General features: G+C 44.3%; 92 protein-coding genes, 2 tRNA genes and 1 pseudogene. 47 read left to right on the plus strand and 48 right to left on the minus strand.

The window, feature by feature from the left end:
• Nucleotides 1-3: 3 nt before the first annotated feature.
• The 9 genes from V144x_RS28400 (at nucleotide 4) to V144x_RS15225 (ending at nucleotide 14,390) form a co-directional block, all read left to right on the plus strand.
• Nucleotides 4-8,763, plus strand: coding sequence for an Ig-like domain-containing protein (locus V144x_RS28400; protein WP_232102535.1), 8,760 nt, complete (start codon nucleotides 4-6; stop codon nucleotides 8,761-8,763).
• Between the two features lie 48 nt (nucleotides 8,764-8,811).
• Nucleotides 8,812-9,810: a hypothetical protein gene (locus V144x_RS15190; protein ID WP_144985983.1), complete on the plus strand. Its 999-nt coding sequence runs from the start codon at nucleotides 8,812-8,814 to the stop codon at nucleotides 9,808-9,810.
• A 153-nt stretch (nucleotides 9,811-9,963) separates the two neighbouring features.
• A complete protein-coding gene (locus tag V144x_RS15195; protein WP_144985984.1) occupies nucleotides 9,964-11,172 on the plus strand; it encodes a Hint domain-containing protein in 1,209 nt (402 codons plus the stop codon).
• A 21-nt stretch (nucleotides 11,173-11,193) separates the two neighbouring features.
• Nucleotides 11,194-11,529, plus strand: a complete 336-nt coding sequence (locus tag V144x_RS15200) for a hypothetical protein (RefSeq protein ID WP_144985985.1) — start codon at nucleotides 11,194-11,196, stop codon at nucleotides 11,527-11,529.
• Between the two features lie 164 nt (nucleotides 11,530-11,693).
• The gene (locus tag V144x_RS15205; protein ID WP_144985986.1) at nucleotides 11,694-12,296 is read left to right on the plus strand and encodes a hypothetical protein; all 603 of its coding nucleotides are present in this window, start codon (nucleotides 11,694-11,696) and stop codon (nucleotides 12,294-12,296) included.
• A 66-nt stretch (nucleotides 12,297-12,362) separates the two neighbouring features.
• The gene (locus V144x_RS15210) at nucleotides 12,363-12,782 is read left to right on the plus strand and encodes a hypothetical protein (protein WP_144985987.1); all 420 of its coding nucleotides are present in this window, start codon (nucleotides 12,363-12,365) and stop codon (nucleotides 12,780-12,782) included.
• A gap of 12 nt (nucleotides 12,783-12,794) precedes the next feature.
• Entirely contained in the window at nucleotides 12,795-13,100 is a 306-nt protein-coding gene (locus tag V144x_RS15215) for a hypothetical protein (protein ID WP_144985988.1), read from the plus strand.
• A gap of 250 nt (nucleotides 13,101-13,350) precedes the next feature.
• On the plus strand, nucleotides 13,351-13,680 hold the full coding sequence (locus tag V144x_RS15220; RefSeq protein WP_144985989.1) for a hypothetical protein: 330 nt from the start codon (nucleotides 13,351-13,353) through the stop codon (nucleotides 13,678-13,680).
• A gap of 494 nt (nucleotides 13,681-14,174) precedes the next feature.
• On the plus strand, nucleotides 14,175-14,390 hold the full coding sequence (locus tag V144x_RS15225) for a site-specific integrase (RefSeq protein WP_144985990.1): 216 nt from the start codon (nucleotides 14,175-14,177) through the stop codon (nucleotides 14,388-14,390).
• Between the two features lie 534 nt (nucleotides 14,391-14,924).
• Here the strand turns inward: V144x_RS15225 and V144x_RS15230 are convergent.
• Nucleotides 14,925-14,998, minus strand: a tRNA-Arg gene (locus tag V144x_RS15230).
• A 306-nt stretch (nucleotides 14,999-15,304) separates the two neighbouring features.
• On the opposite strand from V144x_RS15230, the gene V144x_RS15235 reads away from it, so the two are divergent.
• Nucleotides 15,305-16,969 (plus strand): Na/Pi cotransporter family protein, encoded by a 1,665-nt coding sequence (locus V144x_RS15235; RefSeq protein ID WP_197998446.1) that lies wholly within the window; start codon nucleotides 15,305-15,307, stop codon nucleotides 16,967-16,969.
• A gap of 6 nt (nucleotides 16,970-16,975) precedes the next feature.
• Here the strand turns inward: V144x_RS15235 and V144x_RS15240 are convergent, their stop codons facing one another.
• Entirely contained in the window at nucleotides 16,976-18,076 is a 1,101-nt protein-coding gene (locus V144x_RS15240; RefSeq protein ID WP_144985991.1) for an acyl-CoA dehydrogenase family protein, read from the minus strand.
• 242 nt (nucleotides 18,077-18,318) lie between these two features.
• Nucleotides 18,319-19,623, minus strand: coding sequence for a hypothetical protein (locus V144x_RS15245; protein WP_144985992.1), 1,305 nt, complete (start codon nucleotides 19,621-19,623; stop codon nucleotides 18,319-18,321).
• 214 nt (nucleotides 19,624-19,837) lie between these two features.
• Between V144x_RS15245 and V144x_RS15250 the strand changes: the two genes are divergently transcribed.
• The 3 genes from V144x_RS15250 (at nucleotide 19,838) to V144x_RS15260 (ending at nucleotide 23,859) form a co-directional block, all read left to right on the plus strand.
• A complete protein-coding gene (locus V144x_RS15250) occupies nucleotides 19,838-20,935 on the plus strand; it encodes a tetratricopeptide repeat protein (protein ID WP_144985993.1) in 1,098 nt (365 codons plus the stop codon).
• A gap of 288 nt (nucleotides 20,936-21,223) precedes the next feature.
• Nucleotides 21,224-22,678 (plus strand): trypsin-like peptidase domain-containing protein, encoded by a 1,455-nt coding sequence (locus tag V144x_RS15255; protein ID WP_232102536.1) that lies wholly within the window; start codon nucleotides 21,224-21,226, stop codon nucleotides 22,676-22,678.
• 233 nt (nucleotides 22,679-22,911) lie between these two features.
• Nucleotides 22,912-23,859: a thiamine-phosphate kinase gene (locus V144x_RS15260; RefSeq protein WP_144985994.1), complete on the plus strand. Its 948-nt coding sequence runs from the start codon at nucleotides 22,912-22,914 to the stop codon at nucleotides 23,857-23,859.
• Here V144x_RS15260 and rpoN read toward each other — a convergent pair.
• From rpoN to dnaX, 4 genes are all read right to left on the minus strand, one after another.
• Nucleotides 23,856-25,346 carry an RNA polymerase factor sigma-54 gene (rpoN, locus tag V144x_RS15265; protein ID WP_144985995.1) on the minus strand — a complete coding sequence of 497 codons (1,491 nt, stop codon included), beginning with the start codon at nucleotides 25,344-25,346 and terminating at the stop codon, nucleotides 23,856-23,858. The genes V144x_RS15260 and rpoN overlap by 4 nt on opposite strands.
• Before the next feature lie 57 nt (nucleotides 25,347-25,403).
• Entirely contained in the window at nucleotides 25,404-26,030 is a 627-nt protein-coding gene (recR, locus tag V144x_RS15270; RefSeq protein WP_144985996.1) for a recombination mediator RecR, read from the minus strand.
• Between the two features lie 79 nt (nucleotides 26,031-26,109).
• Nucleotides 26,110-26,463: a YbaB/EbfC family nucleoid-associated protein gene (locus V144x_RS15275; protein ID WP_144985997.1), complete on the minus strand. Its 354-nt coding sequence runs from the start codon at nucleotides 26,461-26,463 to the stop codon at nucleotides 26,110-26,112.
• A gap of 2 nt (nucleotides 26,464-26,465) precedes the next feature.
• Nucleotides 26,466-28,238 (minus strand): DNA polymerase III subunit gamma/tau, encoded by a 1,773-nt coding sequence (dnaX, locus tag V144x_RS15280; RefSeq protein WP_197998447.1) that lies wholly within the window; start codon nucleotides 28,236-28,238, stop codon nucleotides 26,466-26,468.
• 424 nt (nucleotides 28,239-28,662) lie between these two features.
• Here dnaX and V144x_RS15285 point away from each other — a divergent pair, with 424 nt between their 5' ends.
• Nucleotides 28,663-29,991, plus strand: coding sequence for an amidase (locus V144x_RS15285; protein WP_197998448.1), 1,329 nt, complete (start codon nucleotides 28,663-28,665; stop codon nucleotides 29,989-29,991).
• Nucleotides 29,992-30,058: 67 nt separating this feature from the next.
• Here V144x_RS15285 and V144x_RS15290 read toward each other — a convergent pair whose 3' ends face one another.
• The 3 genes from V144x_RS15290 to V144x_RS15300 form a co-directional block, all read right to left on the minus strand.
• On the minus strand, nucleotides 30,059-31,066 hold the full coding sequence (locus V144x_RS15290) for an acyl-CoA desaturase (protein WP_144985999.1): 1,008 nt from the start codon (nucleotides 31,064-31,066) through the stop codon (nucleotides 30,059-30,061).
• A gap of 209 nt (nucleotides 31,067-31,275) precedes the next feature.
• Nucleotides 31,276-32,010: a response regulator transcription factor gene (locus tag V144x_RS15295; RefSeq protein ID WP_144986000.1), complete on the minus strand. Its 735-nt coding sequence runs from the start codon at nucleotides 32,008-32,010 to the stop codon at nucleotides 31,276-31,278.
• Entirely contained in the window at nucleotides 32,007-33,014 is a 1,008-nt protein-coding gene (locus tag V144x_RS15300) for a sensor histidine kinase (RefSeq protein ID WP_232102537.1), read from the minus strand. Before V144x_RS15300 ends, V144x_RS15295 begins: the two co-directional genes overlap by 4 nt.
• A 405-nt stretch (nucleotides 33,015-33,419) precedes the next feature.
• Here V144x_RS15300 and V144x_RS15305 point away from each other — a divergent pair, with 405 nt between their 5' ends.
• From V144x_RS15305 to V144x_RS15315, 3 genes are all read left to right on the plus strand, one after another.
• Nucleotides 33,420-33,854 carry a DUF2784 domain-containing protein gene (locus V144x_RS15305; RefSeq protein WP_144986001.1) on the plus strand — a complete coding sequence of 145 codons (435 nt, stop codon included), beginning with the start codon at nucleotides 33,420-33,422 and terminating at the stop codon, nucleotides 33,852-33,854.
• A 157-nt stretch (nucleotides 33,855-34,011) separates the two neighbouring features.
• Nucleotides 34,012-34,740, plus strand: coding sequence for an SDR family oxidoreductase (locus tag V144x_RS15310; RefSeq protein WP_144986002.1), 729 nt, complete (start codon nucleotides 34,012-34,014; stop codon nucleotides 34,738-34,740).
• A gap of 39 nt (nucleotides 34,741-34,779) precedes the next feature.
• Entirely contained in the window at nucleotides 34,780-35,835 is a 1,056-nt protein-coding gene (locus tag V144x_RS15315) for a YheT family hydrolase (protein ID WP_144986003.1), read from the plus strand.
• A 27-nt stretch (nucleotides 35,836-35,862) separates the two neighbouring features.
• Here the strand turns inward: V144x_RS15315 and V144x_RS15320 are convergent, their stop codons facing one another.
• Both V144x_RS15320 and V144x_RS15325 read right to left on the minus strand, forming a co-directional pair.
• Nucleotides 35,863-37,299, minus strand: coding sequence for an aldehyde dehydrogenase family protein (locus V144x_RS15320; RefSeq protein ID WP_144986004.1), 1,437 nt, complete (start codon nucleotides 37,297-37,299; stop codon nucleotides 35,863-35,865).
• Between the two features lie 152 nt (nucleotides 37,300-37,451).
• A complete protein-coding gene (locus V144x_RS15325) occupies nucleotides 37,452-38,555 on the minus strand; it encodes a phenylacetate--CoA ligase family protein (RefSeq protein WP_144990933.1) in 1,104 nt (367 codons plus the stop codon).
• Nucleotides 38,556-38,898: 343 nt separating this feature from the next.
• Between V144x_RS15325 and V144x_RS15330 the strand changes: the two genes are divergently transcribed.
• The gene (locus tag V144x_RS15330; RefSeq protein WP_232102539.1) at nucleotides 38,899-39,543 is read left to right on the plus strand and encodes a GNAT family N-acetyltransferase; all 645 of its coding nucleotides are present in this window, start codon (nucleotides 38,899-38,901) and stop codon (nucleotides 39,541-39,543) included.
• 40 nt (nucleotides 39,544-39,583) lie between these two features.
• Here V144x_RS15330 and V144x_RS15335 read toward each other — a convergent pair whose 3' ends face one another.
• Both V144x_RS15335 and V144x_RS15340 read right to left on the minus strand, forming a co-directional pair.
• Entirely contained in the window at nucleotides 39,584-40,999 is a 1,416-nt protein-coding gene (locus tag V144x_RS15335) for a mandelate racemase/muconate lactonizing enzyme family protein (RefSeq protein WP_232102540.1), read from the minus strand.
• The gene (locus V144x_RS15340; RefSeq protein WP_144986006.1) at nucleotides 40,975-41,166 is read right to left on the minus strand and encodes a hypothetical protein; all 192 of its coding nucleotides are present in this window, start codon (nucleotides 41,164-41,166) and stop codon (nucleotides 40,975-40,977) included. The genes V144x_RS15335 and V144x_RS15340 overlap by 25 nt, the downstream gene beginning before the upstream one ends.
• 221 nt (nucleotides 41,167-41,387) lie before the next feature.
• Between V144x_RS15340 and V144x_RS15345 the strand changes: the two genes are divergently transcribed.
• The 7 genes from V144x_RS15345 (at nucleotide 41,388) to V144x_RS15375 (ending at nucleotide 49,598) form a co-directional block, all read left to right on the plus strand.
• Nucleotides 41,388-42,638 carry a M16 family metallopeptidase gene (locus V144x_RS15345; protein WP_144986007.1) on the plus strand — a complete coding sequence of 417 codons (1,251 nt, stop codon included), beginning with the start codon at nucleotides 41,388-41,390 and terminating at the stop codon, nucleotides 42,636-42,638.
• The gene (locus V144x_RS15350; RefSeq protein ID WP_144986008.1) at nucleotides 42,625-43,857 is read left to right on the plus strand and encodes a M16 family metallopeptidase; all 1,233 of its coding nucleotides are present in this window, start codon (nucleotides 42,625-42,627) and stop codon (nucleotides 43,855-43,857) included. Before V144x_RS15345 ends, V144x_RS15350 begins: the two co-directional genes overlap by 14 nt.
• A 263-nt stretch (nucleotides 43,858-44,120) precedes the next feature.
• On the plus strand, nucleotides 44,121-45,341 hold the full coding sequence (locus V144x_RS15355) for a DUF1573 domain-containing protein (protein WP_197998449.1): 1,221 nt from the start codon (nucleotides 44,121-44,123) through the stop codon (nucleotides 45,339-45,341).
• Between the two features lie 111 nt (nucleotides 45,342-45,452).
• Nucleotides 45,453-45,824: a hypothetical protein gene (locus V144x_RS15360; protein WP_144986010.1), complete on the plus strand. Its 372-nt coding sequence runs from the start codon at nucleotides 45,453-45,455 to the stop codon at nucleotides 45,822-45,824.
• Between the two features lie 232 nt (nucleotides 45,825-46,056).
• On the plus strand, nucleotides 46,057-46,422 hold the full coding sequence (locus V144x_RS15365) for a hypothetical protein (RefSeq protein WP_144986011.1): 366 nt from the start codon (nucleotides 46,057-46,059) through the stop codon (nucleotides 46,420-46,422).
• Nucleotides 46,423-46,624: 202 nt separating this feature from the next.
• The gene (locus tag V144x_RS15370; protein WP_144986012.1) at nucleotides 46,625-47,779 is read left to right on the plus strand and encodes a hypothetical protein; all 1,155 of its coding nucleotides are present in this window, start codon (nucleotides 46,625-46,627) and stop codon (nucleotides 47,777-47,779) included.
• 55 nt (nucleotides 47,780-47,834) lie between these two features.
• Entirely contained in the window at nucleotides 47,835-49,598 is a 1,764-nt protein-coding gene (locus V144x_RS15375) for a glycosyltransferase family 39 protein (RefSeq protein ID WP_144986013.1), read from the plus strand.
• 58 nt (nucleotides 49,599-49,656) lie between these two features.
• On the opposite strand, the gene pyrE is transcribed toward V144x_RS15375, so the two are convergent.
• Together pyrE and V144x_RS15385 are read right to left on the minus strand one after the other, a co-directional pair.
• Nucleotides 49,657-50,259, minus strand: a complete 603-nt coding sequence (gene pyrE / locus V144x_RS15380) for an orotate phosphoribosyltransferase (protein WP_197998450.1) — start codon at nucleotides 50,257-50,259, stop codon at nucleotides 49,657-49,659.
• The gene (locus V144x_RS15385; RefSeq protein ID WP_144986014.1) at nucleotides 50,210-50,905 is read right to left on the minus strand and encodes a M24 family metallopeptidase; all 696 of its coding nucleotides are present in this window, start codon (nucleotides 50,903-50,905) and stop codon (nucleotides 50,210-50,212) included. The genes pyrE and V144x_RS15385 overlap by 50 nt, the downstream gene beginning before the upstream one ends.
• A gap of 537 nt (nucleotides 50,906-51,442) precedes the next feature.
• On the opposite strand from V144x_RS15385, the gene V144x_RS28405 reads away from it, so the two are divergent.
• The 4 genes from V144x_RS28405 to V144x_RS15400 all read left to right on the plus strand — a co-directional run bounded on the left by V144x_RS28405 (nucleotide 51,443) and on the right by V144x_RS15400 (nucleotide 54,887).
• Entirely contained in the window at nucleotides 51,443-51,607 is a 165-nt protein-coding gene (locus V144x_RS28405; protein ID WP_197998451.1) for a hypothetical protein, read from the plus strand.
• A gap of 438 nt (nucleotides 51,608-52,045) precedes the next feature.
• Nucleotides 52,046-53,131, plus strand: coding sequence for a hypothetical protein (locus V144x_RS15390; protein WP_144986015.1), 1,086 nt, complete (start codon nucleotides 52,046-52,048; stop codon nucleotides 53,129-53,131).
• 148 nt (nucleotides 53,132-53,279) lie between these two features.
• On the plus strand, nucleotides 53,280-54,560 hold the full coding sequence (locus tag V144x_RS15395; protein WP_197998452.1) for an ankyrin repeat domain-containing protein: 1,281 nt from the start codon (nucleotides 53,280-53,282) through the stop codon (nucleotides 54,558-54,560).
• Nucleotides 54,561-54,608: 48 nt separating this feature from the next.
• A complete protein-coding gene (locus tag V144x_RS15400) occupies nucleotides 54,609-54,887 on the plus strand; it encodes a hypothetical protein (RefSeq protein ID WP_144986017.1) in 279 nt (92 codons plus the stop codon).
• Between the two features lie 39 nt (nucleotides 54,888-54,926).
• On the opposite strand, the gene V144x_RS15405 is transcribed toward V144x_RS15400, so the two are convergent.
• Nucleotides 54,927-56,702, minus strand: coding sequence for a LamG-like jellyroll fold domain-containing protein (locus V144x_RS15405; RefSeq protein ID WP_144986018.1), 1,776 nt, complete (start codon nucleotides 56,700-56,702; stop codon nucleotides 54,927-54,929).
• Complete coding sequence (locus tag V144x_RS15410) at nucleotides 56,699-57,271, minus strand: sigma-70 family RNA polymerase sigma factor (protein ID WP_144986019.1); 573 nt, start codon at nucleotides 57,269-57,271, stop codon at nucleotides 56,699-56,701. Before V144x_RS15410 ends, V144x_RS15405 begins: the two co-directional genes overlap by 4 nt.
• A gap of 312 nt (nucleotides 57,272-57,583) precedes the next feature.
• Between V144x_RS15410 and V144x_RS15415 the strand changes: the two genes are divergently transcribed.
• Nucleotides 57,584-58,510, plus strand: a complete 927-nt coding sequence (locus V144x_RS15415; RefSeq protein WP_144986020.1) for a DUF1559 domain-containing protein — start codon at nucleotides 57,584-57,586, stop codon at nucleotides 58,508-58,510.
• Nucleotides 58,511-58,640: 130 nt separating this feature from the next.
• Nucleotides 58,641-59,066 carry a hypothetical protein gene (locus V144x_RS15420; RefSeq protein WP_144986021.1) on the plus strand — a complete coding sequence of 142 codons (426 nt, stop codon included), beginning with the start codon at nucleotides 58,641-58,643 and terminating at the stop codon, nucleotides 59,064-59,066.
• Nucleotides 59,067-59,262: 196 nt separating this feature from the next.
• On the opposite strand, the gene V144x_RS15425 is transcribed toward V144x_RS15420, so the two are convergent.
• From V144x_RS15425 to V144x_RS15450, 6 genes are all read right to left on the minus strand, one after another.
• Nucleotides 59,263-59,955, minus strand: coding sequence for an alpha/beta fold hydrolase (locus V144x_RS15425; RefSeq protein WP_144986022.1), 693 nt, complete (start codon nucleotides 59,953-59,955; stop codon nucleotides 59,263-59,265).
• 73 nt (nucleotides 59,956-60,028) lie between these two features.
• On the minus strand, nucleotides 60,029-60,457 hold the full coding sequence (locus V144x_RS15430) for a hypothetical protein (protein ID WP_144986023.1): 429 nt from the start codon (nucleotides 60,455-60,457) through the stop codon (nucleotides 60,029-60,031).
• A gap of 75 nt (nucleotides 60,458-60,532) precedes the next feature.
• On the minus strand, nucleotides 60,533-60,883 hold the full coding sequence (locus V144x_RS15435) for a hypothetical protein (protein ID WP_144986024.1): 351 nt from the start codon (nucleotides 60,881-60,883) through the stop codon (nucleotides 60,533-60,535).
• A 205-nt stretch (nucleotides 60,884-61,088) separates the two neighbouring features.
• Nucleotides 61,089-61,409 (minus strand): DUF971 domain-containing protein, encoded by a 321-nt coding sequence (locus V144x_RS15440; RefSeq protein WP_144986025.1) that lies wholly within the window; start codon nucleotides 61,407-61,409, stop codon nucleotides 61,089-61,091.
• 45 nt (nucleotides 61,410-61,454) lie between these two features.
• The gene (locus tag V144x_RS15445) at nucleotides 61,455-62,891 is read right to left on the minus strand and encodes a DUF1501 domain-containing protein (protein ID WP_144986026.1); all 1,437 of its coding nucleotides are present in this window, start codon (nucleotides 62,889-62,891) and stop codon (nucleotides 61,455-61,457) included.
• Nucleotides 62,892-62,894: 3 nt separating this feature from the next.
• Nucleotides 62,895-66,050: a DUF1553 domain-containing protein gene (locus V144x_RS15450; RefSeq protein ID WP_232102541.1), complete on the minus strand. Its 3,156-nt coding sequence runs from the start codon at nucleotides 66,048-66,050 to the stop codon at nucleotides 62,895-62,897.
• Nucleotides 66,051-66,388: 338 nt separating this feature from the next.
• On the opposite strand from V144x_RS15450, the gene V144x_RS15455 reads away from it, so the two are divergent.
• Both V144x_RS15455 and V144x_RS15460 read left to right on the plus strand, forming a co-directional pair.
• Entirely contained in the window at nucleotides 66,389-67,285 is an 897-nt protein-coding gene (locus V144x_RS15455; protein ID WP_144986028.1) for a hypothetical protein, read from the plus strand.
• Nucleotides 67,285-68,712, plus strand: a complete 1,428-nt coding sequence (locus V144x_RS15460; RefSeq protein WP_144986029.1) for a hypothetical protein — start codon at nucleotides 67,285-67,287, stop codon at nucleotides 68,710-68,712. The genes V144x_RS15455 and V144x_RS15460 overlap by 1 nt, the downstream gene beginning before the upstream one ends.
• Nucleotides 68,713-68,816: 104 nt before the next feature.
• Here the strand turns inward: V144x_RS15460 and V144x_RS15465 are convergent, their stop codons facing one another.
• Complete coding sequence (locus V144x_RS15465; RefSeq protein WP_144986030.1) at nucleotides 68,817-69,323, minus strand: NUDIX hydrolase; 507 nt, start codon at nucleotides 69,321-69,323, stop codon at nucleotides 68,817-68,819.
• Nucleotides 69,324-69,426: 103 nt separating this feature from the next.
• Nucleotides 69,427-69,771: an FHA domain-containing protein gene (locus V144x_RS15470; RefSeq protein ID WP_144986031.1), complete on the minus strand. Its 345-nt coding sequence runs from the start codon at nucleotides 69,769-69,771 to the stop codon at nucleotides 69,427-69,429.
• A 404-nt stretch (nucleotides 69,772-70,175) separates the two neighbouring features.
• On the opposite strand from V144x_RS15470, the gene V144x_RS15475 reads away from it, so the two are divergent.
• The 6 genes from V144x_RS15475 to V144x_RS15500 all read left to right on the plus strand — a co-directional run bounded on the left by V144x_RS15475 (nucleotide 70,176) and on the right by V144x_RS15500 (nucleotide 75,016).
• Nucleotides 70,176-70,631, plus strand: coding sequence for a hypothetical protein (locus V144x_RS15475; RefSeq protein WP_144986032.1), 456 nt, complete (start codon nucleotides 70,176-70,178; stop codon nucleotides 70,629-70,631).
• Nucleotides 70,632-70,867: 236 nt separating this feature from the next.
• The gene (locus V144x_RS15480) at nucleotides 70,868-71,452 is read left to right on the plus strand and encodes a glutathione peroxidase (RefSeq protein WP_144986033.1); all 585 of its coding nucleotides are present in this window, start codon (nucleotides 70,868-70,870) and stop codon (nucleotides 71,450-71,452) included.
• A 71-nt stretch (nucleotides 71,453-71,523) separates the two neighbouring features.
• Nucleotides 71,524-72,693 carry an iron-containing alcohol dehydrogenase gene (locus tag V144x_RS15485; protein ID WP_144986034.1) on the plus strand — a complete coding sequence of 390 codons (1,170 nt, stop codon included), beginning with the start codon at nucleotides 71,524-71,526 and terminating at the stop codon, nucleotides 72,691-72,693.
• A 215-nt stretch (nucleotides 72,694-72,908) separates the two neighbouring features.
• Nucleotides 72,909-73,832 carry a 1-phosphofructokinase family hexose kinase gene (locus tag V144x_RS15490; protein ID WP_144986035.1) on the plus strand — a complete coding sequence of 308 codons (924 nt, stop codon included), beginning with the start codon at nucleotides 72,909-72,911 and terminating at the stop codon, nucleotides 73,830-73,832.
• Complete coding sequence (locus V144x_RS15495; protein ID WP_144986036.1) at nucleotides 73,829-74,533, plus strand: ABC transporter ATP-binding protein; 705 nt, start codon at nucleotides 73,829-73,831, stop codon at nucleotides 74,531-74,533. Before V144x_RS15490 ends, V144x_RS15495 begins: the two co-directional genes overlap by 4 nt.
• 117 nt (nucleotides 74,534-74,650) lie before the next feature.
• Nucleotides 74,651-75,016: a SpoIIAA family protein gene (locus V144x_RS15500; RefSeq protein ID WP_144986037.1), complete on the plus strand. Its 366-nt coding sequence runs from the start codon at nucleotides 74,651-74,653 to the stop codon at nucleotides 75,014-75,016.
• 43 nt (nucleotides 75,017-75,059) lie between these two features.
• Here the strand turns inward: V144x_RS15500 and V144x_RS15505 are convergent, their stop codons facing one another.
• From V144x_RS15505 to V144x_RS15520, 4 genes are all read right to left on the minus strand, one after another.
• Nucleotides 75,060-76,592 carry a bifunctional aminoglycoside phosphotransferase/ATP-binding protein gene (locus V144x_RS15505; RefSeq protein ID WP_144986038.1) on the minus strand — a complete coding sequence of 511 codons (1,533 nt, stop codon included), beginning with the start codon at nucleotides 76,590-76,592 and terminating at the stop codon, nucleotides 75,060-75,062.
• 140 nt (nucleotides 76,593-76,732) lie between these two features.
• On the minus strand, nucleotides 76,733-77,491 hold the full coding sequence (locus V144x_RS15510; RefSeq protein ID WP_144986039.1) for a class I SAM-dependent methyltransferase: 759 nt from the start codon (nucleotides 77,489-77,491) through the stop codon (nucleotides 76,733-76,735).
• Nucleotides 77,492-77,543: 52 nt separating this feature from the next.
• A complete protein-coding gene (locus V144x_RS15515; RefSeq protein ID WP_144986040.1) occupies nucleotides 77,544-78,740 on the minus strand; it encodes a DUF3419 family protein in 1,197 nt (398 codons plus the stop codon).
• 38 nt (nucleotides 78,741-78,778) lie between these two features.
• Nucleotides 78,779-79,687 (minus strand): UDP-2,3-diacylglucosamine diphosphatase, encoded by a 909-nt coding sequence (locus tag V144x_RS15520; protein ID WP_144986041.1) that lies wholly within the window; start codon nucleotides 79,685-79,687, stop codon nucleotides 78,779-78,781.
• Nucleotides 79,688-80,044: 357 nt separating this feature from the next.
• On the opposite strand from V144x_RS15520, the gene V144x_RS15525 reads away from it, so the two are divergent.
• Nucleotides 80,045-80,845, plus strand: a complete 801-nt coding sequence (locus V144x_RS15525) for an ABC transporter permease (protein ID WP_390620815.1) — start codon at nucleotides 80,045-80,047, stop codon at nucleotides 80,843-80,845.
• A 20-nt stretch (nucleotides 80,846-80,865) separates the two neighbouring features.
• Here the strand turns inward: V144x_RS15525 and V144x_RS15530 are convergent, their stop codons facing one another.
• Nucleotides 80,866-82,584 carry a hypothetical protein gene (locus V144x_RS15530; RefSeq protein WP_144986042.1) on the minus strand — a complete coding sequence of 573 codons (1,719 nt, stop codon included), beginning with the start codon at nucleotides 82,582-82,584 and terminating at the stop codon, nucleotides 80,866-80,868.
• A 202-nt stretch (nucleotides 82,585-82,786) separates the two neighbouring features.
• A complete protein-coding gene (locus tag V144x_RS15535) occupies nucleotides 82,787-83,563 on the minus strand; it encodes a glycosyltransferase family 2 protein (RefSeq protein ID WP_144986043.1) in 777 nt (258 codons plus the stop codon).
• 303 nt (nucleotides 83,564-83,866) lie between these two features.
• On the opposite strand from V144x_RS15535, the gene V144x_RS15540 reads away from it, so the two are divergent.
• The 4 genes from V144x_RS15540 to V144x_RS15555 all read left to right on the plus strand — a co-directional run bounded on the left by V144x_RS15540 (nucleotide 83,867) and on the right by V144x_RS15555 (nucleotide 87,642).
• The gene (locus tag V144x_RS15540; protein WP_144986044.1) at nucleotides 83,867-84,475 is read left to right on the plus strand and encodes a superoxide dismutase; all 609 of its coding nucleotides are present in this window, start codon (nucleotides 83,867-83,869) and stop codon (nucleotides 84,473-84,475) included.
• Nucleotides 84,476-84,665: 190 nt separating this feature from the next.
• The gene (locus V144x_RS15545) at nucleotides 84,666-85,052 is read left to right on the plus strand and encodes a hypothetical protein (RefSeq protein ID WP_144986045.1); all 387 of its coding nucleotides are present in this window, start codon (nucleotides 84,666-84,668) and stop codon (nucleotides 85,050-85,052) included.
• A 189-nt stretch (nucleotides 85,053-85,241) separates the two neighbouring features.
• Nucleotides 85,242-85,601 (plus strand): hypothetical protein, encoded by a 360-nt coding sequence (locus tag V144x_RS15550; RefSeq protein ID WP_144986046.1) that lies wholly within the window; start codon nucleotides 85,242-85,244, stop codon nucleotides 85,599-85,601.
• A 319-nt stretch (nucleotides 85,602-85,920) separates the two neighbouring features.
• On the plus strand, nucleotides 85,921-87,642 hold the full coding sequence (locus V144x_RS15555; protein WP_144986047.1) for an ATP-binding protein: 1,722 nt from the start codon (nucleotides 85,921-85,923) through the stop codon (nucleotides 87,640-87,642).
• 12 nt (nucleotides 87,643-87,654) lie between these two features.
• On the opposite strand, the gene V144x_RS15560 is transcribed toward V144x_RS15555, so the two are convergent.
• The 5 genes from V144x_RS15560 to V144x_RS15580 form a co-directional block, all read right to left on the minus strand.
• Complete coding sequence (locus tag V144x_RS15560; protein WP_144986048.1) at nucleotides 87,655-92,028, minus strand: serine/threonine protein kinase; 4,374 nt, start codon at nucleotides 92,026-92,028, stop codon at nucleotides 87,655-87,657.
• A gap of 247 nt (nucleotides 92,029-92,275) precedes the next feature.
• A complete protein-coding gene (locus V144x_RS15565) occupies nucleotides 92,276-93,175 on the minus strand; it encodes a hypothetical protein (RefSeq protein WP_144986049.1) in 900 nt (299 codons plus the stop codon).
• A complete protein-coding gene (locus V144x_RS15570; protein ID WP_232102543.1) occupies nucleotides 93,172-94,842 on the minus strand; it encodes a S41 family peptidase in 1,671 nt (556 codons plus the stop codon). Before V144x_RS15570 ends, V144x_RS15565 begins: the two co-directional genes overlap by 4 nt.
• Nucleotides 94,843-95,292: 450 nt before the next feature.
• Nucleotides 95,293-96,525, minus strand: a complete 1,233-nt coding sequence (pepT, locus tag V144x_RS15575) for a peptidase T (RefSeq protein ID WP_144986050.1) — start codon at nucleotides 96,523-96,525, stop codon at nucleotides 95,293-95,295.
• A gap of 52 nt (nucleotides 96,526-96,577) precedes the next feature.
• On the minus strand, nucleotides 96,578-97,735 hold the full coding sequence (locus V144x_RS15580; protein WP_144986051.1) for a sialidase family protein: 1,158 nt from the start codon (nucleotides 97,733-97,735) through the stop codon (nucleotides 96,578-96,580).
• A gap of 282 nt (nucleotides 97,736-98,017) precedes the next feature.
• Here V144x_RS15580 and V144x_RS15585 point away from each other — a divergent pair.
• A tRNA-Met gene (locus tag V144x_RS15585) sits at nucleotides 98,018-98,091 on the plus strand.
• 263 nt (nucleotides 98,092-98,354) lie between these two features.
• On the opposite strand, the pseudogene V144x_RS29015 reads toward V144x_RS15585, so the two are convergent.
• From V144x_RS29015 to V144x_RS15640, 11 genes and pseudogenes are all read right to left on the minus strand, one after another.
• Nucleotides 98,355-99,443 (minus strand): annotated as a pseudogene (locus tag V144x_RS29015) (tyrosine-type recombinase/integrase); the annotation flags it as partial.
• A gap of 1 nt (nucleotide 99,444) precedes the next feature.
• Nucleotides 99,445-99,675, minus strand: a complete 231-nt coding sequence (locus V144x_RS29020; protein WP_390620816.1) for a helix-turn-helix transcriptional regulator — start codon at nucleotides 99,673-99,675, stop codon at nucleotides 99,445-99,447.
• A 19-nt stretch (nucleotides 99,676-99,694) separates the two neighbouring features.
• Nucleotides 99,695-101,128: a replication initiation factor domain-containing protein gene (locus tag V144x_RS15600; protein ID WP_144986053.1), complete on the minus strand. Its 1,434-nt coding sequence runs from the start codon at nucleotides 101,126-101,128 to the stop codon at nucleotides 99,695-99,697.
• A gap of 70 nt (nucleotides 101,129-101,198) precedes the next feature.
• Nucleotides 101,199-101,540, minus strand: a complete 342-nt coding sequence (locus V144x_RS15605) for a hypothetical protein (protein WP_144986054.1) — start codon at nucleotides 101,538-101,540, stop codon at nucleotides 101,199-101,201.
• Nucleotides 101,541-101,919: 379 nt separating this feature from the next.
• Entirely contained in the window at nucleotides 101,920-103,695 is a 1,776-nt protein-coding gene (locus V144x_RS15610; protein ID WP_144986055.1) for an ArnT family glycosyltransferase, read from the minus strand.
• A 74-nt stretch (nucleotides 103,696-103,769) separates the two neighbouring features.
• Nucleotides 103,770-104,918, minus strand: a complete 1,149-nt coding sequence (locus V144x_RS15615; RefSeq protein ID WP_144986056.1) for an OpgC family protein — start codon at nucleotides 104,916-104,918, stop codon at nucleotides 103,770-103,772.
• A gap of 85 nt (nucleotides 104,919-105,003) precedes the next feature.
• A complete protein-coding gene (locus tag V144x_RS15620; RefSeq protein ID WP_144986057.1) occupies nucleotides 105,004-107,205 on the minus strand; it encodes a sulfatase in 2,202 nt (733 codons plus the stop codon).
• A 116-nt stretch (nucleotides 107,206-107,321) separates the two neighbouring features.
• Complete coding sequence (locus V144x_RS15625; RefSeq protein WP_144986058.1) at nucleotides 107,322-108,356, minus strand: DUF1573 domain-containing protein; 1,035 nt, start codon at nucleotides 108,354-108,356, stop codon at nucleotides 107,322-107,324.
• A 66-nt stretch (nucleotides 108,357-108,422) separates the two neighbouring features.
• A complete protein-coding gene (locus V144x_RS15630) occupies nucleotides 108,423-109,262 on the minus strand; it encodes an IS3 family transposase (RefSeq protein ID WP_232102544.1) in 840 nt (279 codons plus the stop codon).
• Between the two features lie 261 nt (nucleotides 109,263-109,523).
• The gene (locus V144x_RS15635; RefSeq protein ID WP_144986059.1) at nucleotides 109,524-109,985 is read right to left on the minus strand and encodes a hypothetical protein; all 462 of its coding nucleotides are present in this window, start codon (nucleotides 109,983-109,985) and stop codon (nucleotides 109,524-109,526) included.
• 52 nt (nucleotides 109,986-110,037) lie between these two features.
• Complete coding sequence (locus V144x_RS15640; protein ID WP_144986060.1) at nucleotides 110,038-111,192, minus strand: hypothetical protein; 1,155 nt, start codon at nucleotides 111,190-111,192, stop codon at nucleotides 110,038-110,040.
• Between the two features lie 832 nt (nucleotides 111,193-112,024).
• Between V144x_RS15640 and V144x_RS15645 the strand changes: the two genes are divergently transcribed.
• Nucleotides 112,025-113,101 carry a PASTA domain-containing protein gene (locus tag V144x_RS15645; RefSeq protein ID WP_144986061.1) on the plus strand — a complete coding sequence of 359 codons (1,077 nt, stop codon included), beginning with the start codon at nucleotides 112,025-112,027 and terminating at the stop codon, nucleotides 113,099-113,101.
• 37 nt (nucleotides 113,102-113,138) lie between these two features.
• Nucleotides 113,139-114,254: a PASTA domain-containing protein gene (locus tag V144x_RS15650; protein ID WP_144986062.1), complete on the plus strand. Its 1,116-nt coding sequence runs from the start codon at nucleotides 113,139-113,141 to the stop codon at nucleotides 114,252-114,254.
• Nucleotides 114,255-115,343: the final 1,089 nt, after the last annotated feature.

Raw genomic sequence — 115,343 nt, forward strand, 5'->3', positions numbered from 1 at the left:
GATATGCAAGTCGGTGATCCCAATCAGGCCGACTCATTCACTTATACCCTCAGTGATGGTCAGGGGGGAACCGACACAGCGACCGTCAGCTTTACAATCGTTGCCACCAACGATGCGCCTGTGGCTTCAGACGCCAACATCGCCGCTACAGAAGATGGAGTGGCTGTCACCACCGGCATCCTGGCCTCTGATGTCGACACCGACAACGATGCCAGCACATTGACTTACAACATCGTAATGCCTCCTGCGGAAGGGACCGCCAACTCCAATGGCGATGGCACCTTTACCTTCGATCCCGGCGCCGCCTTCCAGGATCTCGCCGCCGGAGAAACACGCCAGGTCACCTTCACCTATACCGCCACCGATGCCCATGCGGCTGTCAGTAACACCGGAACCGTCACTATCACCGTCACCGGCGTCAACGATGCCCCGACCCTGGACGCCATCTCAGATCCAGCGGCCATCGATGAAACAGCAGGTTTACAAACAATCAATCTATCAGGCATTACAACCGGGGGAGGAGAATCACATCCGCTTAGCATTACCGCTACCAGTAATAATACTTCAGTAGTTTTGAATCCAACGGTCAGCTACAACCCCAATGACTCAACTGGATCAATTTCCTATTTTGCAGCCGGTGTGAATAGCGGTACTGCTACAATTACTGTGTCTGTGGTTGACGCTGGTGATGATGGTATCTTAGGAAACGTTGATGACATTACGGTTGATCAATCGTTCGTTGTTACCGTTGAAAAGAATGATACGACTTCCTCTGCCATCACCACAGCGTTAATTGATGGAGCCACTGTCGAATATACAGGCGAAATCAACGATCATCAAAATGGCTTAACTGATGTCGATCTTTACGAAATCAATCTCACTGCGGGTGATTTACTCACTGCCGATCTTGATGCTGCGTTCTTAGACGATGCTTCCGTACTCAGTGGTTTGAATGGCTACCTTCGCTTGTTTGACGCCAGTGGTAATCAACTTGCATTCAATAATGAAGCCATTGATCCCAACACAAGCGTTCAATCCAGTGACCCTGTACTCCGATTTACAGCTTCAAGTACTGGCATTTATTATCTCGGTGTTTCTGCAGGTACCAATGGCAGCTATGACGCCACACTAGAGGACAGCGGTGTTGCTGGAACAGGGGGAGCATATAAATTGCAACTGACGCTGGGAGATAATCAAGCACCAATTGCCGTAGACGATGCATACACTGTCAATGAAAACAGCAGTGCCACAACCCTCAACCTTCTGGCAAACGATTCCGATCCCGATGGAAACAACATCTCCTTTGTCACAGCAACTCAACCGTTAAACGGAACCGTCGACTGGTCTATCGATGAGCATACATCTGCTCTCACACTCACTTATACTCCAGACACTAACTTCTCTGGAACAGATCAGTTCATCTACACAATCCAGGATTCAAATGGCTTTACAGACACAGCAACTGTCACCATGACAGTTCAGTCTGATTTTGTAATAGGAACGACAAAAACATTCTCTGCAAACAAAAACAACAATCTCTATGTCAGTGCTTCGAGAGGCGTATTAGAAGGTGTGGATTTCCTCGCGGGAACGACTTTAAGTGCCACACTCGATACAGATGTCACGAACGGCACGTTAATACTCAATGCCAATGGCTCCTTCGTTTATGTTCCGAATGCAGGCTACACAGGAACAGACCAGTTCACGTATAAAATCTTTGATAATGGTATAGAAACGTCATCCGGAACCGTAACGATTAATGTTGTTTCGCTGGTCCCGGTAGACGATTCCGTCGACGTCTCCAAGAATACAACCACCTATGTGGGAGCTGCTTACCCCGTCGCAGAAGGGGAAACCGCGATTCCCGGCGTCATGGACAACGACCAGTTTGGCACAGATGCTTCAACACAAGTCGAACTGGTAACGGGACCACTACATGGAACACTGATTCTCGATTCGGACGGTTCCTTCCTTTATCAGCCAGACGATGATTATGTCGGAGCCGATTCCTTCACATACCAACTTGTCTCAGGATCTGAAACTTCAGCGACAACAGGTACCGTGACGATAGATGTGCAAAATGCAATTCCGCAGGCAGTCGATGATACTTACTCTATCGTTCATGATACCAGTTTATCTGCTTTGGATCTGATTGATTCCGAAACAGAATTACCGGTAACGCCACCAGGGGTCTTATCAAATGATACCGATGCAGATGGCGATTTCCTCGAATCGATCCTCGTCACTTCTACCACCAATGGAACACTCACATTTAACTCGGTAGGGCAATTCACATATACACCCACTGCGGGTTTTGTTGGCACTGACAGCTTTACTTATAAAGTCAGCGATGGCGTTAATGAAAGTAGTATCGGTACCGTCACCATCAATGTGACCAATACAGTTCCTGTGGCTGTTGATGATACTTATACAACCACCCACGACCAGAACTTTACGGCAGGACTTCCCGACATTTTGGGAACTGGTGAAATGGGTGAAGAAATCGTCCTGGTCGCCGGTATCGACAGCTTGATCGAAAACGATACAGATGGAGATGAAGACACACTCACAGTCAGTGTGCTGACTCTTCCAACTAACGGAACGCTTGCCTGGGAAATCGATGGTTCCTTTACCTACACTCCGAATGCAGGCTTCTCCGGAACCGATCAGTTTACCTATCAACTTTCAGATGGTGTTTCCACAAGCAATACCGCTACGGTTGTGATCAATGTGACAAATGATGTCCCTGTTGCCAACGATGACAACTTCACGTTCGAGCATGGATCGATTCTGTATGCCTTCCCACCTGCCACTGATCCCGAAGGGGGTGGAGCAGGGGGGACGGAAGAACTGCCGGATAACTGGATCGTAGCCAACACGGTCATGAGTAATGATATAAATCCGGATGATGATCCTCTGGAAGCCATTCTTGTAACCAATGTGACTTCCGGTACTTTGTCATTTAGCTCAGATGGCTCATATACCTACACAGCGAATGCAAACTTTGTCGGCACAGACAGCTTCACATATCAGCTTACTGATGGCACACAGCTCAGCAACATCGCAACGGTGACCTTTACGGTCACGAATAGTACGCCAGTCGCAAACAACGATAACTATCAAATCTTGCAAGGAAAAATGCTCATCGGTGGAGAACATAACCTCTTTGCGTCAGATGTAGGAGACCAAGGCTTAACGGTCATCCGTCAATCTCCGTTGTCAAACGATACTGATGCCAATGGAGACGATCTCACCGCCACGCTTCTGACAACAACAACGAATGGTACTCTTGTCTTTGGCGCTGATGGCTTATTCACTTACACACCCAATTCAGGATATATCGGCACCGATACTTTCACATATCAAGTCTCAGACGGATTCTCAAACAGTAATATCGCAACTGTGGTCATCGAGATGACGAATGCAGCCCCCGTTGCCACAGATGATAGCTATACTCTGCAGCATGATATCAAAGCAACATTTGGAAATAGTGTCTTAAATAATGATTCCGACTCTGATAATCAGGATCTCACGGCAGTTCTAGTCGCCGCTCCCTCAAATGGAACGATTTCCTTCTTCGGAAATGGCACATTTACTTATACTCCGAATGCCGGATTTGTCGGTAACGACTCTTTCACCTATAAAGTCACGGATGGCACTCTGGAAAGTAATATCGCAACGGTATCACTTCAGGTTACCAACGATATCCCCACCGGAAGTCCGGAATCGTTTGATGTTGCCAATAATGGCTCACTGAATGTCGGCGGAAGCGGAGGCAGAGATTCTGGTGTGCTCGCCAATGATGGAACCTCATTAGATGCTATCACAGCCACATTAACCAGTGCTCCCTCCAATGGAACCATCGATTACTTCAATCCAAATGGGACCTTCAGCTATACCCCTGAGGCAGGATTCACCGGAACTGTCACATTTACTTATCAGGTAACAGATGGAATTTCACAAAGTGATGATATTACAGTCAGCATCAATGTCGGCGCTGAAGACCCTGATGCTCCCAGTGATGCACTAAATGAAGCACTAGATAAAGTCAATGAAACTGCTGCGGAATATGATCAGGCAGTACAGGATATGGGAGAAACGCTCGCAAGTCTTGGTCAAGAATTAGCTGCTGCCCACAATGAATCCCAGGCCGTTTTGGAAGAGGAGAAAAAAGCAGCCGCTGCAGAATTTTTAGCAGCCATGAAGGTCGCGGAGGCAGCTTATCAAGCAGAAATCAATGCGATTGAAGATACCTACAAAACAGCAACCGATGCCAATAATGCCAATTACGAACAAGCGGTAGCACAAGCAGCTTCTGATTATAATGCAAGTCAGGCCACGATTAACAAAACATACAAAGATGCCATTGAGGCTGCCAATCAAACCTATAATGCCTCAATTGCAGCATCCGACCTCGCTTTCACCACTGCTGCAAAACAGGCATCTGACACATATCAGACACAATTAAGCAGCCTTGATTCCACCTATGATTCAGCGATTGCTGCATCAAATCAAGCACAAAAAACGGCCGTCGATGCTGCTAATAGTACCTACAAAACGGCAGAACAAGCGGCAGAGGCGACTTATCTCGCAGCAAAAGCAGGAGCCAAGGCACAATACGATGCCGATTTAGCCACGGCACAAGCAACCCTGGATGCCGTACTGGCGGCAAACCAGAACACCATTTATAACCCGGGATCGGCTGATTCGGATGCAACCTATCTCACTGCTTTGGGTAACGCACTGGCAGGCATACAGAGTGCTCTCAGTAGCGCCGCCGCCACTTATCAAGCGGCCGTCGATCAGGCTATCAATGTGTACAATAATGCGATTACCAGTGCCGCCAGTGACCATGCCGATGCACTGGTTGCCGCCGACACGAAACAAGCAGCTGCATATGCCGCCGCTGATGCCACATATGCGGCAACTGCCGCTGCCGAGCAGGCAACTTACGAGGCCACGGTTTCTGCCGCTGCGACAACACGAGATGCTTTGATTCAATCAGCACAAGACACATATAATTCTGAAGAATCCACGTTAGCAGACACTCGAGATCAGGAAATTCAGACGGCACAAGGTGCCTATGACGCAGCAGTTCAGGCTGCTAACGACGCCTATAACACCACTCGTGCTGCCATCGATCAACAGACAGCCACTTATATCCAAGGGGCGAAAGATGCCTACGACGCTGCAGTCACAGCAGCTGCAACAGCTTATCATAACACAATGGGGCCACTCACTGAGCAGTACGACAAAGATATCGCAGCTGCGAAAGCCATTTATGACAAAGCGGAAGCACAGGCCGCTTACGAGTTGCATCTAGCCAAGAATCGTTTTTCACCTCCCCATAATATGGCTGCACTATGGGCCGCACTACTAGCCGTTGAGAACACACCAGGCGTATCTCAGGAAACAATCTGGCAAACAAGAAAAGCTTATTACACAGCAGAAGCACATAACCTACTTGAATGGGCTAAATGGGTCGATGCGAAAAATAATACATATGTGGCAGCAGAACGAGCTGCATTCGTAACGTACACCACTACTGTAACCCCCATTACTTCGACCTTTCTCACTAAAAAGGCTGATGAAAACAAAAAGAATGCAGACGCCAAAATCAATGCAGATAATGTTTTTAATCATGATACTGCTGACTACCAAGCACTTGCAGCGGTCCAAAAACAACAAGCATTCACAACACAACAAATGGCCCTTGCCAGTGCCAAAAAGACTTTTGAAGATGCCAAGGCAGACGCGGTCTATACTTACGATTTAGGCGTTGCCGCCATCCAAAATACTTTAGATCATGATAAGATTACTGCGGAAACGGCTTATGCTCATTCTGAAGTGGACGCAGCCAAAGCACAACAACTGGCCTTGGCTGCAGCCTCCGAGCAATTACAACTTGATTATGCCAACGCTGATGTCGACTGGGTGCGTGATGTTGCAGCGGCCGACAAAGCATTTGCTGTTGCTTCCAACAACGCCTATGCCTCCGCCGCAAATGCGATACTGAGCGCACAACCCGCCTACATCAACGCTGTAATCGCCGCCAATGCCTCTGCCGTGGGTATTGTTGCTTCTGCACGTGCCGCTGCGATCATCAGTGCATCTGGCAATGATCCGGGAGTCACTGCTGTCGCCAATGCCTATGCTGCTTATCAAACCACGCAAGCGGCGCTCAAAGCAACTCAACTCTCTATAGAAGCATTGGCTCAGAATTTATATGCGAAAAATGAAGTCACCGCCTGGATGATGGCCGCGAATGCTGTCGCAGGTCAAGCAGAGCTCCAGGCGAATGCCGCAGCCGCTGCTGGCCTGGCTTGGGTCACTGACGAAGCGGCCGCCTATCGTACCCTGGCTGAAGCCAACATCAATGCGGCTGCAGCTGCTTCACACAATGAAGTGGATGCTGTAGAAACCTTTAATCGAAATGAAGCAGACAAACGGATGACTGCTGCGATGGATTCGGCAGAAAAAAATCGCGATTTTTCTAAAGCAGCAGCACAGGCAGATTTGGATCATAGTAATACGCATTGGCCTGCAGAATTGATGCGTTTTCAAAATGCAACCAATGCGGGACTTACAAAAACGCATACCGAAATCGATAAAAGTATTAAGAAATTAAAAGATGATCTGGCAGCTGAAATCAAAAAGATGAAAACTGATGTAGCTACAAATGCTGGTACCATTAATCAACCAACAACTAAGGATAAACAACTCGCCATCAAGGAAGCGGCAAAAAGAGGCGCACAAGCCCTCGTAACAGCACAATACAATTTTGACGTCGTATCAAAAAAGCCGCTCGCGGACTTTGAAAATTTTGATGGTGCGATTGCAATCGGTTTCGATTATATCTCTCCCGCTCTGGACAACACCGTCAATTTCATGACCGGCTGGGCAGATTCATTATTGTTTGGACATTTTTCAACCATCGTCGGCGAAGACTATCTCCGTTATGTTGATTATCAATCAAATGCGTATTCTGGTGGTCGCGTTGTGGGAGTCGTACATTCCTTCCTTATCGGAGGAGCAGCCGGTAATGTTGCCCACGCTGGCTGGGCATATACGGCCGCTCGTGTCTATTCTGCCGCTGGAACAGGTGTTGGAATTTATGATTCAGCCAGCAAATGGTACAATGGTGAAACATTGGACATTTGGGACTATCTCAACTTTGCGCCGGCGGTAGGAGCAATTTTGGGAAGGTTTACGAATGGTCTGGGAATCTTTGAATGTTTCGTTGGTGATACACAAGTGGTCCTCGCCGAGCATGCCCCGGGTGGATTCCAAGCACAAGTCGGCCTGGCAGCTGAAGAAGGAGAAGGCATTGAACTGCACAAAGCGGGTGCTGGCGTACTTGTGCTGATTGGCATCGTTGGAGCTGGGATACAGGTAGCCCGCAAACGGAAAAAACAATCAACCAGTTACTCAGATCTGGATCGCTTGTTCTCCACCGACGAATTCGATGAACTGATGGATGCAACTGCTCGTCAGAAAGAGGGAACGAATTCACGATTCCTGGATCAACACCAGACCAACCCACAATTCGCCTTAATGCGATCCGGCACAACAAAACCGAAAACAGACAAGAAGAGTTCAACGCTTACTATGAATCCTCAACAGTCTCTGCTGACTACTTCCTCATCGAAAATGAGTTCTGATCAGAAAGAAACTTCGATGCCCGATCCACGTCAGCCGGCTCCGACAAAGAAATCAAAAATCTCTCGACTCGCGGGGCCCATATCCTGGCTCAGCATGTTCTGCCTGCTGGGTGCTCTGGTCTTTGGCATTGGTAGCGATAAGACTGATGCGAACGCGGTGACGCACGTTAAACCGCAAATGCAGGTCACTGATACCCCCGTCAAATATAAAACCACGGCGATTGAAGATGTGAACATTGGGGAACGGCTGCTGGGCAAAAATCCGATCCAAGACGAAGTCGATGAGTTCGTACCCGACATCATCCCCAGCGAATGGCGGTTGCTGCATCTAACAATGCACAAAGCCAACGGCAAACGTCTCGACATACAGTTCCTGCGGCCGCTCGACTGGATCAAATCCAATAATGCCCAATTAGGAGCAACCATTGACCTGGATCTCCCCGAGTTCGGTGCCAAAGGTCCGGCGAAAGTCGTTTTGATCGATTCGTGCCCACTGATCAAAACGGGACCAGGGAATATTGTCACCGGGAAATTCATCCACGAATCAGACGGGAATTTAATTGATCTTAAAATCGAAGATCAACAGGAATTAACTACAGTTACATCCAACCACCGGTATTGGTCAGCCAATCGTCAATTATTCGTAGAAGCAGGTCATCTCAAACCGGGTGAACAAGTCCTGACTCTGGCGGGTTTAAAGCAAGTTATCTCAATCAATCCCCATGCAGATGACAAAACAGTATATAATCTGGAAGTCCAAGGAGAACATGTTTATTTAGTTGGATCTCTTGGGACGCTTGTGCATAATAACTACTTTAATAAAACAACTGGAACTGGAGGGTTTAATCCAGGGAAATTTTCTCCTGCCCAACGAGAAATTGTTAAAGCAAATCAACGAATAGAAAATGCTAGAGAAAATTTGCGGGTACTAGATGTACAACGAAAGAAGATTTCAGGTTCCAAACCACAAAATGCAATTGATGCACAAGGATTCTCAGAATTTACAAAAGAACGGCTAAATTCCATAGATGATGCAATTGAAGAATTAAATCGCCAAATCGGTATCGACAGTACTCTAATTGATTTACTTCTACCAGGTTAGTAGTTGGTATAATTATTTTAACGTCAATGTGTAGAATAAAATATTATAATGCCGGATAAACTGCCAGAAATGGATCCATCAAAACCATTTGGTTTTTTGTTGACTCACGCCAAATTAGATATTGAAGCTTCCTTAGATACTTATCCAAACCTCGATGTCTCAGATAAAAATACAATCGAAGAATATCGTTTTTCGGATGACAGTATTCTCAGAGTTATTTCAGAGGAAGAAATTGGGCAGATGGTAGCTCATTACTCTGTAGCGGAAACGAATTTAACTCACTCTAATCTACATATGCGTGTTGGGGCGTTATGTGTAATACAAGATAAATGGTCTGATCAAGGCTCAGTATTAGATTTCTATGAACATGCAGCTTTTGAAGATCCAATGCCTCAAGTTCGTGGTACTGCGTTTAGACTATTATCAAAAACAAAAGAGATTCATAAATCAAAATTCATAAATGTAATAGAGGACATGCTAAAAAGAAGGTTCTCTATTAGTGAAGTAATGATTCCAAAAATGTTAGCAAAGTTATGGATGGAGTCTCTTTTTGATATTTGTAATGATCTTAAATATAAACGTTATAAAGAAAATTTCAAAAATCGTAAGTTAGAATTTCTTGCTGATGAATATCTAGACGAAATGACACAAAGCCGACAAGCTTCACTTGACCAGCTTCATGGCAATGATCCAAATCTTAGGCGGGCAGCTATTATGTTGTTGTCAGAATATTGGAATCCAACCGAAGAGTTTTTCGAAGATTGCCATACAATTGCACTAACTGATATCGACAGTGAGGTGAGATGTATCGCAGTTGGTTGCTTAAACAATCACTTTAAGAAAACAAAGAATAAAAGAGTATTGCAAACACTGGCACAAATTGTTTCTGATGTCTCACAACCAAATAATCTTCGAGATATTTCTTACCAAAAAATGTTCCAAGTGAACGACATGCCCGTCTTAGAATGGCCTGTAACAAGGCACGCAATGGGAAACTACCATTTTCCCGACGATATTGATTGGTCATTCGTTAATAATTTTCTTTAACAAGCTCTTCTGATCAACCTAATAAGTCGGTGAGACAATATGCTGAAGACTATCTTTTCATTGCCCCTGAATCCCCCCCAAAAAGTAGTTTTTAATCGAACTGAAGCAGACAAAATAACGGCTGCTCAAAAAAATTCAACTAATGCACGGTACATGGACCAACGACAGGCGAATCCGCAGTTTGCACTGATCCAATCCGGCTCTCCTCCACGCGCGGCAATCAGTACGAAACCACCTTTGTTGACGAATCCGCAACAGCCGTCGATTACTGCTTCAAATCCGATTAACACTCCGACACAGAAAGGAACTTCGATGACCGATCGACGTCAACCCGCTCCGACGGAGAATTCGAAATCGTCCCGATTCACGGGGCCCTTATCCTGGCTCAGCATGTTCTGTCTATTAGGCGCGCTGGTCTTTGGCTTTGGCGCCGATAAGACCGATGCTAATGCCGTCTCACACATTGAACCCAAGACGCAAGTCACCGACACGTCGATCCCCTACAAAACGGCAGACATCAAAGATGTGAAGATCGGCGAACGGCTGCTGGGCAAAAATCCGATCCAAGACGAAGTCGATGAGTTCGTACCCGACATCATCCCCAGCGAATGGCGGTTGCTGCATCTCACAATGCACAAAGCCAACGGCAAACGCCTCGACATGCAGTTCCTGCGGCCGCTCGACTGGATCAAATCCAACGGGGCCAAATTAGGAGCAACCATTGACTTGGATCTCCCCGAGTTCGGTGCCAAAGGCCCTGCCAAAGTCGTTTTGATAGAACCGTGCCCACCAATTAAATCAGGCCCAGGAAATGTTGTTACCGGCAAATTCATCCACGAATCGGACGGGAACTTGATTGACTTGAGGATCGAAGGACAACAGGAAGCTACTACCGTTACTGCCAACCACCGCTACTGGTCAGCTGACCGACAACAATTTGTTGAAGCTGGGCATCTTAAACCGGGTGAACAAGTTAAAACATTAGCCGGGTTGAAACAAGTTGTTTCCATCACCCCTCGTTTTGGCAATGAGACCGTTTACAATCTGGAAGTTCAGGGAGAACACGTTTATCTGGTTGGTTCTCTCGGCGCTTTGGTGCATAATAATTACCCTGGAACAAGGATGGTAGATATCAGGAAACTAATCTACCCAACGAGCAGGCCATATGCTGAAGCAAAAAAACTTAATAAGTTCGGTAAATTTGATTGGGATTTGTACAAACCAATTGAAGTTATACAAAAAGGGAGAAAGATATATTTGCGCGAGGGAGTTACCCGTGTAGAAGCTGCTCTTAGACGAAAAGATGCTCTCGGTGATCCAGATCCGATACTACAGCTTCCTGCAATATTTCTTCCCAATTAACTTACTAAGGAAGGAGTACATATGATTGAACTTCTAGATGAACTTCAAAAACTTTATATTCGATTATTACATACTGGGCTCATCGAAATCAAGACAGCATCTGAATTGGATCAAAAGGAATGGCTTAAAGCTGAGATTAATTTCTTACATAACATTCCAAGCTTGCTAAACGAAACTAACATTCAAAGACATCGTTACTTTTGGGAAAAAGAGCGGCCGTATTACTTAGAAAGAATCGAAGAACTTAATCTGGATGAAGAGATCAGGATAATGTCTTTTTATGATAACATTTTGCAAGAGATGGAGCCACTTATGCTGAAAATGTTTAGACAGGAAAATCAGACTGGTGATAAATAAACTTATCATTGTCCTCAATAAATTTCTTACCGAGCTGAGCAGAATAAAGTCAAGACATTTAAAATTTCTGTTCTTAGAATAAACTAAAGGACATTGCCTTTAGTTTATTACATCATAATAGCCACTGACGACTTCATAATCTTATCCTATATAGAGGATCTTCGATGTTTGATCGACGCCAACAGACTACAATCAACGCCTCTAAGGTTTCTAGTTTGATCGGCCCCTTATCCTGGCTCAGTATTTTCTGCTTGCTGGGGACTCTGGTTTTCCTCTTTGGTGGTGATAAAACAAACGCCACACCAACCACAAGTACCACGCCAGAAATTCAATTCACGGATACTCCCGTCAAATATAAAACCGCCGCGATTGAAGATATCCAAATTGGCGAGCGGCTGTTGGGCAAAAATCCGATCCAAGATGAAGTCGATGATTTCGTACCCGAGATCATCCCCAGCGAATGGCGGTTGCTGCATCTCACCATGCACAAAGCCAACGGCAAACGCCTCGACATGCAGTTCCTGCGGCCGCTCGACTGGATCAAATCCAACGGGGCCAAATTAAGAGCAACTATTGACCTGGATCTCCCCGAATTCGGTGCCAAAGGACCAGCCAAAGTCGTTTCGATAGAATCGTGCCCGTCGATCAAATCGGGCCCCGGCAACGTCGTCACCGGAAAATTCATTCACGAATCAGACGGCAACCTGATCAACCTGAGAATTAAAGGCCAGAAAGAACCAACCACCGTCACCGCCAACCACCGCTAATGGTCTGCTGACAGAAACGAATTCGTCGAAGCCGGGCATCTCAAACCGGGTGAGCAAGTACAAACGTTGGCCGGCTTAAGGCAAGTAGTTTCCATCAACCCCCGCGCCGGTAATGAAACCGTTTATAATCTCGAAGTTCAAGGAGAACATGTTTATTTAGTTGGTTCTCTGGGAACGTTGGTGCATAATAATTATAGAGTATTCAGGGCTGTTGGTGTTGATGAATACGCTCATGCCTTAAACACAGGTAAGTTTAGTCAAGGAAAAAATGCTCTTATGGGTAAATGGTTTTCAGATTCGCTCGAAGGAGCTACTAGACATGGAGATGCTTTGCATGGTCCTGGGAAATTTAAAATTCTTGGTGCAGATATCACTGATGGTACTCCCACATTTATTCCTCCTGGCAATAATCTAGATGGTTTTGGTCCTTCACGGTACTTTGAACTAGATGCTCTTGAAGGTATTATTCCACTACCTATCAAATAAGTAATTACAGTGATGAATGAACAACTCAAAAAAAATGCAACCGTCTATTGGTTACGAGAAGATGAAGGAGGAAGAAAAAACATTCCATCTGTACCAAAATTAGTCGCGCCTGCTTCGGTAGATGGTCCTCAAGGATCTGTTGATGCTTCCTGGAGTCTTGTCATAGAAATGGAAGACCAGCCTGTAATGGATAGAACCCAAATAGTAACAATTCATTTTCTTGTGCCGGAAGCGCCTAGCCATTTATTGGTTAAAAATGCTGAGTTTATTATGTTTGACGGGCCTCGTGCATTTCTTAAGGGACAGATTTTAGATTAGCTGAATATTATTTCAAACTCTCCATAATAATATCGCGTTTTATCAGCATTTTGTCTGTTCGCTGTATAAAGAAAAATAACTTGCTCTGTAACAAAGCTGAAAAAAGATGTCAGGCACTTTTTATTTGCTTTGGCGTGCTTATGCTTCATTGGATTCGCTACGTTGATGACGGAATCACGTACATTTTTCGTCCTAATGGTGAATTTTGGACAATTCTCGGAAATTAAGTACTCTGATACATGAGTTTATAATGGTTCACTCAGACCCAAATACATGGACAGCTCCCAATTGGCATAAGGACTGGAAGGACATTACTTCTGAATTCGATGCTATGAAAGTATTTTCAATTGCAATCCTTAAATCCATTGATAAGACAACTGTCGAACTCGATCTTTTTGAAGAAGGCTATATGAAAGTAGATGTTTCCAGAGCAGGAGAAAAGTATGCTGAACTCTATGCCAACACGAGAGAAACTGAGCTAGAATATGTTTTGTATGTTCCGTTTGGCAAAGTCGAAGAAGGAGAGTATCACTTTCGTGATATTTCTAAGGGTATAGAAATTTTACACCGTTGTCTTTGAGATTATTTGTACATAGAGCATATCCAAAAATCGGTTCGTCTTGTTTTAAAAGAATGCGTATCGGCCAAGAGTTCCAGCGAACAGATCTCACTCGTAAATCAATTCCCACTGGAGTCAGTGCGACGACATCAACGCCGAACTGAAGGCGGACCTCATTATCCTGCTGGCAGAAAACGGATGTCCCCGTATGGTCAATTTATTTAGCCGCGCGATAAACTCAACGAAAAACTGGCAAAGGTTGGACTGATCAACAAAAGGGAATCCATTAAACTAGGACCTTTTTTGGATTCATATATCAAAGGACGCTCTGATTTAAAACCAAGAACTATTGAACGACTTGAAAACACGGCAAAAATTTAATTGAGTTCTTTGGCGAGAGTAAACTCCTCAAAGATATTACTTCAGGCGATGCTAAAGATTGGCATATTTCGCTAGTCAATTCAGGAAATTCTGAAAGTACTATTCGTCGACGTTGTGGACGTACCAAACAATTTATGAATGCGGCCATACGCGGAAAGTTGATATCCAGTAATCCATTTGCTGAGTTGAAATCTACAGTAAAGGGAAACCCGAATCGATTCTATTTTGTAACTGAAGAAGAAGCACAAAAAGTAATTAATGCTTGCCCCAATTCTGAATGGCGTCTGATCTTCGCTCTAACACGCTATGGAGGTTTGAGAATGCCTTCAGAGCTGACCGGACTACGTTGATCCGACATCAACTGGGAATCTGAAAGGATCACCATCCATAGTCCCAAAACTGAGCACCATACAGGCGGTGAATCACGAGTCATGCCACTATTTTGGGAGCTCAGACCGTACCTGGAAGATGCTTTTGAACTCGATAAAACAGGTGATGAATTTCTTATCTCAGATGGACATCGAGGTGAGAATTCAAATTTACGAACTCAGATGACAAAAATAATTCAAAAAGCAGGAATTAAGCCTTGGCCAAAGATATTTCAAAACTTACGCAGTACCAGGGCTACTGAATTATTAGACGAGTACCCGCCTAAGGCTGTTTGTGAATGGTTAGGCCGTAGCCAAAAAGTTGCCATGGAACACTACATGCAGGTCACTGACAAACATTTCGAAAACGCAGCAAAATCATCTGCAGAAAAAATGGCTCAAAATCAGGCTCAGCACTCGCTTGTAGAGCGGGGCATAGGTTCACTCCCGTCCTCGCACAGAACATGGGAAAACAAGACTTTGCTGCGTTACACGACGAGTTACGATCTAAAAAAATACCCCCGGCTGGGCTCGAACCAGCAACCTCTGGCTTCGGAAGCCAGCACTCTATCCAATTGAGCTACGGGGGCCTTGAGAAGTTGAGCAACTACTTGAAAAGGCCCTGTTTTCAGCCGCTGCTGTTCTGATTCTGTTATTTCAATCAGGCTCTATGAACTGATTTACCGTTCGTCAGGCGATCTCACAAGTATCAGCTCCCAAATTTTGATACTGAGTTGAAAGACTGCCCTGTCCGAGGCTTGTAATATTAAGAGATCTTCATAATAAATAGGCTGAATCTTAACACTTATCAATTCAAATGAACACCAAAGCGTACTCTCATTCCTCAACACAAAATGCTGGGGTTCTGAGTCAACACGACAGGGTCCCTGAATATTATGTTTGAAATGTCGACCACCCTCATTGGAGGTTTGGGAATTTTTCTCCTCGGGATGAAATACATGTCCCAGGGGCTGCAGTCTATTGCGGGAGCCAGTCTGAGAAGACTGATTGGCGCGGTGACCAATAACCGTCTTCTGGCCACCATTGTCGGATTTCTGGTCACGGTTCTGGTGCAGTCCAGTTCAGTTACCACGGTAATGACTGTTGGCTTTGTGAACAGCGGGCTCATGTCGTTGACGCAGGCGATCGGCGTGATCATGGGCGCTAATGTCGGAACGACAGTGACAGGCTGGATTCTGGTTCTGAAAATTGGCAAATACGGTCTCCCCATGCTGGGTGTCGCCGCATTTGTGTATCTCTTTACCAAACGCGAAAAAGTGCGCTATACGGCTCTGGCAGTGATGGGCGTTGGGATGGTCTTTTTTGGTCTACAGCTCATGAAAGAAGCCTGTAAATTCTTAAAAGACATGCCGGAATTTCAAGACTGGTTTCTTCACTTTACGGCGAATACCTATGTGGGGCTTTATCAGTGTATGCTGGTTGGCTGTATTTTGACGATTCTGGTGCAGTCCTCATCCGCCACGCTGGGCATTACGATTTCACTTGCGGCGACAGGCCTCATTCCTTTTGAGACGGCAGCTGCGCTGGTGCTGGGAGAAAACATTGGCACCACAGTCACCGCATTACTCGCCTCATTGGGTACGACCACAAATGCTCGCCGTGCCGCCTATTTTCATGTCCTGTTCAATATCAGCGGGGTGATATGGATTTCGACAATCTTTTTCTGGTATGTTAAATTTATTCCCTGGCTGATTGATGCAGATGTCACAAAGGCTGTCATGGTCAATGGTCAGGCGACTTACCCCGGCAGTGTCAAGGCGATTGCCGCCACTCATTCGGTGTTTAATATTTTGAATACACTCGTATTTCTCCCCTTTGCGGGAAAGATCGCAAAACTACTGACGCGTATCGTTAAAGATCAGCCTGAGGAAATTTCACACCTGACCAGCCTTGATATTCGCATTCTTGAAACCCCGGTTCTAGCCATTGAGCAGTCTCGTGGCGAAGTGATTAAAATGGGTGAAATCTGTGACGAAATGGCTCAGATACTTAACCGGATTCTGTCACGAGAAAAGCCAGATCCAGAAGAAGTTGAGAAGCTCTTTCAAGATGAAAAAGAGCTGGACCGCATGCAGGATGAAATCACGCATTATATTACCCATCTCTTATCGATGGATCTGCCACAGGAAATCATCTCAAATGGGCGCTGTCAGTTAAGAATGGCAGATGAGTATGAATCCATCAGCGATTACCTGGAGCGTATCGCGAAATTCAGGCTGAAACTGAATAAGCAGGGCAGGGTGTTTGACCAGGCGCATAACGATTCGCTGCTTGATTTACTCAACATGGTCGAGAAACAACTGACGCATGTCACGAAGGCATACATCGAAGACAATGCTGATGTCGTGGCAGCGACTGTTCAATCCGGCGAAGAAATTAAACGCAAAGTCAAAACGTTGCAGCGAGAACATCTGGATTATTTGTCTGCGGAAAAAGTCGACCCCTACATTAATGTCTCTTACACATCAACTCTGAATGCATTGCGACGTGTGCGAGACCATGTTGTGAATCTGGCTGAAGCGATGGCTGGAGAAAAATAGTAACCGTCAGTCAAGCACACAGGCAAATTCTTTCATGTTGGCATGCACGACGGGTTGTGGGCAGGACCAGACGAGAAAGAACATCGCTTCACGGATTGCTCTCTCTGCCGGATGGCCTTTGACAAAGCCCGCACCTTTCACAGCTGCCAGTAACGCCTGGGAGGCGCGAAGTACCAAGGAGTTGGATCGCTCTCGAGTCTTTTCAGAAATTGAACTGTTCAGCGTTCCTGAATTTAAGGCACCAAACATATCGGTAAAGATTTCCTCGCATTCAGCATTGAATGGCTGATAGATTTCTTCCAGATCGGGGCGTTTGTCGGCTTCTGCTTTCAATTTTTTGATCGTTCTCCTGGCGACACCCAAAGCTAACGCTGAAGTTGTTAAAGAACCGGCGCCGCCCTGACCATCGGGACGCTTCATGACATTTTCTACCGGGCCGGCAATCAGATCTTCTGCAGAAATCTCCACTTCATTGAGTTTAACGGGACCGGTTTGTGATCCTGTCATTGATAACATATTAATCGCGGGCTGAACTTCCACGCCTTGCAACCCCGTACTAACCAGTCCGAGGATTTGGGTCCCCTCCTCACAGACGCCACCGGTCACAATATAATCGGCATGGACGGCTCCCGTGACCCAGGGTACAAAACCATCCAACAACCACCCCGTTGACGTCTGTTTTGCAACCACTGTTGGTTTACTCAAGTGTTGTCTGGAAGTGGTGAGATGGGAAATCCCCACCGTGGCAAATTTCGCCCCGGTTGCTAATTCATTGAATACTCTGGCTTTGACATCGTGATCTTCAGACCAGTTGATCCGCTGGCATGCCGCATTGAACTGAGTTAAAACAAACGTTGTCGTTAAACAGGCCTCTGCCAAACTCGCATAGCCATATGTCATCTCGATCGCACTGAATTCGGCTCCACCAAATTGAAGAGGGATATTCCAACCCAGGACGCCCGCTTGCTTGAGTACTTCCCACGATCCGTCGGGCCAGAGATGCTCTGTCTCGGGACGGTGCGCGTAATCTGATACCGTCTTTAACAAAGCATCGAATTCTGATGTAAATCGTTCCGGCCTGATTTGATTCAAGTAATCGTCTGACATCTCTTTTCTCTTCTCGTGTAAACAAGGGAGTGCTTCACTCTAGTGCTTTGTCAAGCTCGAAATTGAGGGTTGGAAGTGTTGTTCAGGTGGTCCGTTGTCGCACTCCTATGATCTCTATCACCCCCAAATTCAAAAATGACACTCCACTCATCCTCAGTCTATAAAAAAAGCCTCATACTCGAAAGTATGAGGCTCGAATCTGTTGAGGAAGATACAAGATCTTACCCTATTTTCTTATCCATTCAGTTACAGGTCGCACAGTCTACATCGCAATCAGGTACCTGGACCAAGACCTTTTTAGCGACATGTCGACAAACCTGAACGGGAACTTCTTTTTCGACCGTTTTGGGAACACAAACAGTATAGGCCTGCTTGACCACTTTCGGTACACGCTTGCAAACCGTAACTTTCCGTGTGCAGGTCTTTTGCTGTGGCACACAAACCGTGTAGTTCACTTTACGTGTTTTTTCTTCTTTGACATAAGAGCAAACTTTCACGTCACAGGTACGTGTTTCCTGCTTACAAAGCTTTACCTGATAAGTATACTTTTCAGGAACACAAGTCACTTCGCAAACTTTCACAGTGCGAGTTCGTTTTTCCCGCTTACAAAGCTGAACGTGATAAGTGTATTTTTCAGGAACACAAACGGTTTCACATACTTTCACAGTACGAGTCCGCTTTTCCAACTTACAACGTTGGACTTCATAAGTATAAGGGACTTGTTCGCACTTACGTTGATACGAAGTATACTCGACTTTCTTTTTGACAATTTTAGGTACCCAGACGCGCTGTGTGCAAACCGGAGCACATGCAGTCTGACAACAGTTGTCACAAGTTCCACAATCGCCACAAGCAGGGGCAGGGCAGGCAGACTTGATCGGACGCTCTTCCCAATGCCCTTGATCTTCACAGACCATGCGGTAACTCTTCACAGGAACGCATTTCATAACAGTGCGTGTTCCCTGACACTTTTCTGTATAAGGAACTCTGACACAGTACTCTTGCTTGACATCCTTCATAACCATTTTTTGAACTTGGCGTGTGCCCGTTCTTGTTTCGGTATAAGGAACGTTCGCGTAGTAATCCTGTTTGACATCATTCCAAGTTGTCTTTTTAACCAGACGGGTTCCTGTCCGCTTTTCATAATAGGGAACGTTGACTGTGTAAGTCTTTTTTGAAGTTTTCCAAACTGGCTTACAGGCAATGTATTTTTCCATACGCGTTCGGACTTCGGGGATATGAACCGTATAAGTGTGAGTGACTTCTTTCGTTTCGGGAACCAGATCGTAAACAGTCACATCACGATGACGTGTTTCAGGATGGTATTCGGTGCACATTACTTTGCGCATCTCGGTTACCATTTGTGGTACCATCACAGTTCGTTCGACCGTTTTGCATTGTGGTTTGCAGACGACGGTCGCACATGGATTACATCCAGTCTGACACGGTGCAGCAGACACACAACATTGCTGCGCCCGGCATTTCCCAGCCTGAGCTGCTGACGTCATCATCGTAATGGCCGTCAGAGCACATAAAAACTTAAACATTGGTTTCACTTTCCTCCCCTTTCATTGTTACTTGTAGTTCGCGACCCAAAAAAATGACAATCTCAATTTTCTAATTCCCTTTAGTTTGGGAAAGAGTTATATAAAGCTATAGGATACCATGTTAATATGGGAATACTACGAATTATAACAACTATATCAAAATAAGTACCAATTTTCACAATCAAACGATTAGGTAGACCTGGACACCAGCGTAATGTTAAGAAAACGAGAACTCTGTGCGGCGATATTGATAGTTTTGACGGTCGTAATTCTTGATTTTGAGGTCGTTTATGGATTGGAAGGACCAAAAATCTTTTCCAAAATTAAAATTGTGACTTCAAAAGCGGCAAAAATCAAAACTGGTACCGGCACTATTCATCAGGTTAGTCCTGGTGAAGTGCTCGTTGTCACACAAAGCAATCAAGAATGGCTGTGGATTCCACTTCTCGGGGGATGGATCAAAGAGACTGATGTCAAAGCCCCTGAAGCGCTGATTCAACTTCTCGATCAATCTATTCAGGCGGCACCTACCGCTGATCGCTATCAACTAAGAGGAATCGCCTACCAGGCTCTTCAGCAATATGAAAAGGCTTTGGTAGACTTCAATGCTTCACTCTCTTTGGAATCTGAGAATGCACATCTCTATGTTAATCGGGGAAATATCTGGCGTTTACAAAACAAGCCTGTGGAAGCACTGCAAGACCTCAATCGTGCTATCAAACTCGAACCATCCAGCGCAAACGCGTTTCATATTCGTGGTCTGGTTTACTTTTACAACCAGGAAATCAAGAAATCGGTCCAGGACTTTAGTGCGGCAATTCGCATTAAACCTCAAACGATTTCTGCTTTGAATGCCAGGGGAATTGCCTACCGGGAGTTGAACCAATTGGATTCTGCACTACAGGATTTCAATCAGGCTATCAAAGCCAACAACTTCGTATCCGAAGTATTCAGCAATCGTGCATCAGTTTGGGAGCAAAAAAAACAGTTCGAATCTGCGATCAAAGACTACAAAAGGGCGATCGAGCTTAATCCCTCGTCGGCAATTGCTCACAATGACCTCGCCTGGCTTTACGTCACTTGTGATGACTCTCGATTTCGTGACTCGACAGCAGCTGTGCTCCATGCTCAAAAAGCATGTGAATTGACAGAATTTGAAGACGCCAACCTGCTCGATACTTTAGCGACAGCTTATCTTGAAAATCAACAAACTGACAAAGCAGTGAAATTCCTCAAAAAAGCGATTGAAAAGGCTCCTGACGATCAAAAAAAAATAATAAAAAAGAAGCTCGAAAAAATCAAAAAAGATTAAATTCTGATTCAAGAAATCTTTTTCAGGACGAATTTTAAGGCGATTTTTACCCCAGTGGCTCATTCCTCTTTGCTACGGCTTTTATATGCAAAATATTCATGAGGAGATTTCCAGACAGCCTCACATTTTTCCCAAAGACGAGGCCATATTATCGATACTGTTTATCCAAATTAACGCACTGTCAACTAGGTAAACTATTCCAGAGAATGTGTTCATGATTAAGACACTGTAGAAATCATTCCGATATCCAGTTCTACGGAGCATTGATGGATCGCTTCCGGTCGGTAGATGGAACTAGGACACACGCGAGTAATCGCCCGCCACCTCGATGAACTGAGCCACCGAATGATTAAGTGTTTTTATAAATTTACACTATGCACCGCTCTCCTTCTCACTGGATTAGGTGCGTTTTGTGAACATAGTGCCGCTTCCGATATCAGAAAAACTCCGCTGGTACGAGCTATTGAACGTGCAAAAACCTCTGTGGTGAATATCCACAGCGAAAAAACAGCTCGTACCGATGACTCACTCTTCGGTTCCGGAAAAAGCCGAAAAGTCAATGGAATGGGAACGGGAATTGTCGTCGACCCCAGAGGCTATATTGTCACGAACCATCACGTTGTGGACGGTGTCGATTCCCTGCGTGTGACAATGATAGATGGCGGCACGTTTAACGCCCGAGTTATTTCTTCAAACCAAAGCGAAGATCTTGCGATCATCAAGATCAATCCCACAAAAAAATTGACTGTAATGCCGCCAGGAACTTCCTCAGATTTGATGTTGGGAGAAACCGTCATTGCTGTCGGGAATGCTTTTGGCTACGAACATACCGTCACTTCCGGAATCATCAGTTCGCTCTCACGTGATGTTGAAGTGAATGAAAAACAATCATACAAAAATCTAATCCAGACCGATGCCAGTATTAACCCGGGAAACAGTGGTGGACCGCTCCTGAATCTTGATGGTGAGGTCGTCGGCATCAATGTCGCCATTCGCGCTGGTGCACAACGAATCGGTTTCGCGATTCCCATTGATGATGCTCGAAAAATTATTGCCAACCTGATTAGTACCGAATTGATCGACCACACTTATCACGGAATTCAAGCCAAAGATGTTAAGCAGGGTGACAAGCAGATGCTTGTACTCAAGCAACCGCTGAAAAACAGTCCTGCCGAAAAATCAGGTTTGCAAAAAGATGACATTGTCATGAAAGCAGGCTCTGTTAACGTGGTCGACCGTGCCGATCTGGAACGGGCTTTAATGGGCCACAAGGTGGGTGACACCATCGACCTGTTGATTCGACGTAAAGAGAAAACTCAAACCGTTCAAATCACTCTGGCAGACGTTGGAAATGTTGTTCGCACGACTCCTGTAAGTGCCCCCATTGTTCGCGCTCAAAATACAGAAGTTTCGACTGACCCAACCATCAACAAAACATGGGAACTGCTTGGAATTCGTATCGCAAAGATTCCTGAAACACAAAAACATCTTCTAAATCCTCGCTACGAAGGGGGAATGTTGATCGAAGAAGTTCGTCCAAAAAGCCCTGCCGCCATCAATGGCATGCGAAGAGGCGACATCCTGGTTGGACTGCACATCTGGGAGACCGTCAATCTGAGCAATGTTTCCTACGTACTAAGCAACTCAAAGCTGGCCAGCTTTAGTCCGCTTAAGTTTTACATTCTTCGGAAAAACGAAACATTGTACGGCCATTTACCACTGAATCTCACTAGTTCCCACTAATTGAGACTCTTGGCTTCATCTACCTTTATACGATTATCAAGCTCGGCGCAATGATCTAAACATGTGCCGGGCTTTTTTTGTATTAAGTCAGAGTGGTTATTGGAAAATTACTCAGATCATAAACCTCTGGCATTCAGACTCTCGCTGTAGATTATATAATCCTGGTATAATAACATTTTGTTAGTGATTCTTTTCAGATAAATAGTCTACTAGAAACAATTAAAAAGCTTAACATGCCCCCTCCATTTCACGAATTTGACCTGATTCAATGGATTCGTGAGCAGTGCCCCGATTCACAAACAGATCTTCTGGGCATTGGTGATGACACCGCTATCCTTCAACCACCCAAAGGTCGCGAGCTACTTCTGGCAACTGACATGCTGTTGGAAGGGACTCACTTCACACTTCCACCCGCTACTCCTGAATTGGCAGGTCGCAAAGCGTTAGCCGTGAATCTGAGTGATCTCGCAGCGATGGTGGGTAAACCACATTCGGCACTTGTCAGTCTGGCGTTACCACAATCAAAAGGACCAGAATTCGCTAAGGCCGTGATGCAAGGGATAATTGATCTGGCACAGGAATTTCAAGTACAGCTCATTGGCGGCGATACAAACAGCTGGCAGGGACCGCTCGTTATTAATGTCGCAATTATTGGAACCGCGCTACAGGCACAATCGGTAACACGTTCAGGGAGTACTCCCGGCGATTGGATTTTTGTCACCGGGGAGTTAGGTGGCAGCATCCATTCGCATCATCTCACATTTACCCCCAGAGTGGATGAGGCAAGCCGGCTGAGTCAATCCGTGACTATCAAATCGATGATTGATATTAGTGATGGTCTGGCCTCTGATCTGTTCCATATTCTTGACGAATCGAAAGTAGGTGCCCAAATTAATGCAGCAGAGATTCCCATTAGCAACAGAGTTTCTCTGGATCAGCAACAGACCTCTCGGTTGCAACATGCTTTATCGGATGGAGAAGATTTTGAGCTACTGTTTACCGTTTCGCCGGAAGACGGAAAACGACTTGTAAGTCAAAATCCGTTACAAATTAACTTGAAACATATCGGTCAAATTACGCAAGAGCAGGGCGCCGTTCTCCACCACACAGATGGTTCTCGAACTTCGCTCAAACGGACTGGCTGGAAACATTCGCTATCAGATCAAAAGAGAAATGATTAATATTCGCGTCTCTGGCGTGATGAAGGAATATTCATCGCTTTACGATATTTCGTCACGGTTCTGCGAGCGAGATTATAGCCTTCCTTAGACAGTGCCTCCACAAGGGCATCATCGCTGAGTGGCTTATTTTTGTCTTCCGCGTCGATGATCTCTTTCATCTTCAAGCGGATAATTCCCCAGGCAACGTCTTCTCCATCCGAAGTCTTTGTGCCTCCGCCAAAGAATCTCTTGAGTGGATAGAGTCCACGTGGAGTCTGAATCCATTTGTCGTCGACAGCTCTGGAAACGGTTGTTACATGGACACCGACCACATCTGCAATTTGCTGCATTTTTAAGGGAACAATGTGCTCAGGACCATTATCCAGAAACTCTGTCTGAAAGTCGACGATGGCCTGTGCCACACGTTTCAAAGTACTATGACGCTGTTCAATGGCTTCGATCAACCATTTGGCAGAATCAATTTTTTTCTTAATGTATTCTTTGGTCTGATCGTCTGCGTTGTTACGTAATAAATTTTGAAAATAGCGGCTAATTCTTAGCGGTGGCGTGTATTCATTCTCCACTTCGACAACATATTTCCCGTTTTCATCGCGCTTGACAAAAACATCAGGTGTGACCTTCAAAACAGGTTCCGATTCAAAGCCACGCCCGGGGAAGGGATCAAGATAACGCAAATATGACATCGCGTTCTTTATGGTATCGATTGAATAGCCTGTTTTGCGTTGAATCACGGGAAGACGATTCTGCCCCAGGTCATCCAGATGAGAAGAAATCAATGTGACCAGCACTTCTCGAAATGGCGCATCCGGTTTCAACTGGAGCAGCAAACATTCCTTCAGATCTCTGGCTCCCACGCCAGGAGGATCACATTTTTGAATCAAACGGAGCGCTGCTTCAGCATCTTCTTGTGAGATTTTTTTCTCATAAACCTGTACGATCTCAGGTAATGAACTTTGCAACCGACCATTATGGTCCAGGTTTTGAATGAGATATTCACCAAATTCCCGCACTTCCGGAGAGCAATTGAAGAAATGGAACTGTTCCACCAGATATTCATTAATCGTCTGTTGTCGTTCCGAAATATTCGCAACGGCGTCATTACTACGTTCCATATCATCACTGATACGGTTCGCTGAAGGCTTCGTGGCTGAAGTTACATTATCTTCCGGCCATTGCTCTGCCATCTCCAATAAACGCTCAAAGTCCGACTCGTTATTCTGCTCATTCCCCGCGATGATTTCTTTTTCGTCAATCTCATGGCCGTTCGATTCTGAGTTCGCTTGATCACGCAGAAGTTCCGACTCAGTGTCGGGGGTACTCTCGTTGGTACTCTCACGTTCCAGACAGACGTTCTCTTCCAGTTCCTGGTCGATGCGTTCTTCCAGCGCCTGCAATGGAAGCTGTAAGATTTCCATCGACTGAATCATTCTGGGTGCCAGCTTCATTTGCTGGCCCAGTTTCATTTGCTGGGAAATATTCAGATGCATGTATTATCCGAATCCAAACTCATATGTAATGTAGTGTAAATAAAATCAGCGTCTTTTTTAAAAACGTTGTCGCCCCTGTAACGCATCAGATAACATCTCTTTGTTAGCAAACTCTAGCACACTCCCAGAAGCAATCCCCCGCGCCAATCTGGTAATTTCGACATTTTCGTTTTCTAAAAGATTTGAAATATATAAAGCCGTCCCATCCCCTTCGAGTGTCGGGTTTGTCGCCATGATGATCTCGCTGACACCATCCTGCTTCACACGACGAACGAGCGCATCAATTGTCAGTTTTTCAGGTCCCACTCCCTCCAGAGGGGAAATCCGTCCTTGTAGAACGTGATAAACTCCCTGAAAGGAACTAGTTGCTTCCAGAGAAACCACATCGCGTGGTTGCTCTACAACACAAACCAGCTTTTTGTCCCGTCGAGTATCCGCACAGATGTTACAGACTTCATTTTCGGTAAGGTTGTAACAAACGGTGCAGGGCCGTACGGACTGTTTAACAGCCATGATTGCATCAGCCAACTGCCGCGCATTTCCTTCGGGTATCGATAAAATATAATGAGCGAGTCGCTCTGCAGATTTGCGACCAATCCCAGGCAGAGTGGCAAATTGATCGATCAATTGTCCCACACTGGAACCATAAGGATGAGACTGACTCTCTCTTCCACGTATCGACATAAAACTGAATCTTTTACAACTGAAGAATCGCGAACTCTTATCTGGAGATCGATGAAAACGATCGCCAGTTAGAAACGTACTAAGCATTCGGATTGAATTTTGCCAATGCCTCATCCAATCCGGGAATATTCATCCCTCCTGTCAGTTGAGCCATTTCTTCGGCGGCCCCTTCACGAGCCTTTTCCAATGCCTGATTGGTTGCCGCGGTCAAAAGGTCTTCGAGCATCTCCTTATCATCACTGTCGAGTAGAGTCTGATCTATCTTGTAAGCCAGAATTTTCTGCTGACCATTGGCTTCGACGTTAACCATTCCACCCCCGGCGGAACCCTCAAATCGAAGCTTTCCCAATTTCTCCTGCATTTCCTGCATGCGCCCCTGCATCTCTGAAAATTGTTTCATCATGCCGGCGATATTTCCCAGTCCTTTGAACATGGTCACGAATCCTCTTTTTCATCTTCTGTTTGCTTATTTAAAACACTGACCCGCACACTTTTCGCATTGAAAACCGCAAGTGCTTCCTGCAAAAACTCGTCTGAGTCAGGCGATAAATCGCGCTGCTCAACCCGTCTTTTTGTCAGCGTTGAATTGCTTTCTTTCTCTGCTGTCTTTTCTGACGAGGACTCCTGTAATCGAATTTTGATTCGTTCCCCAGTCAGTTTTTCCAGCGATCCTTCGAGTTTGACCATGATTTCCGGTCGCTCGCAGTATTGCTTTGAAAAATTATAGCTCTTAGAGAATTGTAAATCCAGTTGTTTCGGCCCAGAAATTGCTATTGACTCCACTCCTTTCAAAGAGTCTTTTAGCAGATCTTCATTGATTTCAATGAGTTGCGTTAACAATAAACTTTCCACTCCTGCGCGAAATGGGATCAATTCAGCTGTCGAAGTAGCACTTTCAATTGAATTTTGTGTTACAACCGAATTTATTTCACTTTTTTTTTCAATTTTTTTTTGAGTAGGAGGCTCATTCTGAGTAGATGGATTCACCTCAGGGGTAGAAACAGCGTTTTGCGTGCTGGCTTTAGGCTGCGAGGCAGGTCGCTGGGTGGGAGGTAGGGCAGGGATCTGTACCCCATTTGTCAACAGGGAACACAACTGATCCAGATCTTCCAGCAGCGAAATTCGAATTAATGCCAATTCAACCAGTGCTCGTCCATGACTGGCACGAAACATTTTATTGCGTGCTTCATTCAGAATTTCAAAGGCAGCCAGACAGGTCTGAATTCCCCAAATTTGAGCTTGTTTCTGTAAACTACTACGGTTAATTTCAGAGATTGCCAATAAGGTTACCTGATCGGCACCTGTCGCAACCACTGATAAATCTCTTAGATAGTTCAGTAATTGATCGACGAATTCATTGAGCTGCACACCAGAATTCAAAGCCGCCTCAAACAGGGCAAGGGCCACATCTCGCTTGCGGTCAATCAAAGCGTCAATCAACTCAATCAACCGCTCATCACTGGCTGTTCCCAAGATGCGGTGCACACTTTCTGCTGTCAGATGGGAATCGCCAAACGAGAGTAATTGATCAAAAATGGATTGGCTGTCACGCATCGAACCGCCGGCACGACGTGCCACAAGCTGGATCGCACTCTCATCCACTTCGACCTGTTCCAATTCTGCAATCTGCTTCAAGCGGTTGCAGATGCTGGTCTCTTCAATGTATCCAAAATCGAACCGCTGGCAACGAGACAAAATGGTATCTGGCAGCTTATTCGGTTCTGTCGTGCAGAAAATAAACTTCACATTAGGAGGGGGCTCTTCAAGAGTCTTCAATAAGGCATTAAATGCCTCTTTGGTTAACATGTGAACTTCGTCGATGATATAAATCTTATACTGAGATCGCATCGACTTTACGTTTACATTGGCCCTCAACGACCGGATATCATCAATCCCGCGGTTCGAGGCACCATCGATTTCTAAAACATCAATGTCACTGCCCACGGAAATATTCTGGCAAACCTCACACTCTCCACACGGAATGCCCTCTTGTGAATTCGGGCAATTCAAAGCTTTGGCCAGAATGCGCGCCATGGATGTCTTACCGACTCCACGTGCGCCGGTAAACAGGTACGCATGCGCCACTCGATCAGCACAAATTGCATTTTGAAGGGCTTTGGCTACCATTTCCTGTCCGACGACTTCCGAGAAATTCTGAGGACGGAACCGACGGGCCAACACCGTATACTGTATCGATTTATTAGACATGCTTGTTTTCAGAGATCTGAATCAGTAAGAGGCAAACTTCCAATGACGATAATCATCAGATTCCAGAGTGATTCACAATACGTGACCCTGGTCTGACAATCCAGTGAGAGATTATACTGAATTTGCATCGGGGACTCGAACGAGTCGAACTAAAAATAAAAAAGGGGCGAAAAGCTGCCTCCTCGTACACCTGGAATAAACCATTGTGGGCTGCTTCGGTTAAGATCTGACCCGGTCAACGACTACCCCACCATACTCGGAGACAGCTTCTCGCCCCCTCATAGATAGCGAATTAACGCTTGGACCATGCATTATGAAGCTAATTTCTCAAGCGTCAAGCCACTGACATTTGAATTCCGGAAGTGAATCGTCGAAAATCACAAAAATCCGTTCACAACCCTCACTTATGCATCAGAAACCGAACATGAATCTATTTCAGACACCTCCCCAGACAATCACCGACATTCAGGTCGCTATGAAAGCAGGGCAACTTTCTTGCCGTGAACTACTAGAAACCTGTTTCGAACAAATCAAACAAAAAGAACCACTCCTGCACGCCTGGGCCTATGTCGACGAGGAATCTGCGTTCCAGCAAGCTGAAATTCTTGACCAAGAATTGAAACAAGGCAAATGGAGAGGTCCATTGCATGGCATCCCCGTTGGTATCAAAGACATCATTGATATTAAAGGTATGCCTACCAAAGCCGGTTTTCCAGAACGCGAAGATTCCCCCGCTATTCGGGATGCGACAGTCGTCGAAAACCTGCGAATCGAAGGCGCTATCTTTCCCGGTAAAACTGTGACGACACAACTAGCCTGTTTTGACCCGCCTCCCACACGAAACCCCTGGAATCAGGAGCATACTCCCGGTGGTTCTTCCAGCGGGTCAGCCGCTGCTGTCGCCGCAGGTATGTGTCTGGCAGCCGTCGGAACACAGACAGGCGGATCGATCATCAGACCTGCTTCGTTCTGTGGAGTTGCCGGCTTGAAGTCAACTTATGGTATGGTCGATCGCCAAGGTCTGATTCTACTTTCCGAGCATCTGGATCACATCGGCCCTATCGCCCATACCGTAACAGACCTGGTGATGATGCTGGATGCGATGACGGATCAAGCGACATACCTTCCACTGTTAATTGAACCGGTCAAAGAGGCTCCACGGATCGGCTGGCTCTCCGATTTCTTCGAAAGCAGAGCCGATGAAACAATGTGTCAGGCGATGACAACAACGAGACAGAAACTGGAAGCCGCTGGAGCGAGAGTCAAAAATGGTGAATTGCCCGCAGAGTTTGCATCGATTCTCGAAAACCATCTCAGTTTGATGCAATATGAAATGGCTCAGAATCTGGGAAAAGACTATGAGCAAGAGCCAGATGCTTACGGCACCGCCATCAGCCAGGTTCTGGACGCGGGTAGGGCAGTCACCGATGAAATGTATCAGACAAGCTTGAACTATCAAAATCAGATTGCCCCTCAAATGAGAAAACTCTTTTCCAGATTCGAAATTTTAATCTCACCTGCTACTGTTGGGGCTGCGCCTGATATCTCAACGACGGGTGATCCGAGCCTGAACGCCCCCTGGAGTATGACCGGTTTTCCGACGATTTCCATTCCCGTCACTGTCACAGAACAAGGAATGCCGCTGGCGATTCAAATCACAGGACACCCCGATAAATTTGACGATCTCCTACTCGCTGCTCAATGGTGCGAAGACATTTTGCGTCCTGGTTATTTGGAAAAAATCTCTCCATAAAAAAAGAGCATTACCAATTCTCGCTGGTAATGCTCTTTGAATTAACATTTTCTAGACGTTATGTCACTTACGACTTAACTACAATCCCGTTTTTTCCCGGTTCGGGATCGACTTCCGGTGTTGCATTTCGCTCAGGGATGCGATCGTTTACATCGTATGCCAGCCCCACAGCCCGCAAGAGCTTGATCGACCACCAGGTAATATCAAATTCCCATTTACGGTGACCGGCGGGTGCAACAGAAGGATGAGCATGGTGATTGTTATGCCAGCCTTCGCCGTAAGCAACGATGGCAACCCACCAGAGATTTTTCGACTGATCTGTCGTTTCGTAATTGCGATAGCCCCACAGGTGTGTTGCAGAATTCACGAACCAGGTTGAGTTGTAGACAAATGCCATACGGGCACATAAGCCCCAGAGCAACATTGACCAGCCCATATAATTGCCCCCCATAGCATAGCCGATTCCGTACATCGCAAAACCAGAGGCAACCAACCAGAGAGGATACGTCTTTTCGAAGAACTGAATCATCGGGCGATCTTTAAAATCGGGAATATAGTGTTCCGCGAATTTGTCGTTGATTTCTTTACTACGATAGACGAACAACCACAGAATGTGAGACCACCAGGTTCCTTCAAAAGGGGAATGGGGATCACCGTCCTTGTCTGACTTTTGATGATGTAACCGGTGTGTGGCAGCCCATGTTAATGGGGAACCTTCACCCGACAACACTCCACACAGTAAAACAAAGAATTCTGCAGGTGCTTTCAACTTAAAGGATTTGTGTGACATATAGCGATGAAAGCCCAGACAAATACCGATACTGGCTGTCGCCCAATGCAGTACCAGACAAGTGACGATTGCCTGCCACGAAATGAAAAAGAAGGCGGCGACGGCACCCACATGGATTCCAATCATCCACAACAGGACAACCCAATCCACATTACTCCATTTCAAATTTTCCTTGTGAAACTTGGCAAGAATCTGCTCACGTTCTTCACGTTTTTTTGATTTCGTGATTTGCGGTGAAACAGCCGAGTCTTTTTCAACAGGTTCCTCCAGGGTGACACTCGACATCGTGGCCTCGCTATTTGATTAGGTGCTTCAATGATTCATATTCAGGGAATGAGCATTTTGCTCCTTCCCACATTTCAGCAGAATTCTATCAATGAGGTCGGAATCCGTTGTCTGGTAAGCGTCATAGAACTGTCAAAATTGTGTCAAAGTGAAAAATAGATTGAAAATTCAGAGGAACAACGCCCAGAAAACAACGTTTGTTCACAGTTTTACTCTGAAGATTCCTCTGGCATAAAGCGATAGCCAGCACCACGCACGGAAACAATATACACGGGTTCCGCGGGATTCGTCTCAACCAGCTTGCGTAATCGCAGAACAAAATTGTCAATCGTACGTGTTGTGACATAAGCGGATTGCTCCCCCCAGACGTCTTCCAGGATTTGAGAGCGGGTGAGTACCATACCTTCATGTTCAATGAAATACTTAAGTAATCTCAATTCAAGATTTGTCAAGCTCTTGCGTTCCTCTCCGACTTCAATCTCAAACGACTCAAAATCGACGGTCACATTGCCAAAATGATACAGGGCCGGCAACGTTTTTGACGTGTTTGTCACTGGCTGAATCAGGCTTTTTCGCTTTAACAAATTTTTGACCCGGCTGAGTAATTCGGGCAAAGCAAATGGCTTCGTCATATACTGATCGGTACCGCAGTCAAATGCATAGGCTTTGTCTTCGCTCAGTTCGCGTGCGCTGAGGACTAAAATGGGAACGACTTCATCAATTCTGCGAATCTCCTTGGCAATTTCGTAACCACTCATGCCAGGTAACATGAGATCCAGAATCACAAGATCAATGTTGTCTTGATCTGTTTCATAACACTCTCTGAAGTAATTGAGGGCAGTCGGGCCATCTTCTGCAGTGAGAACAGTATAACCTTCCTGTTCGAAGTTGAATTTCAATCCCTGCGAGAGTGCTTTTTCATCTTCAACAACCAATAGTTTCATGATTCCGCGCTCCCGGGTAAATCGATGGCAAACACACTCCCAGACTCATCCAGGCGATCATGCACTGTTACCTTTCCTCCCAATAAATGTACTAAAGTTTTCACAATATACAGTCCCAGACCCGTACCTGTTTTCCGCCTCTCAAGTTCACTTTCGCCGCGGTAAAAGATTTTAAAGATATCTTTGCGAATTTCAGGATCAACACCTTCCCCATTATCCATAATGCGGGTGATTACACGACCGCCTTTACTTAATCGAACTTGAACCAAAATCCGAGGCTGTGCACTACCATATTTAATGGCGTTGTCGATCACATTGCGAAAGATCATTTCCAATAAAATACGTCGCGAGTGAATGACGGTGGGCTCAAAATCAAACTCAAAAATTTGATCCACTTCCAAATGACGTCGGTTGCATTCCACGCGTGCACAATGCCTGATTAATGGTTCAAGTGCAATATCTTCCGGATCGGACTCCATGCCTAACGCATCCAGGCGTTTGACTTCCAGCAACTGGGAGATTAAATGATCTAGTCGCTCCAGCTCGACTTTCATCGTCTCATAAAATTCGCCGCGTTTCTCCTCTGACAACGAATGCAGTTGCAGCGTTTCCAGATAGAGTTTGAGAGAAGCAATGGGAGTTTTCAATTCATGGGTCACACTATCGATAAAATCAGACTGCCGCTGGTTCAGACGTACTTCTTTAATTGTCAGGATCAAATAGAAAGTTAATCCAACCAAAATCAATGCAAACACGACGGTACCGATCGTCAAAGCAGTCCACCAATAGATTTGGGCGGCCAGCACGATCCAGAACACCATCAATGCGATGTTCAAAGACATCAATACCACACTCAGGGTAATCGGCAGTCGCAAACGACCACTGCGCACCTTGCGCATCAGCTTCAAGGCCTTACCATTTCCAGAACGCACCTGCGTCTCAACAACAGAAGTTTCATCCTGCTGTCGATCATCAATTTGTTGATGTCCAGTGGATGACACCATACTTTCCTTACTCTGAGTTTTCGATTTTGCCACGATCAATCATGCGCCTTAGAGTATTGATTCGTTACTATGCAATGCATGCCCACTTACAAACACACTTATCACACCAGCTTCGTTTGATACTTACCAGTATATCTAAAAATAATGATGGGGAGTATGAACAAAACAACAATTCCCTGGAACTTCAATACCTGTCTTTTATGAGAATCATGGCTGAAAACAAAATAATTGCAGCTCAACATTCAGATGCTTGCCAGCCAAAGAATTTTGTAATTTTTTGATGAATCTCTTTTTCTCCAGGAATATTTCCACTTTTCGAAGCCTCTAAAAGAGTGCGGTTCAGCAACTGAATACAGTGGTTTATGAGTGCCTTCTCTCTGCAGTTCAGCGCATCAGGACTATCAAATGGAATTCCTCGCAACAGAGTTACTGTACCGTATTGGTGCCGATCTAACTGTCGTAATTCATTTCTCTTTTGTAATGTTTGTTCTATTAGGACAAATACTGATTCTCATCGGTGCGCTGGCAGGATGGAAGTGGGTTCGTAATTTCAAATTCCGCATGATCCACCTTGTTTCCATCCTATTCGTGGTGCTCGAGTCACTGGTGGGAGTGACTTGTCCTTTAACAACATTCGAAAAATGGCTGCGCGAACAGGCGGGTGAAGTCAGCTATCAAGGCGATTTTATTGCAGCCTGTGTTCATGAAGCCTTGTTCATGGAAGCACCTCCCTGGGTGTTTACACTCTGCTATAGCCTATTTGGTCTCTTTGTGTTGATCACGTTTTTTCTTGCTCCTCCTCAAAGAGCGAAAAAGCAAGAGGTCGCAAAAGAAACTTAAAAATCTCATCTCATTCAGTGATTCACGCTATTTTTAGCTAATTACCACTATTTCAATTTTTCGCTCGATGTCGTAAACTCTGGAATATCACGAATATTGACTCACGACATCATCAAGAGTAACCACCTTAGTGAAAACAGAGCGAGAAATAGAAAACATGTCAGGACTAGAAAACAAAAATATCGTTGTTTCCGGTGGAGGCACTGGAATCGGGGCCGCCTGTGCTTTGAGTTTAGTCAAAGCAGGTGCCAATGTCATGATTGGTGGCAGACGTCTTGAGCCACTTGAAAAAACAGCTGCAGAAGCAGAAGGAAAAATCAAATGTCATGTGCTGGACGTTGCTGACCGTGAGAGTGTCTCAATGTTCTTCGCGGCTGCAAATCAGCAGTTAGGCCAGATTGATATTCTCGTACATTGTGCAGGTATCAACTGTCGTGACCGTTCCATGGAAGTCGTCTCACCTGAAGACTGGGACCGTTTAATGAACGTGAATGCGACTGGTGCCTTCAATTGTATGCAGGCTGTACTGCCCCAAATGCGAGAGCGCCAGGACGGCCTGATTATTAACATCTGTTCTGTGTCTGGAATTCGGGCTGGTCTGTTAGGGGGAGTTGCCTATAATGCCTCTAAATTCGCGATGACAGCGCTCGGTACGACGGTCGCTCAGGAAGAAAAAGACCGTGGAGTACGCATCTCCACAATCTATCCAGGTGAAGTGGAAACCCCGATTCTGGATGATCGACCTGTTCCCGTCAGTAAAGAACATCGCGCCAAAATATTACAACCGGAAGATGTTGCTGCTGCAGTGATGATGATTTGTCATCTTCCTCCACGTGCTCATATTCCTGATTTAACCATTAAACCCACAACAGCCGCTTTTGTTTGATCAGTCCCAGGTCGAGAGCGTTCTGCAGGACAGAACAGAATGAAGAGTGATTTGGAATTTCCGCCATTTATTCCACACCGGTTTTATCGAAATCCGCATCTGCAAACGATTGTAGGGCAATTTCACTCGCGCATTAAAACCAGTTATCAGGCCGAGCAGCACAGTTGCCGCTTGCCTGATAATGACCTGCTGATCCTGCACGACGATTGTCCCGGTAATTGGATGGTGGGAGATCGTGTTGTCATTTTACTACACGGTCTCTCGGGGTGTCACGGCAGCTCCTACATGATTCGCATGGCGCACAAACTCAATCAAAAGGGAGTGCGCGTTTTTCGGATGGATTTACGAGGTTGCGGGGCAGGGACCGGATTAGCAAAATCTCCCTATCATGCCGGCAGCTTCCTGGACTTGCAAGTTGCTCTTGAACGCATCGAGTCGTTGTGTCCTCGTTCCCCCATCGGTATCGCGGGCTTTTCACTTGGTGGTACAATCACCCTGAATTTTTTGGGTAGATACGCTACTTCTTCTGATTTAGTAGACCGCGCAGTGGTCCTCAATCCGCCAGTTCAACTATCCGAAAGCGTCAAGGTCTTCGGCAGACCCTTATTTGGACGCTACCAACGGCACTTCGTCAGTAATCTGATTAAACATGTCCGGAAATCACATCTCTTTAAAGAACATACACATAAGATTTCCGGAGAGAATTACCCCAGGAGCATGCTCGCTTTTGACGATCAATTCACGGCACCGCTTGCCGGGTTTGAATCAGCAGAAGATTATTATTCACAATGCAGTCCTGCAGAAGTCCTGAAAGAGATCAGTGTCCCCACATTAATCATCTCAGCACAGGATGATCCTCTGGTTCCTGTCACAACTTATCAGGATGCATTGGAAAATTTGTCAGATCACGACAAAGTGACTCTGCACTTGACCAGACATGGTGGCCACCTGGGTTACATCTCCGGTCCTACATCGGACCCCGACCCGCGCTGGTCAGACTGGCGCATCATGGATTGGCTGCTCTGTGAATCACCTGAAAGCCTGGCAGGCCAAATTCGGGAGCGCTCTCGCCAACCGCTTGCACAGTCGGCCTGATTACAAGATGCGAAACAGGGCCGTATGCTAATGTGCGGCCGGTGCTTCATTCTGGAATGCACGTGCACGGTAGAGGAACTCGACGATATTTCCTTCATGCGGCTGTAACCAGTTCAGTGCATTTGTCTTGATTGGCCCGATGTTGAGCCGATCAATATGAGTCGCATCGAGCAACTGCTGGGACCATTGCTGGTCTTCGGTAATCGCCGTGCATACTAACGTTGGCCCGATTTTCTTCAACATCTCTTTTTGATCGCATTGAACAACCGATGCCATCGGAAACATGTACTCCGTATTTGCCAGGGTGGCATCCGTATTCGCACAATGCACAATCGTCGGTCTGAGGTAATCGCAACGTTCCAGCTCAATGAGCCGCTCGCCGTCCCGGTATTTCGCAGTCACCTCAGTCACACCCGGTTCACTTAAGCCGGTTTCAATTTGACCGTTCATTGCTTTGGCAGCACCAGTCATTGTGAAGGCAGCCAATGGTGCTTCAGGATCGGTCATCGATGTTGGTCCGGCTGGTCCGATGCGTTTTGCAATCGCATCGGCAATCGCTTCGCTATGTCGTGATGCCCAAACGCTGGAGGCATTAATACAACTACGACCGCCGTTCTGGAAAATACTATCCACCATCAAGTCCAGATAGTCTTCCCAACGGTCGACCACATCGTCACCCAACAGAATCTTACTGAAACCGGGACCATGTGCCTGGACGTTCGGATTTCCTTTATACTTATCAATGGTCTGCTGACCACCGAATAACATCACCCGCTGGCATAGCTCAGTGACTGTCGATCCGACATCATGCGGTCCCGGATAAACGGAAATGCATTCACGGGGAATACCAGCCTGATAGAAGGCTTCGGTCATCCGATAGGGAGTCCAAGGCTCAGACGATCCCGGCTTAAGCACAAGTCCAACCTGCATCGGCAGAATTGGCATCCACAATGTATGCACCCCAGGGGAGTTTGAAGGCAATACGAGACCCAGAACTGGTGAATTCGCCTGATAACTCATCATCACGCCGCGTTCTTCTTTGCCGTATCCGCGAGTTAAAATATCCAGCGGCAAACCGCGTGTTAGGGAATCGAGAATCGATTCCATATTCTCCAGCACGAAGGCGATCTTTTTCATGTTCCCAGCACACATCCATTCTGGCATTCCAGTACTGGCAGATTGAATGCGGCAAAATTCTTCAGGTGTCTGCTTTCCATTCCCTAGAGGAAGCTCCGCTGTCATATAAAGATTGGCAGCGTTCTTGCAAATTTCGAGCAGTTTTGAGCAGGGAATTTCACGCAGCAAATCGCGGGCACGCTGTGCTTTTCGCATGTCCATTTTGACCAGACCCGCGTTGGCCTGATGGACTTTGGCCAAAGGTTCGCCCGTTTCAAAATGGACGACTTCCTGTTGATCAAAACTTTCGTAAGGTTTTCCCCAGCGAAGTACAGGTATTTCCAACACGACGGCTTTCCTTTGTGAATAGAATGCGAGTCAAATGCGATCTCGCATTAAGGCAAATGATTCAAAACTTAATAGGGTCACTCGCAGACGAACCGCAATTTGACTGACAAGACAGACATCAGCAAATCAGATCGCCAATACATATGAGTTGATTAGTAAACGCCTACAGTCGTTGACTGGGCAATCTTATGGTAAGGACGCACGCCACTCACACCATCCCACGGATATTTCGCATGAGGTACTTCACGTTCGCCTTCATCTCGTTCCAGAAAGCCGGGGATAAACAATTCTTTGGTCATCGTGAACAGTTTCACGCGGCCTGTTTCACCGTAACCAACGACTTTTGTATGATCGTCAAAATCTACAACACGAATCACAGCTCGCGGCTGCGGTGCGTAGTAAGTAATTTTATAGTCATCAGCGGGATCAAAGGGACGACCGCAAGCCAGCCCCATTAATGTGTTTCCATAGGTCGGGGTAATGTAAACGTTTTCTCCCAGCAATTCTTCACGGGCGAAACGATACCATTGCTGCGTGAATTCGGTTCCACCGCAGAAGATACCTTTGATACCGGCTTCTTCAATGCTCGAACCTTCGTCCATCAGCCGCATCGCCAGCGCTTCGAGTAGCTTCGGAGTGGTAAACATGCATTTTATGTCATGACCGGCTCCTAAAATCGCCATTGCCTGATCGATGACATGAGCGCTGTACTCTTTGACTTCATCAATCTTACCCTTCTTGATCAGCTTGACCACCCACCGCGGATCCAGATCGACACAAAATGAAATCCCATCGCGGTATTGTGCGAGATGTTCGACAGCCAGTCGCAGACGGCGCGGACCAGAGGGACCGAGCATTAACCAGTTGGAGCCTTTAGGGAACGACTCATCGGGCAGGGTGTCGCTGAAATTTTCATAGTCAATGCGGAAATCGTCAATCACGACGCGCGACTTAGGAATTCCCGTGGTGCCACCGGTTTCAAAGACGTAGGTCGGTTTCCCGAGTAGTGCTTTCGGGATCCAACGGTCGACGGGTCCGCCCCGTAATTCATCGTCTTCAAACAAAGGAAACTTGTTTAAATCTTCGAAACAGTTTACATCGGTCAAAGGATCGAAATCAAACCCCTTGGCTTTTTCCAGCCAATAAGGGGAACCGGTTTCCGGACTGAAGTGCCACTGAACAGACTCACGAGTATGAGCATCTAATGCTTCCTGATTCTGTTTTACCAATTCGTCGAGGTTGTTGTTGTCTGTCACTGCGGGAATTACTCCAAACAGGGAAGGAAAAGCGGCGGGGAACACGACACGTTCACCAGGAAACGTGTACTCAGATTTCATTTTAGAGCATTCAGCCTGATTTTCAACTAAGGAACCCAACGACTATTTGGGAACAGTATAAACCGCTGGGAAACTTCAGTGAAAGTAGGTAGAAAAGAAAGCAAATCCGCAATTTTTTGCGACGAATGAAGTTAACCCGCATTTTGATTACATTGGGTGTACGACACGAATTAGATACAGCAGACACGATGCATCCGCCTCATGGAGAAAATAGGGCGATTCCACCGCAAATCAGGTCTGCCAATTGACAGTAGTATAGAGTATGGTAGAATTTCTTATGCTGTTGTTGGACCGGTTCTCAGTGCGGCTCCTCATTTCCTGTGAGACTCTCATGGATTTTACCGATACGTATTTTCGTAGATTTCGAATGGAGATCGATTTATACAAAGCGCGCCTGGAAGATACCGAACTCCCCAGCGGGTATCGCTGGTGTCCCTGGGAACTCACCACCGTCGATCGGCATGCGATCGTCAAATACCACAGCTTCAAATCAGAATTGGATGCCAAGGTGTTTCCCTGTCTCGGCGAGTACGAGGGTTGCCACAAATTGATGACCGATATTTCTCGTCAGCGCAACTTTCTGGCGATGGGCACCTGGCTGATTACCTGGGACGGCATGGGGAATGAAGATCCCGTCGACTGTGGAACGATTCAAGCCATCGTACCCAGTAAGATCATGGGCGCGGTTCAGAATGTGGGCATCACCCCCAAACATCGGGGCATGGGGTTGGGCCGAGCCCTGGTCAATAAATGTTTGATCGGATTCCGCGAAGCGGGTATGAAACGTGTGTACCTGGAAGTCACCGCCGACAACGAACCTGCGATCAACCTCTATCGCTCAATCGGTTTTCGCCTCACACGGACTCTCTACAAACCAAGTCAGCACGTGGAAGCCCCCTCCTATTAAAGAGGAACTCATCGGTAAGGCAGCTTCTTTCCTCCTGACCTTACCCTTTGATTAAGAATGGTTGTTGGCTGGCTTTGCTATATAACTCTTTCCATTCTTTAGAGCCGTCGTTTGGAACCAGACGTGTATCGACACCACGTTCGAAGAAGGGAACCTTTCCTTCCTGCCCTGCGGTGAGTACAAAATTCACTTCGCCCGTGTTACCGAAATACATCTTCCGGCCATCTTTCCATGTCGTTTCAATTAAACGAGGCGGGTCCGGACGGGCGGACGGTTTTTTGACGCGAAGTTTTTCAATCAAATCTCGATCCAGTTCATAGCCCAGTCCTGGCTTATCGGGAACTTTGGCAAATCCATCTTTGACGACAATCGGTTCGGTTAACAGATTGTGCTTGTAAAGCTGGTGACAATTCACTGCTGGCCATGTCGCATGGCTCAGAACTCCACCAAAGTGCAATGAGAAAGCAGCGGTAATTCCCGTGCCGACTAATTGTAACCAGAACGGTTTGTTTGCCATCGCAGCGACCGCTCCGGCGGCCATCAGCTCACTCGCTCCGTGACCAATCACGAAACCATCGCAGATGTTTTCGCGAATCGCAATCAGCGGACTGGGGATCCCATAATGCATGGCGATATTCACATCGGTGGCCGCCATCAACTTTTTGTTTCCAGCGATGTCGGTTTGAAATATCGGAGACTCAAAAATATCGACCTGCGGGAACTCGGCCAGATCTTTCAGAATCGGAATCGCCCGCTTGGCATCGAGCAAGGTATCGTTGAAGTCCATGTCGATTTTGAAGTTCGCGGGAACGACTTTGCTCGCCTCTTCGACTTGCGCCCAGACATCAAACCATGGACGGCCTTTGGTTTTGTAGGACATATAGCCCTGTTTATAAGCTTCGGCACATTCCAGAGCCATGTCTTTGACTGAAGTGTCGATGTTCCACCAGGAGAGAGGAGTCTGTTCATTAATCTTCTTGCCCAGCAATGCATGCACGGGCACCTCGGCTGCTTTCGCGACCGCATCGAAGAGAGCCATTTGCAGACCGGCTCCCAATTCGTCATCCCACATTAACTCGGCGGCATTCTTGCCTTGCGCCTGCTGCACGGCTTCGTCGGACGTCGCATTCCAGGTATAGTAGAGCAGGGTCTCTCCGAAACCGACATGGCCCGATTTTAAATGCACTTCGATAATTTCGGTATAAGCCCAATGCGGCAATTCACGCGCCATGTTCCGGGCAGGCACTTCCCGAAAAGGAACTTTCACCGTGGTGCGCTCGATGCGTTCGATTTGCAAATGCTTCTTAGCGACTCGCTTTTCTGCCGCCTGCACAGAATGGAAAATCGTGGTCAGAATTCCGGAACCTGCAACGCCGGCCAGACTGGTTGCCAGAAATTTTCTTCGGGAGATTCGGTTCGTTGTAAACATTGTCATCGATTGATTCTGTGCGTGCACCAAATGATTCCTTGATTCGGGATTCCCCATTTGGGTTGAACTGAGTCGAGCCTGGACCCGCTCCAGACCTGTTTCACTTCCCATCCTAACATCGCGTCCCCCCCTTGCGTCCAGCGCCTGGCGATTTTTTCTGGTATTTTTTGCCACTGCGGAAGTTCGAAGCTCATACGGACTCTGTACAAATCGAGTCGGTAGATTCCGTCTTCTTCTTTGTGAATCAAACTACCAATTCGCTCTGGCAATCGCTAAGATCGCAAAGTTAATATTGATATTGAAATGGGTTCGCAGGAGGCAACGGGCCACCACAGGCCGTTCAATATGAGCGAGGATTGTGCCTGCTTCCCAAGATCCTTGAAATCATAAAACAAGAAGGAAGGTTGCCCCCCGCATGGGTAAACAACTGATTCAAACGCATCAATTTTCGAACGGCTTAACGCTGGTCATGGAATCGATGCAAAATGTTCAATCTGCCGCATTTTCACTCATGGTTCCGGGCGGCAGTATTTACGATCAAGCGAATCGACATGGAACCGCCAGTATCCTCTCCGATCTCATCACCCGTGGTGCCGGTCCCTATGATAGCCAGCAGCTTTCCAGTGCCCTCGATAATCTGGGTGTCCAGCGGCACGAAGGTACTTCGAGTGCCCATATTACATTTAGTGGTGCTACGCTCGCGGATAATCTGACAGAAACGTTCAAAATCTATAGCGAGATTCTCAAAGCACCGCACTTGCCTGAGAATCAATTTGATGCTTCCAGAGCGGGGGCCGAACAGGCGCTGCTCTCTGTGGAGGATGATCCGCGACAAAAGGCAATGGTCGAATTAAAACGTCGTTCCTTTCCCGCGCCCTGGGGCCTGCCCAGTGATGGCGAGTTGGCATCGCTGCCCAGTATCACGATTCAAGATGTCAAGCGGCATTATGAAACCTGTTTTCATCCGAACGAAATGATTATCGGAGTCGCGGGAAAAATCGACTTTGACGAGGTTCAGCAATTGGTGGAAGAGACCTTTGGTTCCTGGAAGTCCAGAGACATCAGCGAAGAGCCGGCGATGGTCTTCGACGACGAAAAAGTATTCTTCACAAAACAGGAGACAACACAAACCCATCTTGGCATCGCCTACGATGCGGTGCCTTATGGTCATCCCGACTATTACACTTCCTGGGCGGCCGTCGGTATCTTAAGTGGCGGCATGAGTTCCCGGCTCTTTACTGAAGTCCGCGAGAAACGGGGATTATGCTATACCGTGTCCGCTTCACTAACCGGCATGCCGGGACTGGGGCGTGTGCTCTGTTATGCAGGCACCACATCGGAACGTGCTCAGGAAACATTGGACGTCACAATACAGGAATTACTTCGTCTGGGCGAGGGAATTGAAGAATCGGAACTTGAGCGCTGTAAAGCACGCGCGAAAAGTTCGCTGATCATGTCGCAGGAGTCCACATCGTCCCGTGCGTCTTCGATTGCCCGCGACTGGTTCTATCTCAAACGCGTGACTACACTCGACCAGATCAATGACGAAATTCAACAACTGACAACCGCGCGCGTGCTCGATTATGTGCATGAGTACCCCGCCAGGAATTTCACCATCTTAACGATCGGCCCCCAACCCTTAGAGGTTCCCAGTGATATTTCATAACACACAACTCGATAACGGACTGCAGATCATTGCAGAACTCAACCCGCATGCACACAGCGTGGCCATCGGCTATTTCGTGCGCACCGGCGCACGTGATGAAGTTATGCCCGTTTCCGGTGTCAGCCATTTTCTGGAACACATGGCCTTTAAAGGCAATGAAAAATATACCGCCGATGATGTGAACCGCATCTTCGATGAGATCGGCGCTAACTACAACGCCTCGACCAGCGAAGAAATTACGCTCTACTATGGTTCCTTCCTGCCGGAATACATCGGCACGGCGATGGAACTGCTCTCCACATTGATCTATCCGAGCTTAAGACAGGACGATTTTGACATGGAGAAAAAAGTGATCCTGGAAGAGATCGGCATGTACGACGATCTGCACAGTTTCACTGCCTATGAAAAAGTGATGCAGGCACATTTCCAGGGGCATCCGCTGGGACAAAGCATCCTGGGTTCCGTGCAATCGATCACCGATCTCACTTCGGAACAAATGCGTGCGTATCACGCCAAACAATACATGGCCGGCAATATCACACTCGCCATCGCGGGCAACGCCGATTGGGACCAGGTTCTCGAATTGGCACACCAATTCTGTGACGCCTGGCCCGCCGGTTCCACAGACCGCCCGACCGACGAAGCACAACCGGCTCCCAGCACACAAACCATCATAGAGAAACCGATTCAGCAACAGCACATCATGCAACTGGGACCCGCACCGGCGGCAAAAGACCCGCTACGACTGGCGGCCGAATTACTATCGGTCATCATCGGCGACGATTCCAACAGCCGCATGTTCTGGACGCTGGTCGATCCCGGCTTAGCCGAGTCCGCCGAACTCGGCTTCAACGAATACGACGGCAGCGGCACCTGGCTGACCTATCTCTGTTCCGATCCGGAACTGATCCAAAGCAACCTCGAATTGATCCAACAAATCTACAACGAAGTCAACTCCAACGGCATCACCCAGGAAGAACTAGACCGCGCCAAAAACAAAATCGCCTCGCGCTTAGTCCTAAGAAGCGAACGCCCAATGGGGCGCTTATCCTCCTTAGGCGGCAATTGGGTCTACCGTCAGGAATACGTTTCGGTTGAAGATGATCTGAAACTTCTCAACAGCGTGACTCTGGAATCGATTCAGGAACTGTTGGAAAAATATCCGTTGGGGCATAGCACGACGGCCGCAGTGGGGCCGATGGCGGCTGTTGCTGATTAGAGCATAACCTTAACACAGCGCCACTATTTCTGTCTGGGGAAATCTACCTTAGAAACATCTGAATAAATCGTCTATTAACATACGAATCTCAAAACATTTGAACATATTTCACGATTATCACTAGTATTCTTGGGTTCAACATGTTATTCAATTAGAATAAGACGTTTTATGGGAATTGGCAATATGTATATGTAATTGTGCCTACATGTTTATACCCTTGCGATTTACCGCCCATGTTAATGATTCGAATGTTGCACTACATTATGAATTCTTTCCAAACGTTATCATTCGTTGTAGCCAATAAAGACTTAGTTCTTAAAAAAGTCAGGTTGCTTCTGTTCGTACTCTTTTTGCAAGTGCTAGTCGCTTGCGAGTCACATTCAGTAGACGATAAGCCTAACAATAAAGCCACCCAGATCAATAATTTGATCGAATCAACAGAGGCCCACATTTTGTCTGTTGATGAGCCAATATGGAATATGGGTGAAGTCGTTGTAAAAGGAGGGAAGATCGACTTCGATCATGAGTTTGTCCTGCAAAACAACTCTTCAACGGACGTCGAAATTCTGAAAGTCAAGAGTACCTGTGGCTGTCTCGCAGCCAAAGACTATCGACGTCAAATTCCCCCAGGAGAAACATCAAAGATCAAAGTGACAATGTCAGTATTCGGTCCACCAGGACCTTTCGAACGACAAGTTACCGTAGTTACCGAGGGTGAATCTGGAATTGTAGAGATGCCATTGATTGTCAAAGGCCAACGTGCCGTGTCGGACATGCTCTATATAACACCGAACAAGTTCACTTTCGGTAATATACCTCAAGGAAAGGTTCGCACTCGAATCATTTCACTAGCTCGGTTTGACGGAACACCGGTCTTGTTTGACCGCTTTGAATCTTCATCGCCTGCCCTGAAAATGCTGGGAGATGGTGAGATTGACCTTCGCTCAGATCCATTCGATAAACAGATTGAATGTATTGAAGTGACCGTCGAATTGGATACCACCAAGTTACCAGTCGGTAACTTTTTGATTCCGGTCACTCTAACAACTTCACATCAAGTAACAGATGGTTCAGATCAAATAACAGAAGGAGTTACCAGTATCCAAACTAACGCCGTTGGGCGAGTTGTTCCTCCACAAGGACCGTGGGTGAGCCGACTCATTCTACGGAATCTTCTTCCGTCCGAAAAAATCGAAATTTCACTCGTGCGGGCGGATTACTCAGGATTGGTTCCCTGTATCGACCAGATATCTTTTCACGGTGCAGAGCAACTCATGTTTGTTCTTTCGGAGAAGAACAGCAAAAATACTGAGCAAGGCAAATGCGCTAAATTAGTTTACGCTGTGATTAACGATCCTGAAAACATTCCACCAGTTATGCGAGGCAAACTGGAAATTATCACAAAACCAAAGTCTAAAGAGCCAATTGTTATACCAGTTTTTGCCTTTCCGCCAAGCAAAGTCACCAGGGCTGAGGGCACTTGAATTCACTTTACTACTAGCAGAGCAGGTAAAAAATTCGATTGAAATACAACGGGTAACTCACGCGGCGATTAATATAGTATGCCGTATCAGCCTTAATTAAAGGAGCGAGAAATGTCGAAAACAGTTTTTTTGGGAATCTCTCTGATTATGTTGGGTACCACCATTGCAGCATTCGGTGCAGACTTGCAAAACTCCGAGTGCAAACCCGTCGGTAGTTTTCAGTGCCATCATCAAGGGGAACGTAAGTGTAAACGGTTGGAAAACGAAAATGGTAACTGTGGTGGTTCATGCTACGAATGCCTGGGTTCAACGACCTATCCGCCCAAGATGTGCTTTTACAAGGAGGGCGAAACTTGCCCGCCATTAGCTCCAGTAAACTGCGGCGACAAACATCCGGGGACATGTAAAAAACTCGGTATGGATTGTCTTTGTGAATTCAATATCACAGTGAAAGACGGCACTTGTAATTTTAGTTCATGCTAGACTTGTCACAAAGCATTATCAATTGCACAGAGGGCACTCCTTCGAGCATTATGGTTTGTGATTTTTTTAAAATGGTCCACTTTTACTTTCCGATCTGGTGAAGTGGTCAAGAGTTGAATCGTATGAACAGATTTCAAACTAACACTGATGCAGGTCAGTACTTTTATTCAACCCATCTAGAAGAAAGTTTGGCCTGCCACATCACCACCTCTTAATTAAAAGGAACTACCAAATGTCTAAAACAGTATTTTTGGGAATCGCTTTAATTATTCTGGGTACCACTATCGGGGTATCCGCTGCAGATATGGAAAACGCAGAGTGTAAACCGGTAGGTGGGTGGCAGTGTCATCACCATGGTCCCAATAAGTGTGCTCGCTTGGAACGAGAAGGAAGTTGTGCTGGTGGTACATGCGACATGTGCCTCGGAACCACAACCTATCCCCCCAAGATGTGCTTTTATAAGGAGGGCGAAACATGTCCCAGGCTAGCTCCTGTAAACTGTGGCACCAAACATCCAGGTACATGTGACCCCGATGATTGTGGTTGTAGCATCAACATTACCGTGACCGATGGCACGTGTACGTTCAGCTCGTGCTAGGTCTCTTATGCCCCCTAAGGCTTAAGTAGTCACTGCGACTTGCTCGATAAGGACAAGATCATTGCGAAAAGGTGTTTAGAAGGTATCTGAACAGGGAGTCGCTCAGATACCTTCTTTGGTTTTTTTAACGCTGTCATTGAAGAAGTAGGCAAATGCGCTGCGCATAAATAACAACTGACCACTCTAGGAAAGCGTTACTTTCATGAATCGATTCCATTTTTTTGTTCCGAAACTCACATTGTTGCTTGGTCTCATCTTTGTCCCACATGCATCTGCTACTGAGATCTCAAATAAAGCTTTTTTATCACTCCCCTCAGAAGATCAAGTTGCACTCTTTTCTGCGCTATTAGAAGAACGGGATCAAGTCTTAAAAAACCTCATCGTTCAGTCTGTCACGAAAAGCTACAACGTTACTTACAAAGATGGCAAAGCAGGAGAGCCAATTCCGGGGAAGGACCATGGTCGTTACGAAACGGAAATTCGTTTTCTCGATGGCGACTATTGGGCGAGCATCGATTGGTACCTTCCAGACGATAGTGAAAACGTACCCACAATGCATGTTGAGACAACACTTGACGTTTCAGAAGGTCGATCACGTTCAAAAGCAAAACATGGTAAACTGTCGGGAGTCTATGGTGCAATTGACACAAAGGAAGACATGTTAATTAAGGCAAATCGTTTCCACTATTGGTTTGATGGGGACTATGATGAACCAGACGCGTTCATTTTTAAGTTTTTGAAGCGGCATCTCAGCCAGATTCAATTTTCGGATCATACAACGATTACCGGGGATCCTGATTTACTCTCCCGATGCGTTTTTGGTATGATCGAAACGTTCGACAAAAAGAAAAAAATTAACAGCACTTATGAATTTGTGTTCGACCCCCAACGAGGCTTTCTTCCGGTAATGATTCACGGAAAGTTAGTCTATGGTGCCAGTTCTCCGAATCCAGGAGTAATACGTTATGAATATAACGAAGTAATTCATGAGGCAAAGGAGATCGACGGCGTATGGTTCCCTTGGAAAACAGAAATCATAGCTGCAAATCAAAGATCTATTCAAGATGGCTACGCAACCGTCAACGCATCGGAAGCGAAGATAATTTCAATTGATAAACTCAATTCAGATGATCTGACTGTTGAATTTGAACCAGGAACTGAGGTCAATGACCGGATCAAAGGAGAGTGGATTCATGTTGACGATAAGGCTGGTTTCACAAATACATCAGCAGAAAATAGTGATGGTTTCAGTAAAAGATCGTGGATCTTGGTGGCAAATTTGATCGCAGCTGGAGTTTTTCTGATAGTATTTGGATTAGTAAAGCGACGCAAAAAAACTACTAATGCAGGAAAATAAAACGGGCAGCGAGCATGTCAATATAGTCAAGAATTGAGAGGTTATCTTAATATTGATGTTCGATCAAATTCGAATGGTTTGTACTCCCTCGCGTCTTATGGTTATATTGCTGCTAACTTGCCACATCGGCCTACTTTCCTACGGCGCTGCGAGGATTAGCCCGACATCGCTGGAGACTTCAGCGATGGTAGCAGGTGTCTATCATTGGAAGACAGGGAAGGTCGACCTTTACGAAGTAAACCCACCACTGCTTCGATTGATTGCGACGATTCCTGTCGTGCTTGCTCAAGCTCATTTTTTAGTGGAGCCTTCCGACATTGAGGATTCGTTGCGACCCGAGTATTCGCTTGGCCGATCATTCATCTCGTGGAATAGCCAACACTTCCAGAGTTTATTCGTGTGGAGCCGATGGGCCTGTATTCCATTCAGTGTGCTTGGTGGAATTGTGGTTTACTTATGGGGACGGGAACTCAGTGGAACTGCTGGTGGCCTTGTATCTCTGACACTCTGGTGCTTCTCTCCTTCTATCCTCGCTTACGGACAGCTAATGGCCTGTGACCTCGGAGCATCAGTGCTTGGACTGCTTGCAAGCTATAGTCTGTCCAAATGGCTAGACATTCCTTCCTGGCACCGTACCTTTGTTGCTGGTGGCCTGCTTGGATTAGCTCTACTTGGTAAGTTGACATGGATAGTATTACTTCCTTTGTGGCCAATCCTTTGGTTAATCATTCGATGGATTGCCGGAAAACAAAACTTTCGGGCCGAACTACCAAAGATGGTGACTATAATTATTGTGGCAGTCATCACCTTGAATGTGGGATACGGTTTCAAGGGGACAGGAACCCCTCTAGGTAAAATCAAATTCGTAAGCCATTTTTTTGGGGGAAAGGAAACTGCTCTTACCGCAATACCGTCTGTTGACCAAAATACTTTTAGCAACTCGTTCATCGCTGGTGTGCCTATTCCGTTCCCTATTTCGTTTGTCATCGGATTAGACAAACAGAAATTTGATTTTGAACAGCGGAACTTTTCGTACCTCCGTGGGGAATGGCGATCACCCGGATGGTGGTGGTACTATCTATACGCATTACTCGTGAAAGAAACTTCTGGCTTGTGGCTGATGTTTATCGTCGCCACGATATTCGCTTTGTTCGCCGGCGGCCCTCCGACGACAAAACTGCTTTTGGTGATTTCGCCTGCGTTGGCTGTACTTGTGATTGTTAGCTCGCAGATTGGGATGAACGCTCACTATCGTTATGTCATTCCAATTCTTCCGTTCGTGTTTATTTTCGCCAGTACGTGGGTTCGATTACTATTCGTGGATAAGCTCTCCAAAAAATACCCGCAGAATTTAGACCGTGGATCACAAAGCATCTTCCGATTAGCGGGCATCTTTATACTGTGTGCTGCCATCTTAAATCATATTTGTTCGTCGCTATATCTGAGCCCACACACTTTGGCCTATTTCAATGAAGTTGCCGGTGGTCCCAGACACGGGCATGAACACCTCTTGGGAACAAATATTAGCGTTGGTCAAGATCTGGCCGCTTTAGAAGAGTGGTGCAGTAATCATCCCAAAGCGGGACCTTTTATTGCTGCTATTGATTCACCGGTTCCAAAGCGTCATTGGAAAGTGCCTCTTGTAGATAACGAGAATTTGCTGGCCTCAGCACATCAACAAAACGTTCGTCCTATCTGGTATGCGATAAGCGTGAATCAACTTTGGAGCCGAGACCGGCGATTCGTATTCTTAAGGCACCAAACGCCATTTGCCCGAGTGGGAGACGCCACGCTCGTGTTTCGGCCACCACAGAGCTAATGGTTTAGAACTAGGAACAACTATTTTATCGATAAATCAAAGGTTCCAGGAACCGATTTCAGTTCGATGCAGCTTCAATGTCACTTGCTTGTAAAACACTAATTAAGGAAATGCCGGCTTTCCGCAAATTTTCTGCTCCGCCGGTTTGCCTGTCGATGACACAGATTGCAGTGTCCACGTCGATTCCGCTTGCCCTCAGCATGTTTGCTGCATCAATAATCGCACCTCCGCTCGATACAACGTCCTCGACCAGGACAATCCGCTTCGCGGCCAGGTCCGCTCCCTCGGCGAACTTGCACGTGCCATACTCCTTTGGTGCTTTGCGAATAAACGCCGCTGGAAGTTGAGAGAAGTGACTGAGCATTGTGACGACGGGGATGCCTCCCATTTCCAATCCACACAGCACCTGCGTCTTTGCTGGTACCAATGGTGACATTGCTTTGGCAACGTCAGCCAACAGAAGTGGATCGGACTCAAAACGGTACTTATCAAAGTACAGATTGCTTTTCTTGCCACTGCGCAGAGTGAAATCTCCATGAATTTCAGCGGCTTCTTTGATCCTTAAGGCGAGGTTCAAAACTTTTCTCCCATATTTGTAGTCTTTAAAAATGTTAGAGTTCCGTAGGATTACCAGCATCGTTGAAGTAGTAAATGTTTTCATGCTTGAATCCCCATCGACTGCCGATTTTCCGAACATGTGGTTCAAACGTAAAACCTGGCACAGCACCAAGAGCGCGACAATTACCTTCCTCAACGAACTCACGATCGTCCAATGTCTTTGCGATGCTATGTCCAACGTTGCTAAGGAAGTCTAGATTTTCAAATCCCTCCGAAGTAATCTGCTGATTCGCAAAACTATATAGATCGCCAAACGTTGTTTGTGGCGTCACAAAACTTCGAACCCGAATGTGTAGCTCCTTAACAAATGCAATCCCGCGCTGAAACTCAACGTCAACTGGAGTACAGACAACGCGGCCATTTTCGACGACAAAAGACCTCGCACAATCTCCCCAAAATGATTCTTTGCACGGGCTCAGGTCAACGGTGACAAGGTTTGTTTCGCCTACAGGCTCCGTATCAGGTTTGTAGTCACGACCGGAGATGGATAAACAACTTCGAGCGCCCAACAGAACAAGTGCGGGACAAGCATAATACCACGTCTGTGAAAACCCGAGCCGTGCAAGTCGTTTGGTTGCAAATGTCGCGATACTCCGTTCTGTGGATGTCGGAGAAATGAAGTCCGAAATCTCGGTAAGAACCTGTTTGGCGGCTCGCTGGACAGCAAGATATTGAGAAGACGGAATCATGAGTTATGGTCTCCTACCAACACTGACTGATTATGTAGTTAAACTGCTTCCCACCACTACAATGGCACCAGTTTACAAGTATACTCTCTCGTTCTAAAAAACAAGTCTGGTAGTCATTATGTGAGCGAAAAGCGGATTTTGTACTACCACGAAAGACACGAAAGGCACGAAATTTTTGTAAAATAAAACCAGTCTGAAGACTCTGTTTTTTTCTGTTTAAGTAACAGTCATTTCAGCTGAGAACCAAAACCTAGCAATCTTTATCTACTATGCTCGAATGACACGTGAAGGATCTTCATCTGTGGTGTATTGGGGAATATCGGGTAAACTCTTTCCGACGTGTTTTATTAGCGGGTGGCACTGTCGGCTCGTCCGACAGTGAAAAACAGGGGCAATCAGTCTTAATGCCAAATGAGTTTGGCTGAGATGCTTAGAGTTTAACAGAGATCAAATGTTTTGTTTCAGCAATGATTGTTTCCTTGATTGAACTGACCCTTGGTTCCAATGTCATTTTTAACACAAACGAAGTAGAACTATGTGGATGATCTTCTGGTTTGTCTGTTCTATACCAAGCACTGTCGGGCCAGCCGACAGTGGCACGCGGAGGATAAATTATTACGAGCAGAGGCCTGTTGTTTCAATGGTGTCAATTATGGTGAAGGGCATGGGGTGGTCAATGTGGATTTGCGCAGTTTTGTCTGAGAGATGGTTCAACGCGGAACCACATTTGCGCAGATTTGTCTCGAATGTTGTCAAAAATGGATCGAAATTCAGGTGCTCAAACGGCATTCGTTTTGGGGACGCTTTTCACAGACTCTACTATCGTAGGGTTTTTGATGGTGATCAACATGACCTACGTTGCTTTCTTCACTCACAGAATTTTCTCACTCGCGCGCGCGAGCCACTTAAGCAAGCAGTTTCGTCAGAGTCACGACGGTGTCAAGTCGAAAATCAACACTGAAAATCAGGAACCAGATTCCCCTCTTTTCAGGTTGTGTTTCGACATTCTGTTCTAGGATTTTTGATGTCTCTCTGGTACTGTGAAAGATGAGGGAGAGGCTGACTATTGTAAGCGTCATGACAGCAGAAGGAGCGTGCCGAATTGTTTCTATTTTGAGTTACTTGAAGAAGGGGAGTACCATGTTTCGTTGCTGCACCATTCTTGCCGGTTTTGTGTTCGCGTTTGCTGCTCTAAATGAGAACGAGACTGCTCAGGCACAATCGATTCAAGTTCGTTTCTCACCAATTTCAAAGAATTCCAGCGTCAAGCCACTTGAACTCGTGTACTTCATTCGTACCGACAAAATCACCAGCACTGCCAGGAGTGACACGCTTACCAAAGAAGCCAAAAGATATGGCGATATTCTGGATACGAACCAATGCATTCGCAAACAGGGGCCGGCAACGGAGCAGGACTGCGTCGGTTTTATTACTGAACGTCTATTTTGGGGCGGCAACCTCTCCTCGCGAAATCGTGTTGCGGAACTACGCGGTCCGGGAGCCAACGATTTTTATCTTAAATTTATGCCACGATTTTGTGAAAAAATTAACGGTGAGTCCGCACGAAAGAAAGGCGATATTGTCGCCTGCATACAGCACTACCCAAACGGCACACAGAAATGTATGCACGTGGCGATTGTCACCGACAACGGTAAGATCCTGACGAAGGATGGTGATGAGAGTGTGTTTCTTGTAACGGGGGGAAATAAATCTCTCAACGTGCCCTTTAAAGATCACAGTTTTGAGTACTGGCGATTGAAAGAAAAATTGCGTGCAGAAATGCTGTACGATTTCTCTTTCGGAAAGAAGAAAGAAGAAAATACGATATCGTTTTTGATTGGTTGGGAACCCGTCGACAGCAAAACTATTCAGGGACGGTTTTATCTTCCAAAAGAGTTCGTTCAGGCACTAGGTAAGAATGCTAATTTGGACGTTCTCTCATTCATCGCAAAACAAAAAAACGATACTTTTGTGGTCAACGACAATCATTTTACTGAGCAGATTCAACAAGTTGCCGATGCTCTCAACAAGGCAACCAACAAGAATAAGAAATCAAAAGACAAAGTAGTCATTGATCATGTTTCATTTACACTCCGTGGATCGAGAATCAAATGGAATATTGAAGGTGTCTCCAAAACGACGACCACGACTTTCAAGGATGGTCAAAAAGAGGTGCGTTCCAGCAAGAATCCTTTTAGTGCTGTAGCCACCCCTCACGAGAAATGAATCAAACGAAGGGCCGATTGGCTCTGATTGGAAACTACGTATGTCTCATTCAACTCATTATTCTCAACGAACCGTTACTATATGGCTCGTGTCGTTCCTGTCAATGTGTAGCATGGCGTGTGATGATCAAAAGCAGGAGCCAAACGTGATGTCGGAACCCAAAAAAGAGGTGAGCCAGGAAGTCATTCAATTTCATCAAATTGTCAAGAACGGCTCACTAGAAGAACTGCAGGAGCAGTTGAAAACTGGCATCGATGTCAATACACCGGGTCGCAATGGGGAAAACGCATTGATGGTGGCGATTGTCGCTAAAGATTCTGAAAAGATAAAACTGCTCATTGAGCAGGGGGCTGACCCGGAATTGACGGACGATTTTAATGCGACCGCGCTCAGACACGCCGTTCATGCCAATTTTGTGGAGGGGGTACGGTATCTCCTCAAGCGCGGTGTTGATCGAGGTCTGCATCCGAAATATGCACTTAAGAAAATTGACTATGGCGAGATTACTTTCGACCTGAGTCAGTCTGAGCTTCCAGAAGAACTCAAGGGGGTGATGACTAAAGAGGAATGGCAAGAGTCCATGGAAGAAACCAGTCAGATGATGGCTGAAATGGGTCAAAATCCGACAGTGGAACCTATTATCGGCGATGTTTACAACGTCGAAATTCTGAACCTGTTTCTGGAAGCCGGAGACGACTTGAATCTGGCAATGCCTGAAATGAAACGTTTGCTCCTGGGACTGAGCGATAAAGCAACATTTCAGTCATCACCCCAAGATTATCAGACTTATAAATCACCCAAATATGGAACCCAGAATCCGGAACGCATGGAAAATCCGTTCTGGAACGACATGATCCGCATTGGCTGTAATGCCTACCGAGCGCGCGGGCATTTCAATGATAGCGATTCCTTTGATGGAACTGTCTGGTGCTATGATCGCTTTGGTTCTTCTTTAACGCCGCTGAAAGATGGTCGTTTCGTGCAAATTGGGGGCGAACATGAAGATTATTATGACCCTGATTTCTATATCTACAACGATGTTGTAGTTCATGATGGGAAGGGCATTTTTGAGATCTATGGTTACCCCAAAGATGTCTTTCCCCCGACCGATTTTCATACGGCCACACTTGTGGGCGACTGGATCTACATAATCGGATGCTTGGGTTATCCCGAGCAGCGGGTCGATGGGATAACTCCCGTGTATCGATTGAAGGTGGGATCCTGGAAAATTGAAACAGTTAACACAACAGGAGAAATGCCGGGTTGGCTCTATGAACATCGTGCGAGTTATGATCCTACGAAGAATGTGATTCGTGTAGAGGCTGGAAAGATTCAAGTCATCAAGAAAAATGATGAAGCTGAACTCATTCCTAACGCACAGCAATTCGAGTTAGATCTTTCATCATTCAAATGGCGGAAGCGAACATGAACTGCTAAATACAATTGAATCACAAGTAAAGTATTGAAAGGTGATCGAATGGCGGCAGAGAACTTAATCGGATTGATTGACACAACGTACGAATATTTCGGAGCACTCGGAAACTGGCATCAAGACCCTGCTGGTATTGATGCAGTCCGTGAAATTCGCGACCGGATGGTGCGTGATTTAGAAATGTTCGAAGGCGAGCCGTCAAAGTCTGAGGTAGCTGAGCTCTGTCGCGAATGGCGGGCATTGCGGATCGAGTTAACAGGGGAAGCAACTTACCCGCCGGATATGTTTATCGAAAGTGTCTGTCAGGTGATCGAGATTTCGTAGTTGGTGTTGAGAAGGGAACCGATTTTCGGAAGTTTGGTGTTATTGCTTGCCCAGTTGGAATAGTGTCTGAATTTCGGCATCCGACAATGCTGTTCCATAGATGGAGAATTCATCAATCCGACCGTTCAAATTTCTGACTTGATCCGATTTGTAATTCCGATTTGGTGGAGGGCTCCAGTTCCCAAGTTCGGCTTTTCCGATCCGCAGCTTAAACGGTTCGATGACTGGTTCTCTGGTGCTGTCGTTTCCCGTTGACAGTTTCTCATGATAGACGGGAATTCCATCAAGATAATGAGTCACCTGATTGCGTGGACGGTCAATCACAGTGGCGAGATGGAACCAGCGTCCCAAGTCGTTGTAATGTAACATGACTTGTTTTGTAAGGAATAGTAGCCGGTTTGTATCTTTTGGCTGAACCCCGAGGTCAATTGTGCCATCCGATCGGATTTGCCAGTGCACGTCTCCTTCTTCAAACTCATCCGTTAACATGACGGAATTGAATGAACGATCGAAGCCATCCAGGCGCATCCAAGTTGTCATTGTCAAAGAATCATATTTACCAGGAATGTCGAGCCGTACTCTGTCATTAGGCCGCTTGAATTCCAAAGCCTTTTTGCCAGCCCAACGCCCTTCAGTCCATCGACATCCAATAATGGCACCATGGGTTTTCTCGTCTTGCAGATTGACTAACGTCTGTGGTCTGTCGGCATCTAACTCGAATTCGAAGTGCACGATCAGAGCAGGGTGAGATCGAACGAATTCACGGCTCAGCTTCCACCTGTCATATGTATCGGCCGCAGACTGTGCCACCATTTGAGATACCAGTTTGCTGTTCGTGAAACGATTCGGATCTGACTTAATGGGTTCCCAGAGGCTTTCTGTATTGATGGAAAGTCCTGCCCCCGACTTGATCAATCGCGCCGACGAATTCTCTGTGTTAGGCCGCACTTCGACCTCGCCATCAAAGACATGTAGTTCCTGGTCACCATTGCCTTTGACTTCCACGGCAAATTCTGTCCCCAGATCAACATATTGTGCTTTGGAGGTTTCAATCACAAAACCTCTGGCCTGAGGAGGCACATGCACGCGAACTTTTCCGCTGTGTAACACACCTTTAAAGGGCGTCTTCAGATCCAGAGTTGCCGGGCCTTCGATGATGACAGAAGCGCCACTGAGCAAAACAATTTCCACCACGCCGGCATCGATTTTAATTGGCCCGGACTCAATCGAATCTCCGGAACGATATGCTTTGGAAGAGGCCCCCCAAACTACATTTGCCAAGCTTTGTAGCACAGCTACAGATTTACCAGAGGGGTTCGGATTTGATGGTAAAGCATACGAAGGTTGCTCAGGTGAATCTAAAACTTGCTCTTCCGGCTTTGTGGCCACGAGTGGTTTCTCAGCACTGCTGGAGGGAACTGTAATTACCGGTTTCTGTTTTTCAGCAAGACTTCCTTTCTCTCTTTGCTGCCTTGACCAGAACATACTCAGCCCCACTATGATGGTGAGTACTGTTATTATAGAGATGGCAGCCCAGTGTTTTCCTGAACGATTGATGGCTGATTGAGAACGTCTTCTAACAGGAGGTGGCAAGGGACCAAATTCTTCATTACTACCGGCAACCAGATCAGCAACCTCATAAAGTGAAGAGTGTACTCGCATCTGACGCCGGAACTCAACGCGTGCGTCAGCATCCGATTCCAGGATCGCTTCCAGAGTGGCAAACTCTTCAGCAGAGATAATGCCGCAACAATAACGATCGATTAATTCGTTGGTCGCTACAGAGTCTTTTGAATGTCCAGAATTTGAATTCATCGTACTGAAGCCTCAGTTTGCAGCCGGACACACTTTTCCAAGCGCCGTCTCAGCCGACTAATATTCTTGTAAACACTGTTGACGGTTCGGTCCAGTTGCTCGGCCAACTGATTTACTTTCATCCCTCCACCATAGGCCACCATCAGCAACCGACGATCCTCTTCGGTAAGCTTATTCAGGCAACCATCCAGGGCTTTCCGTATTTCTCCGCGTTCGTGTTCCTCTTCATTTGCGTATTCTTCTGATAGTGTGGTCAATAAACCTTCACCAAAAACCAGACGATCTCGTGAAAGCCTGCGACGGTACATCAGTATCTCGTACCGTGCAATCACATAGGCCCATGGCAGGAAACCGGAGTCGTCTTCAAGTTCTCCAAACTTCTTCCAGAGAACGGTACTGATTTCCTGCATGACTTCGTCCACTTCATTGTTGCCCGGCAGGAAGTTATATAAATAGGAACGAATCCGCCGTTCATTCTCTGTAAACAGGCGCACGAACCGTTCCGCTTCCTCATCTCGAGAAGATGAAGCATGATTGGAATATCGCAGGATGTTTTTTGAATGTTCCATTACAAGTAAACTGCCGCAGACACTGTAAATGGCCATGAATAGTGAATGAATTCATTCATTTTTCATAAAAAACAGAAAAAGGGTGTCAAGATTTGAACTCTTCGGCAGTAAATGCCTGGAGAATGCTCATATTCCAGACTACTTATGCAAGATCATTCCCCAACATTACCACGATAGCTCTCTACATGTTTCCGGAACAAGTCCAATTTTTAATAACGCCTATTACTAACGAAAACCATATTTCAGCATTTTTCGGCATCGGGCCTCGCTGAACATTTTCATTTTTCCTTTATTCATTAGGACGCGCCGCTAATGCCCAGAACCACACTTAGACACAACTCAAAAGGATTTACTCTTATTGAACTGTTGGTCGTGATCGCTATCATTGCGATTCTGATCGCACTCTTATTGCCATCCGTGCAACAGGCCCGTGAAGCGGCTCGACGAAGTTCCTGCAAGAATAATTTGAAACAACTGGGGCTGGCCTTCCATAATTATCACGATGTGTTTTCACAATTCCCAATTCAGCAAACGTGTTGTCTCGCACAACCATCGCGTATTCGACACAGTTGGACGGTTCGTATTTTGCCGTATGTTGATCAGGCAACCATTTACAATCAGATCAATTTCAGCACAAATGGCATGAGTGGAACTAATCTTACCTTGAAGCAAAACAATCTTGCTGTAGTCATGTGTCCTTCTGATCCATTGGCTCAAGATCGAGGTATTGGTGCTGACGATGGTGGTTCTGCTGAACGAGCACAAACAAACTACGCGATTTCAGCTGGAGGGCATCCCAACTCTACTGCTACCACGCCTGGAACCTCAGGCGCTGCTTTTGCCCAATTTGGTGGCGTTCCTAAATCTAGTGATGTACGGGGCATGTTCAGCCGAAGTGGATACTCTGCAAAAATCAGCCATGTGACCGATGGAACAACAAATACAATCATGATTGGAGAAGTCGTGGGGGCTTTCTGTCGCTGGCAAGACTGGGGTTACCAAAGCTGGGGGACAATGGCACATCCTATCAATTTCCGGAATGAGGAATTGATCGACGGTACACTCGGTGTCGGAGATGCCAATGTCTGCATCGGTTTTCGCAGCCGACACGAAGGAGGGGCCTTCTTTACGATGGCTGACGGTAGTGTGCATTTTATAAGCGAAAATATCGATGGTAATCTTTATCGCAACCTGGGAGACAAAGCAGACGGCAATACCGTAAGTGGATTTGGTGGTTAAGCTTTTCACTTCTAATTCAACCAAGAATTCGATCATCTACCTTACTTTGTGTAGTTGTCATGAAGTAAGGCATGATCGAATTAACCTCTTGCTCTACAAAATCAAATCATCTCAACTTGAAAGGCGATTTATGTCAGGCTCTCAGTCAGGAATCGTTTGTCTTTTATTTCTCTTGATTTGTCTAACAGTTCACGGATGTGGCGGAGGGGCTAATGATGCCCCAACCGTTGCTGCGGTGACAGGAACAATTCAATTCAATGGAAAACCACTCGAAGAAGGAACCATCGTTTTTCATCCGACTTCAGGCCGGTCCGCTTCAGGAACAATCAAGCAAGGCAAAATTGTCGAAGTCACAACGACAACCAAAGGAGATGGTGCCCCGGTTGGCGATGCTAAAGTCACTATTTTCTCAACGAAGCCCGACCCTAAAGATCCCTCTGGCATGGGAACCATTTCGCTCATTCCCCAAAAATACAACGATGTCAAAAAATCTGGTCTAAACGCTCTGATCAAGGGCGATGAAGAGAATACCGTTAGCTTTGATTTGAAAAAATAATCAGTGAAAACATTGAACTAGCACTCTAGCAGCCGCTAACAATAATTCATGAACATCAAATAAATAGATGTCTCGACTAATAATGGAAGTGAAAAGTCAGTCTGCCAATTAGATCGAACTAGATCGGGCCTGTTTGGCAGGCTGACAAGCTTCTATACTCACCGCTCGAGATTATTTCATCGATTGATCAGTTCGTTTATGAATCGAACCATAATCGCATGAGAGCAGTGATTGCCTGGGGACGTTCCATGGGAGACATGTGACCGCACTCTTCAATGATTGTGAATTTCGCAGCTTGAATATGATCGGTAATAAACTGAAGTTCTTCGGTGGGAAAGGTCTTATCTTCTCGTGCATGCACAACCAAAGTGGGGCAGGCAATGTTAGGCAACAGGGTCTCAGTCGCGTAATCATTGACCATGGCTTGAACCTGATGTTCATAACCAGCAGGCGAAAACCCTTTTAACATCTCCTGAAGCGGCTTGACAAGTTCCTGATCCTGGATGCGATCAGGGTGAATAATATTGATCAGGTTTGCATCCAATGTTTCAATCAATAAATTACTTCTAATATTACTCAAAAACTGGTCGAGAAGCTGAAGGTGTTCTGCATTGTATCTGGAATATGTATTAAGCAACATTAATTTTGAAACTCTCTCGGGTGCAGTCGCTGCAACTGCTTGTGCAAGCCATCCACCAAAAGAATGTCCAGCCAGACAAAAATGGTCGGGTGCCTGGCTGAGAAACGAATCCACGAGTTCTGCCCTACGAAGAGCTTGGTCAAATACCTTTACTTGTACATCAAACAGCTCTCCCAAATGTTGTTTTTGGTGCTGCCATATAACCTCTGTACTACCCAAACCAGGAATCAATATCAGTGTTTCTTTCATCTATGATCTTACTCTCTAGAACGATAAACCATCGTAAACATGCAAATAGAATGCAGGTTTGTTGTATGATGTTTCACTCCAAGTGTAAATTTCCACTGCGAATTTTTTTGCAGTTCTCAAGACTAAACGATGTTGCACCTGGAATACCATCGGAGGTAACCTTAAATTCCAAAGGAGCCGAAGAGACAGGCACAGTGCATTCATAGATTGTGTACCCACCTTCGATCTCAGGTGTGTACTGAAACGTGAGCTTATTATCTTTAACATGCAAGGTTTCAAGTGTGATGGAACCCTGTCCAATGTCGAATCGCTGAGACTGGGGGGGCGCAATTTGGGTATTGAGATATATAACAAGATTCTGTTCGTCAAACCGAAAGGCGCTCGGTTTCGGTGATGAGTCGACAACTGCTTTGGTTACGTTTGGTTTTTGAGTCGATGCATTATCAGACGGCCCACAACCGCAGATGAATACCAGACCGAATACTAATATGAGCTGCCTCATATTCTGAAGCTCTGATGTCGATGAACTTGAACGAGATGGAAGCACTATCCGTTTCCATCAAAATGGTGATAACATTCAGCGAGCATATTTTGTTGATGAACTCTCTGAGGTATTGAGGGGCACAATATAGTAATCGAGTCCATTAAACTGTTTACGTTTCCAATCTTTGTGTGGTAGGGGATTAACCGATTGAGGAATCATTTTAGGAACGTGAGGTGTCAGCGTCACAGGAACTGTGTTTTTGACACTTCGCTTTTCCAGGTCCGCAACTCGTTTTTCGAGCTTTGCAATCCGCTCGAGTAATTTGGTTACTTTGGCATCCGACTTTGTTTGAGCGTTCTCTGTTTCAGGAGCACTCTTTAATCCTTCAACAGTTATACAAAACAGTAACGTCACTACCATCAGTGAAAGAGACCATTTTTTCATCGTCGGAACTCCTTACATTGGATTTTGAATTGTTTACGATTCGGCTTCATTTAGAACCAACGAAACCGCTTATGCGACAGTCTGCTAACCTACAATATCCAACTCTCGACCATATTATGATCGTATCAAAAAACAAAATCGCCAGTCAACAGGTATCTTTATTGCATTACTATTTAAGGATATAAGAGTAATGTCCCCAATATTTCTACTCAACAGTGTTACCCAGTTCCCTCAAAAGTTCAAAGGTAAAAAGTCCTGTATTGTGTCCATCACTGAAGGTGATCCGGTAAGCGTAATTACCAGCGGGAACCATTTGTGTAATTTTGATAGGTTCAATCTCACTGGGTGAAAGCAGGGGAAGCTTCATAGGATCTGCAGGTTCCTCAGACTTACTATGCCGGCAAGCGGCACAAGGGCATGCAGTACGTAACTGCGAAAATTCATAACGCCGTCGTAGACCATCATTCCATTCAATGAGTAAGGCACTGTCGTCAACAATCTTTAATTCTGTAAGGAAAAGCTCCATTTTATATTCTTCTTTTTTATAAACATCAACTTGATTTTTCAGGCATTAACTTAATAGCGGCTTCACCACATCACCATGCACATCGGTCAGGCGGTAGTAGCGTCCTTGAAATTTATAAGTCAATTTTTTGTGATCAATTCCGAGGCAATGCAAAATTGTCGCATTAAGATCATGGACGGGTAGGGCGTTTTCAGTGATGTTATAGCTGAAGTCGTCGGTCTGCCCGTAAGTCATCCCTGGTTTCATTCCACCACCGGCAGTCCAGACGGAAAAACAACGTGGGTGATGATCGCGCCCGTAGTTGGTGGCAGTCAGCGTGCCTTGACAATAAACTGTTCGCCCAAATTCTCCGGCCCAAACGACAAGCGTATCATCCAACATACCTCGTTGTTTTAAATCGAGAATTAAAGCAGCTGTTGCCTGATCCGTTTCTTTAGCAAGTTGCTTGATTTTTGTTGGTAAGTTCAGATGATGATCCCAGCCACGATGATACAACTGGATAAACCGTACTCCTCTTTCCGCCAGACGTCGCGCCAACAAACAGTTGGCAGCGTATGTGCCCGGCTGCTTTGCTTGCTCGCCGTATAATTCAAATGTTGTTGCAGTTTCTTTTGAGAGATCAGCCAATTCTGGAACGGAAGCCTGCATACGAAAGGCAAGTTCATACTGTGCAATCCGCGTTGCGATTTCTGGGTCTCCCTTTTGCTCTAGGGACAAGCGATTCAGGGCGTCTAAATCATCGAGCATTTCACGACGAACCTGTTGATCAATGCCTGGTGGATTCGCAAGAAAGAGCACGGGATCGCTGGAACGACGAAATTTCACTCCCTGATGTTTTGTGGGTAGAAAGCCACTTCCCCAGAGTCGGTCATACAATGGTTGGCCACCCGCACCGGATGTCAAGGCAACAAAGGTAGGCAGATCTCGATTCTCACTACCTAAACCATACGAAATCCAAGAACCCATACTGGGACGTCCCGCTTGAATACTACCTGTCTGCAAAAATGTGATTGCCGGATCATGATTGATTGCTTCGGTAAACATCGATTTCACGACGCAAATCTCATCAGCGATTTTTGCTGTATGCGGCAGGAGCTCACTCATCCAAGTTCCACTTTTACCATGTTGAGCAAATCGAAACATGGATGCGGCAATAGGAAAACTTTTTTGACCGGAAGTCATACCCGTTAATCTCTGCCCGCGGCGTATTGAATCAGGCAGTTCGGTTTTATGATATTTTTTTAATTCCGGCTTATAATCAAACAAGTCCATCTGAGATGGTGCCCCAGACTGACTCAAATAAATCACCCGCTTGGCACGCGCGGGGAAGTGTAAACCGCTGATGCTGGCCTTTTGCTGATCTGTCGCTTCCGCTTCTTGCAACAGAGTCGCCAAAGCAGCCATTCCTACACCGGCAGCATTTTTGCGAAGAAATGCACGCCGATTTACCGCACTCTGAAATCCATGAAATGTATTTTGCATGTGTTATTCTCTGTTGATTGTTTCATCCAGATTAAGAATCAGGCTAGCGATGACGGTATATGCTGCATGTTCTGCAATATTATATTGTTTCTGGGAACGAGATTCTCCTAAAGACAAGAACTTCTTTGCTGCTTCCGGATCAGCCTGAAAGCGTTTTAAATAACGATTATAGCCTTTGAGCAAAATTTTCGATTCGCGTCCATCCAGCTCACGTGCCAGAACCAACCGCATCGCATATTGAATGCGTTTTTCTGGCTGTTGAGTCTGCTGTTGCAGCATTCGCTCCGCTAACTTTCTTGCCGCTTCTACATAGGTAACATCATTCAACAATGCTAATGCCTGTAAGGGCGTGTTTGTGCGCGAACGTTTCACAATACATGTTTCACGCGAAGGAGCATCGAATGTCGCCATCGCAGGAGGTGGTACCGTCCGCTTCCAATAGGTATACATACTGCGTCGAAACAGATCGTCTCCAGTTCCCTGTTGATATTCCTGACTGGCAATCTCTTTCCAAACCCCTGAGGGTTGATACGGTTTTACAGATGGACCGCCAATTTTTTTACGCAGCAAGCCCGCAGAGAATAATGCCTGATCACGAATTGTTTCTGCAGGTAAACGTAATCGACTGGCACGGGCTAATAATCGGTTCTCAGGATCAGATTGTTTTAATATAGAAGAAATATGAGAAGACTGCCGGTAGGTGGCAGAAGTCACAATGAGCCGCTGTAGCTGTTTGACATCCCACCCGGAACGAATAAATTCAGTAGCCAGCCAATCCAGTAAACCAGGATGCGTCGGCCAGTCCCCCTGCGAGCCAAAGTCTTCGGCCGTCTTCACGAGTCCGTTACCAAAGTACATTTGCCAGTACCGATTCACGATGACACGTGCTGTTAATGGGTTGGAGGGATCAACCAACCAGCGGGCTAACCCCAAACGGTTGCGAGGCAATCCCTCTGGCATTACCCCTAAACTATCAGGGATATCAGCAGCCACTTTTTCGCCCGGCTTATCATACTCACCACGCATTAGCACAAACGTTGATTTTGGTTCCTTGCGTTCCTGCATTACCATGCTAGTCGGTAAACTTCGATAAAACAAAAGTCGTTTATCTTTGAGCGTATTCAACTTGGAGATGGCCACACGATGCTTCTCTGGAGCAAAAAAAGTCAAAAAGTAGTTTTTCACTTTCAAGCGTTGGGAATTTGTTCGATTCGCATTGGGAATCTTAAGGATCTGGTTGAGCGATTCAGTCACCGATAACACCGCGACTTGATCGCTCGACAAATTAGTACGGAATATTTTCAGATCATCAATCAAACCACGAAAATAATCCTGTTTGTGATATGCTCCATATTGGAGTGGTGAAGGAAAAGTAAACCCCCCAGTGAGCATATTCAATTTAATTTTTAAATCCTGCTCCACTCCATTGAGATAAAGTTTAATGTCGCGCGCTTGTGAATTACCGGAATATGTCACGGCGAGATGCGACCAGTGATTGACTTTCAAAGCCTGCGTTGAGTGCAGACGAATCGCATCATCCAACCACCGCGCCCCCATGAATATTTTAACTTTGCCATCATCGAGGAAAAGACGAAAACCGCTTTCATCCTGTGCGGGAGTTAACGAAGCCAGAATCGTACCATCCTTCTGTTGCGGTTTAACCCAGAAAGCAATCGTAAATGGATTCTTGTCGCTCAATGTTGGTTTTTTATCTGTGCTAAATTTCTGCTCACCATGTAATTTCAATGCCTGATTTTCAATCCCCTCAGCAAATTTGGGTTTTGAAGAAACCTTTTCTTGCTTTACGACCGTGGTATCAGAGGCAGCGTTCGCTTTCTTCGCGTAAAAATCCTTGTTCTGCTCTCCAATCACCTGCATTCGCAAGTCACCTTCAAATTTAACGTGGTATGCTAATTGTTTTTCCGGAACTTTCTTAATCGTATCTTCTCCTGACGCATCTTGCTCCCAGGCGACTTGCAATTGCCGTAGTTCGGGTTCCACGTCTCGTAAATACTCTTCAAGCTGCTTAATTTCGTTATCATAATGAGCCAGTTTTTGTTGCTGTTTTTGGGTCGGCGCTTTCACAAATGGCGCTGCATTCCCGTATTTAATCACCCGACCACGCTCAGGAATATTATTGAAAAAAGCGATCAATTGATAAAAGTCTTTTTGTGAAATGGGATCGTATTTATGCTCATGGCAGCGAGCGCAACCAATCGTCAAACCGAGCCAGACAGTGCCCGTTGTCTCCACCCGGTCAACTGCATACTCCAGCAGATATTCATCGAAAATAATCCCCCCTTCAGAATTGGCTCGATGATTTCGATTAAAACCGGTTGCAATCCGCTGGTTGAGTGTCGGGTTGGGAAGCAGGTCACCGGCCAATTGTTCCACTGTAAATTGATCGAAGGGCAAATTACTGTTGAACGCCTCGATCACCCATTCGCGCCAGCGCCACATATGCCGTTCACCATCAGTCTGATAACCGCTCGTATCTGCATATCGGGCAGCATCCAGCCATTCCATTGCCATTCGCTCACCATAATGCGGTGATTTTAACAATCGATTGACCAAAGATTCATAAGCAGTTGATGATTGATCATTCAGAAATTTTTGCTGTTGAGCCAGGGTCGGTGGTAGCCCCGTGAGATCCAGGCTAAGCCGACGAATGAGCGTCGTTTTTTCTGCTTCAGCGGACGGAGTCAGTCCCTCCTTTTCGAGTCGGTCGAGAATAAACGCATCAATTGGATTCCGCACCAAATTTGACTGTTTTACCTGAGGAACCTCTGGACGCCGCGGTGGAATAAAAGCCCAATGGTTCTGCCATGGCGCGCCGGAAGTAATCCATTGTTTGATTGTTGCGATTTGTGCAGCCGTAATTTGTTTCTCAGACTGGGGAGGGGGCATTTGTAAGTCGGGATCTGAAGTAATCAGCCGGGAAAACAGTTCACTCTCTTCTGGCTTGCCAGAGATAATCACGCCTGATTCAGCGTCAGTACCAAATAAACCTGATTTTAAATCAAGTCTTAATTCCGCTTTGCGTTGCGACTTATCCGGTCCATGACACTGAAAACAGAGATCAGATAAGATCGGTCGTACATCACGGTTGAAATCAATTTCTGCTCCTGTTGTTGGACTCATTCCTATAAAGAAAGTCATCAACAGACTCATCAAAAAAATAATACTCCGCGATCTCAGTCTCATCAAATTTGTCCTCGAATCGACATACCCCACCGGGGTTGAACTGAAAAACGATGCAGGCTCATCGGAACAATGATTGTATCACGACTCTAACTCGGGTGCATCATACTTTTGCTGGCAAGATTATAAATCGTATCACATTTCAAGTCTCCATTTTCGATTCCAGAGAATGATGCATTTCTTATCTGCTCATGAAGTCATCAGACTTATTGACAACGTCTCAGAGAAGGAATAGACTCAATCTCTGTCTTAAAATCTGTTCAACTTATCTGCATCTCGTCTCTTGAGCTTTAAGCATGACACGCTTGTTTCGAATGATCCTCTTGTTACTGCTGATCGTTTCGATTCCGGGTCTTTTTTTCTTATGGCTGATGCCAACAGAATTTTTTCAGTCCTGGATGATCAAACGTGCCGCTCCTGACCAGTTTTCACAGTTTGCAGCCCATGAACAAGCGACTGCAATTCTAGTTTTCTTGCGAATTTTGATCTCGATTCTCTCTCTACTTACACTCTTCTGTTTTTATTATTACTCAAGTCTGATTCAATTTACTTCGCGTTGCTGGGGGATTGTTGCCGAACAAACTACGATCAGAAAACAAGGGCATTCTCAATCAAAACGTACGATTCTGTTTCGTTTTTTACTGCTTGCCTGGTTCAGTCTCGGAATAGTACATTTTGCAGGTGGTGCCTGGAGAAGAATTGAAGACTGGCCCTGGTATCATTTTAATTCCGGTGCCACGATTTTGCCGAATATGAGCGATTCCAATCGAGACGTGATCCGTTTTCTGAAAGAAACAACAGATGAGGATGCACGAATCCTGGTATTGAGCGATCAAAAACTGTTCTTTCTTTCGTACTATCTTCTCCCACGAAAATTATTTCACCCAATCCATCCCGAGAGTGAATTTGTCATTCCCAAAGAGCATCAACAAAGACAACTGAAAGCATATCGACTATCAGATCTTGATGCTGAATACATTTCCAAACTCAATCCCGATTATATTCTTGAATACTATGAGGGAGCAGATTATCTCGAGAATGATCGATTTCGCGAAGATCCTCGCTGGTTACAATTTCTGCAGAAGAAATACGGATATGGCCATCAACCAACTTACAATGTAAGACTTCATCAAATCACTCCTTCGACAACATTTTCATTCCCCCCAAAACCAGAACAGGTGGTAGTGCCTTGATGGACATGGCCTTGACACTGTTGGGTGTAATTGGAGTATGGGGAATTGGTATTGCCTTTTCAGTCAACCTGCTTCCAAAACCAGTAAAGTCTTCAGAACCCTTTACTCACCTCGTAGAAGTTCTTGGCCTGGGAGTCATACTTGGATTTGGTGGAACCGCACTGTTCTATCTGCTGTGGGGAATGTCTGGTCTATCATTTACATCTCTGCTCGCCTACATTTGGATGAGCATGGGAATATTTGTCGGCATAGGCACTCTATTTGTGCAAAATCGATCTCTAAAACAAAAGAGTCATTGTACTGAGTCCACCGCAGAAATAGATTTCCAACGTCTTTGTCTGGGAATCCTTTTATTTCTATCAGTAAGTACAATAGTACAATGCCTGATGACCCCTCAACGTTTTTGGGATGAACGTGCTATTTTCGGGCTCAAAGCGATTGTCATTTTTCAGGAAGGCACAATTCAAAGCGAATCCTTGTTACATCCCGATTTTGTGCAGTATCACCCTAAATACCCATTGTTGATCCCACTAAATGAAGCTCACTTCTACTTGCTGTTCGGAGAAGTCAATGACCGTTGGTCAAAAATCATGTTTCCCTTGCTTTATGTCGGAATGACTCTTACATTTCTCGGAGTATTTTTACAATTCACGCGACAAAAAGTTCGCCCTTGGCTGTTCACATTAATGCTTGCAACCGTTCCTGTAATGGTGCCATTTGAATACGGCTTTCTTTCAGGTCAGGCTGATGGTCCTATTGCCTGCTTTCATACAGTGACTTTGCTCTATCTCTGGCGTTACCTCAGTGGTCTCAAAAATTCGGAGGAGAAGCGATCTACTTCTACGCGCTATTTGATCATTGCAGGACTGACGGCAGGAATGACTATTTTTACAAAGGATGAAGGAATCGCTTTTTTCCTCATCGACCTCATCGCCTTATCCATCATTACGCTGATTTATTTTCGAAACCAGTTCGTATTGGCCGTAACATCAATATTCAAATTTGGAATCACTACAGTGATTGTTGTTGCACCATGGTTTTATCATAGAGGCCAACTTCCATCGACTACCGAAATGGGGTATTTCAGCAGGATGCAAATTTCAACTTTTGCTGAAGGTATGGCCGCGCTTACCTGGGCAATCCAACATTTGCTCTGGCGTATGTTTCTTCAAGCTGGTAAATGGGGATTGCAATGGTGGATGCTGATTCTCTCTTTCGTCGCGTTCCCACTCAAAGCAATCAAACCTAATCAACTGTTTCTATTATTGAATATACTGGGAGCATTGGCGGCGCTACTAATCGCTGGAATGATCGCTCCCACAGCGGTGGAAGAACATATTGGAGAATCAAGCCAACGATTTTTAATGCAGATTTCGGGTGCCGCCGTCCTGTTTATAGCGGGACAATGGATCTGCGACCAAGAATAACGCGTAATCAAAAAATGTTTCTTGTATAATCTGTTAAAACATAAGGTACGATTTTGAACTATTTTTTCTTCAGAGCGTGAGCTGTCATCGGGTATCAGAAATGATCACGAACGAAAATTCTCTCGATACCAAAGATAGAGCTGACGAAATGGGGGAGTGAACTGATCAGGAGATTCCTGCAACATTGCATCAATCGTTTGTAATTCAAAAAAATCTCCCCGCTCAATTTCATTGGGATCGAAAGTGAAGGGGCCATCTGAAAAGGTACGAAACAATATCGTATGTTCGTATGCGTTCTGCGGTGTACCAGGAAATTTCTTCAACGGTTCGAGAGGCGTTTCGATACCAATCTCTTCGCACATTTCCCGTTGAGCCGCTTCCGTGTAATCTTCGCCAGCACTCAGATGTCCTGAAGCCGAAGAGGTATAACAACGGGGGTATTCATCTTTAGTGGCAGAGCGAAACTGTAATAGCAACTCATTCTGTGAATTGAAGACAAATACATTCGCAGCACGATGCAATAGTTTGCGCGCATGAACAATAGAGCGGGGCAGTTGTTCTAATACTCGATCTTGCTCGTCAACCACATCAAACAGTTCTTCTGATTCCATTGAGAGAACTTCACTTATGGTTGGATATGTAGAACATCAGAGAGCAGAATAGAATAAATCGATATCGAGTCAGTGAAAAAGAAAAATTTAAAAAGACAGGAAACTAAATAGAGTTCTCAGAGAAATAACTTTCTTCGAAATTTTCCTGGCCTTCGCCATCGTAATAACTGACAACATAATTCGCCATACCGATGGTTATGATATCACCTGGATAAAGCAATGTCTCGTTCACGATTTCTGAGTTAACTATCGTGCCATTTGTAGATTCCAAGTCACGCACGCGAACTGCATTATTAACAAACATCAATTCACATTGCTGCCGACTCAACATGGGATCAAGAATTCGTAAATCGCAACTATTACTTCTTCCCAATACTACGGGTAATTCATCAATACTCACATCAATATCCGGTAAATCAGGATGGTCACTGATAAGATGAATTTTCATGGAAAGAACCTTTTCACTCTCTGGCAGAATGAGAATCAGGTTGTTGATTCTTTAATCACCTGCGATTGGGGTGGGTCAAATAAGGGGTAGGCAATAGCGAGGATAATAACGGAATTTAAGTACATCACATATGCAAACTCTTATGCGTAATTCTACTAATAAATTACTGGACCTGCAATGGGAAACCACAAAAAGATCGTAAAATCTGAATTTCCCTCAAAATGAGGTGAATCAGAGATTTCCGAATTAGTGTGGAATACCGGAATACATTGGCTTTTCTTTAGTGATGTCGGTGATTTCCTTAAAAATTCAGCCTTTTGTAACTCCTTTAAGAGTAAAATTTTAATGGGCTCACAAGTTAAAAATTCTGCAAATTCGATATTCAAAAAAGGCACACTTTTAAGATGAGCAACTTTGTTGGTTCGTTTATTCTATTCCAAAATGCCTTCGATCAGAAACTCCACTGGTTAGCTCACTGGAACTATGAACGCCAGGAATTCATGCTGCCGGGGGGCAGCAAAAGACCATTTGAAACGTTCCAGCATTGCCTGATTTCTGAACTTGAAAAATCATTTGAACTCGTCCCGTTTGATGATTTTATCCTTTTTCAGGAACCGTTGGCTCACCTGGCTTTCAGTGAAAAGATGCGCTCTTCGCAAGAGTCCGAACATTTTATTATTGAGTTGTTCGAATTTCAGTCTCTAAATGAACATGCACAAAAAGTCCTTGAATGTGACTTGCGAAATCGTTGGGTCAACGAACAGGAAATTGAAGAAGGCTCAACTGCTGATGGCTTTCCCATTTCCAGTTTATTTCGTTCTCTGTTCCATAAAGCTAACCTCGCCAATCGTCTCTCCTGACCCATACCATAAATTTTGCCAAAGTCTTCAAGCATCTTGGGTATCTGGTTACTGTTTCATCAATGATTCACTAGAATTAATCGTAATAAGACTTGATTCCAGCATGATTGATCTAGTTTAATTTACAATACCCAATGAGGGACCGCTTCGTTCTCGCAAGATGCGATCTAAGAAACCATTCGTTTTATTCGTTCTGGATTATATACATCATCTGGACACAAACTTTGGAGAGATCTATGAGAAGTCTCAAAACAACAACAATTCTTGCGGGAATACTGGCAATCGCCTTTTCAAGTTCGTTCGCCGGTGAAACCAGTAAAAAACCAGTTCCACCTATCCTGAAACACAAACTGAAATCACTTGACGGCAAGGATGTCGACCTGAGTAAGTACCAGGATAAAGTTTTATTAATTGTCAATACTGCCAGCAAATGCGGCGCAACACCACAATACAAAGACCTGCAAGCACTCCATGAAAAGTACAAAGACCAGGGGCTAGTCGTTCTTGGATTTCCCTGCAATCAGTTTGGTGCTCAGGAGCCTGGAACCGCATTACAGATTTCTGAGTTCTGTACCAAAAACTATGGGGTCACTTTTGACATGTTCAGCAAAATTGATGTCAATGGTGAAAACGCCGATGATCTCTATAAGTACCTGACATCCAAAAAAGCAAATCCCAAAACCGCTGGTCCAGTAAAATGGAACTTCGAAAAGTTCCTGATCAATCGTGATGGAGAAATTGCAGCACGGTTCCGAACACGCGTCAATCCGCAGTCTAAAGAAGTCACCAAAGCTGTTGAAGCGGAATTAAAGAAGAAATAATCATTTGCTTCTCACACATCAAAGGGATACATCTGGATTAGGTGTGTCCCTTTTTTTATGAAATATGTTCCATGAATTACGATTTTTTCTCTCCTCAGCAAATTCATTTTGGCTGGGAACGATTCAGCGAAGCAGGACAGCTAGCCGCTTCGCTCGGTACACGTGCTTTGATCATCTCTGGTTCACGTTCTCTGGAAGCAAACGGCGTGATTCATGATTTGCAAAGATTGCTATCCCGTGCAAATGTCACCAGCGAATTGATCCGAACGATTTCAAATGAGCCACTGGTCTCCGACGTTGATCTGACCACAAATATCCTACACCATAATGGGATTAGAGCAGGGGATTTTGTCATTGGAATTGGTGGAGGCTCTGGAATTGATCTGGCTAAAGCTTGTGCCGCAATGGTGACAAACCGAGAAAGCGACTCAGTTCTGGATTATCTGGAGGGCGTTGGTCGGGGCTTAAGTCTGACTCAAGCGCCACTCCCCCTGCTGACAATTCCCACCACTGCGGGTACAGGTAGTGAAGCCACGAAGAACGCCGTCATTTCCAATCATTCACCGGCATTTAAAAAAAGCTTGAGAGCCAATCAAATGATTCCTGATCTGGTTCTCTGTGATCCAAAACTCTCGTGCTCCGTTCCTCCCCACATTACTGCACAAACCGGTATGGATACCATTACCCAACTGTTGGAAAGTTACATCTCTTGTCGGGCAAAACCCATTCCACAGGCACTCTGCCTGCAAGGACTCAAACTCGCATTGCCTGCACTTGCCGAGGCAGTTGAAGATGGAGACTCTAGAAGTAGTCGAGAAAATATGTCGCATGCGGCGTTACTTTCCGGAATCGCATTGGCCAATTCCGGCTTAGGAATGGCACATGGCGTTGCACCAGCCCTCGGAATTCATTGTAACATCCCACACGGATTGGCGTGTGCTGTCATGTTACCCTCAACACTTAAAACCAATTTATCAGTTCGTCAAAAAGAGTATGCTGAAATCACTCGTTTTCTCTCTCCCGAACTTTCATTTGATGAAGCGGAAGCGGCTCAGTATCTCATTGATCAGATACAAGCATTAAACGACCGTATTAAGATTCCTTGTACTCTTTCAGAACTTGGTGTAACTCACTCACAGATTCCGGACCTCGTCGCCAGTTCTCGAGGTAACAGTATGAGTGGAAATCCCCGAGAAATCTCAGATGAAGAGCTGACACATATCCTGGAAAATCTACTGTAATGATGAAAATTCTACGATCGAACCTTGTCGACGTTATGTAGACCACTGGCTGTCCGTAAAGTGTGCAAAGAATGTCGTTCTCATTTTAATTCGTTCTCGCTTTCGTTAGAATGCTGTCGTAACGATTTGGCACATTCTACTAAATAAAGTAGAACCACACTTTTTCGAACAATATATTTTTCCCAATCCATTCTTTCAGACAGGGCATTGACAGCATGATTATCGCAGCCGGCCTGAGCCCGGCCTGGCAGCAAATTCTGGAAGTTGATCAGTTACGAACAGGGGAGGTCAATCGCTGCCGAACTGCTCATTGGTGTGCCTCGGGAAAAGTAATCAACGTGGGAATCGCTTTACAACATCTAGAGGTTCCTAATAAGACGATTTTTCCTGCTGGAGGCCCGATTCGAACTTTCATTGAGCAAGACCTCGATCTTTTAAAAGTTCCCTATCGTGTATTAGACCAACAGAACTTGACTCGTATTTGCACTACTGTTCTGGATCAATCTTCAGGTCAGACAACGGAGCTTGTTGAGAACGCGTCTCCACTCTCTGAAAAAGAACTCAACGCATTTTCAAACGAATTTAACCGTTGGATTTCAATGGCAAATGTCGTTGTTCTCTCTGGATCACTTCCGGCGGGAACACCAGCCACATTTTATCGCGACCTGATTGCTGTGGCAGATTGCCCTGTGATCCTGGATGCGCGTGGTCCTGAACTGGAAACAGCATTAAGTCAAAAACCCTTTCTAGTGAAACCGAACCTCGAAGAACTGGAACGCACACTTTCCCGTTCTCTTTCCAATACCAAAGAACTGATCGAAGGCATGCAGGAAATCAATCGGAGAGGCGCAGAATGGGTTGTGATCTCTCAAGGAAAAGCATCATTATGGGCAACATCAGGAAACCAGGTTTTTCGATTCACACCTCCTCCAGTCAACGGCGTGAATCCCATTGGTTGTGGTGATAGCCTTGCTGCCGGAATTGCCGCCGGTCTGTATCGAGAGTGGACTGTTCCCGCTGCAATCCGCTGGGGTATGGCTGCCGCTGCTGATAATTTGACAAAACTCCTGCCCGCGAGACTCTCGCTACCCAAAGTACAAGCGTTTTACGAAGAAGTCGAACTGGAACAGATAGCTTGATCAACGAACCAAAAAAACAAAAACCCGCTCTGCTGGCAGCTCAGCAATTGGGACGGCAAACAGCAACCGGACAATGGCTCATCAGGAATTTGTCGCTCACAATCCACTCAGGTGACCGCATCGCCATCGTAGGGCCAACAGGTTCCGGAAAATCGCTCTTTTTACGTTCGCTGGCTATCCTCGATGAAATTCAGGAAGGCGAGATTCAATTTCATGGCAAGCTTATAAAGGATAAACAGATACCACATTTTCGCAGTCAGGTGGTTTATCTACAACAACGACCTGTCTTAATTGAAGGAACCGTGCAAGCCAACTTGGAATTCGCACTGAAATTTCAAACGAATCAACATAAACCTCAAGACACCTCAGCTGTTTTAAATTTATTGAACTCGTTTGAGAGACCTGAAGAATTCCTGCATCGTCATTCCAGTCTACTTTCAGGCGGAGAGGGTCAAATTGTTGCTTTACTACGTGCCCTGGTGCTATCACCACAAGTACTGCTCCTTGATGAACCAACGTCGGCACTCGATCAGCAGACTGCGAAACTGTTCGAATCGATCATTTTAACCTGGATGGAAACTTCAGAATTGAACCCCGCATTTGTCTGGATTACACACGATCAGAGTCAAGCACAGCGAATCGCCAGCCAGATCATGACGTTTCCGACAGGAAATATTTCTGAAAGCCAGAAAACGTCTTGAGCGTTTCCAGGATGATCTCTTTTGTGAATAATGAATTGAATCCGATTGGAACGAAACGGATTTTTCAGTATGATTACGATGTTGAGCTTTCTCTCACCTCTACTAAGGAGACAACAGATGCCCGTTAATATTCAACAACACGATGATCAAAATTACCTCGAAATTCAGATGTCAGGAAAACTGACCAAAGAAGACTATCATGAATTCATCCCAATCATTGAAACCATGATCGAGCAAAAAGGGCCGTTACACATTCTTTTAGAGCTGCATGATTTCCATGGCTGGACAGCCGGTGCTTTGTGGGAAGATATAAAATTTGATGTAAAGCACTTTAACGACATCGCACGCCTGGCTATGGTTGGCGAAAGTAAATGGCAAGAAGGCATGGCTACCTTCTGCAAGCCCTTTACTAAAGCAAAGATCAAATACTTTGAAGCCACTGAGTTGGAAGCAGCAAAAACGTGGATCACCGAATCTACATAGGAAATGGCGAAACCTAAAATCGTATTCACGGCCATGGATTCAATTACGCGTTTTTGACAAGTTGAACCAACATCTCAGTACTCCATTCCTGATCTGCAGGAATGGAGACTGCCGTTTTATTTTCTGCTTCTGAAAGTGGCTCAATCACTTCTAACTGCTGCGCCAACACTTCTATTGTTGCATCTGATGGATCGTCATTGAAGACTTGCCGGTCAATAATCCGTGATTCGAGAATTTTTCGGTTTGCAGAGAAGTTTAGAAGTACAAAGGACGTCTGTAAATATTCTGCTAATTCTCGAAACAAGGAACGTTGCCAGGCTTTTAAAGTGGTTGCATCGACAATGACAGTCCAACCTGCTTTCAAAATCATTTGAGCAAGTTGAGACAATTGCTGGTATGTTTTCTCTGTGACTTCTTTTGAATACAGTTCTGTTTTTCCAAGCTGGTTTTCCCTTTGTATGCGTTTGCGTTCCACGTCAGAGCGGATGCGAATCGCTTTCATTCCTTCCAGCAATAAAGCACTTCCGTACGATTTCCCGCTTCCAGAAACACCATGTGTCAAAATCAACAATGGTTTTGTTCCGAGTACGTAATTTTTTGCGAGTTCTAAATACGAGTGAAACTCTTCATAAATCTGAGTCGTTCCTTGATGAGCAGACTGCTGTTGATTAATACGCAATGCTGCAACTTTTGCACGCACCATTGCCCGATACGACATATAAAACCATAACAAGGGGACACCTGCATAATCACCAGTTATTTCCAGATATCGATTCAGAAACCGCATCGCGTAATCAGGACGTCCACGATCTTCGAGATCCATGACGAGAAATGCGACTTCACTCATGACGTCAATCCAACGCAATTCCTCATTGAATTCGAGACAATCAAAAATCGTCACTCCATTTTCGCTAAGAATCATATTTCCCAGATGCATATCGCCATGACACTCACGAATAAATCCTTGAGATTTGCGTTGTGCAAGCAATGTTTGATGTTCTTGATGCCACTTTTCGTTTTCCCTTTGAATCAACTCGACCGATTCCATAATCGTTTTATCAGATGCAAACTGTTTCCTCAATTGTCGAAAGTTTTCTTCCACCGGAGCCATAACCATTTTCGGCGTTCCCGCTTCCGTATCCGCGCCTGCAATTGTTATCGATGTATGAAATTCAGCTACTTCCTGAGCCAGCAAATCAATGTGCTTCTCTCTTAAATGATCTTGCGTAATGGCTTGACTGAGGAGTTTTTCCTGAGGAAACTGCACCATTCGAACCGCGTAATCAAAAATTTCCCCCTCGCCGTTAAGTTGAGGCGCTGCTTCAGTTCCCGTAATTGGAACCACATCCAGATAGAGTTCTGGTGCCAACCTGTGATTCAGGCGTAGTTCTTCTTGACAATATTTTTCTCGAAGTGCCAATGTTGAAAAGTTAACAAACCCCAGATTGACATGCTTTTTGAGTTTGTAGGCATAGCGTCCCGTCAATAACACCCAGGAAATGTGTGTTTCTAACACCTGAAATTCTTCAACAGGGTGATCATAGAGCGATTTATTTTGTAATGATTCGATCAACATGGTGCATCTTCCCTGCGCATTCTGTTATGTATATTTTTTGAATGAATTCATATCATAACAGAGAATCAGCAAAGATTTGAGTCATACCTCAGAAGCACAAAGCACCATTGCCTAAAAAAATCAAATGTATTTTAGATTCTCTACTGCGTCTTAAAATCAGGATTCTTTTGTGCAATCAGAATGTAATAGGGAACTTTCAGAAGTGGAATGAAAGGAAGGTTCCCCTGATTTTCAATCAGCGAGATGACTTCAAAACGATCATGCAGGTAGGGAAGGTGATCAGGATTTAAAAACACATTGTCACTGGAAAACCAAACCGGCCAGAAGTTTCGCTGAAACCAGGAATGAGAAGCATGATTTGACTGTGGATATTTTCGCGAGACGTAAAAATCGACAATCCCGAGTATTCCACCAGGCCGTAGCAAATCCCAAGCGTGATTCACGGCCTGAAACCAATCTGGAATCATTGTTAACGAGTAGGAAAACGTGATGAGATCGATCTGCGTTTCAGGGGGCCTAAAGGTAGTAGCATCCTCGCAAATGGCTTTGACGTTAGACCAGTTCTGAGTCATGATGCGTTTCGAGCAGACATCAAGCAGTGGCTGACACAAATCAACGAGATAAGCCTGCTGAAACTGACAGAGCCTTTGCCCCCACAATTCCGCATTCTCACCTGTTCCAGCCCCCATATCTATCCATATTCCATTATCAGGAACAGGCAGACTTTCAAATAATTCACAGCGACCATGCAAAAAACGTTTACGAAATTGATCGTAACCTGAGGCTTGTCCCTGATAAAAAGAATTCAGACGTTCGGAATGAGTTTTCCCGTCAATTCTGGAAATCAGCAAATGCCATAGCGTTTTTAAATCATTGAATCGGGCACTCAGATCACTCATTGATTTCTGCTTTTAGTCTAAATCATCGGACAAACGTTATTATAGAACTGTGTTAAACCATTAAGTCAGCAATATAGAAGCTTCCATATGTATTCACGCGATCTCGTTCATGCAATTCAGAGGCGAGTTGCGTTTGATACTTGAGTGATTCGCCGACTTCCTGCTCTTGTCCTCCACGTCTTACTTTTAAAGGATCAATAAAATCAACAGTCATGCCGGCGCTACGCCAGATAATTCGAGCTTTTTGTGCGGCGCGATCAAAGATCGCCTGCCATTCACTCTGTAACATTTTTGGCTGTGCACCGGCCATCCAGTCCATATGATCGAGCAATACATAACGAGAAATAGTTCCTTGATACTGTCTCAAAAATCCTTCTACTGTATTCGTATTCACAGTTATGCGGTCAATCAAACCTGACTTGAGTCTTTGAAAATTTTCCGGTTTGAGATACTCTGGGCAGCAGTCATGCTCATAGCTTCCTGTCAAATAAACACGCCAAAAGTAATTGTCCTGTAATGAACGATTTGTAAACACTGTTTCAATCCGATCAATAACAAACTGCGCGATCCCGCCAGCGTAAGATTGATCAATCTGATTCCGTTGCGGGCGGGGTACTCCCAGCATCGATAGTGTTAAATCCCGGCGCATCCACCATTTGATCATACGCGTCCACAGTATTTCGTTTAAGTTCCGAGACTGATAAATGGAACTTTGCTCGGTTACATCCTGGGCTGCCAGTAAGCTATTAATATCATCACGAATTTTCGCAACCCGATCGATGTAACAGTTCACGAGCCAGGCAAATAATCCCGAGGAACCGCGGAAGTAAAAACTGGGACGTCTCCCTCCACAGGAAAAAAAACTGCCATGACGGTCCCAGTATTTCTGAGCCGTCAATGACAAATCAGAACGTAAATTTTGAGAATACAAGCTCTCCCAATGTTGAGATTTCCCTCGACCAAACAAGTCAAAAAATGATTCGTAGTCCAGGTTACGAATAGCTGATCGTTTCAACTCAAGCAGTGCGTTTTGTTTTGGGTTTACATCGACTGCGTGAACAAACCTGGGTTCATCCAACAAGTAATCCAGCGCGTTACACCCCGCGGATGTGATCACCATAACTTCATCCTCGGTACTAAGATTCAAAGCCTTCCGATCAAGACGTGGATCTTCCCAACAGGTGTTGTAAACCAGATTACTTTGATGAACCAGCTGAAAACTCTTACGGCTAATCCCTTCAGAAATCATTTATTCTGTTCCTGCTAAAGTATTGAAAACAGGGTTGATTAACGACGAATCAACCTCAAAGGGTGTAATCTTTTCAGAAAACGGCTCAGCACACCTGGAACTTGCAGTTCATCAAACTCTCGCTGCAACCCCAGCTTCTTGACCGGTTGCTCCTGATTCATGGGCTGATGCGAAGAAGCCTTCTCCTGATCAAAAAATACAATTTCCATTTTGCCATCGCCATATTCAATCAACGCACTACAATGCTCGACCCAATCACCCGTATTACAGTAATTGACTCCCTCAATATCTAAAATGTTAGGTGCATGGATATGACCACAGATGATTCCTTCGCAACGATTCTCGCGAGCGTGCCCGGCCAGCTTTTGTTCATAATGACTAATAAACCGCATCAACTGTTTAACGCGTGACTTTACAGCCGAAGACAATGCATATTTCTTTTGGCCTTTTCGTTTCAATAGTCGATTGAATAACGTATTCGATGTCAGCAAAACATCGTAAGCAAAAGATGCCAGAATAGATAACCATTGCGCTCCGGTTTCGAACTTGTCAAATTGGTCACCATGAATAATCAAAAACCGACGGCCATCCGCTGTAATATGCACGAACTCATCGGAAAGAGTGACAAATCCAAAGCGTTTCCCAAAATCACGGAGAAAATTATCGTGATTTCCAGGGGTATAAAAGATTTCAGTTCCTTTTGAACTCAATTCTTCGACCCGGTCGAAGATCGCGTTATAGGTTTGTGGCCAACGCCACTTCTTTCGCAATTTCCAACCATCAATCAGGTCTCCTACCAGATACAAAGATTCGGGCTCATGTAAATTCAGGAATTCCAAAAACTCACTGGCTCTGGAGTGCATGCATCCTAAATGCACATCGCTGACAAAAATTGTACGAACTTCCCTACTGACTGAGTCAGCGCCTTGTTTCTCGGACGAGATCATATCATTCTCCTTAATGACATAGCTCCGCGAAAACATTTACCCGCTGTTTTACATTCTCCACACAGATCAATCTTTGGCTGTTTCGTTATTTGTTCTGTTTTCATTCTGGCGAGGATGATAACACTCCATTATTCGCTGTTGATGAATGCAAAGTTAAGGTCTCAAGAATTCATAGAATCAAAAATCCGTCTTAAATAAAGATTTTGTTAAGGGCACATTGCCTTGAAATGAAGCAAATCCCATTAATGAGTTGATCTAGATAAAGACTTCACATAGTCCAATGAAGACTTTATGATCCAAATCACAGAGTTACTTCGCTGTATTACTTCTCGAAATTCAGGAATCCACAAACAGGTGATCTCCATGTATGACTTAACTCCAATCAATATTGGTCTAGCTGTCATATTGGTTTTGATCAATGGAATCATTTCCATCTGGATGAAACTAAAGTTGGAGAAACAACTGTTGCTTGCCTCAATTCGTGCAATTGTGCAATTGTTACTGATTGGCTTAATCCTGGAATGGATTTTCGAACTTTCGTGGTGGCCTATCATCGGCCTGTTAATGTTCACGATGACGTTGATTGCGAGTCTCACCGCAGTCCAACGTTCTCAACGTCGTTTTCCGGGAATCTGGTTAAACAGTACCGTAGCGGTTTTTGCCAGTTCCTGGCTGGTCACCGGATTCGCATTAGCGGCTATTATCCCACCACATAGCTGGTCAGAGAATCCGGCTCAGTACCTCATTCCCCTGTTGGGAATGATCCTGGGTAATACGCTTAATGGTATCTCGCTGGGTCTTGATCGATTGAGTGAAGAATTGGTGATGCGCAAAGCAGAAGTGGAATTGAAACTCACTTTGGGTGCCACTCGAAACGAAGCGGCTCGACAGGCGCTTCAAAATGCGGTCCGTTCCGGGATGACACCCATTATCAATTCGATGATGGTAGTAGGCCTGGTTTCACTTCCGGGTTTGATGACGGGGCAAATTCTAGCCGGTGCGAGCCCACTGGATTCCGTGAAATATCAGATTGTCATCATGTTTCTGATCGCATCGGGAACCGCATTGGGAACCGTTATTTCTGTGCTGCTGGGCTTTCGATGTTTGTTTAATTCCAAACATCAATTCCTGTTTGATCATATCAGACGAGTAGGGTAGGGTACAAAATCAACTGAAAATCATTCGTATTTGAGATTATCAAAGAGTTGCTTGAGGACCTGTTCCGGATAGAGTGCAAATGAAATCTCACGACTTTGAATGACTTCATTTGCTTTGATTTGCTGTCGTACAGAAACCAAATCCTCGTTAATCTGATCCCGCAAATTCGAAGTCAACAGAGCGAGTTCAGCATCGATTTGTCTGAATTCTCGAAAGCGTTGTCTGTTGTGGCGTCTACGTTCTGCCTGATTCATAGCTTTAGCCCGGTCTTCTCTTACCTTTTGTTGCTCGTGTATCAGAACCTGTTTTCTTTTGACTAAAGAGGCAGCTTTCTGCAATTGATTCGCATTCAAGTGTCGATCTGAATTATAGTTCAGATCGCGCAACACCTGCAAAAGGCAAGTTTCATCACATTGCTGAATATCAAACGGCTGGCAAAAAGGTAAATATTTTGTGGCAGACAGGGTCATGTAACGAGGGGGAGTCAGATGAAAAAAACGTGTAAAAATCCGATCGGTCATTTCATCGTATTTTGCACCACCAATTCCGTGAACAAACAGGTCACCTAGAAACAATCGAGCAAATAATGTTGTCGTCAAAGCCCGTGTTCGCAATCGAATTCCCTGTTCGGATAATTGTTTCAAAACCTTGATGCCGGCAGATAAATCGCAATTTTCATGCATCGGCAGTCTGGTGATCACATTTTTCCCGTCCGAAAGAAGAATGCGATTCTGATCCCGCTTAATGAATAATTGATGCCGGTGGGTTTCTCCGACGCGCCAGATCCAAAAGGGAGACTCGATCCAGCCATCTTGTTCTGATAGTTCCGGGACAGGGTGTGTTTTACTTCGCACTCGATTTACTCGACGATACTCACCCAGTACTTCATTATGCGTATTTCGAAATTGTTCAGCAAATTTAAACAAATAACAAGCAAACCACAAAAATGGACTGGTTTGACAAAGACGACTGATTGGGATTTCAAGATTTTCGATCCCCCAGCGTTGCTCTTGTGCATGGCGTGCTGCCACCAGACAATCAGCCAATCGGTCTGACACTTTCATATGAGCGATTGCAGCAGGCCAGATTTCACTCAATAAGGGTGAGGAAAGCTCTGGCCATTGTTCGAGCGCCTGTTCTGTTCGGTCTGCAAACGAACAGAATAAGTCCTTATTTTGAATTGTTGTTTCTTCCCAGGGCTTTTTCTCGATAGATTCATCAAAAGAAATGTCTGAGAAAAACGGTGCTGAACGAGTGCCTTGAGGTACACGGATGGATGTGGAACTGACGAGATCGTTATCAACAATCAGATTTAGGCTCAGAGCTTGTGTTTTTTTTGCGACTTTACCTATCAAGAGGTTCTTTACCCACACACCAGGATGATATAAAGCAGGCTGATGTCCAGTAATCAAAAGCAAGCGCTCGTTGAAATCTTCTGGAAGCTCGATATCCTTCCCTGTCAATTCCGATGTATAGCGTGCTGCTTCCTCTAAAACAGCACGACGAGCCCATTCTCTAAGACCGGATATGATTTTGCCGCTTCGGTCCCGTGAGCAAGCTTTAAACATACTACGATTTTCTTCGGCATCACTGAGCATCTGACTCAGCTCAGGACGGGAAAAAATCGCGTCGTCATATCGCGGAACTAATAAATCCTGTTTCTCCCATACTAGTTCTGGGACCGTATCAGTACCAGAATCAAATCGGGAATCGGGATTCTTACAAGGAAAAGTAGTCACTGAAGACATTTCAATGCTTTAAGGTGTGCTGAAATCGATTATATGAATAGTGAAAACAGTCATTCATGAGACATGAAAACTATATTCTGAGCACTCTAGTTTGACCAATTTATTACTGAATGTCGAGCCCGTTTGAATTCAATTCAAATAGAAATGATCCTATGCGTACCATGATAAACAACTATTTTGAGTCGCTGGCAATTTATTCATTGTAAGAATCGGCATGATCGTTACAACTCTCAGTCGTACAGCAGGTTAATCCAGAAGCCTGCATTTCACGATCTAGTACTTCATCGTAATACGCTTTGCGTTTGATCGCATCATCCAATGAGCCTCCAAAACTACGTTCCTCTTCGAGATAAACGAGTGGGACAGGAAATTCAAGTATCTTCATTTCATGTGCGGCTGCCTGGACCCAAAGCTGCAATGGCATCGCGTATCCCATGTCGGTTATCTTGAATTTTGAGAGGGACTCAATCCGATATGCTTTCAAACCACAAAAAGCATCAGTGATTTGAAATCCCAGCTGGTCATTGATTCGCTGAGTTACTGCCACATTGATTTGCCGGCGCTCTTCAGGAGGAATACTATCGCTGGAAAAGCTTTTTAAATAACGACTCCCGGAAAGAATATCCAGTGGTTCACTTTCAAAACTTTTGCGCATTTGCATGACTAAATCAGGTAATAACGCTGGTTCGTGCTGACCATCGCAGTCGATCGTTACCAGTACATCATATTTATCCAGATGATCTATTGCATAATCAAATGCGCTTTTCAGGGCAGCACCGTAACCTCGATTCTGTGGATGAGAAATTACTTTGATTCCTGTAATTGCTTCGAGCCGTTCTGGAGTTTGGTCTGAGGAGCCATCGTCAACTACCAGGATATCCTCTGCATACTTGCTCACTTCGGTCAAAACTTCGACCACATGGCTCTCTTCATTGAATACGGGTAAAGCAATCAGTGCTTTCCTGCTCATAAACAGCTCCTTCAAGATTCTGGAGTTTTCTATCAGATTTGTCAGGCACAGTTTCATTGTAGGACAGATCATCACAGGGTCAACTATTCTAGATCCGCAATGCGAACTAACGCCTGAACAATGCAAAAACTTAGAACTCGGTTGGTTGTGAGAATGGTTTAATCTTCTACAATAGAACCAGAAGATGTATTTGCAGAAGCATGGGTTTCGTTTTCACACAAACGAGTTCGACACATCAGGCAATATACGTAAAACCACCAACATCTAAGACAATTTACATGGAACTACGAAGGAGTTAATCGAATGTCTTATTCGCTTCCCGATCTGCCCTATGCCTACGATGCACTTGAGCCGCATATTGACGCGAAAACAATGGAAATTCACCATACTAAGCATCATCAGGCTTATATTTCCAAAGCAAATGCCGCTCTGGAAGGACACAGCGACCTCGCAGCCAAGTCCATTGAAGATCTCGTATCTGACTTGAGCTCTGTACCCGAAGCGATTCGTGGTGCGATTCGAAATAATGGTGGTGGTCATGCTAATCACAGCTTATTCTGGACCGTGATGTCTCCGGATGGAGGGGGAGCCCCCAGTGGTGATCTTGCAGAGGCTATTGACTCCACTTTTGGTAGCTTGGATACGTTCAAAGAACAGTTCTCCAACGCCGCTGCAACGCGGTTTGGAAGCGGTTGGGCCTGGCTGTCTGTTGATGGCGGAAAATTAGTTGTTGAAAGTACCCCAAACCAAGACACTCCGCTCTCTGAAGGCCGGACCCCCATCTTGGGGCTGGATGTCTGGGAACACGCATACTACTTAAACTACCAAAACAGACGTCCTGACTACATTTCAGCATTTTTCAATGTAGTTAATTGGGATGAAGTAGCGAAGCGGTATGCTGCAGCCAGTTGACCAGTCATTTAGTCGTGTTTTTGATTGATTTGAAACGTCTATCAGTTCAGACATAGAAATCTTCGACGTTTCAAGATTTCAAGAATCGATCAAAAACGGCTTTTACATCGACAATCAACCCCTAAATTGCCGATGAAATGAAAGCGGCCTTCAAAAATGAAGGCCGCTTTTGATATTAGGGGATTTGTGAATGTCCAAACATAGCAACTACTTAGCCATTATACTCAGCATGCTTTTTTTGCAAGTAGGCTGTAAAACCATTCCCGATTATCATCAGCCCGCTGGATTTAGCAGTACCTACCATCAGAAAATCTATCCAGAAACGGCCATCGCTTCTTTACCCGAAAGTTCGGCAGTGCGGGAGAAAGCTGATCAAGGAGTCTTTTTCCCCAACGATGTTAAGGTCAAACAACCCAAATATCATGCACCTCTGGCTGAAATCAGAGGCCCCATCACTGATGAAGAGTTGAAGAATACACGACGACGTTTGCAACTGGATAGCCTGCGAAGAGCCGATGAATTCATCAATCAAGAGCCAATCTACAACCAGAACTTCCCGGCTCCCGCCGCCTGGTAGTCCAAGTCTAGATTTCGTTTGAATGCCTGCCTTTGTAAAGATTACATATTTCAGAAAACTGGAATTCAGTCTGATACTCTGCTTTTGACAGAATTTTTAATAAGAGTTATCTTCCCAGCCTTGCTTGCTGAAAATTTAACTGTGAAATGATCTTCACAGTATATTGACGAAACGGGAAGGACCCCAAACGTGGTAACTGGTCAACATATTGTTGTCTTTGATGGTTTAAATGAAACAGAAGAAGTTCTGAAAGCAGTATTAGAGCCACAGGGTTGTCGGGTTAATCGAGTACGAATGCAGAACAGAGTTGAAGTTTCTGGTCATCAAGAAACTCCCAGTATTATTATCGTGCATGATAATGATTCGACTGAATCCACAACAAATCAACTTGGTTGGAACGAAGTCCCCAAAGTTGTCATTGGTTCAGTGAAGGCATCAAAACCAGAGAATACTACTGCTTCCACTCGCTTTCTCGTTCAACCATTTCAATACGCCGAATTGATTGATTCGATTGAAAGTCTCTTGCAACAACCTCAGTCAACGCATTGACGACATGTAATTTCTCCCCACACATCTCGGTTCGGGCTGAAGCTAGTATTTGAACATGGCTTCCCATTGGGATATGATTCTAATTAGGGTGTAAATTATAGAAAATGAGCAATAGCAACGATGAAGCGATACAATGTCCCCCCCATGGTGGATGCACGTTTGCAAAGCTTATATAAGAGCTGACTAGCGGGAATCCTGGCATTCAGCTTATTCAAGAATAATCTAAATGAATCAATCCAGATATTTGCTCACTTTGAATAGATAGCAGACAATATCTCAACGTGCTGCAGGTCCAGTCGTTGGCTGGGAACAACAAACAATGAAAAGGTTTATTGAGAAAGATGTATCCAAAGCAACGCTACTGGTAATCCAGGGTGTTGATTTGGGAACTCGGTTTAAACTCGGCACTGAACCAGCGGGAGTAGGGCGAGGTGTTCGAAACGAAATTCGGATCCTGGATACCGAAGCATCCCGGCGACATGCCCTGATTTCATTCAAAAATGGTTCCTACATCATCACCGACCAGAATAGCTCTAATGGCACCCTGGTAAATGGAACACAAATTCAATCGATTAAATTAAATAATGGTGACCACATCCTGATCGGTCGCAGCCTGCTTCTTTTTTCGAATCAATCAATCGATGAAGATTCCCGCTATATGGCTGAGAAGGTAGATTTAATCAGCAATGAGGAATCTCACCACTCCAGTATTACACACGAAGTGAATCACCACTTCGATTCTGTGATTCTTGACACAGCTGACGTTTCTGGAATTATTCCACAACATGAAGTTCAAAATGACCTCCAGGCGCTTTATCGTGTTGCTGAGGCTTCTGTCAGCCCGACCATCTCACAGGAAGAATTGCTCAAACGAATTCTCGACCTCACAATAAATACCGTAGGCGCGGACAGGGGCTGTATGTTGATCACTGACCCGCAATCGGGTGAAATCCTTCCGCAGATCTATAGTAGTAGAGAAAAGATAAAAGCTGGATCGCGTATGCCGGTCTCTCATAGCATCGTTGATTATGTCCTCAATAAAAAACAGGGAGTCCGGACTTCGGATGCACAGCGGGATCAGCGTTTTGATGGAGGAGGCAGTATTCTCCAGGCAGGAATCCGTGAAGCCATGTGTGTTCCCATGCAGGGAAGACACGAATTAATGGGGGTCATTTATGTCGATACGACAACATCACACCCTGAGAGCATCCTAAAAAATGGTGCTGTTGAAAAATTCAGCGAAGAACATCTCAGATTACTGGTAGCGATCGGGCGTCAGTCGGCACTGGCGATTGAGAACTACCGATTCCAAAACGCCATGTTAAAGGCGGAACGCTTTGCCGCCATGGGACAAACCATTGCCACTTTGAGCCACCACATAAAAAATATTTTACAGGGAGTTCGTGGTGGGAGTTATCTGATCGACATGGGCCTGAATAAATCCGAAGAGGATTTAGTACGAAAAGGCTGGAACATTGTTGAAAAAAATCAGAATAAAATCTATCACCTGGTTATGGACATGCTCACTTTCAGCACAGAGAGAAAGCCTGCATTGGAACCAGGATCTATCAACACTCCCGTCAAAGACGTTTATGAATTGATGCAAGCACGTGCTGAAGAATGTGGTGTCATACTAAAATGTGAACTGGCAGAAGATCTCCCAGACTCTGTGTTTGATCATGAGGGAATTCATAGAGCCGTTTTGAATATTGTGATCAACGCCATTGATGCCGTAGAAGGCTCTGAAAAAGAAGGGATTGTCCTGCTCGAAACGACGTTTTTAGCCAAATCTGATCAGATATTAGTTATGATTTCTGATAATGGTGCAGGCATTCCAGAAGAGCAAATCAATAAAATCTTCAATCTATTTGAATCGACAAAAGGTGCAAGAGGTACCGGAATCGGACTTGCAGTGAGTCAGAAAATTATTCGAGAACATGGTGGTGAAATCAAAATTGAAAGCGAACCAGAGAAAGGCTCGCGTTTCACACTCTCCATTCCCTGTCTGGATGAAGATCATCCGCCAGTTGCTAGCTTGTAAAACCATCGCTATTTAAAAGGCGAGCTTATTGCGTCCAGGTTTAGAACGGCTGTTACTGCTTTCTTTCAAGTTCTGTTCTAATTCAGACAGTTTTGCCCCAATGGGTTGTTTTAATTCCGACCAGGTTGCAGCCTTACAAGTTGGCAAAAGTTGAAAATCACTTGACATAATTTTCACTAAAGGCGGAAGCTTCTGTTCCTGTAAGATGATCCCTCCCGGTGAAGCTAACGGACGTTGAGTCACCTCTTCGCCGAATAGATTTTTCATTCCCTTTGAAAACGCGGCACTTGTTGTTTGAGAATTATTTCCACTATCGGCCAGTAAATTCAACCGTTCAATCATAAAGCCATTCGAATTACCCCACCACTGGATTAACTTTTTCTTCTGGAGAGATGGGGGAATAGCAAATAAAGATACAGTCCTTGATAAATCTGCACGAACAGCGGAAGTCGAGGGTGCTGGCATAAATATCGAATCGTCGGCAAATATTTGTAAAGAACCTATGCCTGCTGAAGTTCCGAGAGACTCTTGAAATGTAAAAACAGATCTTCCTGGAGCAAAAGTGCTTTGTTTCAAAGACACTTGAATTGACGGCGAGTCCGAGCCCGGTGCATCAAATGCAAAAAGATTTTGCAAACCTAATAAGAGGCTATTTTGAATCTCTAGACTAAGTCGTAATGCGCGTGACTCAATGATCGTTCCGGAAGCAGTCAGAAAAGAACGATCAATCATAACTTGGCTCGTTTGCTTCGTAGCAGCAGGCTCCACATACACAACAGATTGAAAGCGTTTCTCGTTGAACAACATCGCTTTCAAAACACATTGGTCCAATGCCACTCGACTATTCTGGCAAATCAGAAAATGCTTAGGAATAACACCTCTTCGTTCAGCTGCAATTTGGAAATTGCCACCGACCATCTCCAAAGTCGAGTTTCTTGATGTGATGAAGGAAGAAATCGCAGTCGACTTTTTATCTCGAGAACGTTTTGGGGTAGCAGAAGGTGACAGTTTTAATTGTACAACAAGCGGGCTGCCTCCTGCTTTTTGCTGAAATTGCAAACGTACCTGTTTATTCTCTAATATGATGGGAGAGGTATAGCAAATTCCTTCACCATTTACGAGAACATTCGTAGGGCCTGATATTCCCGAACTTTTGAGAAACTCACTTAGATCACCTTTTGTCATGTCGAAGGTAACCGTTTTCGCTTTTGTGAACACTTTACGCAGTTGATCATAATTTTGAGGTCTATGCTGATACGCGCTGATTCGTTTCAGTTGGCCTTGGGAAAGAGATGTTAATTTGGCAGGGTCACAGCCTGCAATCAGTCCTCCTTCGGAAATCGCATAAACACTCTTCTCTTTGGAAAAATCCAGTAGGGACTTCACAAAAGCTGGAGTACGTAACTGACCCATTTTAGAAGGAATTTGATTGTTAAATGCGTCTTCTAATACAACTCCTCCCCAGCTTTGCTGCCAGATACGGTGAGAATCAATTTGAAACGTCTTATGAGTGTTACTAGAATCTATAGATTTTAAATAGAGAGGCCACCCCCACAGCAAAGTGCTTTCCAATTGAAATTTGAGCCCACTGAAACGACTTTTATTTTGTGCGCGTAATTTATCCTGAGGCCAGTCGATCAAGGAAACCATGGACGATTGCTTTTCCTTTGGATTTCCCATCAAAACAGAATTCACGACGATTATATCAGTCCGTGAAGGTGAGATTTTTGCTGTTGCATCCTGTCCAGGTTGATTTGATTTTTTTGATTCTATTGGACCATTCAACTCAAATATGGAACGGTCAGAGAGCAGGGTACTGGAAAAGATTCTGAAAATACACGGAACATTACGTGCTTCCAAATCGCTACTGGATTTTGGCTTTATCTCCTGAGATGTCAGCTCCAGACAAGGACTTCCCTTCGTAGAAATAAAGCAATTCGAAACCAATACGTCGGCATAAGGCTGGTTGACATGAATTGCTTCCAGTTGACTACCAGTAATAACAGAATTTTCCAGGAGAATACGTGTTTCTCCTTGAGGCCTTGCTGTTGTTGAACGAATCTTACCGATTGAATTTACCAACCGAAAGGTTCTTTTTTGATTCGCTCCAATCAACCCAAAAGAACAGTTCTGAAATGTGATGTCACTCTGATCGATCTTAAAAATATCGCATGTGCCAGAATCTGGAAATTGAGAAACATCACACAAAAAATGAATGCCTTGTAAACGAAGCACTCCACCAGAAAACGAGATCACATTTAGTTCTGGTTGCTTCTGTGTGACTTCATCCGCCTGAATCACTACAACCGGGTTCTGTTCCGAATCCGCCATAAGAATGAGTTCTGAGATATTTTGGAGACGATGTGGTTTAAGTAGAAAAGGTCCTTGGCCAAGCAGACGAATCACTGCTCCTTTAGAGTTGACTGCTTGGATCGCACTATTAAGACTTTGATAGATCCCGGTTTCTGACTTCCCTTTAGCTACTTTCAAAACCGGTAAATTAGGATATGCTTTGCTGCCATTCGCAGCGCCCAGCGATATAAATCCGGTGCCCCATTCAGGGAGATATTTTTTTTCCTGACCCCGCGCTGCTACATTCTGCCACTTTTCATTCGTTTTATGATTGCTGTCAGTCGCCTGACTCTTTTCCGCACTGTTGTTGTTTTCAGAAACATCAACCGGTTGCTGATTCGAACCATCATCAGCAGACTTTGTTTGATCACTGTTTTCGTCGGGGCTCTGAGTTTCAGAGCTATCTGAATTGGCTTGTTGTTGCTGTTGATTCTGGTCGGCCGATGCGAAGGGATTATTTCCTTTTCCCTGTGGAGTAGGAGCGGATGAACTAAATGTTTTAATACCCCACCAGATAAGTAGAATCAAAAGAATCACTCCACCAATCAACTTGGCAATCTGTGTGTAATCTACGGCAACTCCGTTTTCTGAAGCAGAGGTATTATTGGGAGCTACAGGCCCCCTTTTCCGAGAAGGCTTCTGAGGTCGGCTTGGAGCCACAGATTCTTTCCGAGATTTTTTTGGATTCTGAGCAACTGGTTTTGATCGCTTTTGCTGCTTAACTGGAGTTTCCTGCTTTTTCGAACGGGCAGTCTCCCTCGCTTTCACAGCAGAATCAGAAATCACCGAACCTTCTTGAATTGGAGGAGCCGAATCTTGTGTTCTTGAAAACTCAGTGGTTTCATCGGCAATTGGTTCTGGCTCAACAGTTTTTTTGGGCCGTTTCTGCGAACGTTTCACCTTGGGCACGAGAGTTTCCGATTCAACCTCTACTTCTGCTGCCAACTGTTCCAAATCGAAGCTGGTACTGAGGCGATTGCTTGTTTCCTCTTCGGTTGTCTCAGCCGGGCTACTATAATCCGGCATAAATTGATTGATCAGAAAATCACTACTATCCGCCTTTTGATTTGTAATCGTTTCAAGTGTTGCTTGCTCACTATCCGATTCATCACTGGCCAGTGCTTCCAGAACGTTGTTGTCGACATTCGATCGTTTTAGATTTGAATTTTTTAAATCTTCCAGTAACTCTTCTGGGTTTTGGTATCGATCATTTTGCGATTTTGCCATCATCCGTTGAATGATGGCCACAATTCCCTCAGGCACTCGGTCATTTAACTCCCGGGGATCGGGTGGGGGAGTGGAAGCATGCGCAGCCAACTTATTGGTCAGACTTCCTTCAGAAAAGGGAGCACGCCCAGTCAACATGTGATACCAGGTACATCCCAGAGAGTAGATATCACTCCGAATATCAGCAGCCTTGCTGTCTCGCGCCTGTTCTGGCGCCATATAATCCACTGTCCCTACAGTGGTGCCGGCCCGCGTAATACTTGTCTCTGTATTGTCATCAATAGAACGAGCCAGCCCCAAGTCTGTCAGTTTTACGACGCTATCCTGCCGAATGAGAATATTCGCAGGCTTGATGTCTCGATGCACAATGCCTTGCTGATAGGCATGTGCCAACGCTTTTGTGACCTGCGTGATAATTTCCAGTGAACGGCGAACTGGAACACGATTCCGTTTACTGATCAGATTATGTAAGTCCGTACCCTCTACATATTCTAATGCAATATAAAGATAACCATCTTCTTCACCCGCATCATAAACAGAAACAATATTCTCATGACGTAGATGCGCGGCTGCCTGACCTTCAGCCTTAAAGCGTTTAACAAGCACGGGATTCTCTGCTTTGTCGCGGGGTAGGACTTTTAATGCAGCCAGTCGATTTAATGTTGTATCGCGGGCAAGAAAGACTGCTCCCATGCCTCCAGCACCAATTTCTTTTTGAATTTGATACTTGCCAAGCGATTCCAGTTTGGGGACGCGCGCGGACTGGCGTTTTTTCCTTTCAGGAGTCTCCTTATTCCGCTTGGCCATCGCCTACCTCAGAACTGTCTGAATCGACAAATTCAAAAAACGCTTCACTTACAGCATCCGTTTTTTGAATAATCAAGAATTGATTTCATGTTCGTAGTAACATGAAGCTGGAAGACTATATATCATAAGTAGTTGGAAGGGCAGAGTCAAAATAGACTCTCTTCCTTTTCTACATTTCTGAGACAATGAATTCTAAATCATTCTGTTCGAACACCTCTTTTGTCGTCAGAATCTTCCTCAAATCGGTTTATATTGCATCTGCCCAGTCCAGGCACTGAACAAGTCCCGATTTCATGCCACAAATGCACCATTGACCAAAGGGGTCACAGGCGACTTCAATCGCGTCGTCTGGAATAGCGCCCCCCCAGAGAAGTTTCCCTTCCTGATTTAACCAATATAATTCCTGCTCAACGGTCGCAGCGACAATTCGATTTGCCGTATAATCACAGGCAATCACTTTTGGTGTTCCCTCGAAAACAAGTGTACCTGCTGTCTCTCCTTCGTGGTCAAAAATTAAGATCCCGTAGTTAAAGCCTGCAAGAAAAATATGACGCGCATCACCGGCTATAGCGATACCGCCACAATTGGACCAATGTTTTTCACTCCAGATGCAGATACCTTCCAAGTCATAACAACACAGTAAACCATTTTCTGCAGCACCGATTAAACGTGGTTCTGTGACTTGAAATTGTAAATAACTAAGAGGACGAATGGTTTCAAAGCTAGCGACTTTCTTCTTCTGTGAGTCGATGAGAATCGTTTTCCCACTGGCAATGCTCACGGCGATATAGTCACCATAAGAATCCATCGTAATTGCTAAACATTCAACAGAAAAAGAAATCGCCCATAAAACATTTAGATCGCGATCAAAACAACAGATATTATTATCGGCGTAAATTGCGGCTCCCAGTTTACCACGGTCACTCCAGTGAACCAGCTGTACGTCTTTAATACCGCGATTCAGGTGCAGGAATTGCCCCTGTCGATCTAATAAATAAAGGCCGCCTGAAATATCGGCGGCCAGAAGTTCTCCAGTTTCCCGTGCCAGGTCCAGCGCAATTAAAGGAGCTTCTGTCGAAAATGACCACCGTAAATCAGGGGTCGGTCCTTTTCCTTGTCTGAGCCAGTCGGCACGTTCATCCATCATGGTGTTACTGCATATTGCCTTTGCAGGATTTGTAAGCCACGTTTGATGTCAGAGTCTGCTGCCAGTCGTTGCTCACGTGTCGCACCATACATGGCAGTCTGCAGTTCATCTTTCTCAACTGTGATTTTAGGTTCTATCCCGATCTTACCATAAGTATTTCCTTGAGGCGAATAGAACTTAGCAGTTGTCAAACGTAAACCAGTCGAACCTCGAATGGGAAAGATACTTTGTACTGACCATTTTCCATAAGTTTTACGGCCAATCACAGTCGCTCGGCGATGATCTGTAAGAGCCCCCGCCACGATTTCACTGGCACTGGCACTGTTCTCATCCACTAATAATACTAATGGGATCTTCCAGGTTCCAGGACGGTGAGCCGAATAACTCCAGTTCTGGTCCGAAACACGTCCGCGTGTTGAAACCAATGTACCTTCTTCCAGAAATCGATCAAGAACTTCGACCGCCGCAGAAAGCAAACCACCGGGATTTCCACGGACATCCCAAATCAAAGACCGCATTCCCTGGCCATGCAATTTTTTTAACGCAGCATCCAGTTCAGAAGCAGACGTTTTCTGGAAACCAGTCATTTTGATGTAAGCAATTCCGTTGTCTTGATCAAGCATCTTTACAATGGGAAAACTTTTCACTTGAACCGCTTTTCTCGTGACTCTGGCAACACGAGTCGCACCACCATCCGGACTTTCCAGTTCTAAGACAACCTGACTTCCAGAAGGACCACGCAAGAGATTGGCAGCCTGATCAGTCGTCATGTTTCGACAATCTGTTTGATCGATACTGACAATATGATCTCCCGGCAACACGCCTCCCCGTTCAGCGGGACTGTCTGGCAGAACATTGATGAGTAACATCCCTTCGCCGATTTCCGCTTTCATTTCTATGCCAACACCGACAAACTCTCCTTCAATGTTATCATAAAGGTCCCCCAGACGTTCGGGAGTCAGAAAACTGCTGTAATCATCGAGTGCATTACAACCACCAAACATATATTCAGAGATCACTGCCGTGTCACGCAGTTGAAGATATTGATAAGATAAATCACAAACTTCATTAATCAGTTGGTGTGCCCCGTGATGACTTGAAACTTGCTTGTTCCAATATTTTTCTCTCAAGATACGACGAACAGTACGAATTTTTGCAGGTTGTACATTGCTCAAGTGTGCTTTGGTGAATTGATCATTCGCTAGTGCCAGATAAAGACTCTCAGTACCATGCGCTACATACGATGTTGTGCTAAGCGGATCGACAAAATGTGACTGAATTTTTGATAAGATTTCGTCGAAAAGAATGAATGCTTCACGTCGCGACTGAGATAAGAGAACTTTAGAGAAACTGTCATCTGTATAACGTCGATCGATACCAAAATGAATTTTGGCACGACGCAGACCGTATTTAATATTATTGTTCTCAGGCCACTTCTTCAAAGCGGATTCATAATGCTCAATTGCCTTAATCCATTGTCGCGTCTGCTCAAACTCTTCTCCCTTAGCAATGGCCTGGCTTTGCGTCACAGGAATGACAATAGGTAATTCACCGGGGTCTGCATAGGCAAAAGTTGAAGCCAATGCTAACGAACATCCCAATAAATATACGCATATATTACTTAATTGCAGACTCTTCAGAAGTCGCGTCTTAGTAGTTGAAAACATGGTTCCCCCTCTATTCCAGCGATTCATCCTGTTATTGATGGCCGCCACAAGCAGGGCTCATCTATAGCTAGCAGGAACGTAAGCGCCGGATCGCGCTGCACAAAAATGTACAGCGTATATTAAACGATTATCTTGCCGATATGTTTAACATAAGCCACAAAAAATCGATGGTCAAACAATCGTTTTCATGAAGATGTTGCATGACCTGCATAATCGATTTATTTTTAAATATTGATTCAAAAGCAGAGAATCGAGCATCTAAGCTGAAAGCCGTTTATTTGTCTTAACTCTTTACGGCTATAGACAGATGAAGTTCGGTTACCCTTCACCAGCCTTGCTAATCAATACGATTGGTATAACCTGACCATGAGCGATTCCTTCAGGAATTATTGAAACAAACACACGGAATCGACTCAACTCCTCATCTAGTATCTTCAACGTTTCGAAAATTCAACGTTCCTGCCCCCAGAGAATGGCAAGTTGTTTCAGTACGGCGACCGCCTGCTGCATCTCCTCAAGTGTTGTCCATTCCAACGGAGAATGAGGATTGTGTTGACCACTGGAAAGATTGGGAGTTGGCAATCCCTTTTCGGTTAACAGGGAACCATCTGTTCCACCACGAATCACGTCCAAGTTAGGCTTTAACCCAGCAGCACGTGTGGCTTCTATCGCTTTCTGCAACGCACGAGGCTCTTTCTGCAAGCCATCGCGCATATTACGATACTGTTTGTAAATGGTAATCGTGATTTCGGCTTTCGGGTGCTGTGCTCGTAGGGGAGCAGCCAATGATTCCAGGAGATGTGCGTATTCTGATAGTTTTTCCGTCTCAAAATCTCGCAAGATCAAACGAGCAGAGGCTTCAGATACACTTCCTTCCAGATGATAAGGATGAATAAATCCCTCGCGGCCCTCTGTCGTTTCAGGACTGAGTGTTTCCGTCGGTAATTGAGAAATCAAATCACACAAGATGCGATTTGCGTTAACCATCACTCCTTTCCCAACAGAAGGATGGGTATTCACTCCACGCACGACAATCACTGCCTGATCTGCGGAAAACGTTTCAGAATCGATGCGCCCACTCCCGTCACTATCCAGTGTGTATGCACAACAGACGCCAAACGCATTCAAATCCAGCTTCTCGATACCTCGACCAATCTCTTCATCACAGGTAAAACAGAGGCGTACAGGGCCGTGCTGAATTGTGCGATCCGACATCAATTCCGCAGCAGCAGACATCATTACCGCTACACCAGATTTATCATCTGCCCCCAACAGTGTCGTCCCATCTGTGGTAATGACCGTCTTGCCTTGCATCGCTTTCAAGCGTGGCTCTTCGCTGACTTGTAACACTCGAGAAGGATCACCAGGGAGCACCAAATCTTCGCCTCCATAGTTCTCATGTACAATTGGTTTGACATTTGTGCCTGAGAATTCCGGCGAGGTATCCACATGCGCTACCCAACCAATCGCAGGGACATCTCCCTCAACGTTTCCAGGAACGGTTGCCATCACAATGCCAAATTCGTTTATTGTCACCTCTTCAAGCCCTAATTGCTGACACTCTTCAAACAACATACGGCTTAATACCAATTGCTTTTCCGTACTGGGAAATGTCGGGCTTGTTTCATCAGACTGGGTATCAATTTTCACATAACGCAGAAAACGATCGAGTAATGTATCCATAAAAGCCAAGTTCTCTTTTCTTGATTAAAAAATGAGCGAAATTACACGCTGATTAATCTGCGGTCTGGAATTGATCCAAGTCAAAGTCAACAAATTCAATTTTCTGATATCCGTCGCGTTCGTAAAGCAGCCCAATACTCCCGTCAGCTAATACCGCCAGACAGGAATAGGCGGCTGAACCAGACGTTACCAGTCGCGAGGAAGACCAGGATTTTCCTTCATCTTCACTTAAACGAATCGTCATTTTCTCGCGTTTTTTACTGGCAGGATTACTAAACAGGATTTGCCCTCGCTTTCCCGGCTCAGGAAAACGCACCCGTATCAGACTGGCCTGACATACCGGTTCAATTAATGCAGAGTCGAGTGATTCTTTGGACCATGTAGTACCACCATCTTCTGAAGTCGCAATTGCACGCCGATTCTTACCATGATAACTTCGCATATTCATCAGCAGACGACCATCGTCTAATTCAACAACAGCACATTCATTTGTTTTTTCACCAATTGGTTGGCTAAGCTCCCATGACTTGCCATGATCATCTGAATAAATCGCATGCGACCGGCGCACGACTTTGCCATCCAACGTCACATTATGATCGCAGGGAATCACGAGTCGACCTTTGTGTGCTCCACGCGTTAGTTGAATTCCATTACCGGGTCCAGTGGCATACCAGGTCCATTTCGGATTTTTCGTAGACTTGGTGATTTCAAAAGGTGCCTTCCAGGTCAACCCATCATCGTCTGAATAACTCATATAAACACGTCGCGTATCCCGCGAGGTTTTGTTTTTGATTTGTTTTTCGTGATCCTTACCATGATTCCAAGTCAAAGGCAGCCAGATACGCCCCGTTGATTGATCAACGACCGGGCAGGGGTTCCCACAAGTATTCTCGCCATCGTTCCAGAGAACAGACAAATCTGACCATGTTTTACCATGATCTGTACTTCGTTTGAGAACCAAATCAATATTTCCACTGTCACTTAAGTTGTTTTTCCGTCCTTCCGCAAATGCCAGCAAGGTTCCTTTGGTCGACACGATCAAAGCCGGAATGCGGAACGAGTGATAACCACTATCACCTCGCTGAAAGACAACGTTTTTGGTGATCGTTTTCAGAGCAGGGGACTTTGTTTCCTGCGCATTGACATGAGAGCGCTGAGCGCTCAGAAACAGGAGACTAAGTACAACAAAGAAGGAAAACCATTTTCGCATATTCGAGGTGCTCCACTAACTAGTCAAATGTGATCGATCATCAAAAACGAGTATAACGTCACGGGAAATGCGTCACAATCAACTAATTTCGGCTGCATTTCCCGTTGAATGCGCTGATTGACTTGCGGTCCGCAAAGAATTTGTTAAGCTGTCGATTCTTCATAGGTATTTTGCCGATAAAGTGAGATATCTAAGGAAGTTAGCACTGGAGAATAGCTTTTCTCTTCGTGCAACATTGATTAGAATAGGGACTACATTCAAGAGTCTGTCCCAACCCCATTTGGCGGTGTAGCTCAGTCGGTTAGAGCAGCGGAATCATAATCCGCGTGTCGGGGGTTCGAATCCCTCCACCGCTACTTGTGTCATAAGAAGACACATGCAGACAATAGACGCCTAAATCCTCAGCATTGATGGGTTTAGGCGTTTCTTCTTTTAAGACTTTCGGCTGAAACTCGGGGACAGCCAAAGACGACTCAGGACAAGAAAAGTCACTCGCTGGTACAAGCATAGGTACAAGCAAATCAGTCTCAGGGGCGTTTGCTTGGTCTTTATCAACCTCAATTTGATGGACGGCAGGCAACAAAGAAAGTGCTTCTGTAACCTGTTTATTTTCGAGGTGAGTGTAACGATCCATCGTCAGATTAATTGTCGAATGGCGGGCCAACTGTTGAGCCACCTTGGGATGCACACCAGCAGCTACCAGATTTGAAATAAATTGATGCCTAAGGGCATGAAAATCAAACACACGGCCGTCTGAGTCCTTATAGCTGATTTCTGCCTGTTCAAGATCTTTACGGATCATCTGAGCAGAACGTTCTACCCACGAACCCGGCCAGACAATCTGATCTGCTTGGTTTCGTCCTGTTTCATTCATCCAAGCAGAAAGAATATCAGCTAAATCTTTTCGGATCGGCTGAACTGCCTGATTTCGGTTCTTCGTGTAAGCAGCTTCAACAGTGATTGTCGGATGTTCTAATTTGAATTCAAATTGACAGGTTGTCAGGCTAGAAAGCTCTCTTGCCCGAAAACCGGTATGAGCCGCCGTCAGGTACAACATCTTTCGATCAGTACCTGTGAGCTTGCGAAAAGGTTTCCCCGTGTCAGCAGCCTGCAAGAGACTTTCAAAATCAGAGGTTGATAAATGTCGCCGCTTTCGTTTTGTATCAACCCTCGAATTTAGATTATTCAAATACTGAAAGGGATTTTCGGGATACCGCTTTGTTTTTACCAGCCAAGTTCCGAACTGTTTGAATGCTGACATATAATAATTGCATGTTTTGATAGAGAATGCTTTTTCGATCCGCTTTTCAGAAAGCCATGAATTGACATCTGACGAGGAAAGCTGATCTAACCTTTCAAACCCACATGCCCGGAATCCCCGAGCGATCCGATTAACTGTCTGTTCTATATGTTTTCTGGTATTGTTTCGTGTATCGAGGTCATTTTTAAATGCTTCTAAGTGCGTGTCGATTTTTTGCTTTCTTGCTTCTTCATACGGGTCGGTCAGTCCTACCTGTTGGCGTTCGTTTCGCTTTACCAACTCATTCAACATGACCTGAGCAGCAGCTTTATCAGTACACAATGGCACTTTTTTGATATCACCATTCATATCACGATATTTGCCATACCATTTCTTTGTTTTCTTTTTGACCGTAAGACCTGTTTTAGGGTCTTTACGCGAGTATGTGGGTTTAAACAGGCTTGCCATTCTACTTCCGTTCTATGTTGCTATCTTTAACTGATGGACAACTACTAATAATCCATTGATCGATGGTACTTAAAATCCATCTCGGAAGCCTCCGTCCCGATCCTAAATAAATCGGTTTTGGAATTTTTCCTGATGATAACCAACGTTGTAAAGTACGGATCGAAATCCCTAATTTACTTGCCAGCTGTCTTCGGTCAATCAATTTTACATTGTCGTTCATAAATATCTCCATATAAAACACACAAACTATCTCAGTCAGAACGCCTGACTGAATCCCATTCAACAATCTTTATTGGGTGATTCGACTCCAATTCCTTTCGTTTTAAATAGATATCTTTCTTCATCTGCTTCGAATAAGACCTAATAATATTCATAATCAATTGGTTCAATTCCTGATCACTGTTTGGAATATTTCCTCGCATAGCCAAAGAAGAAACAAGGCATCCAACCGCCTGCCTTTCTAACTGGATAGGATCTCGATTTGTTATCCGATCGATCGACCGTCTTTCAAGTTCCTTTCCAGTCCAGTCAGCAAACGCCTGTATGACTTGCTGCCACAATACCGAAGGGCCAAAACGCTCTGTATGCCTGGGATCAGGTTCTCTTTCAGTGATGCGAAACCAATCGTTTGTGAGATATTTACAAAGATTCGATTTACGTAACAGAAAATCTTCATATGTATTGATGCTATGTTGTTTTTTTAAATGTTGTCGACGGAGTTGAAATTCAACTCGTGTAGCCCCGAGAAGTGGATTAGGATCTTTTCCCCAGCGAAGTGCTTTTAGAAGGTCGTACTTTTCTGGATTTGCTTTACATTCTTGGTATTTGTCGTAAATTCTCAGAAGAGTTTTCGCACTCTTTTTACCAATGTAGATTGTCTGAATATCTCGGGTTTTAAAATTGAAGTCAGAATAAGAAGTTCTTGATACATAACACCATTTTTGAATCGGTTCGTAAAATTGACTTGTTGGTACATCGACTAAATCAATACACAAATCAATTCGAGAAGGGCAGACCTTCAAAAACGAAAACCCAATAGCCTCAAAGACTGTTCGAATCAATCCAAATATTTTACTCTCTCCCAAAGCCATTAAAGGATTTGAAGAAATATCAACAAACACATCTGGTATATTCTGAATCGATTTAGAATTCTCAGAGAGTTTAGAATCTCTAATTGCAAAGATAATTCCCTGATATGAAAATTTCCATTTAGCGTAAGAAGCTGCTTTTCCCTTACCGCTGGGGGAAACCAATACCAGAATTTCTGGGGCTACTCCAAGTAGAGAACCTAATGAGTCATTCTCTTGGGCACACTTTTGACATTCAGTAAGCGAAGATATCAAAACATCCCATTTTGATTCATCGAACCGACCATAGTACGATAAGGAGAGATAATCCAGCCCACCAGTAGTGAGAGTGTCAATTGAAGACAAGGGGAGACATTGGAGATTTAAGGGGTCCGTGTTACAGGATTCGGACCCCGCGTTATTTTGGTATTCCTGAGGATCAGTCAATTGATCTGACCGCTCAGCCTGGGCCGCGGCGTCGGCTCCCGCCGCTCCTTGCGGCCCTGTCTTCGCGGCCTGCTCAAACAGTCGATCTATGTTCTTTCCAAAATTCGCACTTGTTTCATGATCGCTCTCGCTTTGATCTTCAAAACCTGTGCGGGTATTACTATCATCCATGATAATTCCTAGATAGTGGGAAGTGCCTCAGTTGTAAGAGTTTGCAGACGACTACAACTGGGGCTGTTTACTAATCTTTCTCATAAAACTCTTTTGTAATGCGATCCCTGGTTGCTTTTAAGATGAGACCGGGTGAATGCTCCTCATTCTTTCTTTTGTTATGCCGCTTACGAGGCACATTTGCGAATTCAGTGCCATATTCGTCTATCTCTATAAATCCAAATGCCATCAATGATTGAATCATCCGTAAATGTTCATTGATCAGCCTAGCTCGAGAGGTACAATTTTCCTCTGCGACTGAATCAATCCATTCCAAATAACTTTTCGGTAATGGAATAAGAACCTTCTTCATCTCTGATTGATATTCTGGCGGCCTTCCTTCTGGGTTGTTTGATCTACTTTTCTTTTTCATACCCTTTGCCTAACCTTAATTCGAAGAATCGAACTTAGTTTTAGATATGTATATCAATATCTCGAAATAAATAAAAGAGGAACTTTAGTTTTTTTCTTTCCTCAGAATCGGCACCAACAACAGTAGATTTTTCCTACTGTCGCTCCGCATTCATCATCGAAGCTCAGCATAGGGTGAAGTTCCGATGATGAAAGCTCCGACGACAGCAGGAAAAAGTAGAACACATAGAACAAAAAGTGGCTTTTGCCAAGTCTGATTCAGTATTAAAGTTATGTACTAGTAATCAGAGATTCGTACAGATTTTTGTTATCAAGGATTTCTAATAACATTATTCGATTACTTATCGCTATAATGTGTTTTACTGCTCGAAGAATTCGATTCACATTTTTAAACTTTTTTCTTTAACATGATAAATATAAATTGAATAGCCCGCTCTCGCTACTGGCGAATATTTTTGGAGATAAGTAAACCCATTTTTGGGCTGTTTCCATCCATACCCTTTTAAATAATTTACGCTGATTGCATACCAACCTGGCGGGGGAACAAAGTTCGGATCTCCAGTGGTGTTTATTGGTGGCAGTGGATAGTCTACTCCCAGAGCTTTTATATCTTCTTGACCGTAGTAATTGAGCGTACCGTAATAACAAACATGCATTGGCTTCGCCTCAGGATGTTCTTCGATCCACTCCTTAAGTAGTTTTAAGTCTTGTCCCCAGTCAATATTACTATGAATAAGGTGCTCATGTCCTTTTAAAGGTCCCCTTACAAGCTCATTGAAGTAGGATAGACTGTGTGGGTAACAGTACAAGCTACTAGTAATTGCCCAAACAAAACTAATAAAAAAAATACAACTCGTTTTTGGTTTTGCTTTAGAAATCCATAGCACACATTGTCCCATCCAAATAAATACGAATGGAAAGATTAATAAGACATATCGTAAGTGGTGAGAAAACTCCGTTTGAGAGCTAACCAGGACCAGAATCGTAAAAACAGGAAGCCCTAAAACGAACAAATTCTGTAGCGATATTTTTCCAGCCCAGCAGGCGATTGCATGAATTGATGCTAAGATGAATATAATCCAATATCCAATGGGCACTTTAATTGCCAGCGCATAAAGATAATAATACCACCATCCGTGATCTCTGAATTCACCCCTGAGATATGATTCACGACCAAAATGCTCAAAGTCTTTTTTCTGAACATCTAAGCCAATTAAGTAATTTTTAGGAACGGGGACTGGCATTTCACCCAACCATGTGTTCTTGAATCGATTTGATGACTTTCGAAGTGGTAAAACGCTTTGGTTCTCGTCCGCATAATCTTGACCACTCAAACTTTCACTTACAAATTGATATTCTTTCAGTTTGATACATGTTCCTTCAAAACCATACCCTACATTAAGAACATAAATTCCTATCCCAAGAATTGTTGCGAGTTGAATTATTTGGCTTTTCCATGTTCCCTTTTCCAAAGACTCTCCTTCAATGAACTGCCACACTAGCCACAAGAGCGGCCATAGACCAAACAGAATAATCCAGGTTGTCTTTGAGAGTAAGGCAAGCCCCATTGCAAAACCTGAGAAAAGAGTAGTCAGCCAAGAGCGTCCATTTAACCATTTCCAAAAAAAGTAGCTGGATACAATCCCCATAGCAGAGGCACAACAATCAGGGGTAATAAATTGGGCATGTGCTAATATATTCGGAGAAAAGCACCAAAGTGATAGTGACAGTAAACCAGCACGCGTTCCATATAACTCCTTTGCCCAACGATAACAGAAAAAGCCACCCAAAAGAGAAAAAGGAATACACACCCATCTTGCGACGGTAAAAATCCAATACGAGTTTTCGCCATTTGCAATAACAAAATCACTGCCGATTCGAAAGACAGGACGAACACCTGGTCTTTCATCAAAATGCTCCCAGTTCGTTTCTATATTCATAAAAAAGGTCGGGATAAAAGCAGCAACCATTCTCACGAGAGGAGGATTGACTCGATAGAGCTCAAATCTTTGATATTTCCAATGACTGATTCCCGCCACTAAATGTCCCGGCTCATTCAAATTGGGGCTGTGCCGATTCGCGCTATAAGCTATTAAAACAGTATGAATTAATAGCAAACTAATGATTAACAGGCTATTTAGTGATGTTTGTTTCATTAAAATGTTTAGTTTTCGATATCGCGATAAATTAAGCCATTTACAACTGGCTAGGGGGTATCAGAAGAGAACGATCAATTCTTTAGTTTATAATACTGGTGAACTGCTAGTGCTACAGAAATGGAGATTCCACATCCTATAAAATGGAACGGTAAAATCCATTTAGGACCTAGTGACAATTCGTTAAACAACACAACGTTTAAATACAGTAAAACAAGCCCCAAGCAATAAACAATTAGTGGATGCTGTCCGCAGACAACCAAAGGAAATGCCAACTTAGACTTCCAGAACGGTTGCATGGATGATGTAATTGAACTCACATAATATGCGAGTGCTAAAAAATTAATCAGTCGAAAGAGGCCAAGCGTTTGTTTCAATTGCATAGATGCTAATAAATGAAACCACGGAGACTTGACTATCCCGTTGCTCGAAAATAACCGTGGTTCAATAAAATCAATGTAGAACGCGCACAAAACGATCAAAAGCGCAAAATACTTCAAGAATGCGTTGTATATAAGAACGGACTTCTTATCGTAGTTTTTCGAACCAATAACGAGCCCAATAAAGAACAGAAGTTGCCAGGACAAAGGATTGAAATAGAATCGTCCGAATTGGCTGTAGGCCATTGGGATGGTGGACCAGTCAAAAAATTGACTGAGTGAATAAATTCCAAAAGACACTAAACACGCCAATGCGACACTTCTCTTAAATAGCCAGAAAAGTGCCGGGCTTAAAAACAAGAAGAGGAGAATATAAAAACGTAGAATTTCGAATCCATAGGGCGTATAGAAGAGATTCAATAAATAAGCTGTCGATTTGACAGGAGCTTCTAGGAGCGGAAACAAAAAGAGATGTTTTGAAATTTGAACATTTTCAATCGCGAACGGAATACTAATTGCCAAACAACAACCAAGAGTAAGAAGAGTAGCGAGGTAAAGTCCAAAACCACGATGCAAAGACTTTTTAAAACATCCCAGAGAGCCATATTGTCGATACACACGACTGTAAACAATGCCATATAAGTATCCCGACAAAAACACGAAAACTTCAGCGGCATCACAATAGCCAAAACCTTTTAATGTGAAACTGCTCAGTAGCGAAACCCCCAACATGTTTTCTACATGATCAATTAAGATCATAAGCAATGCAAGCCCTCGAAAAAAATCGATTCGCAGGTCTCGTTGCACAGGTTGTTTCAAAGGGGATGTGTCAGTAGATTCCATTAATGTTCATTGTCATATTCGATCAATCACGTATGTATGGAGAGATTTTTGCTTTTACCGCTTGCCAAGAGGTAATAAACTACTCTTACAATTCACTAGCACGTTTTCTCAAAACCGCCAAATCTTCTTTCCGAATGCGCGGTGGTTTTGGTGCATAAAACCAATTATAGTAACGCGTTGAATTATAATATGTAAGTTGATTTTTCCGCCATTCTGAGCAAAGTCTGTGTAGTATTTCCGCCACCTGATTTTCTTCTTCTATCAGGTTAGAATGAGGTTCAAGATCTGTTGGTAGCAAGAATATTTTGTGTTTCTCAGTTCGATGATTAATTACATACTTCCAACCAATGCCAGTAACAATTGCGTCAGTATTAACAATGGGGTTACAAGCATGAACGAAAATAACCCTTTCATCATTCGCAGGTCTTTCTTTTGAGAATATATCGATTCCTTGAAAGGCAGGATGTGTTGGAATGCCAAGAAAGGCAGTAATAGTGGGAACTATATCAACTGCATGTACGAGATACTTATCGATTTTTGGAGCATTAATAGTAGGAGAGTTTATAACTAATCCAACTTTTAACACAGTCTCAAATGGGAAAGTTGCATGACCCGCGAACCCGTTTTCATAAAAAGCTTCTCCATGGTCCCCAGTAATCACAATAATAGTTTCGTCACTGATCTCATTTTTTTGTAGAGAGTCGAGAAGTCGCCCAATTTGTAAGTCTACATAGTTTAATGCATTAAAATAAGCATTTTTAACTACAGGCCTTTCTTCAAGAGAATAATCATAGAGCGTTGTTTTAGAGTCAAGTTTACATGGATGAAAAGGCCCAGCTTGGTCATCGGGACGTTCATATGGAAAATGTGATGTTTGAAGATTGAGAGACATAAAAAAAGGTATTTGTTGTTGGTGTTGTCTTTCCATCCAATCAATAGCGTGGTCAATAGTAATTGCATCATCTAATTTTCCAGCAATCATACCTGTTTCTGATTGCCAATGGGAGAAATAACCCTTTTCAGAAATTGTTTGTCCTTTATATGTTCTTGAGTCAAAGAAGATATCTAAACAAGGACTCTCATAGAATAGATGCATATTACTCCACGCTTCATTTTGTGAAGAGAACATGGCAGTAGCATAATCATATTCCTTGAGTAAGTCATAAATCATCACCTTCGGCCAAGGATCTTCTTTGCCGTAGAAATGAGTACGCGTGCTACGCAATGGATAAAGTGATGATAAGATTGCGGGATCAGAATAATCAGAGTGGGTGCTACTGGCATAACAATTAGGGAAGAAATGTCCATTTCTAGCCAATTTTTCCACATGAGGCATTACCAGTTTCCCCTGGTGTTCCATCAAAATTGTATCACTACGAAGTGATTCAATCGTAATCAGAATGATATTCTTTTTTTTATCTGGGGAGATAGCAGGGAAAAATCCAGGTTTTATGCTCCCCAAAGGAGACATGTATTTTAAAGGTATTTCATCAGTTAATACATTAGCAGTACCATTGAAAACACTGCAGGCTAGTGTAACTGTCGGGTTGGTATGATATCGCAACTCAAAAGTAGAAGATGCCCATGGATTTTTTAACGCTTCGATTCGATCTTGTGGTTCAAGTAATTGATAGTGCTTGCTGGAAAGAAAATCAGATAAGAAAAACACAGTGTTTATACATACAAGAAAGATGATAATTTGTGGAATAAATAAGTCTTTCCCACATCTGCGTAACAGCCTTGGTTGTCTCAAACACCAAGAAAAAACCAGCGAACAGACAAAAGAAATCAGAAGTATTCCAATGAGAGTCATCACCCAGATTGATCTTTCAGCTTGCCAAAAGTATTTACTAAGCATATTTACATTGAGCGCTGCAAAATAAATCGCATCGAGGTCTGGAAAAATACCCAGTCTGGCGAAAAATACCCAACTCCAAATGTATAAATTCACAAAAATAACAAGTGGAATGAGAGACACAATAAAGATTATTCGCTCATAAGCATTCAAAGAGACACGATTGATTACTCTGATGACTAGTTTAAAGTACGAATAGCCGATCCAGATAATAAGTGTCCATGCGAGAAAAGAAATTCCAACTAATCCTAATTGTGCCCCTACGGTTAACCCACCATTAATCCAGATACTGGTATGATTAATGAAATGTAGTATCTGTTCAATCAGAAATAGTAAAAATACCAAACCCGTAAGTACTGTGTTTGGAAAAAGCCAACTCACAATCTCAACGGTTGCAAAAGTATAATTTTTAATCTCTGACCGTTTTTCCAAAGTACTAGTCGCTTGATAGTTTTCCAAGGGGGGATAAAAAATGTTATATGTGATTTGTACTTTAACTTTGACTATTGGACTGAACAAAGATTAATTTCTATGTAATTTTCTTCTCATCAATTTTCTGGTGGTATAACAACAATTATTGGCACATCAAGAGTCAGAGGCTTTTTATTTCCGGAACGGGCTATTGCAGAAAGATGATACCGATGAATGCCCTTTGATAAATTTTGGGGGTCGACAGCTACATCTACAAGAAAATTATTGTCTTTTACCTTCTGAGTATCCAGTGAAATGTTACTTGTTTCATTAACCGAAATATTCTCTATTAGGTAACCGTCTTGAGTAGTAAGATCCAACCGAGTAACTTCTTTGTCGCCCTGCTGAATATCTCTAAAAGAGACGAAGATACTTGGCGGGTTTGAATAGATGATTGATTTTGACTCTACAACTAAATCGATTTTTTCTTTGGGTTTCTTCTCATCATTAGTATGAATGAATACCGAGTACCGTTGGGAAATTGGCTCAGCAGGAAACTTGCAAATAAAGCTAATAGAGAGTTCTTCAGAATCATCAGATGCTAAGTGTCTAGATTGCAGTTTGGTTGTGATAAAATCTGGAAGACCTGTAATTGAGGTAACTCTCAGACGATGCTCACTTGAATGCGATTTTACAATACAAGCATCTTCACTAACAGTTCCGGGCGCTCCTGTTAAGCTAAAGGCCTTAGGTGTAATAGTCCAACGTTTAACAAATTTAAACGTGAGTTTACATGAAATGGGAGGAATTGTCTGAGGTTCTAGAAATGGAATTGATAAAGTAATTAATTGGTCACGCACACTCTGTGATGGGTGTATTAAAAGCTTAATATGTGTTACTTTTCCTGGCATTACTCGATCATCTAGCACAAAAGCTTTTGTGCACTGGCACGATGTTTTAATTTGTTTGGATAATAGTATGGGACTACTTCCGGTGTTTTTTAAAGTTAAAAACCATTCAAAGGGATTGGAACTATACACTGGGCCGATAGACTGACTTGGACCGCCTATAATCTGACACGAAAAATTATCCTTGGATGAGGAACAACTAAGAGAAAAGATAAATAGTACCAAAAAATATTTTTGATAAGTACTGGGGATATCAACAAGCATTATGAAACTTCTCTATACAGGATTGACCTGCATTAAAAACTTGTACCAGCCCTTATGAAGGTTGGTTTAGGTAATTTCGCTGTGCAGTTTGCAATCGGGCTGCGCCCTGACTACAACTGCACAGCGACTCGCAAACTCTGCTGGGGCAACGTACCCCAACGAACTGTGTGGTCGAATCTGATTGTAATCATCTCTGAATTGATTCGTCAGTTTCCTGGCTGACGACAAACACTCGAATTCTTCCATCGCCAGGAATTCATCCCGGAAACGACTATTGAAACTTTCTATGTAACCATTTTGCCAGGGGGAACCTGGTTCCATATACAACGCTTCGATTTTCAACTGTTGCAACCAACGCTGAATTGCCTTCGACACAAACTCGGGGCCATTGTCGCTCCGAATGCACTTCGGAACGCCACGCATCGCAAACAATTCGGCCAATGTATCAATGGCATCTTCACTCTTAATACTCCGGTCCATCTTCAATGCCAGACACTCACGAGTGTACTCATCGATGATTAACAAACACTTCAAAGGACTGCCGTTTGTTGTGCGATCAAATATGAAATCCCAACACCAAACATGATCCTTGTATTCAGAGTGACGATAGAGGCAACCATTCACACTGGTTCCCGAACGTTTCCGTTTTCTCTTCTTTTGAGGCACTTTTAACCCTTCTCGACGCCATAGACGAAATATCCGTGTATCACTGACCTGCCAGCCTTTCTGGCGAAGTAAACAGCCAATACGAGGATAACCGAACCGAGGGCGTCGTTTTGCCTCTTCTGACTTCATGCCGCCATATTGATTTCGCCAGCGTTCGAAAGTCGATTCGCTGAATTCCAGAGCCTGAAGCACGGCGGCCATATTCTGTCCTGCATTGAGCGTGGCATCTGCATCTCGCATTTTTCGAACTATTTGTTCGGGGGTATGTTATTTACGTTTTTTCGTTGTCATTCTGAATCTCCTTGAACCCACTATGAGGACTGGTATTCTTCATAACAACTGGTACGTTTTTTTAACAGCAGACCACTATGCAAAAGCTTTAATTATCTATTCCTCGGACTCGATCACTACGCGCTCGCTATAATTAATCAGGAACTTATAAAAACACTTCTAAAACAAAGTAATTTTTTGTAGATTAAAAATATCGCATTTTCTAACTACCTATGGATTAGGATCTAAACCACATTTTGTTACTCCAGGTTCTGGAACTAATTCATCCTCCATATAGTTACAAGTACATCCTCCATTTGGATCTATGTCACATCCAGGAGACCAGTAGTTCATAATCATTAACGTACCAACATGAGTTATACAAATTCCTATGGTGGCCGAAGGGTCATCAACGCAGCTAGCATTAACAGGTTTAGCTTTTGTGTCGGGGCAACCTGGAAAATTTTGAGGATCATTAACAATGCATTGACCTGGATCATTGGGATCATCACTACAGTTTATCGTATTTTGACCACCTTCTTCGTAATCTGCATTAATACATTTTTCAGCAGGCGGAGGGTAATCACCACCACCACCAATTGCTCCTAAATAGGAGGGAGTAAAAGCTATAAAGAGATCAAAAATGACTACTAAATTAATCAGCATACATTGAGGGGTAGTAATAAATTTCATAGTCCAAACTTTCATTTGAAATAAAATTAAAACTAAATAAACAAACCTTTTTTTATTTTGAATTCGACTTTTTTCTACGGATGACCATGGCAATAATTAAGACAAAAAAAGTGACGTTAATTCCTATAACTATAGCCCACTTAATACTAGAATTTCTGTCATCATCTCCTAACAATTGTTCGTGTCGATGAGTGAAATCAGGAATGTCTTTTGAAAAGCTTAAAACATCTGTTTCACTTTCTTGGGTCTTTTCTTGGCCAATGACCGTATTACTTTTCGATACATTACTAATACTTGTCCCCTTAGGAACAAGAACTTGAAAGGAATTCTCAGAGAACGTTTCATTAAGTTTAAGTTTACTGAGAATTAAGATTAAACAAGATCGAACCCTAGAGTCCTCAGTAAAATAATATTTGACAATCATAGAAGGGACGCTAATACCTGTAGTAGTCATTTGAGGCTCGAACTGCAAAACTTCGTTCAATGGAGAACCAGAGCCATTAAGAGTAGTCAACCTATGCACAAACCCATTATTACTATTGAACTCTAAATTATATTTCTTGCTTAAAAGTTGGTTGAGTTCAGTTTCTGTTTCTAGTAATTGAAGATCTTTTTCATTTTTCAGCATTACTAAGTTTGGTATGAGTCGAAGATCTTTGATAGAAAAATATTTAACCGCGGAACTCTGTTTTGTTACGCGTGCAGATTGATTCGCTTCAACATACCTTATATTTGCGTTTTTTGATTTAAATCTAGTATATTTAGATGTTATGTTATTTTTCTTGTCTACATCAAACGATGCTTCGTTAAGTAGCTTTTCACCATCATCAGTTACTTCATACCTCACCCAGTTACCCTTCCATTCTCGTTTTGCAGAGACTTTCGAGTTAACCAAATCATTGGTTGCAAGTTTTAAATCTTCCAATGTGTATTTCAATTTAACTAATGGTAATAGCCTCGTTGTTATAATTTCTGTGATTTCAAATTTGGTAGGAGCCTCTTTAAAATTTTTTGTGCGAAAAATAAACCGGTCTAAAGTAAAATTAGCAGTCTTGATTTCAGACTCCATGGATTCCCATTGTCGAAAGATTTTTTCTATTTCAGCTGAATGGATTGGATGTGATTTAGATTGATCTGCAGAGGTGCTCTGTATTAACAGAAAAAAACTGACAAGTCCAACTCCCCCAAAACGCGATATGTAAAACATAGAATTCTCCAGGGAATAATTTGCATTTTTACGCTGAACTTGACCAATGAATATCTATTTTATTTTTTTTAGGTTATTTGTCAAGCAAGTCAAACCTACCTTAAAACCTGTAGCTACTCTTTTAATGGCATAATGGCAGGTTTTAGGTGATTTCGTAGTGCGCGCAGCACGATTAAAAATTGCACAACCTTCGCAGACTTTGCTGGGGTGACATATCCAAACCAACTATGAGGATGTTATTCGTTATAATCCACTTTTCAAGTCGCTCTCAACCGCCGGACTGTTGAGAGAACTTTGAACTCTTCTACTTCCAGAAACTGGCCTCGGAGAATCGGTTGTTGAAACTTTCAACATACCCGTTATCCCACAGAGCATCTACTCGATATATAACGGCTTGATCTCGAATTGGCACAACCAGCGTTGAACGGTTTTTGGAATGAACTGAGGACATAGCTCCGAATGCCTTTTGGCACACCATTCAGGGAAAACAGTTTTACTAACGTACCGGTTCCGTACTCGCTGTGAATACTTCGATCCATCTTCAAGGATAAACACTACCAAGTGAATCTATCAACAATACAAAAAACTTCAGCGAACTACTTAATGAGGCTCAATCAAACAAATCCCAACACAAAATATAATCGTTCCATTCTAATCGAATCAGGTAGCCAACATACTGAAAATCGCCTACACTACGCAGCTTTCTCTACTTTTGAGGTATGAAGTCTCTCAATAGTAGTTTATACTCTTTTTTTGAGCACCTACTATCCTTAAGAAACTTTAATCATATACGCATAGGGCATAAGACCATTTAAATGTGATTGAGTCAGTTATGAATAATAAATTGTTTCTATTTTTGGGAATTATAGCCATTGTCTGTTTTGGCTTGCTATTTCCACCTACCTCACAATGTAATGCTCAAAAGCGAGCTCCTGCTCTACCAAAAATACATCCAGATTTAGAGCAGATCTTACTAAACTGGCAAAATAAAACCGTTCCCATCAAGGCCTTTCGTGGCTTTTATTCTCGTTCTTTGATTGATAATGTTTTACGAATTGAAAAAATTTCTGAAGGAAAGTTTTACTATGAAAAACCGAATATAACTCGCATAGATACCAATGGACCAATAATAGCCAATGGAGTTGTAAATCAAATTGGGCCAGGAACTATCGAAAAGCCTTTTAAAGTTATTGGAAGTGGTAGAGCAAAATGGATATCCGTTGGACGGAAAGTTACTAAAATTGATGACAAGGAAAGAACTTTTGAAAAATTTCCAATCGATCCGCGCCCTATAGCAAATGATATTAACATGATGGAAGGACCAGTCCCATTTTTTTTCGGTATGCCAGTAGCAGGAGCTAAGAATTTATTCGATTTCAAACTCATCGAAAATTCGTCAAATCAAATTATCTTATTTCTAACACCACTCGATAGAATAGCCTTAGACTCTAACTTCTACTTAGCAAAAGTTGTACTTAATCCAAAAACATATTTACCAGAGGGAGTACAATTTCACTTTCCAAGAAGAAGGCAAGATGTGCTTTACACTTTTAACAATGTGAAAGTACGAAAAGCTGACGTAGAGAGAGACCGTTGGCTTAAAGGATTCTTTGGTGATAATGATTCCGCTTTCTACCCTGATCTAACAAAGCATAGACAGGTAGAGGTAGAATTCCTTCCCATAGGTGCAAACGTTGTCCCCTCGGTTACTGGCCTAACCGCTCATAATGCAATAATTGTTCTAAGACGATCTGGTTTTAAAGCTCAACTCTTTGCAGGGCGATATGCAAATGATGGTGAGAGTCCCCATAAAGTCCTCCGACAGGAGCCGATGGCTCTAACTTCTGCAAAAGAAGGAACTACCGTAAAACTTTTTATTATAAGCCGTCGAAAATCTGCTTCAAAATAACGAAGAAGTTTCTGCCCATAAATCAAGGATGATTGAAATGGTTATGAATAACAAATGGTTTCTTCACTTAAAATCACCCATTCTCTTCTGTCTTATATTACTCCTTGTGGCCGCCCCGCATAGTAATGCACAACTACAAATACTTGTTCCCCAAAAAACACATCCAGATTTAGAAGAGGTTTTATTAAACTGGCAAAATAAGGCTGCTTCTTATAAAGCAATTCGTGGTTCTTTTAAGCGATCTTTATTTGATAGAGTTTTAAGCATCGAAAAGCGTTCCGAAGGCAAGTTTTACTTTGAAAAACAGGCTGTAAGCCGTTTTGATACTTATGAGCCAATATTTGTTCAAAGTGATAAAAGCTATAATAAATTCGAAACTAAAGGTCTGCCATATAAAGTTATTAGCAGTGGTGCGAAAAAATGGATAAATAATAGTCAGGAAAGTATTTTAGTTAATGATAAGAAATTGACTTTTGAAATTGTTCCTATCGACTTAATTCAAAAAAAATCGCATGATAATATTATGGAAATCCCACCCTCGTTTTTTTTTGAAATGACAGTAGTGAGAGCTAAGGAATTGTTCGAAATCAAGCTCATTGAAAATTCTAAAAACCACATTATTTTAGTACTCAAACCATTTGATATAAACGGCCGGAACATCAACAGCTGCTTAATAAAAGTTGTACTAAATCATAAAACATATTTACCAAAAGAAGTTCAAATTAGTTTCCCACGAAGACTACAATTTGTTTATTACACTTTTGAAGAGGTAGAAACACAGAAAACTAATGTTGATAGAAACCTTTGGCTTAAAGGATTCTTTGATGATAATTGTTCTTTTTATCCTGACCTGGCTCAATACAAACAAAAAGAAAGAGTAAGGCAACCTATTGGTATGAAATTAGTTCCATCTATTACAGGTCTTCATGCTTCAAAAGCAGAATTTATTCTAAAACGATCAGGTTTTAAGACTCGATTCGTAGCAGGTCCCTACGCTGAAGTTGGTGAGAAAATATTTGAGGTTTGCGGACAAGATCCAGCAGCAGAAACTTTTGCAAAAGAAGGGAGTACTGTAAAAGTTTTTGTATTAAGCCGTCGAAAATCCGCTTCAAACAAAACTAAAGATTTGCATTCTCCGTCATTTATACGATGAGTATTTGCGTTTGGACAAAATTTATAAGATAACCTTACATAGCTCCCCCCCATTTTCTCTCACTTGCTCATCAGGAAGCTTTGACATGTATGACAAAGCATAAGGTTAGACCACGTGAGCCAAATAAACTACATGTAGATATTTCTAGAAGCTATTACAAAAAAATTGTCAAGACATATCGCAAAATTTTGACAAGACTAAAATCATGCTCTTCGAATGTCGAACTCAGTTTTGTATGTGCCAATTGTCAAGGAAAAATGCTACTGAGTGAAATCGTTTTTTACCCAATGTCAATCAGAATAGAATATCTGGCAGGGTCATCTTCTTAGTTTTCAGATACATGAAATATTCAGAGTAAAAGAAGCAAGATTCAAAGGCAAAGCATTGGTACAAGCGATTTAAAATATAAATCACAACCATTGATCTACAATAATTTTACGATTATCGTACTGCGGAATCATAATCCGCGTGTCGGGGGTTCGAATCCCTCCACCGCTATTTTGTTATTTTCAAGAATGGCCACAACTGCTGAAAAACTCTTGTATTCTAGCACTTTATGAACTCTGTGACTTTTCTTTTGCAAGTCACCGCGAGTGTTTGCGTCCCCAGTTTTTGCTGCCGCTTCAAAGTGGTCGTCGGTTACTGTCAAATAATGTTTGTGAGCAACCGTCGGAGTATTACCTAGCCACGCACATACAAAGTACGTCCGAAATTCCTGATCCAATTCTGTCTGATGGCTGGACCTGCAATTCTGGAACGGTTTCGGCCAGACTTCCAAGCCTGCTCGCCGGATAATCTTTCTTGTTCGAGACCCAAAATTCTTGTCCGCCGTTTCTTCAGACGTCTTGTAATTCGCCCCAATTCGTAGACACCATACATGTGAGTGGAAACCACGCGTATTTGCGAAGTCATAGCAAACCAGAAAACTTTGGTTTACACGGCTCTCGGATTGTCCGATCAAATTACTCTTAAAGCAAACATTTTATGCGCCCGAAGAACTCATACGTTTTCACGAAATCGGGTTCGATTAGATAGATCTTGTCCAGCCTATATTTTCTGGCTATCGCATATATCTAAATACCACACTCT

The sequence above is a fragment of the Gimesia aquarii genome (assembly GCF_007748195.1).
In the GTDB taxonomy this organism is placed as follows: domain Bacteria; phylum Planctomycetota; class Planctomycetia; order Planctomycetales; family Planctomycetaceae; genus Gimesia; species Gimesia aquarii.

Excerpts from the sequence above, each read along its gene's own strand:
- V144x_RS15570 (WP_232102543.1), bottom strand. The coding sequence starts at position 94,842 with ATGTTTTCAACTACTAAGACGCGACTTCTGAAGAGTCTGCAATTAAGT.
- rpoN (WP_144985995.1), bottom strand. The coding sequence starts at position 25,346 with ATGCATCTGAATATTTCCCAGCAAATGAAACTGGGCCAGCAAATGAAG.
- pyrE (WP_197998450.1), bottom strand. The coding sequence starts at position 50,259 with ATGAAAACATTTACTACTTCAACGATGCTGGTAATCCTACGGAACTCT.
- V144x_RS15285 (WP_197998448.1), top strand. The coding sequence starts at position 28,663 with ATGAATCTATTTCAGACACCTCCCCAGACAATCACCGACATTCAGGTC.
- V144x_RS15555 (WP_144986047.1), top strand. The coding sequence starts at position 85,921 with ATGAAAAGGTTTATTGAGAAAGATGTATCCAAAGCAACGCTACTGGTA.
- V144x_RS15430 (WP_144986023.1), bottom strand. The coding sequence starts at position 60,457 with ATGAGGCAGCTCATATTAGTATTCGGTCTGGTATTCATCTGCGGTTGT.
- V144x_RS15630 (WP_232102544.1), bottom strand. The coding sequence starts at position 109,262 with ATGCGAGATGCAGATGCCACGCTCAATGCAGGACAGAATATGGCCGCC.
- V144x_RS15415 (WP_144986020.1), top strand. The coding sequence starts at position 57,584 with ATGCCCAGAACCACACTTAGACACAACTCAAAAGGATTTACTCTTATT.
- V144x_RS15225 (WP_144985990.1), top strand. The coding sequence starts at position 14,175 with ATGAATGCGGCCATACGCGGAAAGTTGATATCCAGTAATCCATTTGCT.
- V144x_RS15605 (WP_144986054.1), bottom strand. The coding sequence starts at position 101,540 with ATGAAAAAGAAAAGTAGATCAAACAACCCAGAAGGAAGGCCGCCAGAA.
- V144x_RS15260 (WP_144985994.1), top strand. The coding sequence starts at position 22,912 with ATGCCCCCTCCATTTCACGAATTTGACCTGATTCAATGGATTCGTGAG.
- V144x_RS15360 (WP_144986010.1), top strand. The coding sequence starts at position 45,453 with ATGTCGAAAACAGTTTTTTTGGGAATCTCTCTGATTATGTTGGGTACC.
- V144x_RS15240 (WP_144985991.1), bottom strand. The coding sequence starts at position 18,076 with ATGTCAGACGATTACTTGAATCAAATCAGGCCGGAACGATTTACATCA.
- V144x_RS15375 (WP_144986013.1), top strand. The coding sequence starts at position 47,835 with ATGTTCGATCAAATTCGAATGGTTTGTACTCCCTCGCGTCTTATGGTT.
- V144x_RS15520 (WP_144986041.1), bottom strand. The coding sequence starts at position 79,687 with ATGATCTCGTCCGAGAAACAAGGCGCTGACTCAGTCAGTAGGGAAGTT.
- V144x_RS15650 (WP_144986062.1), top strand. The coding sequence starts at position 113,139 with ATGGTTATGAATAACAAATGGTTTCTTCACTTAAAATCACCCATTCTC.
- V144x_RS15610 (WP_144986055.1), bottom strand. The coding sequence starts at position 103,695 with ATGAAACAAACATCACTAAATAGCCTGTTAATCATTAGTTTGCTATTA.
- V144x_RS15405 (WP_144986018.1), bottom strand. The coding sequence starts at position 56,702 with ATGAATTCAAATTCTGGACATTCAAAAGACTCTGTAGCGACCAACGAA.
- V144x_RS15435 (WP_144986024.1), bottom strand. The coding sequence starts at position 60,883 with ATGAAAAAATGGTCTCTTTCACTGATGGTAGTGACGTTACTGTTTTGT.
- V144x_RS15485 (WP_144986034.1), top strand. The coding sequence starts at position 71,524 with ATGAATTACGATTTTTTCTCTCCTCAGCAAATTCATTTTGGCTGGGAA.
- V144x_RS29020 (WP_390620816.1), bottom strand. The coding sequence starts at position 99,675 with ATGGAGATATTTATGAACGACAATGTAAAATTGATTGACCGAAGACAG.
- V144x_RS15305 (WP_144986001.1), top strand. The coding sequence starts at position 33,420 with ATGGAATTCCTCGCAACAGAGTTACTGTACCGTATTGGTGCCGATCTA.
- V144x_RS15470 (WP_144986031.1), bottom strand. The coding sequence starts at position 69,771 with ATGAAAATTCATCTTATCAGTGACCATCCTGATTTACCGGATATTGAT.
- V144x_RS15195 (WP_144985984.1), top strand. The coding sequence starts at position 9,964 with ATGGACCAACGACAGGCGAATCCGCAGTTTGCACTGATCCAATCCGGC.
- V144x_RS15535 (WP_144986043.1), bottom strand. The coding sequence starts at position 83,563 with ATGAGCAGGAAAGCACTGATTGCTTTACCCGTATTCAATGAAGAGAGC.
- pepT (WP_144986050.1), bottom strand. The coding sequence starts at position 96,525 with ATGGATACATTACTCGATCGTTTTCTGCGTTATGTGAAAATTGATACC.
- V144x_RS15490 (WP_144986035.1), top strand. The coding sequence starts at position 72,909 with ATGATTATCGCAGCCGGCCTGAGCCCGGCCTGGCAGCAAATTCTGGAA.
- V144x_RS15500 (WP_144986037.1), top strand. The coding sequence starts at position 74,651 with ATGCCCGTTAATATTCAACAACACGATGATCAAAATTACCTCGAAATT.
- V144x_RS15515 (WP_144986040.1), bottom strand. The coding sequence starts at position 78,740 with ATGATTTCTGAAGGGATTAGCCGTAAGAGTTTTCAGCTGGTTCATCAA.
- V144x_RS15295 (WP_144986000.1), bottom strand. The coding sequence starts at position 32,010 with ATGAAACTATTGGTTGTTGAAGATGAAAAAGCACTCTCGCAGGGATTG.
- V144x_RS15510 (WP_144986039.1), bottom strand. The coding sequence starts at position 77,491 with ATGAGTGATCTGAGTGCCCGATTCAATGATTTAAAAACGCTATGGCAT.
- V144x_RS15390 (WP_144986015.1), top strand. The coding sequence starts at position 52,046 with ATGTTTCGTTGCTGCACCATTCTTGCCGGTTTTGTGTTCGCGTTTGCT.
- V144x_RS15255 (WP_232102536.1), top strand. The coding sequence starts at position 21,224 with ATGGAACTAGGACACACGCGAGTAATCGCCCGCCACCTCGATGAACTG.
- V144x_RS15505 (WP_144986038.1), bottom strand. The coding sequence starts at position 76,592 with ATGTTGATCGAATCATTACAAAATAAATCGCTCTATGATCACCCTGTT.
- V144x_RS15365 (WP_144986011.1), top strand. The coding sequence starts at position 46,057 with ATGTCTAAAACAGTATTTTTGGGAATCGCTTTAATTATTCTGGGTACC.
- V144x_RS15600 (WP_144986053.1), bottom strand. The coding sequence starts at position 101,128 with ATGGATGATAGTAATACCCGCACAGGTTTTGAAGATCAAAGCGAGAGC.
- V144x_RS15580 (WP_144986051.1), bottom strand. The coding sequence starts at position 97,735 with ATGCGAAAATGGTTTTCCTTCTTTGTTGTACTTAGTCTCCTGTTTCTG.
- recR (WP_144985996.1), bottom strand. The coding sequence starts at position 26,030 with ATGTCGATACGTGGAAGAGAGAGTCAGTCTCATCCTTATGGTTCCAGT.
- V144x_RS15300 (WP_232102537.1), bottom strand. The coding sequence starts at position 33,014 with ATGGTGTCATCCACTGGACATCAACAAATTGATGATCGACAGCAGGAT.
- V144x_RS15475 (WP_144986032.1), top strand. The coding sequence starts at position 70,176 with ATGAGCAACTTTGTTGGTTCGTTTATTCTATTCCAAAATGCCTTCGAT.
- V144x_RS15220 (WP_144985989.1), top strand. The coding sequence starts at position 13,351 with ATGGTTCACTCAGACCCAAATACATGGACAGCTCCCAATTGGCATAAG.
- V144x_RS15395 (WP_197998452.1), top strand. The coding sequence starts at position 53,280 with ATGTCGGAACCCAAAAAAGAGGTGAGCCAGGAAGTCATTCAATTTCAT.
- V144x_RS15205 (WP_144985986.1), top strand. The coding sequence starts at position 11,694 with ATGTTTGATCGACGCCAACAGACTACAATCAACGCCTCTAAGGTTTCT.
- V144x_RS28400 (WP_232102535.1), top strand. The coding sequence starts at position 4 with ATGCAAGTCGGTGATCCCAATCAGGCCGACTCATTCACTTATACCCTC.
- V144x_RS15615 (WP_144986056.1), bottom strand. The coding sequence starts at position 104,918 with ATGGAATCTACTGACACATCCCCTTTGAAACAACCTGTGCAACGAGAC.
- V144x_RS15235 (WP_197998446.1), top strand. The coding sequence starts at position 15,305 with ATGTTTGAAATGTCGACCACCCTCATTGGAGGTTTGGGAATTTTTCTC.
- V144x_RS15640 (WP_144986060.1), bottom strand. The coding sequence starts at position 111,192 with ATGTTTTACATATCGCGTTTTGGGGGAGTTGGACTTGTCAGTTTTTTT.
- V144x_RS15200 (WP_144985985.1), top strand. The coding sequence starts at position 11,194 with ATGATTGAACTTCTAGATGAACTTCAAAAACTTTATATTCGATTATTA.
- V144x_RS15290 (WP_144985999.1), bottom strand. The coding sequence starts at position 31,066 with ATGTCGAGTGTCACCCTGGAGGAACCTGTTGAAAAAGACTCGGCTGTT.
- V144x_RS15625 (WP_144986058.1), bottom strand. The coding sequence starts at position 108,356 with ATGCTTGTTGATATCCCCAGTACTTATCAAAAATATTTTTTGGTACTA.
- V144x_RS15450 (WP_232102541.1), bottom strand. The coding sequence starts at position 66,050 with ATGACTTTCTTTATAGGAATGAGTCCAACAACAGGAGCAGAAATTGAT.
- V144x_RS15445 (WP_144986026.1), bottom strand. The coding sequence starts at position 62,891 with ATGCAAAATACATTTCATGGATTTCAGAGTGCGGTAAATCGGCGTGCA.
- V144x_RS15370 (WP_144986012.1), top strand. The coding sequence starts at position 46,625 with ATGAATCGATTCCATTTTTTTGTTCCGAAACTCACATTGTTGCTTGGT.
- V144x_RS15410 (WP_144986019.1), bottom strand. The coding sequence starts at position 57,271 with ATGGAACATTCAAAAAACATCCTGCGATATTCCAATCATGCTTCATCT.
- V144x_RS15560 (WP_144986048.1), bottom strand. The coding sequence starts at position 92,028 with ATGGCCAAGCGGAATAAGGAGACTCCTGAAAGGAAAAAACGCCAGTCC.
- V144x_RS15545 (WP_144986045.1), top strand. The coding sequence starts at position 84,666 with ATGTCCAAACATAGCAACTACTTAGCCATTATACTCAGCATGCTTTTT.
- V144x_RS15540 (WP_144986044.1), top strand. The coding sequence starts at position 83,867 with ATGTCTTATTCGCTTCCCGATCTGCCCTATGCCTACGATGCACTTGAG.
- V144x_RS15330 (WP_232102539.1), top strand. The coding sequence starts at position 38,899 with ATGGTAGAATTTCTTATGCTGTTGTTGGACCGGTTCTCAGTGCGGCTC.
- V144x_RS15425 (WP_144986022.1), bottom strand. The coding sequence starts at position 59,955 with ATGAAAGAAACACTGATATTGATTCCTGGTTTGGGTAGTACAGAGGTT.
- V144x_RS15340 (WP_144986006.1), bottom strand. The coding sequence starts at position 41,166 with ATGAGCTTCGAACTTCCGCAGTGGCAAAAAATACCAGAAAAAATCGCC.
- V144x_RS15310 (WP_144986002.1), top strand. The coding sequence starts at position 34,012 with ATGTCAGGACTAGAAAACAAAAATATCGTTGTTTCCGGTGGAGGCACT.
- V144x_RS15385 (WP_144986014.1), bottom strand. The coding sequence starts at position 50,905 with ATGATTCCGTCTTCTCAATATCTTGCTGTCCAGCGAGCCGCCAAACAG.
- V144x_RS15645 (WP_144986061.1), top strand. The coding sequence starts at position 112,025 with ATGAATAATAAATTGTTTCTATTTTTGGGAATTATAGCCATTGTCTGT.
- dnaX (WP_197998447.1), bottom strand. The coding sequence starts at position 28,238 with ATGTCTAATAAATCGATACAGTATACGGTGTTGGCCCGTCGGTTCCGT.
- V144x_RS15400 (WP_144986017.1), top strand. The coding sequence starts at position 54,609 with ATGGCGGCAGAGAACTTAATCGGATTGATTGACACAACGTACGAATAT.
- V144x_RS15190 (WP_144985983.1), top strand. The coding sequence starts at position 8,812 with ATGCCGGATAAACTGCCAGAAATGGATCCATCAAAACCATTTGGTTTT.
- V144x_RS15315 (WP_144986003.1), top strand. The coding sequence starts at position 34,780 with ATGAAGAGTGATTTGGAATTTCCGCCATTTATTCCACACCGGTTTTAT.
- V144x_RS15480 (WP_144986033.1), top strand. The coding sequence starts at position 70,868 with ATGAGAAGTCTCAAAACAACAACAATTCTTGCGGGAATACTGGCAATC.
- V144x_RS15440 (WP_144986025.1), bottom strand. The coding sequence starts at position 61,409 with ATGGAGCTTTTCCTTACAGAATTAAAGATTGTTGACGACAGTGCCTTA.
- V144x_RS15420 (WP_144986021.1), top strand. The coding sequence starts at position 58,641 with ATGTCAGGCTCTCAGTCAGGAATCGTTTGTCTTTTATTTCTCTTGATT.
- V144x_RS15565 (WP_144986049.1), bottom strand. The coding sequence starts at position 93,175 with ATGATGGATGAACGTGCCGACTGGCTCAGACAAGGAAAAGGACCGACC.
- V144x_RS15250 (WP_144985993.1), top strand. The coding sequence starts at position 19,838 with ATGTTAAGAAAACGAGAACTCTGTGCGGCGATATTGATAGTTTTGACG.
- V144x_RS15465 (WP_144986030.1), bottom strand. The coding sequence starts at position 69,323 with ATGGAATCAGAAGAACTGTTTGATGTGGTTGACGAGCAAGATCGAGTA.
- V144x_RS15345 (WP_144986007.1), top strand. The coding sequence starts at position 41,388 with ATGGGTAAACAACTGATTCAAACGCATCAATTTTCGAACGGCTTAACG.
- V144x_RS15455 (WP_144986028.1), top strand. The coding sequence starts at position 66,389 with ATGACACGCTTGTTTCGAATGATCCTCTTGTTACTGCTGATCGTTTCG.
- V144x_RS15275 (WP_144985997.1), bottom strand. The coding sequence starts at position 26,463 with ATGTTCAAAGGACTGGGAAATATCGCCGGCATGATGAAACAATTTTCA.
- V144x_RS15215 (WP_144985988.1), top strand. The coding sequence starts at position 12,795 with ATGAATGAACAACTCAAAAAAAATGCAACCGTCTATTGGTTACGAGAA.
- V144x_RS15460 (WP_144986029.1), top strand. The coding sequence starts at position 67,285 with ATGGACATGGCCTTGACACTGTTGGGTGTAATTGGAGTATGGGGAATT.
- V144x_RS15355 (WP_197998449.1), top strand. The coding sequence starts at position 44,121 with ATGAATTCTTTCCAAACGTTATCATTCGTTGTAGCCAATAAAGACTTA.
- V144x_RS15245 (WP_144985992.1), bottom strand. The coding sequence starts at position 19,623 with ATGTTTAAGTTTTTATGTGCTCTGACGGCCATTACGATGATGACGTCA.
- V144x_RS15635 (WP_144986059.1), bottom strand. The coding sequence starts at position 109,985 with ATGAAATTTATTACTACCCCTCAATGTATGCTGATTAATTTAGTAGTC.